This window comes from Micromonospora sp. NPDC053740 (genome assembly GCF_040677775.1).
Taxonomy (GTDB): Bacteria; Actinomycetota; Actinomycetes; order Mycobacteriales; family Micromonosporaceae; genus Micromonospora; species Micromonospora alfalfae.
Genome location: NZ_JBFASO010000006.1, coordinates 1 through 115343 on the forward strand (window position 1 = coordinate 1; position 115343 = coordinate 115343).

General features: G+C 70.8%; 99 protein-coding genes and 1 riboswitch (1 of these 100 running past the window's edge). Of the genes, 60 read left to right on the forward strand and 39 right to left on the reverse strand.

Annotation, left to right across the window (positions count from 1 at the left end; all coding sequences use genetic code 11):
* Window positions 1-77, forward strand: a 77-nt coding sequence (locus AB0K35_RS17205; protein ID WP_363886566.1) for a zinc finger domain-containing protein, incomplete at its 5' end; no start/stop codon positions are given.
* A 118-nt stretch (window positions 78-195) separates the two neighbouring features.
* Here AB0K35_RS17205 and AB0K35_RS17210 read toward each other — a convergent pair.
* Together AB0K35_RS17210 and AB0K35_RS17215 are read right to left on the reverse strand one after the other, a co-directional pair.
* Window positions 196-1401, reverse strand: a complete 1206-nt coding sequence (locus tag AB0K35_RS17210; RefSeq protein WP_363886165.1) for an ice-binding family protein — start codon at window positions 1399-1401, stop codon at window positions 196-198.
* A gap of 240 nt (window positions 1402-1641) precedes the next feature.
* Window positions 1642-2295: a methyltransferase domain-containing protein gene (locus AB0K35_RS17215; RefSeq protein WP_363886167.1), complete on the reverse strand. Its 654-nt coding sequence runs from the start codon at window positions 2293-2295 to the stop codon at window positions 1642-1644.
* Between the two features lie 119 nt (window positions 2296-2414).
* Between AB0K35_RS17215 and AB0K35_RS17220 the strand changes: the two genes are divergently transcribed.
* Window positions 2415-3170, forward strand: a complete 756-nt coding sequence (locus tag AB0K35_RS17220; protein WP_238669229.1) for an SDR family oxidoreductase — start codon at window positions 2415-2417, stop codon at window positions 3168-3170.
* Window positions 3171-3179: 9 nt separating this feature from the next.
* Here AB0K35_RS17220 and AB0K35_RS17225 read toward each other — a convergent pair whose 3' ends face one another.
* Window positions 3180-5411, reverse strand: a complete 2232-nt coding sequence (locus AB0K35_RS17225; protein ID WP_363886169.1) for a hypothetical protein — start codon at window positions 5409-5411, stop codon at window positions 3180-3182.
* Between the two features lie 134 nt (window positions 5412-5545).
* Entirely contained in the window at window positions 5546-6517 is a 972-nt protein-coding gene (locus tag AB0K35_RS17230; protein WP_363886172.1) for an AraC family transcriptional regulator, read from the reverse strand.
* 84 nt (window positions 6518-6601) lie between these two features.
* On the opposite strand from AB0K35_RS17230, the gene AB0K35_RS17235 reads away from it, so the two are divergent.
* The 19 genes from AB0K35_RS17235 (at window position 6602) to mmsB (AB0K35_RS17325) (ending at window position 31866) form a co-directional block, all read left to right on the forward strand.
* Window positions 6602-7570, forward strand: a complete 969-nt coding sequence (locus AB0K35_RS17235) for an SDR family NAD(P)-dependent oxidoreductase (protein ID WP_363886175.1) — start codon at window positions 6602-6604, stop codon at window positions 7568-7570.
* A gap of 56 nt (window positions 7571-7626) precedes the next feature.
* Window positions 7627-8805 carry an FUSC family protein gene (locus AB0K35_RS17240; protein ID WP_363886177.1) on the forward strand — a complete coding sequence of 393 codons (1179 nt, stop codon included), beginning with the start codon at window positions 7627-7629 and terminating at the stop codon, window positions 8803-8805.
* A gap of 60 nt (window positions 8806-8865) precedes the next feature.
* Window positions 8866-9390: a hypothetical protein gene (locus AB0K35_RS17245; protein WP_238669232.1), complete on the forward strand. Its 525-nt coding sequence runs from the start codon at window positions 8866-8868 to the stop codon at window positions 9388-9390.
* 73 nt (window positions 9391-9463) lie between these two features.
* Entirely contained in the window at window positions 9464-10306 is an 843-nt protein-coding gene (locus tag AB0K35_RS17250) for a DUF4097 family beta strand repeat-containing protein (RefSeq protein ID WP_238669233.1), read from the forward strand.
* Between the two features lie 33 nt (window positions 10307-10339).
* Entirely contained in the window at window positions 10340-11317 is a 978-nt protein-coding gene (locus AB0K35_RS17255; protein WP_238669234.1) for an ATP-binding cassette domain-containing protein, read from the forward strand.
* Complete coding sequence (locus AB0K35_RS17260; RefSeq protein WP_363886180.1) at window positions 11314-12102, forward strand: ABC transporter permease; 789 nt, start codon at window positions 11314-11316, stop codon at window positions 12100-12102. Before AB0K35_RS17255 ends, AB0K35_RS17260 begins: the two co-directional genes overlap by 4 nt.
* Window positions 12103-12903: 801 nt before the next feature.
* Window positions 12904-14586 (forward strand): ribulokinase, encoded by a 1683-nt coding sequence (gene araB / locus AB0K35_RS17265; protein WP_238669236.1) that lies wholly within the window; start codon window positions 12904-12906, stop codon window positions 14584-14586.
* Entirely contained in the window at window positions 14583-15275 is a 693-nt protein-coding gene (locus AB0K35_RS17270; RefSeq protein ID WP_363886182.1) for an L-ribulose-5-phosphate 4-epimerase, read from the forward strand. Before araB ends, AB0K35_RS17270 begins: the two co-directional genes overlap by 4 nt.
* A gap of 138 nt (window positions 15276-15413) precedes the next feature.
* A complete protein-coding gene (locus AB0K35_RS17275; protein ID WP_238669370.1) occupies window positions 15414-16409 on the forward strand; it encodes an ABC transporter substrate-binding protein in 996 nt (331 codons plus the stop codon).
* A 187-nt stretch (window positions 16410-16596) separates the two neighbouring features.
* A complete protein-coding gene (locus tag AB0K35_RS17280; RefSeq protein ID WP_238669238.1) occupies window positions 16597-18138 on the forward strand; it encodes a sugar ABC transporter ATP-binding protein in 1542 nt (513 codons plus the stop codon).
* Window positions 18135-19205: an ABC transporter permease gene (locus tag AB0K35_RS17285; RefSeq protein ID WP_238669239.1), complete on the forward strand. Its 1071-nt coding sequence runs from the start codon at window positions 18135-18137 to the stop codon at window positions 19203-19205. Before AB0K35_RS17280 ends, AB0K35_RS17285 begins: the two co-directional genes overlap by 4 nt.
* Window positions 19202-20194 carry a galactofuranose ABC transporter, permease protein YjfF gene (yjfF, locus tag AB0K35_RS17290; protein WP_238669240.1) on the forward strand — a complete coding sequence of 331 codons (993 nt, stop codon included), beginning with the start codon at window positions 19202-19204 and terminating at the stop codon, window positions 20192-20194. Before AB0K35_RS17285 ends, yjfF begins: the two co-directional genes overlap by 4 nt.
* Before the next feature lie 26 nt (window positions 20195-20220).
* Entirely contained in the window at window positions 20221-21723 is a 1503-nt protein-coding gene (araA, locus tag AB0K35_RS17295; protein WP_091401160.1) for an L-arabinose isomerase, read from the forward strand.
* Between the two features lie 337 nt (window positions 21724-22060).
* Entirely contained in the window at window positions 22061-24166 is a 2106-nt protein-coding gene (locus AB0K35_RS17300) for a family 43 glycosylhydrolase (RefSeq protein WP_363886187.1), read from the forward strand.
* Window positions 24167-24578: 412 nt separating this feature from the next.
* Window positions 24579-25565 (forward strand): LacI family DNA-binding transcriptional regulator, encoded by a 987-nt coding sequence (locus AB0K35_RS17305; protein WP_210781556.1) that lies wholly within the window; start codon window positions 24579-24581, stop codon window positions 25563-25565.
* Between the two features lie 321 nt (window positions 25566-25886).
* On the forward strand, window positions 25887-27542 hold the full coding sequence (locus AB0K35_RS17310; protein ID WP_238669242.1) for a glycoside hydrolase family 27 protein: 1656 nt from the start codon (window positions 25887-25889) through the stop codon (window positions 27540-27542).
* Window positions 27543-27854: 312 nt separating this feature from the next.
* Entirely contained in the window at window positions 27855-28997 is a 1143-nt protein-coding gene (gene chvE, locus AB0K35_RS17315; protein ID WP_112624825.1) for a multiple monosaccharide ABC transporter substrate-binding protein, read from the forward strand.
* An 83-nt stretch (window positions 28998-29080) separates the two neighbouring features.
* Window positions 29081-30619, forward strand: a complete 1539-nt coding sequence (gene mmsA / locus AB0K35_RS17320; RefSeq protein ID WP_238669243.1) for a multiple monosaccharide ABC transporter ATP-binding protein — start codon at window positions 29081-29083, stop codon at window positions 30617-30619.
* Complete coding sequence (gene mmsB / locus AB0K35_RS17325) at window positions 30616-31866, forward strand: multiple monosaccharide ABC transporter permease (RefSeq protein WP_238669244.1); 1251 nt, start codon at window positions 30616-30618, stop codon at window positions 31864-31866. The genes mmsA (AB0K35_RS17320) and mmsB (AB0K35_RS17325) overlap by 4 nt, the downstream gene beginning before the upstream one ends.
* Before the next feature lie 57 nt (window positions 31867-31923).
* Here the strand turns inward: mmsB (AB0K35_RS17325) and AB0K35_RS17330 are convergent, their stop codons facing one another.
* Complete coding sequence (locus AB0K35_RS17330) at window positions 31924-33303, reverse strand: DNRLRE domain-containing protein (RefSeq protein ID WP_238669245.1); 1380 nt, start codon at window positions 33301-33303, stop codon at window positions 31924-31926.
* 220 nt (window positions 33304-33523) lie between these two features.
* Between AB0K35_RS17330 and AB0K35_RS17335 the strand changes: the two genes are divergently transcribed.
* The 6 genes from AB0K35_RS17335 (at window position 33524) to AB0K35_RS17360 (ending at window position 41608) form a co-directional block, all read left to right on the forward strand.
* Window positions 33524-34711, forward strand: a complete 1188-nt coding sequence (locus tag AB0K35_RS17335) for an MFS transporter (protein WP_363886191.1) — start codon at window positions 33524-33526, stop codon at window positions 34709-34711.
* Window positions 34708-35691, forward strand: a complete 984-nt coding sequence (locus AB0K35_RS17340; RefSeq protein WP_363886194.1) for a hypothetical protein — start codon at window positions 34708-34710, stop codon at window positions 35689-35691. Before AB0K35_RS17335 ends, AB0K35_RS17340 begins: the two co-directional genes overlap by 4 nt.
* Before the next feature lie 121 nt (window positions 35692-35812).
* Complete coding sequence (locus tag AB0K35_RS17345) at window positions 35813-37339, forward strand: alkaline phosphatase D family protein (protein WP_363886196.1); 1527 nt, start codon at window positions 35813-35815, stop codon at window positions 37337-37339.
* A 14-nt stretch (window positions 37340-37353) separates the two neighbouring features.
* Window positions 37354-38664 carry a hypothetical protein gene (locus AB0K35_RS17350; protein WP_363886199.1) on the forward strand — a complete coding sequence of 437 codons (1311 nt, stop codon included), beginning with the start codon at window positions 37354-37356 and terminating at the stop codon, window positions 38662-38664.
* A gap of 340 nt (window positions 38665-39004) precedes the next feature.
* On the forward strand, window positions 39005-40168 hold the full coding sequence (locus tag AB0K35_RS17355; RefSeq protein WP_363886201.1) for a peptidoglycan DD-metalloendopeptidase family protein: 1164 nt from the start codon (window positions 39005-39007) through the stop codon (window positions 40166-40168).
* Between the two features lie 66 nt (window positions 40169-40234).
* Complete coding sequence (locus AB0K35_RS17360; RefSeq protein WP_363886204.1) at window positions 40235-41608, forward strand: N-acetylmuramoyl-L-alanine amidase; 1374 nt, start codon at window positions 40235-40237, stop codon at window positions 41606-41608.
* Between the two features lie 23 nt (window positions 41609-41631).
* Here AB0K35_RS17360 and AB0K35_RS17365 read toward each other — a convergent pair whose 3' ends face one another.
* The 3 genes from AB0K35_RS17365 to AB0K35_RS17375 are packed head-to-tail and all read right to left on the reverse strand — an operon-like array spanning window position 41632 to window position 45356.
* The gene (locus AB0K35_RS17365) at window positions 41632-42201 is read right to left on the reverse strand and encodes a TetR/AcrR family transcriptional regulator (RefSeq protein WP_238669252.1); all 570 of its coding nucleotides are present in this window, start codon (window positions 42199-42201) and stop codon (window positions 41632-41634) included.
* Window positions 42202-42252: 51 nt separating this feature from the next.
* Window positions 42253-42918 (reverse strand): hypothetical protein, encoded by a 666-nt coding sequence (locus AB0K35_RS17370; RefSeq protein ID WP_363886206.1) that lies wholly within the window; start codon window positions 42916-42918, stop codon window positions 42253-42255.
* Window positions 42915-45356 (reverse strand): PEP/pyruvate-binding domain-containing protein, encoded by a 2442-nt coding sequence (locus tag AB0K35_RS17375; RefSeq protein WP_363886208.1) that lies wholly within the window; start codon window positions 45354-45356, stop codon window positions 42915-42917. The genes AB0K35_RS17370 and AB0K35_RS17375 overlap by 4 nt, the downstream gene beginning before the upstream one ends.
* A gap of 134 nt (window positions 45357-45490) precedes the next feature.
* Here AB0K35_RS17375 and AB0K35_RS17380 point away from each other — a divergent pair, with 134 nt between their 5' ends.
* The 3 genes from AB0K35_RS17380 to AB0K35_RS17390 all read left to right on the forward strand — a co-directional run bounded on the left by AB0K35_RS17380 (window position 45491) and on the right by AB0K35_RS17390 (window position 49613).
* Window positions 45491-46138 (forward strand): M23 family metallopeptidase, encoded by a 648-nt coding sequence (locus AB0K35_RS17380; RefSeq protein WP_363886210.1) that lies wholly within the window; start codon window positions 45491-45493, stop codon window positions 46136-46138.
* A gap of 73 nt (window positions 46139-46211) precedes the next feature.
* The gene (locus AB0K35_RS17385; protein WP_238669256.1) at window positions 46212-46442 is read left to right on the forward strand and encodes a DUF2188 domain-containing protein; all 231 of its coding nucleotides are present in this window, start codon (window positions 46212-46214) and stop codon (window positions 46440-46442) included.
* A gap of 216 nt (window positions 46443-46658) precedes the next feature.
* Window positions 46659-49613, forward strand: a complete 2955-nt coding sequence (locus AB0K35_RS17390; RefSeq protein ID WP_363886213.1) for a fibronectin type III domain-containing protein — start codon at window positions 46659-46661, stop codon at window positions 49611-49613.
* Window positions 49614-49705: 92 nt separating this feature from the next.
* Here AB0K35_RS17390 and AB0K35_RS17395 read toward each other — a convergent pair whose 3' ends face one another.
* The 4 genes from AB0K35_RS17395 to AB0K35_RS17410 all read right to left on the reverse strand — a co-directional run bounded on the left by AB0K35_RS17395 (window position 49706) and on the right by AB0K35_RS17410 (window position 53966).
* Window positions 49706-50689: a hypothetical protein gene (locus AB0K35_RS17395; RefSeq protein ID WP_363886215.1), complete on the reverse strand. Its 984-nt coding sequence runs from the start codon at window positions 50687-50689 to the stop codon at window positions 49706-49708.
* A gap of 16 nt (window positions 50690-50705) precedes the next feature.
* Window positions 50706-51251 carry a hypothetical protein gene (locus tag AB0K35_RS17400; RefSeq protein ID WP_357361169.1) on the reverse strand — a complete coding sequence of 182 codons (546 nt, stop codon included), beginning with the start codon at window positions 51249-51251 and terminating at the stop codon, window positions 50706-50708.
* 273 nt (window positions 51252-51524) lie between these two features.
* Window positions 51525-52547 carry a DUF4331 family protein gene (locus AB0K35_RS17405; RefSeq protein WP_238669260.1) on the reverse strand — a complete coding sequence of 341 codons (1023 nt, stop codon included), beginning with the start codon at window positions 52545-52547 and terminating at the stop codon, window positions 51525-51527.
* 159 nt (window positions 52548-52706) lie between these two features.
* Window positions 52707-53966 (reverse strand): glycoside hydrolase family 16 protein, encoded by a 1260-nt coding sequence (locus AB0K35_RS17410; protein WP_238669261.1) that lies wholly within the window; start codon window positions 53964-53966, stop codon window positions 52707-52709.
* A 380-nt stretch (window positions 53967-54346) separates the two neighbouring features.
* Here AB0K35_RS17410 and AB0K35_RS17415 point away from each other — a divergent pair, with 380 nt between their 5' ends.
* Window positions 54347-54745: a hypothetical protein gene (locus AB0K35_RS17415; protein ID WP_238669262.1), complete on the forward strand. Its 399-nt coding sequence runs from the start codon at window positions 54347-54349 to the stop codon at window positions 54743-54745.
* An 18-nt stretch (window positions 54746-54763) separates the two neighbouring features.
* Here the strand turns inward: AB0K35_RS17415 and AB0K35_RS17420 are convergent, their stop codons facing one another.
* The 3 genes from AB0K35_RS17420 to AB0K35_RS17430 all read right to left on the reverse strand — a co-directional run bounded on the left by AB0K35_RS17420 (window position 54764) and on the right by AB0K35_RS17430 (window position 58635).
* Window positions 54764-56230 carry an aminotransferase class V-fold PLP-dependent enzyme gene (locus AB0K35_RS17420; protein ID WP_363886219.1) on the reverse strand — a complete coding sequence of 489 codons (1467 nt, stop codon included), beginning with the start codon at window positions 56228-56230 and terminating at the stop codon, window positions 54764-54766.
* Entirely contained in the window at window positions 56220-57902 is a 1683-nt protein-coding gene (locus tag AB0K35_RS17425) for an ATP-binding cassette domain-containing protein (protein ID WP_363886221.1), read from the reverse strand. Before AB0K35_RS17425 ends, AB0K35_RS17420 begins: the two co-directional genes overlap by 11 nt.
* Before the next feature lie 112 nt (window positions 57903-58014).
* Window positions 58015-58635 (reverse strand): TetR/AcrR family transcriptional regulator, encoded by a 621-nt coding sequence (locus tag AB0K35_RS17430; RefSeq protein ID WP_363886223.1) that lies wholly within the window; start codon window positions 58633-58635, stop codon window positions 58015-58017.
* Window positions 58636-58703: 68 nt separating this feature from the next.
* Between AB0K35_RS17430 and AB0K35_RS17435 the strand changes: the two genes are divergently transcribed.
* Both AB0K35_RS17435 and AB0K35_RS17440 read left to right on the forward strand, forming a co-directional pair.
* Window positions 58704-59420 carry an SDR family oxidoreductase gene (locus AB0K35_RS17435; protein ID WP_363886226.1) on the forward strand — a complete coding sequence of 239 codons (717 nt, stop codon included), beginning with the start codon at window positions 58704-58706 and terminating at the stop codon, window positions 59418-59420.
* A gap of 29 nt (window positions 59421-59449) precedes the next feature.
* Window positions 59450-59680 carry a 4-oxalocrotonate tautomerase family protein gene (locus AB0K35_RS17440; RefSeq protein ID WP_357361174.1) on the forward strand — a complete coding sequence of 77 codons (231 nt, stop codon included), beginning with the start codon at window positions 59450-59452 and terminating at the stop codon, window positions 59678-59680.
* 104 nt (window positions 59681-59784) lie between these two features.
* Here AB0K35_RS17440 and AB0K35_RS17445 read toward each other — a convergent pair whose 3' ends face one another.
* Together AB0K35_RS17445 and AB0K35_RS17450 are read right to left on the reverse strand one after the other, a co-directional pair.
* Window positions 59785-60618 (reverse strand): alpha/beta fold hydrolase, encoded by an 834-nt coding sequence (locus AB0K35_RS17445; protein ID WP_238669268.1) that lies wholly within the window; start codon window positions 60616-60618, stop codon window positions 59785-59787.
* Window positions 60615-61199, reverse strand: a complete 585-nt coding sequence (locus tag AB0K35_RS17450; protein WP_357361176.1) for a TetR/AcrR family transcriptional regulator — start codon at window positions 61197-61199, stop codon at window positions 60615-60617. The genes AB0K35_RS17445 and AB0K35_RS17450 overlap by 4 nt, the downstream gene beginning before the upstream one ends.
* A gap of 134 nt (window positions 61200-61333) precedes the next feature.
* Here AB0K35_RS17450 and AB0K35_RS17455 point away from each other — a divergent pair, with 134 nt between their 5' ends.
* The 8 genes from AB0K35_RS17455 (at window position 61334) to AB0K35_RS17490 (ending at window position 71729) form a co-directional block, all read left to right on the forward strand.
* A complete protein-coding gene (locus AB0K35_RS17455) occupies window positions 61334-62509 on the forward strand; it encodes a glutathione-independent formaldehyde dehydrogenase (RefSeq protein WP_363886230.1) in 1176 nt (391 codons plus the stop codon).
* A 534-nt stretch (window positions 62510-63043) separates the two neighbouring features.
* Complete coding sequence (mmsA, locus tag AB0K35_RS17460) at window positions 63044-64591, forward strand: multiple monosaccharide ABC transporter ATP-binding protein (RefSeq protein WP_363886232.1); 1548 nt, start codon at window positions 63044-63046, stop codon at window positions 64589-64591.
* Entirely contained in the window at window positions 64588-65886 is a 1299-nt protein-coding gene (gene mmsB / locus AB0K35_RS17465) for a multiple monosaccharide ABC transporter permease (RefSeq protein WP_238669272.1), read from the forward strand. The genes mmsA (AB0K35_RS17460) and mmsB (AB0K35_RS17465) overlap by 4 nt, the downstream gene beginning before the upstream one ends.
* Before the next feature lie 52 nt (window positions 65887-65938).
* On the forward strand, window positions 65939-67042 hold the full coding sequence (locus tag AB0K35_RS17470; RefSeq protein ID WP_238669273.1) for a sugar-binding protein: 1104 nt from the start codon (window positions 65939-65941) through the stop codon (window positions 67040-67042).
* A gap of 112 nt (window positions 67043-67154) precedes the next feature.
* Complete coding sequence (locus tag AB0K35_RS17475) at window positions 67155-68417, forward strand: ROK family transcriptional regulator (RefSeq protein ID WP_363886235.1); 1263 nt, start codon at window positions 67155-67157, stop codon at window positions 68415-68417.
* Window positions 68418-68774: 357 nt separating this feature from the next.
* Entirely contained in the window at window positions 68775-69743 is a 969-nt protein-coding gene (locus tag AB0K35_RS17480; protein WP_238669275.1) for an ATP-binding cassette domain-containing protein, read from the forward strand.
* Window positions 69740-70570: an ABC transporter permease gene (locus tag AB0K35_RS17485; protein ID WP_238669276.1), complete on the forward strand. Its 831-nt coding sequence runs from the start codon at window positions 69740-69742 to the stop codon at window positions 70568-70570. The genes AB0K35_RS17480 and AB0K35_RS17485 overlap by 4 nt, the downstream gene beginning before the upstream one ends.
* Before the next feature lie 70 nt (window positions 70571-70640).
* Complete coding sequence (locus AB0K35_RS17490) at window positions 70641-71729, forward strand: crosslink repair DNA glycosylase YcaQ family protein (RefSeq protein ID WP_363886239.1); 1089 nt, start codon at window positions 70641-70643, stop codon at window positions 71727-71729.
* Between the two features lie 48 nt (window positions 71730-71777).
* Here AB0K35_RS17490 and AB0K35_RS17495 read toward each other — a convergent pair whose 3' ends face one another.
* The 3 genes from AB0K35_RS17495 to AB0K35_RS17505 all read right to left on the reverse strand — a co-directional run bounded on the left by AB0K35_RS17495 (window position 71778) and on the right by AB0K35_RS17505 (window position 74147).
* A complete protein-coding gene (locus tag AB0K35_RS17495) occupies window positions 71778-72767 on the reverse strand; it encodes an ABC transporter permease (protein WP_238669278.1) in 990 nt (329 codons plus the stop codon).
* Complete coding sequence (locus AB0K35_RS17500) at window positions 72764-73654, reverse strand: ABC transporter ATP-binding protein (protein ID WP_238669279.1); 891 nt, start codon at window positions 73652-73654, stop codon at window positions 72764-72766. Before AB0K35_RS17500 ends, AB0K35_RS17495 begins: the two co-directional genes overlap by 4 nt.
* A gap of 85 nt (window positions 73655-73739) precedes the next feature.
* Window positions 73740-74147: a GntR family transcriptional regulator gene (locus AB0K35_RS17505; RefSeq protein WP_112678633.1), complete on the reverse strand. Its 408-nt coding sequence runs from the start codon at window positions 74145-74147 to the stop codon at window positions 73740-73742.
* Between the two features lie 266 nt (window positions 74148-74413).
* Between AB0K35_RS17505 and AB0K35_RS17510 the strand changes: the two genes are divergently transcribed.
* Window positions 74414-75682: an Nramp family divalent metal transporter gene (locus tag AB0K35_RS17510; protein ID WP_238669280.1), complete on the forward strand. Its 1269-nt coding sequence runs from the start codon at window positions 74414-74416 to the stop codon at window positions 75680-75682.
* A gap of 300 nt (window positions 75683-75982) precedes the next feature.
* Here AB0K35_RS17510 and AB0K35_RS17515 read toward each other — a convergent pair whose 3' ends face one another.
* The 3 genes from AB0K35_RS17515 to AB0K35_RS17525 form a co-directional block, all read right to left on the reverse strand.
* Window positions 75983-76255 (reverse strand): hypothetical protein, encoded by a 273-nt coding sequence (locus tag AB0K35_RS17515; RefSeq protein ID WP_091401262.1) that lies wholly within the window; start codon window positions 76253-76255, stop codon window positions 75983-75985.
* 90 nt (window positions 76256-76345) lie between these two features.
* Window positions 76346-78664, reverse strand: a complete 2319-nt coding sequence (locus AB0K35_RS17520) for a M64 family metallopeptidase (protein ID WP_363886244.1) — start codon at window positions 78662-78664, stop codon at window positions 76346-76348.
* A 131-nt stretch (window positions 78665-78795) separates the two neighbouring features.
* Entirely contained in the window at window positions 78796-79755 is a 960-nt protein-coding gene (locus AB0K35_RS17525) for a hypothetical protein (RefSeq protein ID WP_238669282.1), read from the reverse strand.
* 150 nt (window positions 79756-79905) lie between these two features.
* On the opposite strand from AB0K35_RS17525, the gene AB0K35_RS17530 reads away from it, so the two are divergent.
* From AB0K35_RS17530 to AB0K35_RS17545, 4 genes are all read left to right on the forward strand, one after another.
* A complete protein-coding gene (locus AB0K35_RS17530; protein WP_238669283.1) occupies window positions 79906-81018 on the forward strand; it encodes a hypothetical protein in 1113 nt (370 codons plus the stop codon).
* Between the two features lie 29 nt (window positions 81019-81047).
* Window positions 81048-82097, forward strand: coding sequence for a nitronate monooxygenase (locus AB0K35_RS17535; RefSeq protein WP_238669284.1), 1050 nt, complete (start codon window positions 81048-81050; stop codon window positions 82095-82097).
* A 67-nt stretch (window positions 82098-82164) separates the two neighbouring features.
* Window positions 82165-83256, forward strand: a complete 1092-nt coding sequence (locus AB0K35_RS17540; RefSeq protein ID WP_238669285.1) for an SRPBCC domain-containing protein — start codon at window positions 82165-82167, stop codon at window positions 83254-83256.
* Between the two features lie 13 nt (window positions 83257-83269).
* A complete protein-coding gene (locus AB0K35_RS17545) occupies window positions 83270-83905 on the forward strand; it encodes a hypothetical protein (RefSeq protein ID WP_363886249.1) in 636 nt (211 codons plus the stop codon).
* Between the two features lie 45 nt (window positions 83906-83950).
* Here AB0K35_RS17545 and AB0K35_RS17550 read toward each other — a convergent pair whose 3' ends face one another.
* Entirely contained in the window at window positions 83951-85987 is a 2037-nt protein-coding gene (locus AB0K35_RS17550) for a glycosyl hydrolase family 28-related protein (protein ID WP_238669287.1), read from the reverse strand.
* Between the two features lie 219 nt (window positions 85988-86206).
* Here AB0K35_RS17550 and AB0K35_RS17555 point away from each other — a divergent pair, with 219 nt between their 5' ends.
* The 3 genes from AB0K35_RS17555 to AB0K35_RS17565 all read left to right on the forward strand — a co-directional run bounded on the left by AB0K35_RS17555 (window position 86207) and on the right by AB0K35_RS17565 (window position 88235).
* Window positions 86207-87289 carry a PIN domain-containing protein gene (locus tag AB0K35_RS17555; protein WP_238669288.1) on the forward strand — a complete coding sequence of 361 codons (1083 nt, stop codon included), beginning with the start codon at window positions 86207-86209 and terminating at the stop codon, window positions 87287-87289.
* A gap of 219 nt (window positions 87290-87508) precedes the next feature.
* Window positions 87509-87730, forward strand: a complete 222-nt coding sequence (locus AB0K35_RS17560; protein ID WP_030335934.1) for a hypothetical protein — start codon at window positions 87509-87511, stop codon at window positions 87728-87730.
* Window positions 87731-88076: 346 nt separating this feature from the next.
* On the forward strand, window positions 88077-88235 hold the full coding sequence (locus AB0K35_RS17565; RefSeq protein ID WP_357361197.1) for a hypothetical protein: 159 nt from the start codon (window positions 88077-88079) through the stop codon (window positions 88233-88235).
* Between the two features lie 173 nt (window positions 88236-88408).
* Here AB0K35_RS17565 and AB0K35_RS17570 read toward each other — a convergent pair whose 3' ends face one another.
* From AB0K35_RS17570 to AB0K35_RS17585, 4 genes are all read right to left on the reverse strand, one after another.
* Window positions 88409-88957: a DUF1062 domain-containing protein gene (locus AB0K35_RS17570; protein ID WP_363886252.1), complete on the reverse strand. Its 549-nt coding sequence runs from the start codon at window positions 88955-88957 to the stop codon at window positions 88409-88411.
* A 222-nt stretch (window positions 88958-89179) separates the two neighbouring features.
* Window positions 89180-90241 (reverse strand): Gfo/Idh/MocA family oxidoreductase, encoded by a 1062-nt coding sequence (locus AB0K35_RS17575; RefSeq protein WP_238669291.1) that lies wholly within the window; start codon window positions 90239-90241, stop codon window positions 89180-89182.
* 101 nt (window positions 90242-90342) lie between these two features.
* On the reverse strand, window positions 90343-91008 hold the full coding sequence (locus AB0K35_RS17580; RefSeq protein WP_363886254.1) for a response regulator transcription factor: 666 nt from the start codon (window positions 91006-91008) through the stop codon (window positions 90343-90345).
* Window positions 90996-92288, reverse strand: coding sequence for a sensor domain-containing protein (locus AB0K35_RS17585; protein WP_363886256.1), 1293 nt, complete (start codon window positions 92286-92288; stop codon window positions 90996-90998). The genes AB0K35_RS17580 and AB0K35_RS17585 overlap by 13 nt, the downstream gene beginning before the upstream one ends.
* Before the next feature lie 162 nt (window positions 92289-92450).
* Here AB0K35_RS17585 and AB0K35_RS17590 point away from each other — a divergent pair, with 162 nt between their 5' ends.
* The 3 genes from AB0K35_RS17590 (at window position 92451) to AB0K35_RS17600 (ending at window position 95621) form a co-directional block, all read left to right on the forward strand.
* Window positions 92451-93146, forward strand: a complete 696-nt coding sequence (locus AB0K35_RS17590) for an SDR family NAD(P)-dependent oxidoreductase (protein ID WP_238669294.1) — start codon at window positions 92451-92453, stop codon at window positions 93144-93146.
* Window positions 93140-94774: an MFS transporter gene (locus AB0K35_RS17595; RefSeq protein ID WP_363886258.1), complete on the forward strand. Its 1635-nt coding sequence runs from the start codon at window positions 93140-93142 to the stop codon at window positions 94772-94774. The genes AB0K35_RS17590 and AB0K35_RS17595 overlap by 7 nt, the downstream gene beginning before the upstream one ends.
* A gap of 79 nt (window positions 94775-94853) precedes the next feature.
* Window positions 94854-95621, forward strand: coding sequence for a TetR/AcrR family transcriptional regulator (locus tag AB0K35_RS17600; protein WP_357361204.1), 768 nt, complete (start codon window positions 94854-94856; stop codon window positions 95619-95621).
* A 28-nt stretch (window positions 95622-95649) separates the two neighbouring features.
* Here the strand turns inward: AB0K35_RS17600 and AB0K35_RS17605 are convergent, their stop codons facing one another.
* Window positions 95650-96468, reverse strand: a complete 819-nt coding sequence (locus AB0K35_RS17605; RefSeq protein ID WP_363886260.1) for a helix-turn-helix transcriptional regulator — start codon at window positions 96466-96468, stop codon at window positions 95650-95652.
* 131 nt (window positions 96469-96599) lie between these two features.
* On the opposite strand from AB0K35_RS17605, the gene AB0K35_RS17610 reads away from it, so the two are divergent.
* The 4 genes from AB0K35_RS17610 to AB0K35_RS17625 all read left to right on the forward strand — a co-directional run bounded on the left by AB0K35_RS17610 (window position 96600) and on the right by AB0K35_RS17625 (window position 100293).
* Window positions 96600-97541 (forward strand): SDR family NAD(P)-dependent oxidoreductase, encoded by a 942-nt coding sequence (locus AB0K35_RS17610; RefSeq protein ID WP_238669298.1) that lies wholly within the window; start codon window positions 96600-96602, stop codon window positions 97539-97541.
* 96 nt (window positions 97542-97637) lie between these two features.
* Window positions 97638-97805: a low temperature requirement protein A gene (locus AB0K35_RS17615; protein ID WP_238669299.1), complete on the forward strand. Its 168-nt coding sequence runs from the start codon at window positions 97638-97640 to the stop codon at window positions 97803-97805.
* The gene (locus tag AB0K35_RS17620; RefSeq protein WP_363886264.1) at window positions 97802-98116 is read left to right on the forward strand and encodes a hypothetical protein; all 315 of its coding nucleotides are present in this window, start codon (window positions 97802-97804) and stop codon (window positions 98114-98116) included. The genes AB0K35_RS17615 and AB0K35_RS17620 overlap by 4 nt, the downstream gene beginning before the upstream one ends.
* A gap of 8 nt (window positions 98117-98124) precedes the next feature.
* Window positions 98125-100293 (forward strand): hypothetical protein, encoded by a 2169-nt coding sequence (locus AB0K35_RS17625; protein ID WP_238669301.1) that lies wholly within the window; start codon window positions 98125-98127, stop codon window positions 100291-100293.
* A 43-nt stretch (window positions 100294-100336) separates the two neighbouring features.
* On the opposite strand, the gene AB0K35_RS17630 is transcribed toward AB0K35_RS17625, so the two are convergent.
* From AB0K35_RS17630 to AB0K35_RS17640, 3 genes are all read right to left on the reverse strand, one after another.
* Window positions 100337-100735: a hypothetical protein gene (locus AB0K35_RS17630; protein WP_238669302.1), complete on the reverse strand. Its 399-nt coding sequence runs from the start codon at window positions 100733-100735 to the stop codon at window positions 100337-100339.
* The gene (locus AB0K35_RS17635) at window positions 100732-101181 is read right to left on the reverse strand and encodes a hypothetical protein (RefSeq protein WP_238669303.1); all 450 of its coding nucleotides are present in this window, start codon (window positions 101179-101181) and stop codon (window positions 100732-100734) included. The genes AB0K35_RS17630 and AB0K35_RS17635 overlap by 4 nt, the downstream gene beginning before the upstream one ends.
* 366 nt (window positions 101182-101547) lie before the next feature.
* Complete coding sequence (locus tag AB0K35_RS17640; RefSeq protein WP_363886267.1) at window positions 101548-102426, reverse strand: alpha/beta hydrolase; 879 nt, start codon at window positions 102424-102426, stop codon at window positions 101548-101550.
* Window positions 102427-102564: 138 nt separating this feature from the next.
* Here AB0K35_RS17640 and AB0K35_RS17645 point away from each other — a divergent pair, with 138 nt between their 5' ends.
* Both AB0K35_RS17645 and AB0K35_RS17650 read left to right on the forward strand, forming a co-directional pair.
* Window positions 102565-105885, forward strand: a complete 3321-nt coding sequence (locus tag AB0K35_RS17645; protein WP_363886269.1) for a BTAD domain-containing putative transcriptional regulator — start codon at window positions 102565-102567, stop codon at window positions 105883-105885.
* Between the two features lie 113 nt (window positions 105886-105998).
* Window positions 105999-107573, forward strand: a complete 1575-nt coding sequence (locus AB0K35_RS17650; protein ID WP_363886271.1) for a Na+/H+ antiporter — start codon at window positions 105999-106001, stop codon at window positions 107571-107573.
* Window positions 107574-107581: 8 nt separating this feature from the next.
* On the opposite strand, the gene AB0K35_RS17655 is transcribed toward AB0K35_RS17650, so the two are convergent.
* The 4 genes from AB0K35_RS17655 to AB0K35_RS17670 form a co-directional block, all read right to left on the reverse strand.
* Window positions 107582-108325 carry an amino acid ABC transporter ATP-binding protein gene (locus tag AB0K35_RS17655; protein ID WP_363886274.1) on the reverse strand — a complete coding sequence of 248 codons (744 nt, stop codon included), beginning with the start codon at window positions 108323-108325 and terminating at the stop codon, window positions 107582-107584.
* Window positions 108322-109098, reverse strand: a complete 777-nt coding sequence (locus AB0K35_RS17660; RefSeq protein WP_363886275.1) for an amino acid ABC transporter permease — start codon at window positions 109096-109098, stop codon at window positions 108322-108324. The genes AB0K35_RS17655 and AB0K35_RS17660 overlap by 4 nt, the downstream gene beginning before the upstream one ends.
* Window positions 109099-109134: 36 nt before the next feature.
* Complete coding sequence (locus tag AB0K35_RS17665) at window positions 109135-110043, reverse strand: ABC transporter substrate-binding protein (protein WP_238669309.1); 909 nt, start codon at window positions 110041-110043, stop codon at window positions 109135-109137.
* A 272-nt stretch (window positions 110044-110315) separates the two neighbouring features.
* Window positions 110316-110427: riboswitch (SAM riboswitch) on the reverse strand.
* An 86-nt stretch (window positions 110428-110513) separates the two neighbouring features.
* Entirely contained in the window at window positions 110514-112454 is a 1941-nt protein-coding gene (locus AB0K35_RS17670; protein WP_238669310.1) for an amino acid transporter, read from the reverse strand.
* 174 nt (window positions 112455-112628) lie between these two features.
* Here AB0K35_RS17670 and corA point away from each other — a divergent pair, with 174 nt between their 5' ends.
* On the forward strand, window positions 112629-113759 hold the full coding sequence (corA, locus tag AB0K35_RS17675) for a magnesium/cobalt transporter CorA (RefSeq protein ID WP_238669311.1): 1131 nt from the start codon (window positions 112629-112631) through the stop codon (window positions 113757-113759).
* A gap of 15 nt (window positions 113760-113774) precedes the next feature.
* On the opposite strand, the gene AB0K35_RS17680 is transcribed toward corA, so the two are convergent.
* Window positions 113775-113960, reverse strand: a complete 186-nt coding sequence (locus AB0K35_RS17680; protein ID WP_091401337.1) for a hypothetical protein — start codon at window positions 113958-113960, stop codon at window positions 113775-113777.
* Between the two features lie 209 nt (window positions 113961-114169).
* Window positions 114170-114685: a 2'-5' RNA ligase family protein gene (locus AB0K35_RS17685; protein WP_363886278.1), complete on the reverse strand. Its 516-nt coding sequence runs from the start codon at window positions 114683-114685 to the stop codon at window positions 114170-114172.
* Window positions 114686-114764: 79 nt separating this feature from the next.
* Between AB0K35_RS17685 and AB0K35_RS17690 the strand changes: the two genes are divergently transcribed.
* Complete coding sequence (locus AB0K35_RS17690) at window positions 114765-115274, forward strand: DUF664 domain-containing protein (protein WP_363886281.1); 510 nt, start codon at window positions 114765-114767, stop codon at window positions 115272-115274.
* Window positions 115275-115283: 9 nt separating this feature from the next.
* Here the strand turns inward: AB0K35_RS17690 and AB0K35_RS17695 are convergent, their stop codons facing one another.
* A protein-coding gene (locus AB0K35_RS17695; protein WP_363886284.1) for an NAD(P)-dependent alcohol dehydrogenase crosses the window boundary here: on the reverse strand, window positions 115284-115343 show its 3' end. The gene runs 987 nt beyond the window's last position; the window shows 60 of its 1047 coding nt (coding positions 988-1047); the start codon falls outside the window, past its right edge; its stop codon occupies window positions 115284-115286.

Genomic DNA, 115343 nt, shown 5'->3' on the forward strand with positions numbered 1-115343 from the left:
TCTGCGGCACCGAGGTCAGCCGCGGTGAGCTGGCCGGCCGCAACCTCTACTGGTGCCGTACCTGCCAGCCCGGCTGAGCCCAGCCCCACCCCCGGGGCGGGGGCCGCCGGCCCGGCCCCGGCCCCCCCGGGGGGGGGGGCCGCGCCCCCACGACGTGACGTGGCCCGGCCGGGATCACACCGGCCGGGCCACCGATCAGGACTCCAGGCGTCGACGCCGGGCCAGGAAGAACGCGAACGCGCCCAGCACGACCATCACACTCCCGACGCCGGTCAGGGCCGGGACCGCACCGCTGCCGGTGACAGGCAGGATGGGTTGCTTGCCGCCGCCACCAGGTTGACCGGGTGCGCCAGGGCTGCCTGGTGCTCCAGGTGCTCCGGGGGGCCCGGACGGACCAGGTGCTCCGGGGCTGCCGGGTGCTCCGGGGCTGCCGGGTGCTCCCGGGCTACCTGGTGCGCCAGGCGCTCCCGGGCTACCGGGCGCTCCTGGACTACCGGGTGCGCCGGGGCTGCCGGGCGCTCCTGGACTGCCGGGTGCGCCGGGGCTACCGGGTGCGCCGGGGCTGCCGGGTGCTCCTGGACTGCCGGGTGCGCCGGGGCTACCGGACGGGCCGGGCGGACCGGTGGGCCCGGGCGGGCCGGTCGGTCCGGGCGGGCCCGTCGGCCCGGCGCAGATCGGCGCGGTGATGACGTTGGTGTCGAGGGTGACGGCGGCGGTGCGCGCCAGCGCGCGGCCCTGCAGGGTCGCGCCCGTGGCCATCGTGATCGCGGCCTGAGCCATGATGGTGCCCACGAAGGTGGTGCCGGTGCCGATCGTCGCCGAACTGCCGATCTTCCAGAACACGTTGCAGGCCGAAGCCCCATTGATCAGGACCACGCTGCTGTTCGACGCCGTTGTCAGCGAGGAGTCGACCTGGAAGATGAACACGGCCGACGGGTCACCCTGGCCGTTGAGCGTCAACGGTCCGGTCAGTTGGGCGGCCCCGATCCGGTAGACCCCTTCGTTGAGCGTGTTGCCACCCAGCTCCGCCGGGAGGTTGGTGAACGGGGTCCGGCCGGCGGCGTCGTTGAAGGCGATGGTCAGGTCGCTCTGGGCCTGGAGCGCGACCGCGTCGCCGAGGTGTACCTCGCCGCCGATGGTCGCCGTACCGAAGCCGGACGCGGTGCTTCCGGGGAACCGCCCGAGGCTCTGGGCCAGGAAGCTGGGGCCGGTGTTGGTCGGCTCCGCTCCGGCCAGGACGGAGAAGTCGGCCGCGGTTCCCAGGTTGACCGGTGCTTCCTGCGCGTTGGCGGCGGTCGAGCTGAAGAGCAGCAGGCTGGCTGCCACTGTGGCGGCTGCGCCAGCCGCGAGCGACGGCAGGACCACCCGCCGCCGTAGCCAGTGTTTGGGTTTAGCTGTCACAGAACACCCTCCGTGGGTACTACTCGCAGGAGACGTCCAGCGAGTGGCGTCCTGCGTGATACGGCCGTATGGCGCGCCGAGAAGCGCGCTGATTACCACATCACGTCAGGTGTTCAAATGAGAGCAAAACGGGACAATAGCCGGCGGGCATCTATCTGAATTGGACCGACCCTCGCGTTCGTGTTCGCCGCTTCCGTGACAGGCGGGCGGGTGCGCCCAGGCGGTCGAGCGAACCTCGGCCTACCGACGGATGGCCGGGACCGGCCTGATCGCGCGGCCGAGGACGCAGGGGGAGGAGGGGCTGTTACTGGTGGCCGGGAAACGGAACCTGCGCAGCTGCTCCACCTCGAAGCCGGCCGCGCCGATGGCGGCGACGGTGTCGCGGTTGGTGTGGCAGCCGGCGAACAGCTTCGGCCACAGCGTGGCGTCGAGGAGTCGTTGGGCGCGGTGCAGACCGGTGGCCTCCTCGGCGGCCACGTGCTCGAAGAACCGCACCTGGCCTGTGGGGCGCAGCACCCGGCTGATCTCGGCCAACGCGCTCGCCTGATCGGGCACTGTGCACAACACCAACGCGACCACCGCCGCGTCGAACTCGCCGTCCCCGACAGGCAGCGCCTCGGCCAGACCGTCGACGACAGTGACCGGGACCGGCGCGGTCGACGCGGCGCGCTCGGCAGCGGCACGCAGACGCCGCTCCGGCTCGACCGCGAGGACCTGGGTCACCCCCGGCGGGTAGTGGGCGAACATCCGCCCGTTGCCCGCGCCGATCTCGATCACCCGGCCGGACAGGCCGGCGACCAGGTCCCGCCGGAACGCCGCCGTGCCGGCACGGTCCATGGCGACGCTGAGCCGCTCGTAGACCCGGGCGAACACCGGGTGGGACACAGTTGCCACGTCGACCTCCTCATCTCCGTCGAACTGTTCTCCGGCGATTGTCCTGCATCTGTGCACGCTTTCCGTCTTACTGGTTGGCAGCACGATTCAACCCAGTGCAGACAGGACGTGGTGCGACCATGAAGATCGTCGTCATCGGGGGCAGCGGCCTCATCGGTTCCAAGCTCGTGGACCGCCTCGCCGCCCAGGGCCACGAGGCGGTGCCGGCATCGCCGAAGACCGGCGTGAACACCCTGACCGGCGAGGGAGTTGCCGATGCGCTCACCGACGCCGAGGTCGTCGTCGACGTGTCGAACTCGCCGTCGTTCGAGGACACCGCCGTACTGGAGTTCTTCGAGACCTCGACCCGGACGCTCCTCGCCGCCGCGTCGGACGCCGGGGTGAACCACTACGTGGCGCTCTCCATCGTGGGGTGCGACCGGATCCCGGACAGCGGGTACATGCGCGCGAAGGTCGCCCAGGAGAAGCTCATCGTCGCGTCCGGACTTCCGTACTCGGTGGTGCACGCCACCCAGTTCTTCGAGTTCCTTCAGGGCATCATCGACACCGCCACGGACGGCGACAGCGTGCACCTCGCGCCGGTGCTCATCCAGCCGATGGCCGCTGACGACGTCGCGGCCACGGTCTGCGAGGTCGCGCTCGGCGCGCCGACGAACTCAGTGGTCGAGGTCGCCGGCCCGGAGCAGTTCCGCCTCGACGAACTGGGTCGATCCCTCCTCGCCGACACACAGGACCGTCGGTCGGTGGTGGCCGACCCCGACGCCCGGTACTTCGGCGCCAAGCTGGGCGAACGCTCGCTCGTCCCGGCCGACGGTGCCCGCCTCGCCGGCACCGCCCTGGACGACTGGCGTACCCGGGCGGGCCGGGGGCACTGAGCCGGCCCGCTACCCCGGCGTCCCGGGCGGACCGGCCCGCCCACCGAGGCGCCGCACCAACTCCTCTACCGCCTCGGTGAACGGCTCGTCGGACTCGCCCGGCCAGTGCCCGTGGATGGGTGGGGCGACGCTGTCCCCTGGGGGTGCCACCACGTCACAGGGGTCACGCTGTCGACGATCCACAGCGGCGGCCGGGTCGCCGGTGGTGGCCGGCGCGGGTGCGGAATGCGGCGAGAAGATCCAGCCACCGATGGGGTCGGTGTCGCGCCACAGGTTCACCCAGCGCCAACCCACCCGCCGGCCGATCTCGTGCAGTGCCGCGTCGTCGACGTACGCGGGGAAGAGCCGTGCGTAGAGGCGGCGCAGCGGGGATCCGTGGGTGAGCAGGGCGACCCGGGCGCCGACCTGCGGTGGCAGTTGGAGCACCGTGGCGGCGAGCAGAACCGAGCCGTGGCTGTGCCCGGTGAGCAGCACCGCGTCGCCGCGCTCGACGAGATAGGTGATTCGGCGGGCCAGTTCCGGCACGGCCCGTTCCGAGTAGCAGGGCGGCGCGAACGGGTGGGCGGCCCGGGGCCAGAAGGTGCCGAGGTCCCAGAGGACGCCGACGTGTCGGCGGTACGGCTCGGTCCGGTACGCGAAGATTCCACCGATGATCAGACCGAGGATGATCGCCGCGATCACCCAGCTACCGAACGCGATGGTGAACGTGACCGCCGCCGCCGGCAACCCGATGTTCGGCTCGATGAGGTCGCCCGGGAGGTGCGCGAGCAGGCCGATCGTGGTGGTGGCCGTGCCGAGTCCGGCGAGGCAGCTGTAGACCACTGCCAGCGGCATCAGCTTCTCGGTGAAGCGAGCCCGGGCTATCGCGTCTCGGACCTGCCCCAGTCGGGGTCCTGCCCCGGCCGGCGGGTTCGGGAAGTCGCGCGCGACGATCGCCGCCGCGGCCCGGCGTCGACTCCGGCGGGAGAGCAGGATGACGAGGCCGGCGACGATCGCGGTGCCCAACAATGCGCGGAAGAAGCCGTGGATCGCCCAGGTGTAGGCCGCAGGTGGTCCGGTGGCGATGCCCTCCTCGGTCGGCACGTCGCGATCCAGGAAGTCCGCCACCCGGTAGACCAGCTCGGCGGAGTACGCCACCGCAATGCTGATCCCGGTGGCGACGACAACGAGAGCGCCCAGCCCGAACAGCGGGGTGGCGCCGCGTTCCCGGCGTCGGTGCCAGAGCAGCACCACGCCCAGGGCGGCCAACAGTGTCGTCTGAGCCGCGAACAGACCGGTCAGGGTCCGGTCGTAGCCGGGAAGCCCGTGCTGCTGCGACCACGGCCGTGAACTGGTCGGCACGTGTGCCACGACGACCACGGTCAGGATGATGGCAGCGTTCCGGAGGGTGCCGGTGATCCGGTCGAGCCGCCGGTCGCCGGGGGACCGGTCCATCAGCGGTGGTGTGCAGAGCAGCCCCACGCAGCCGGTCAGGATCACCCCCGTGATCGCCGTCAGCGCGATCGTGGCCGCTGACGCGTCGTTCGCGCCCTGGGCCAGGAGCAGGACGAGGTCCAGCGTCGCGAACGCCGCGGCGACGTGGATGGCGCGTAACCGCCCCACCAGCGGCTCGGCGTCCCACTGGCCGACGGTGCCGAGCCGGGGCGCGGCGCTGCCCTGGTCGGGTGCGCGAAACGCCTCGAAGGTCCGCCCCGGACGGCAGCTGACCCGCCAGATCAGGCCGATCGCGGCGACCGGGACCAGCGCGAGCACCGCCAACCGCAGGCCGACCGGCCGCCCACTCAGCCAGGACAACCAACTGCGTCCGGCGTGGCAGTCCGGCGAGGCCAGGCACTGCCAACCGACGAGATCCAGGGCGACACCGGCGACGGCGAGCACGTAGAGCACGGTGAGCGTGAGCGCCAGCACCCGGCACAGGGACTTGACCGCCGCCTCCGACCCGGGGTTCGCCGGGCGCATCCAGATCGCGACGTTGACCAGCATGAAGGGGAGCAGGAACACCACCGCCAGGGTGCGGGCCACGGTTCCGGAGGGCAGATCACCCCAGCGGTACGCCTCAAGCGTCACACCGTTCGCGCCGGTGCTGTCCGAGTACGGGGGGCGCGGCCGGTAGAACCCGCCACTGCGGTCACCGGCGACCTGCCCGATCTGTTGCAGGTCCAGCACCTGTGCGGCGCTCGCGCCGGAGACCCCGTGCACCCGCAGCTCCACGACGTTGCCGGAGTCGTCCGGCCCGCTCAACCGCGCTGATCCATCCGACGTCCCCCCGAGGCGTCTCGCAGCCCTCGTCCCGCGACCCGGCCCGACGTCACGCTCGGGGCTGCAGAGCCGGGTCTACCCGATCCGGCTGCCCTCAATCTCGGCCGGCAGGGGCGCTACCGCCCAAGCCGTGCTCGACCGGCGGGCACTGTCGGTTCGGGTACGTCGTTCCGGCCCGCCTTCGCCAGCTCGCTGCGGTAGGCGCGTGGCGAGAGGCCGGTGGTGCGCTTGAAGGCCACGCTGAGCGCGCTCTCCGAGCCGTACCCGACGGCCTGGGCGATGGTGGCGACAGTGTCGGAGCTGTGCCGGATGCGGTCGGCCGCGAGTTCGATCCGCCACCCGGTCAGGTACTCCAGTGGGCCCACCCCGACGACCCTCTTGAATCGGGCCGCCAGCGTCGACCGGGAGACGGTGGCCGCGCGGGCGACCTCGTCCACCGTCCACGCGTGCGCGGGTCGCGCGTGCATCGCGCGTAGCGCGGGGGCGACAACCGGGTCGGTGAGGCCGGCCAGCCACCCGGTGGTGGGCTGTTCGTCGCGGGCCAGGTGCAGCCGCAGGACTCGGATCAGCAGGACCAGCGCCAGGTGCTCGGCGACGAGGTGGGAGCCGAGTCGCGTGGACCGCAGTTCCTCGTCGATCTCGCCGAGGGCCCACCGGACGGTACCGGCCTCCGGGGTGTCGGCGGGGACGTGGATGACCGGCGGGAGGTTGTCCAGCAGGAGGCTGCGCGCCCGTCCGCCCAGGGTGAAGGCACCGCCGATGAGGAACACGTCGTCACCGTCGCCGACGTGCGCCACACCGTCGGTGGCGGCGGCGAAGATCGGGTACGCGGGCTGGACCGGCACATCGGGGTCGCTGAAGAGGGTGTAGGCCGCCGGTCGGGTCAGCAGGAAGCAGTCGCCCGTACCGAGGTTGATCGGCTCGGCGTGGCCGTCGACCCGTAGCGAGCATCGGCCCCGCCGGACGGCGTTGAACTTGGCCCCGGCGGGAGGGTCGAAACCCACGGCCCAGCGTCCGCCCCCGACCAGGCCGGCGGAGACGTGGCTCGTCGCGCCGAGCAGGGCCAGCACATCCTCCAGCGGATCCATCCCCACCTTTTCTGGACGCTCACGAAAGTATGAAGGACCCCAGACTATAGGCAGTCCGGTCCGAGCGTTCGTAGCCTGGGTTTCATGACAGCGAGCGCACGCCTCACCACCCCGTTCAACGCCCGCACCACCGCCGCCGAGGTCCTCGACGGTGTCGACCTCACCGGACGCCGGATGATCGTCACCGGGGGTGCCTCCGGCATCGGTGTGGAGACGGTGCGCGCGCTGGCCGGGGCCGGCGCCGAGGTCACCATCGCGACCCGGAATCCGCGGGCGGCCGACCGGCTCGCCGAGGAGTTCGCCACCGGTGCCAGACCTGGCACGGTCCGGTCGTCCGCCCTCGATCTTTCCGACCTGGCGTCGGTCGACGCCTTCGTCGCGGCCTGGCAGGGCCCGCTCGACGTGCTGGTGGCCAACGCCGGAATCATGGCGATCCCGACCCGCCAACTGACCGCCGTGGGCTGGGAACTCCAGCTCGCGACGAACCACCTCGGCCACTTCGCGCTGGTCCGGGGACTGCACGACAACCTGCGGGCCGCCCACGCGGCCCGGGTCGTGATGGTCAGCTCCGGGGCACACCTTGCCGCGCCGTTCGACTTCGACGACCCGCAGTTCGAGCGGCGCCCCTACGACCCGTGGTCGGCCTACGGCCAGTCGAAGACCGCGGAGGTCCTGCTCGCGGTCGGCATCACCCGCCAGTGGGAGAGGGACGGGATCACCGCGAACGCCCTCAACCCCGGGTACATCTTCACCAACCTCCAGCGCCACATCGACGACGACACGATGCGCGCGATGGGCGCGATGGACGAAGCGGGCAACCTCATCGAGGCGGAGTACTACAAGAAGCCCGACCAGGGCGCGTCGACCACAGTGCTGCTCGCCGGCTCACCCCTGCTCGACGGCGTCGGCGGCCGGTACTTCGACGACAACCAGGAGGCCGAGGTCATCCCCGGTGGCCCCGACGCCACCGGCGGAGTCGCCGCCCACGCGCTGGACCCGGCTGCGGCGGACCGGCTCTGGGCGTACGCCGAGAAGGCGCTCGCCTCGCGCTGAGGGCGGCCGGGCGTGCCGGCGATGATTGATCCGGTCGTGGCGGGGTAGGTGCCGCCATGGTCGCTGCCGGTCGGCGCGGAGCGGACGCGGGCCCGTCGACCGTCGCCCGGTGGGGGGACCGCCTGGTGGTCGCGTTGCGCGACCGGGTCCGTCGGGTCCGAACCATCGGCGGCCTCGCCCTACAGGCCGGCCTGGCCGCGGCGTTGTCCTGGCTGGTGGCGCATTCGCTGCTGCATGTGTCGCAGCCGGTCTTCGCGCCGATCTCCGCCGTCTCGACGCTCGCCGCGTCAGTCGGCCAGCGGTTGCGTCGCACCGTCGAGCTGATCATCGGTGTCACCGTCGGAGTGCTGATCGGCGACCTGCTCCTCCTGGTGATCGGCACCGGGTGGTGGCAACTCGCCCTGATCGTCGTGCTGGCCATCGTCGTCGCGCTCTTCCTCGCGGGTAGCGCGGCGGTGGTCATCCAGGCGGGGGCGACGGCGGTGCTCATCGCCACGCTCAGCCCGACCGTCCGGGACCTGGAGATCCCCCGGTTCGTGGACGCGCTCATCGGGGGAGGGGTGGCGCTGCTGGTCACCGCCGTGTTGCTGCCGTTGAACCCGCTGCGGGTGCTCAACCGGGCCGCGCGGCCGGCGTTGGATCTCCTCGCGACCCAGCTCGACGCCACCGCCGAGGCGCTGACCGAGCGGGATGCCGCTCGGGCCCGTACCGCCCGGGGTGAGCTGCGGCAGAGCGCGGGCCGGTTGAAGGCGTTCGTCGAGGCAACCCAGGGCGCCCGGGAGGCGAGCACCCTGTCACCCGTGTACTGGCATCAACGGCGTGGGCCGGTGGGCCGCTACGCGCAGGCGGCGGAGCCGATCGACCGGGCGGTGCGCAACAGCGGCACCCTGATCCGACGGTCGGTGTCGCTCATCGAGGACGGCGAGCCGGTGCCGGAGTCGTTGCCGACGGCGGTGGCCGATCTCGCCGAGGCGGTCCGCCTGCTCAAGCGGCAGTTCGCCGCCGGCGCCGAGCCGAACCGGGCCCGCGAGCAGGCGCTGCGGGCGGTCCGGACGGCTGGGCACGCCTATCGGGACGGCGTCGGCTTCTCCGGCGCGGTGGTGGTGGCACAGGTCCGGACGACAGTCAGTGACCTCCTGGTCGCCACCGGGCTGAGCCAGGAGGACGCGAATCATCTGGTCCGGAGGCTCTTCGGCGACCTCTCAGAGTCGGCTGACCCCGGCGGAGCCAGGTAGCGGCATCTTCCTGAGCCACGTCTGTTGCATTGTGAGCCAAAGTGGTGCCATCATGATGCCATGGAACTGAGGTCATACGTCGAGAACCTGCGTGACGAGTTCGCCGTGGCCGCTGAGGGCGTGGACCCGGAGGCCCGGGCGCTGGCCGAGCGACTTTTCGCGCAGTTGGAGGCGGCCACCCGTCTCACCCTGCTCGAAGCGCTCTCCGACGCGGCCGACGAGATCACCCGTGACCTCGCGCCGGGTTCGGTGCACGTCCGGTTGCGCGGGCGCGAGCCCGACTTCGTGGTGACGCCGGCCAGCCCGCCGGTCGAGGTGGCGAGTGAGCCCAGTGGCCCGCCACCGCTGTCGGTGCCGGTGACCGCGCCCGACGGTGACGACGGCGGCACCTCGCGGATCAACCTGCGGCTCCCCGACCACCTGAAGGCCAGCGTCGAGGACGCCGCCGGCCGCGCCGGGCTGTCGGTCAACGCCTGGCTCGTGCGCGCCGTCGCCGGTGCCATCGGGACGGGCGACACGCAGCGCCGTCCATCCCGCCGGGTGGAGCCGATCTCCGGCCAGCACTTCACCGGCTGGGCCCGCTAACTCCCCGTACCCCTTCCACCACCACGCCGCTGACCAGCGGCGACCTCCGCCGACCACCTTTCGGGAGACCACCATGCCTGTTTTCGAGACGCCAGAACCGATTTCCGTCCAGATCGAGCTGCCTATCGGCGATGCCTGGATCGCCGCGAGCGACCGCACCGACACCGTGGTGACGGTGCGGCCCCGCGACCCGTCGAGCAAGGCCGACGTGAGCGCCGCCGAACAGAGCACAGTCGAGTTCGCCGCCGGACGACTGGTGATCCGGGTGCCGAAGAGCTGGCGCCGCTACGCGTTCGGCCCCGGGCCGTCGGTCGACGTCCAGATCGAGGTGCCGACCGGGTCACGGGTGTACGCCGAGGCGGCGTGGGCGGCGTTCCGCTGCGAGGGTCGGCTCGGCGAGTGTCGGATCAAGACCGGCAGCGGCATCCGACTCGACGAGACCGGGCCGTTGGAGATCGACAGCAGCCACGGCGAGGTTGCTGTCGAGCGTGTACTGGGCTCCGCCCGGGTGAAGGCCTCGTCCGGCAAGGTGCGCATCGGCGCGGTCGACGGCACCGCCGAGATCAAGAACTCGTCCGGCGACTGCTGGATCGGCCGCAGCGGCGGCGACGTCCGGATCAACACTGCCTACGGCGACATCACGGTGGACGCCTCGCAGGCTTCGGTGACGGCGCGCACCGCCTACGGCAACCTTCGGCTGGGTGAGGTCACCCGCGGCGCTGTCGACGCACAGACCTCCTACGGCGCGATCGAGGTCGGCATCCGTCGCGGGACCGCCGCCTGGCTCGACGTCAGTTCCAAGCACGGCCGCGTGCACAACGCGCTGGAGTCGACCGACAGCCCGGCGCAGACCGACGAGACGGTCGAGGTCCGGGCGAACACCTCCTACGGCGACATCATGATCCGCCGCGCCTGACCCACCGCCCCGCCGACCACAGAGGAGGAGACCATGACCAGCTCCATGAACCCCGCGATCGTCGCCACCGACCTGCGCAAGTCCTACGGCGACAAGGTCGTGCTGGACGGCATCGACCTGATGATCACCGAGGGCACCATCTTCGCGTTGCTCGGTCCGAACGGCGCCGGCAAGACCACCACAGTGCAGATCCTCTCCACCCTGATCGACGCCGACGGCGGTGACGCCCGCGTCTTCGGCCACGACCTGACCCGGGAACCCGACGCGGTACGCGCGCTGATCGGCGTCACCGGTCAGTTCTCCGCCGTCGACAGCCTGCTCACCGGTCGGGAGAACCTGACCCTGATGGCCGACCTGTGTCACCTGGAGAGGGCCGCCGGTCGGCGGCGGATCGCCGACCTGCTCGACCAGTTCGACCTGACCGACGCGGCGGGCAAGCCGGTGTCCACGTACTCCGGCGGTATGCGTCGTCGGCTCGACCTCGCGATGACCCTGGTCGGCGAACCCCGCGTCATCTTCCTCGACGAGCCGACCACCGGCCTCGACCCGCGCAGCCGCCGGGCAATGTGGCACATCATCCGCGCGCTCGCCGCCGAGGGCGTGACCATCCTGCTCACCACGCAGTACCTGGAGGAGGCCGACCAGCTCGCCGACCGGGTGGCGTTCCTCGACCACGGCCGGTTGATCGCCGAGGGCACGCCGCGCGAACTCAAGCGGCTCATCCCGGGCGGCCACGTCGTCCTGCAGTTCGCCGACCAGGAGGGTCTCGACTCGGCGGCCCGGACGTTCGAGGCCGCCACCCGGGACGACGCGGCGCTCACCCTCCAGGTGCCGAATGACGGCGGGGTCGGGTCGCTGCGATCCCTGCTCGACCAGCTCGACCGCGCCTCGATCAGCGTGGCGGGCCTCTCCGTGCACACCCCCGACCTCGACGACGTCTTCCTCACCCTCACCGGTCAGCCCGACACCCGGGCCAGCCGACCCGACCACGAAAGGGCTCCCGCGCGATGAGCACCCTCTCCCTCGCCGTCCGCGACTCGAGCACCATGCTGCGGCGCAACCTGCTGCACATGCGGCGGTACCCGTCGATGACGTTCCTGCTCATCGGCATCCCGATCATCATCCTGCTGCTCTTCGTCTACGTCTTCGGCGGCACGCTCGGCGCCGGCCTCGGCCCGTCCGGCGACCGTTCCCAGTACGCCAACTACGTCACCCCCGGCATCCTGCTCATCACAGTGGTCAGCGCCGCGCAGGGCACCGCCATCTCGGTCGCGATGGACATGACCGAGGGGATCATCGCCCGGTTCCGCACGATGTCGATCTTTCGACCGTCGGTCCTGACCGGTCACGTGCTGGGCAGCCTGGTCCAGACCATGCTCAGCCTCGCGGCCGTCACCGTCGTGGCGCTGCTGGTGGGGTTCCGGCCCACTGCCAACCCTGTCGAATGGCTCGCCGCGATCGGCGTCCTCGCCATGATCACCTTTGCGCTGACCTGGCTGTCCGTCGCCCTCGGTCTGGTCAGTGACAGTGTCGAGACGGCCAGCAACCTGCCCATGCCGCTGATCCTCCTGCCGTTCCTCGGCAGCGGGTTCGTCCCCACCGACTCCATGCCGACCGCCGTACGGGTGTTCGCCGACTACCAGCCCTTCACGCCCGTCATGGAGACCCTTCGCGGCCTGCTCCTGGGTACCGGGATCGGCGCCAACGGGATCATCACGGTCGTCTGGTGCGCCGTCATCACGGTGGGCTGCTTCCTGTGGGCCAAGGCCCTGTACAACCGCAACCGGACGGCCTGATCCGACCGGCGCGTCTCGTCAGCACCGCAACGGAGAGCCGGCGGCTCGGCCCACAGGGGTCGGGCCGCCGGCTCGTGGCGTCGTGCGACCGGCGGTGAGAGCGTGTGATCGGGTGGCAGGTCGGTGGCGCGGGCGCGTGGTGGGGCGGCGGAGTTGGTGGCGCGGGCGCGTGGTGGGGCGGCGGGGTCGGTGGCGCGGGCGCGTGGTCGACTCGGATTTCGTGAAGTCGGCCGATCACTCCGCCGCGGACCCCGCGACTCCGGCGCGCACTAGTAGATCTTGCCTTCGGGGGCCGCGCGACGCCCCGTTGGGCGCACGGGTCGACCGGGCGGTGCGGGCACACCAAGACGTTGAATGTTATCGATAACACAGGGCTGCCGCCCGGCTTCACGCCGGGTGTGTCGCCCCTCCGGCGCGCTCAGTCAGGAGCGCGCATGGTCGTCGATGGCTGCCTGGCCGATTCGAGCACGCGACCGCGACGGCACGGGAATGTTATCGCTGCCATCATCGCCGGGGGAGAAGTGGTCGCTATCGGACGGCGTTGTCGCAATGTGCGGCGCACTGGACCTGTTGCACCCGCCGGTCGACGGGTCTCCGGGTGGCACTCGTACCCGACTCAGGCCCCATTCGTCGGATGGTTACGGCAGTTGAGGGCCGAATGTTGAGGTTTGCACCGGTTCGCTACCTACCCTCCCGAGTCCGTGCGCCTTTCGCGTTCCGTTACGGAGCTGTTGCGGGTAGATGTCTTGACGAGCCTGGATGTGAGCGTTAACACTATCCCCGTTAACGGTGGAGGTGAACATGAACCGTGTGGACGGAGCTGACGACCGCTACGTCGTCGGTGTCGATTACGGCACCCTGTCCGGGCGAGCTCTGGTGGTCCGTGTCGGCGATGGTGCCGAGTTGGGGACCGCGGTGCACGAGTACGGCGATGGCGTTATCAGCACGGCGCTTCCGGGAGGTCGAACGCTGCCCCCGGACTGGGCCCTGCAGAACCCGCAGGACTACCGCGACGTTCTGCGCTACGCCGTCCCGGCGGCGGTGTCCGCCGCGGGGGTGGACCCGGCGGCGGTGGTCGGCATAGGCATCGACTTCACCGCCTGCACCGTGCTGCCGACGCTCGCCGATGGCACCCCGCTGTGCGAGACCCCCGAGCTGCGCGACCGACCGCACGCCTGGGTCAAGCTGTGGAAGCATCACGCCGCGCAGCCGCACGCCGACCGGATCAACGCGCTCGCCCATGAGCGGGCCGAGCCGTGGATCGGCCGGTACGGCGGCAAGATCTCCGCCGAGTGGCAGTACGCCAAGGGCCTGCAGATCCTGGAGGAGGACCCGGAGGTCTACGACCGGGCCGAGCGCTTCATCGAGGCGGCCGACTGGATCGTCTGGCAGCTCTGCGGCACCGAGACCCGCAACGTCTGCACGGCCGGCTACAAGGGCATCCTGCAGGACGGTCAGTACCCCTCCAAGGGCTTCCTGACCGCGCTCAACCCCAACTTCGGCGACTTCGTGGCCAAGCTGGACGGCCCGTTGCTGCCCCTCGGGGCCAGGGCCGGTGCGCTCACCGCCCAGGCCGCCGCCTGGACCGGCCTGCCGGAGGGGATCGCGGTGGCCGTCGGCAACGTCGACGCGCACGTCACCGCGGCGTCCGCGCAGGCGGTGCAGCCCGGTCGGCTGGTCGCCATCATGGGCACCTCGACCTGCCACGTCGTCAACGGCGCGGAGGTCGCCGAGGTGGCCGGCATGTGCGGTGTGGTGGATGGCGGCATCAGCCCCGGCGCGTGGGGTTACGAGGCTGGGCAGAGCGGTGTCGGCGACATCTTCGGCTGGTTCGTCGAACACGCCGCCCCGGCCGGCGTCGACTCGCACGAGCGCCTCACCGAGCTGGCCGCGAGTCAGCCCGTCGGTGCGCACGGCCTGATCGCCTTGGACTGGTGGAACGGCAACCGTTCCCTGCTTGTCAACCACGACCTCAGCGGGATGATCGTCGGCATGACCCTGGCCACCCGGCCAGCGGACATCTACCGGGCCCTGCTGGAGTCCACCGCGTACGGCACCCGGATGATCATCGAGGCGTTCGTCGACGCCGGAGTTCCGGTGAACGACCTGGTGATCGCCGGTGGTCTGACCAACAACGCGCTGCTGATGCAGATCTACGCCGACGTGACCAGGCGACCGCTGAACATCATCGCCTCGGCGCAGGGGCCGGCGCTCGGCTCGGCGATCCACGCCGCCGTCGCCGCCGGTGAGTTCCCCTCGATCCACGAGGCGTCGCAGGCCATGGGTCGGGTGCACGAGGCCGTCTACCGTCCGGACCCCGAGCGGGCCAGCGCCTACGACGCCCTCTACGCCGAGTACCGGGCGCTGCACGACCACTTCGGACGTGGCGGCAACGACGTCATGCTCCGGCTGCGGGCGATCCGCAACGCGGCGGTCGAGACCGCCGCGACCCCGCACGAGGCCCCGCTGGAGGTGGTGGCGTGAACGCCGAGGTGACCCGACAGATCGCCGAGCTGCGCGAGACCGTCGCCCGCCAGCACGCCGAGCTGACCCGGTACAACCTGGTCGCCTGGACGTCCGGCAACGTCTCCGCGCGGGTCCCCGGCCAGGACCTGATGGTGATCAAGCCGAGTGGGGTGAGCTACGACGACCTCACCGCGGCCACCATGGTGGTGTGCGACCTCGACGGTGTTCTCGTCGAGGGCGACTTCGCCCCGTCCAGCGACACCGCCGCCCACGCCTACGTCTACCGGGCCATGCCCGAGGTCGGTGGGGTAGTGCACACGCACAGCTCGTACGCGACCGCCTGGGCCGCGTGTGGGGAGTCGATCCCCTGCCACCTCACCGCCCAGGCCGACGAGTTCGGTGGGGAGATCCCGATCGGGCCGTTCGCGCTGATCGGTGGTGACGACATCGGCAAGGGCATCGTCGCCACGCTCTCCGGGCACCGCTCGCCAGCGGTGCTGATGCGCAACCACGGCGTGTTCACCATCGGCCGCGACGCCCGCGCAGCGGTCAAGGCGGCGGTCATGTGCGAGGACGTGGCCCGTACCGCGCACCTGGCCCACACCCTCGGGCAGCCGGTTCCGATGGCGCAGGCCGACATCGACTCGCTCTACGACCGCTACCAGAACGTCTACGGCCAGCAACCAGTCGCACCGACGGGCTCCTGACCCTGCACCGATAACCCGGGACCCGTCGGTCTGCACCACGACGCACCAGCACGCACCACCCGCGTACGCCGCTCTTTCGCACCTCGGCGGTTGGCGCGGTTACCCACCACATCCAGCCAAGGAGATTCGATGGGAAAGATGCGAACGCAGTCCGCTCCGTGGCGCGCTGCCGCGGTCCTCGCCAGCGTGCTGCTGGTCGGCGGCGTGGCGGCCTGCGGCAATAGCGACACCGGCGGCGGCGGCACCAAGGACGACGGCAAGATCACGATGGGCTTCTCCCAGGTCGGTGCGGAGAGCGGGTGGCGTACCGCGAACACCATCTCGATCAAGGAGGCCGCCACGGCAGCCGGAATCGAGCTGAAGTTCGACGACGCGCAGCAGAAGCAGGAAAACCAGATCAAGGCGATCCGCAACTACATCCAGCAGAAGGTCGACGTGATCGCCTTCTCGCCGGTGGTGGAGTCCGGGTGGGACACCGTGCTCAAGGAGGCCAAGGACGCCGGCATCCCGGTCATCCTGACCGACCGCTCGGTGGACTCGGCCGACAAGTCGCTGTACAAGACCTTCCTCGGCTCGGACTTCGTCAAGGAGGGCCGGCTCGCCGGTGAGTGGCTGGTCGAGCAGAAGAAGACCGCCTCGGGTCCGGTGAACATCGTCGAGCTGCAGGGCAGCACGGGCGCGGCACCCGCGAACGACCGTAAGAAGGGCTTCGCCGAGGCGATCGCCGCCAACCCGAACCTGAAGGTCATCGCCTCCCAGACGGGCGACTTCACCCGGGCCGGTGGCAAGCAGGTCATGGAGCAGTTCCTCAAGGCCAACCCGAAGATCGACGTGCTGTTCGCGCACAACGACGACATGGGTCTGGGCGCGCTCGAGGCGATCACCGCCGCCGGCAAGGTGCCCGGCAAGGACATCACCATCATCACGATCGACGCTGTCAAGGACGGCATGCAGGCTCTCGCCGACGGGAAGTTCAACTTCATCGCGGAGTGCAGCCCACTGCTCGGCCCGCAGCTGATGGACCTGGCCAAGAAGGTCAAGGCCGGCCAGGAGGTGCCTGCTCGGATCGAGACCGAGGAGACCACCTTCACGTCCGAGCAGGCCAAGGAAGCTCTGCCCAACCGTAAGTACTGATCGACGACGGGGCCGCCGCGTTCGCGTGGCGGCCCCGCCGCGTCGCTTCCCTACCCGAAACGGACCGGGCTTGGCCCGCGACGACCTCCGTACCACGCCCGCCTGAGCGCCCCCAGGGGCGACCGGGCGGGCGTGGCGGGAGCGTAGCGGCCCTTCCGTGTCGACAACCCAGAAGAGGTCTGATGGGATGACGGATAGCCGTCCGGTCCTGACGATGACCGGGATCAGCAAGTCCTTCCCCGGGGTGCGTGCACTCCACGACGTCAACTTCCGGCTCTTCCCCGGCGAGGTGCACGCCCTGATGGGCGAGAACGGGGCCGGCAAGTCCACCCTCATCAAGGTGCTCACCGGCGTCTACGACACCGACCAGGGCGCGATCACCCTCGACGGCGAGCCCGTGTCGTTCACCGGGCCGATGCAGGCGACCGCCGCCGGTGTGAGCACCGTTTACCAGGAAGTCAACCTCTGCACCAACCTCTCGGTGGCGGAGAACATCTTCATCGGCCGTGAGCCCCGGGTCTTCGGCGCCGTCCGTTGGGGTGAGGTTCGCCGCCGCGCCCGAGCCCTGCTGGCCAGCCTCGACCTCGACCTCGACGTCAGCGCGCCACTCGGCTCGTACTCGCTGGCGATCCAGCAGATGGTCGCCATCGCCCGCGCCATCGACATCAAGGCCCGGGTGCTGATCCTGGACGAACCGACGTCCAGCCTCGACGCCGGCGAGGTGGCGCAGCTGTTCCGCATCATGCGGCAACTGCGCGACGAGGGCATCGCGATCCTGTTCGTGACCCACTTCCTCGACCAGGTCTACGAGATCTCCGACCGGATCACGGTGCTGCGCAACGGCGGGCTCGTCGGCGAGTACCTCACCACCGAGCTGCCCCAGCTCTCCCTGGTCGAGAAGATGATCGGCAAGGAGCTCGACGTCCTGGAGGGCATCGAGGAGCACTCCCGGCGGGACCTGGCCGCGCTGGAGGAGGGCACCCCCCTGGTGGCGGTGTCGAACTTCGGTCGGGCGGGTGCTGTCGAGCCGTTCAGCCTCACCATCCACGCCGGCGAGGTGGTGGGCCTGGCCGGCCTGCTGGGCTCGGGGCGTACCGAGGTCGCGCGGTTGTTGTTCGGTGCCGACCGCACCGACGGCGGTCAGGTGGCGATCGACGGCACGGCGAGCAGCCTGCGCACCCCCGCGCAGGCCATCGACCACGGCGTGGGCTTCTGTTCGGAGAACCGCCGGGCCGAGGGGATCGTCGCGGACCTGTCGGTCCGCGAGAACATGATCCTCGCCATGCAGGCGGCCCGCGGCTGGCTGCGGCCCATTCCGCGTCGCCGCCAGGACGAGCTGGTCGACAAGTACGTCAAGGCCCTCAACATCCGGCCCGCCGACCCGGAGGTGCCGGTACGCAACCTCTCCGGCGGTAACCAGCAGAAGGTGCTGCTGGCCCGGTGGCTGATCACCGAGCCGCGGCTGCTGATCCTCGACGAGCCGACCCGGGGCATCGACATCGGGGCGAAGACCGAGATCCAGAAGCTCGTGACGCAGCTGTCCGACGGGGGCATGGCGGTGCTGTTCATCTCCGCCGAGCTGGAGGAGGTGCTGCGCCTCAGCCACAAGGTGGCAGTCATGCGCGACCGGCAGATGGTCGCGCAGCTCGCCAACGACGAGAGCCTGGACGCCGACCGCATCATGCAGACCATCGCCAGCGGATCCCACCGGGAGGAGGCAGACCGATGAACGACACCATGAGCCGCTATCGGACGATGATCGGTCACCGGCTGTTCTGGCCCGCCGCCGTGCTGTTCGTCATGCTCGCCGCCAACACGATCTACCGGCCCGGCTTCCTGTCCATCGAGCTCAAGGACGGGCACCTGTACGGCACGCCGATCGACATCCTGCGGCTGAGCGCACCGCTGATCCTCGTCGCGCTGGGCATGACCCTGGTCATCTCCACCGGCGGCATCGACCTGTCGGTGGGCTCGCTCTGCGCGATCAGCGGCGCGATCGCCTGCATGTACATCAGCAAGCAGCCCGACCAGAACAGCCTTGGCGTGGTGGTGACCGCCCTCGCGATGGCGATGGGTGTCTCGCTGGTGCTCGGCGCCTGGAACGGGGTGCTGGTGGCCGTCATCGGGATCCAACCGATCATCGCCACCCTGATCCTGATGGTCGCCGGCCGGGGTCTCGCCCAGCTGATCACCGAGGGTCAGATCATCACCATCAACTCCGAGCCGTACCGGGCGATCGGCCTGGGCCACGCGTTGACACTGCCGCTGGCCATCTTCATCGCGCTCGCCGCGGCCCTGCTGGTCGCCGCGTTCACCCGTCGCACCGCACTCGGCATGATCATCGAGTCGGTGGGTGGCAACGCCATGGCCAGCCGGCTCGCCGGCATCCGGTCCGGTCGGGTCATCTTCCTCGCGTACGTGATCAGCGCCGCCTGTGCCGCGGTCGCCGGTTTCATGATGACTGCCAACGTCTCCAGCGCCGACGGCAACGCCGCCGGCCTCTGGGTCGAGTTGGACGCGATCCTCGCTGTCGTCATCGGCGGTACGTCCCTCGCGGGCGGCCGGTTCTTCCTGAGTGGCACGATCATCGGCGCGCTGATCATCCAGACCCTGACCACCACGGTGTACGCCATGGACATCTCGCCGCAGACCTCGCTGCTGTTCAAGGCGGTCGTCGTCATCGCCGTCTGCCTCATCCAGGCGCCGGCCTTCCGGGCCCGGTTCAGCCGGCGTAGGCGCAACGTCCCGCCGCCCGCCACCATCGCCGACAAGCCGAAGGAGCAGGTGCCGGCATGACCACTGGAACGCTTACCGCCGCCGGTCGTACCCGGTTCCGGCTGCCGAGGAAGCAGATACCGGTCCTGGCGACGCTCGCCCTGCTGCTGGTGATGTACGGCATCGGCGTCTCGCAGTACACGGCGTTCTCCAACGTCCAGGTCATCTTCAACGTCTTCATCGACAACGGCTTCCTGCTCGTCGTCGCGGTGGGCATGACCTTCGTGATCCTCACCGGTGGCATCGACCTGTCGGTCGGTTCGGTGGTCGCCATGACGGCGATGGTGTCGGCCGCGCTGCTGCAGGACGGCATGCCGGCGGCGCTGGTGCTGGTCATCGCCCTGCTCATCGGTCCGACGCTCGGCCTGTTGATGGGCTGCGTCATCCACTTCTTCGAGATCCAGCCGTTCATCGTCACGCTCGCCGGGATGTTCTTCGCCCGGGGCATGTGCACCTTCATCTCCGGCGCGTCGATCCCGATCACCGACGGGTTCTGGACCTCGATGTCGCAGGAGCGGATCGGGGACCCCCGGGGCAACTTCGTGTCGATCAGCGTGCTGATCGCCTTCGTGGTGGTCGTCATCGCCGCGTACACGCTGGCCTACACCCGGCTGGGACGCAACGTGTACGCCATCGGCGGCAACCCGCAGTCGGCGCTGCTGATGGGCCTGCCGGTGGGGCGGACCCGGATCGCCGTCTACACGATCAGTGGTCTGTGCTCGGCCATCGGCGGGATCCTGCTGTCCTTCTACACCCTCTCCGGCGCGCCGCTGATCGCCGTGGGGATGGAGCTGGACGTCATTGCCGCCGTCGTCATCGGTGGCACGGTGCTCACCGGCGGCGCGGGTTACGTCTTCGGCACGGTGCTGGGCGTGCTGGTCCTCGGCGTGATCCAGACCCTCATCACCTTCGACGGGAGTCTCAACTCCTGGTGGACCAAGATCGTGATTGGTGGTCTGCTCTTCGCGTTCATCCTCCTTCAACGCCTCATCGGAATCCGTTACAAGTGACCGCCCCTCTCGCGGAAGGCAACTCCATGGCACCACACACCGAACCCGAGATCTGGTTCCTCACCGGCAGCCAAGGCATGTACGGCGAGGAGACGCTCCGCCAGGTGGCCGAGCAGTCTCGCCAGATCGCGGCAGCGCTCGACGACTCGCCGCAGATTCCCGCCCGCGTGGTCTGGAAGCCCGTCCTGACCAACAGCGGTGAGATTCTGCAGGTCTGCCGGGACGCCGCCGCTCAGGGTGCCGTCGGGGTCATCGCCTGGATGCACACGTTCTCGCCGGCCAAGATGTGGATCTCCGGTCTGGACGCGTTGCAGACACCGCTGCTGCACCTGCACACCCAGGCCAACGTTCTGCTGCCGTGGAACGACATCGACATGGACTTCATGAACCTGAACCAGGCCGCCCACGGCGACCGTGAGTTCGGGTACATCCAGACCCGTCTCGGTGTGGCCCGTAAGACGGTGGCCGGGCACGTCAGCGACCCGCGGGTGACCACTCGGATCGGGGCCTGGGCCCGCGCCGCGTTGGGCTGGTCGGCGATGCGGTCGCTGCGTCTGGCCCGCTTCGGTGACAACATGCGCGACGTCGCGGTCACCGAGGGCGACAAGGTCGAGGCCGAGCTGCGGTTCGGGGTCTCGGTCAACACCTACGGCGTCAACGACCTGGTCGAGGTGGTCGGCGAGGTCACCGACGCGCAGGTGGACGACCTGGTCAAGGAGTACGAGGACACCTACCGCATCGTCGGCGAGCTGCTGCCCGGCGGCGAGCAGCACGACTCGCTGCGGTACGCGGCGCGTGTCGAGTTGGGCATGCGCGCCTTCCTGGACGCGGGCGGGTTCCGGGCCTTCACGACGAACTTCGAGGACCTCGGCGGGCTGCGTCAGCTGCCGGGCATCGCCGTGCAGCGGTTGATGGCGGACGGCTACGGCTTCGGCGGTGAGGGCGACTGGAAGACGTCGGTCCTGGTTCGCACCCTCAAGGCGATGTCGGTGGGCGTGAGCGGCGGCACGTCGTTCATGGAGGACTACACCTACGACCTCACCCCGGGCAACGAGCTGGTGCTCGGCGCCCACATGCTGGAGGTCTGCCCGACGATCGCCTCCGACGTGCCCAACGTGGAGATCCATCCGCTGAGCATCGGTGGCCGTGAGGACCCGGTCCGGCTGGTGTTCGACGCCGCACCCGGGCCGGCCGTGGTGCTCGGGTTGTCCGACATGGGGGAGCGGTTCCGCCTGGTGGCCAACGAGATCGACGTGGTGGCGCCGCCGCAGCCGCTGCGCCGGTTGCCGGTTGCCCGTGCCGTCTGGCGTCCGCGTCCCGACCTGCCGGTCTCGGCCGAGGCGTGGATCACCGCGGGCGCGCCGCACCACACAGTGCTGTCACAGGCGGTGGGCGTGGAGGAGCTGCACGACCTGGCGGAGATGAGCCGCACCGAGCTCGTCGTCATCGACGCCGCCACGGAGCCCCGCCGTTTCGCCGACGAGCTGCGCTGGAACCAGGCCTACTACCGGCTGGCCCGCGGCTTCTGATTCGCGCGGTCGGATCGTCCGGAAACGGGTGGTCCACCCCTGCCTGCGGGCGGGGGTGGACCACCCGTTCGCGTGTGCGCCAGCCGGGCCACGAGGCGGTTGTGTTACGCCTTGACTAACAGCATGTTATCGCTCACAGTCTATAACCAAGATGGTCGATGTCGTTGGCTGGTCCGGCCGCGCGCGCGTCCTACCCCGCGGTTTCGGCACCTCGTCGCCGCGACGGTCGGGCGATCGGTGTTAGCGATCACATGGCCGGGCGTGGTCAGCTCGGTGCCCCGCCCGGTGCCGCGGACGCCGACCCAGACCGCACGGTTCGCGTCAGCAGAGGAGGATCATGCTTTCCATCGGTCGGGTTCCCCGGGGTGCGCCACGACGGCGCGGGTGGCTGTCGAGACTCGCCGTCGCCGCGATGGTGCTGGTGGTCGGTGGCGCGGCTGTGGCCGTCGCCTCGTCGCCCGCGTCAGCGGCCACCGTCGACACCAACGCCTGGTACGTGTTGGTGAACCGCAACAGTGGCAAGGCCGTGGACGTGTACAACCTGGCCACGAACGACGGTGCGCGGATCACCCAGTGGACGCGCAACAACGGTAACCAGCAGCAGTGGCAGTTCGTGGACTCCGGAGGCGGCTACTACCGACTCAAGTCGAGGTTGTCGGGCAAGGTGCTGGACGTCTCCGGCCGCTCGACCGCCAACGGTGCCAGCGTCGTGCAGTGGAGCGACAACAACGGCACCAACCAGCAGTTCCGGCTGGCCGACTCGGACGGCGGCTACGTCCGGTTGATCAACCGCAACAGCAACAAGGCGATGGAGGTGCAGGGCGCCTCGACCGCCGACGGTGGCAACATCGTGCAGTACGACGACTGGAACGGCACCAACCAGCAGTGGCAGCTCGCTCGCATCGACGGCGGGACCGACCCCACGACGCCGCCCCCGTCCAACGGCACGTATTCGAACCCCGTGGTCTGGCAGGACTTTGCCGACGTCGACATCATCCGGGTGGACAACGCCTACTACATGTCGGCGTCCACAATGCACTACTCGCCCGGCGCGCCGGTCCTGCGCTCGTACGACCTGGTCAACTGGGAGTTCGCCGGTCACTCCGTGCCCAAGCTCGACTTCGGGTCGAAGTACGACATGAGCGGTGGTAACGCCTACGTCGATGGCATCTGGGCGTCGACGTTGAACTACCGGCCGAGCAACCGGACCTACTACTGGGCCGGGTGCATCGACTTCGCGCAGACCCACATCTACACGGCGTCCGCCGTCGACGGCACCTGGAGCAAGCACACCACCATCCCCAACTGCTACTACGACGCCGGGATGCTGATCGACGACAACGACACCATGTACGTGGCGTACGGCAACGGCACGATCAGCGTGGCGCAGCTGTCCGCCGACGGGAAGTCCCAGGTCCGCGCCCAGCAGGTGTACCAGACGCCGTCGAGCATCGGGACGCTGGAGGGCGCGCGTTTCTACAAGCGCAACGGCGCCTACTACATCTGGCTCACCCGCCCGGCCAACGGCCAGTACGTGCTCAAGTCGACGAACGGCCCGTTCGGCCCGTACGAGCAGCGGCAGGTGCTGCTCAACCTGCCCGGCCCGATCTCCGGTGGCGGTGTGCCGCACCAGGGTGGGCTTGTGCAGACCCAGAACGGCGACTGGTACTACATGTCCTTCGTCGACGCGTACCCCGGTGGTCGGATGCCGGCCATGGCGCCGATCACCTGGACCGGCGACGGCTGGCCCGTGCTGCAGACGGTGAACGGCACCTGGGGCAGCTCGTACCCGAAGCCGAACCTGCCCGCGCCGCCCCGCGCCGTCAAGCCACTCACCGGCACCGACACGTTCGCCGGCACCACGCTCGGACCGCAGTGGGAGTGGAACCACAACCCGGACAACAGTAAGTGGTCGGTGAACAACGGGCTAAACCTGCAGACCGCCACCGTCACCGGCGACCTGTACAAGGCGCGCAACACGCTGACCCACCGCATCCAGGGCCCCACCTCGACCGCGACGATCGAGTTGGACTACTCCACAATGCGCGATGGTGATCGCACCGGCCTGGCGGTGCTGCGTAACTCGTCGGCCTGGATCGGAGTCCGACGGGACAACGGGTCCACCCGGCTGGTCATGCAGAACGGGCTGACGATGGACGGCAGCTGGAACACCACAAGCACCGGCAGCGAGGTGGCGAGCACCGCCGTCTCCGGTGGCCGGATCTGGTTGCGGGCCAACGCTGACATCAGACCCGGATCCGGTCGGCAGGCCCGTTTCTCGTACAGCACCGACGGGGTGAACTTCACCTCGTTCGGCAACGCCCTGACGCTGGCGAACAACTGGCAGTTCTTCATGGGCTACCGGTTCGCCATCTTCAACCACGCGACGCAGTCGCTCGGTGGCGCCGTCACAGTGCGGCAGTTCAGCCTGACCACACCGTGACGCCGGTCACACGACGATCGCTCTGACCGGTGGCGCTGGCGACGCAGCCCTGGCGGCATGTGAAGTCCGCGCCACCGCGTCAGCTTCCCGCCGGCCTGTTCCACGCTCTGTCAAGGAGCGAGGGCAGGCCGGCGTACCACACCAGGACCGTGTCCCGGGTGGGTTGGTTGGGGACTTCCGACGGGTACCGCCTCGTACGGCTGCGGCGCGTCGAGCGGTCCCCACACAGGCGTGCCGTGTTCGGGGTCGTTGCTGGCGTAGACTGTCGGCGATCCAGCGCTGGTCACCTGGGATTCAGCACCGGCGTGGTGACTGAGCGAGGGGGATCGGGCCGGGCCGCTCCAGTCGACGTCGACGGGCTGCGGGCCGGCGATGTAGCGGGGGGAGTGAAATGGCCGTCCACGGTCCCGCGATGACGGACGTTGCCCGTCTCGCCGGTGTCTCCCATCAGACGGTGTCGCGGGTGCTCAACGGGCACCCCAACGTCCGTGAGCAGACCCGACTTCGGGTACGCGCGGCGATCGCCGAACTCGGCTACCGCCCCAACGGCGCGGCACGCGCCCTGGTGACCGGTCGATCACAGGTCATCGGTGTGGTCGCGCAGAACACGACGCTCTACGGTCCGGCATCGCTGCTGGCCGCCCTGGAGCAGACCGCCGCCGAAGAGGGCTTCGCGGTCAGCGTCGGCAGCGTGCGAAACCTTGACCACCGCTCCATCTCGGCGGCCGTCGAGCGGCACCTGTCGCACCGGGTCGCCGGCATCGTGGTCATCGCCCCGGTCGAGTCGGCCGGTGAGGCGCTGGAGCGCCTTCCCAAGGATGTCCCGCTGGTCACCGTCGACGGTGACCCGAGCCGGCCGGTGCCGCTGGTGACTGTCGACCAGGTGGCGGGCGCCCGGGCGGCGACGCAACATCTGCTCGACGCCGGACACCGCACCGTCTGGCACGTCTCCGGCCCGACCGACTGGTTCGACAGCGTGGGGCGGATCGACGGATGGCGGCAGGCGTTGCTGGCCGCCGGGCTGGATCCGCCGCCGCCGATGCCGGGGGACTGGTCCGCGGCGTCGGGTTACCGGTGCGGGCAGATGTTGGCGCGGATGCCGGAGGTCACAGCGGTCTTCACCGCCAACGACCATCTCGCGCTGGGCGTGCTGCGGGCGCTGCACGAGTTCGGTCGACGGGTGCCGCACGAGATCAGCGTGGTCGGCTTCGACGACGTACCGGAGGCGGCGTACTTCATTCCGCCGCTGACCACCGTCCGACCGGACTTCGACGCGGTGGCGCGAGCGAGCCTGCAGATGCTGCTGTCCCAGATCGAGTCGGGCACCGGTGGGGCGCTGCGGCAGACCATCGCACCCGCTCTGGTCGCCCGCGAGAGCGTCGCCCCACCTCGCCACTGACTGTCGACCAACCGTAGGTCGCCCCGCATGGTGCGGGTAGTGGTCCCGCTGCCGTCCCGGCCCAGCGGTGCACGCGCGTGCGCGTAAGCGCCAGCACGCGCCAATTTTTGGCTTCCTCACCCGATAAGACGCGACTCGATGGGTTGCTGAGCGTCACCAATCGATGGCAAGCGATACGGCGCGGTGAAGGTATTGAACCTCGTGAAATGTCGCCGTAACATGATGGGCGTCTCTGTTAACGCTAACAAAAATGGCGTCCAACTATCGGCGTACCGACCAGAGATCGTAATCACGGGCGGGCGTCACCGACAAGGAGGCTCGATGAACCGCAATACCCGAGGTCGTCGCTGGGGGAGCGCACTGGCGGCCGGAATTCTGCTCGCCGGTGCCCTGGTCGGCCTTCGCGCTCCGACGGCGCAGGCACTGGACAACGGCGTGGCGCGCACTCCCCCCATGGGTTGGAATTCGTGGAACTCGTTCGGCTGCAACATCAACGAAGGGCTGATCCGGCAGACGGCGGACGCGATCGTCAGCAGCGGCATGCGGGACCTGGGCTACAACTACGTGGTGGTCGACGACTGCTGGTTCAACCCCAACCGGGACAGCTCCGGCAACATCCAGGGCGACCCCGGCCGGTTCCCCAGCGGCATGAAGGCGCTCGGCGACTACCTGCACGCCCGGAACCTGAAGTTCGGCCTGTACCAGGTGCCTGTCGACAAGACCTGCGCCCAGTACTTCGGCGCCTACCCCGGCGCGACGGGCAGCCGTGGCCACGAGGTGCAGGACGCGCGCCAGTTCGCGGCCTGGGGTGTCGACTTCCTCAAGTACGACTGGTGCTCGCCGGAGGGCAGCATCAACGACCAGGTGACCACCTTCGCCAAGATGCGTGACGCGTTGGCCGCCACCGGCCGGCCGATCGTCTACAGCATCAACTCCAACAGCATCCACTCCAAGACCGGCCCGCAGCGCAACTGGGGCGACGTGGCGAACATGTGGCGAACCACCGAGGACATCACCAACGCGTGGGACACCGGCCAGAGCAACGGGTACCCGATGGGCATCCAGAACATCATCAACGTGACAGTTCCGCTGGCGTCCTACGCGAGGCCGGGTGGGTTCAACGACCCCGACATGATGGAGGTCGGCCGCGGCGGCATGAACGACACGGAGATGCGCAGCCACTTCGCGATGTGGGCGATCATGGCGTCTCCGCTGATCGCCGGCAACGACGTACGGAACATGAACACCGCGACGCAGACCATCCTCAAGAACGCCAACCTGATCGCGATCAACCAGGACTCGCTCGGGTTGCAGGGGACGCAGGTGTCGTTCGACGGCACGCGTCGGGTGCTGGCCAAGCGGCTCGCCAACGGTGACGTCGCCGTCGCCCTCCTCAACCAGGGCGGCTCGACGACGACGATCTCGACCACGGCCGCGGCCATCGGCAAGTCCGGCTCGTCGTTCAACCTGGTGGAGGCGTGGACCGGTGGCACCAGCACCAGCAGCGGGACCATCAGCGCCAGCGTCCCCGCGCACGGCACCGTGGTGTACCGGGTCAGCGGTGGTGGAACGACTCCTCCGACGACGCCGCCGCCGAGCACGTCGAGCGCGTACGCCAGCGCCGCCTCCGGCCGCTGTCTCGACGTGCCGAACAGCAACACGACCAACGGCACGCAACCGGTCATCTGGGACTGCAACGGCGCCGCCAACCAGCGCTGGACCAGCAGCGGTCAGACCCTGCAGGCCCTGGGCAAGTGCCTGGACGCGCCGATGAACGCCGCTGCCGGCTCCAAGGTGCAGATCTGGGACTGCAACGGCGGGACCAACCAGCAATGGACGGTCAACGCCAACGGCACGATCAGCAACGCGCAGTCGGGGCTCTGCCTGGACGTCAACAACAACGCCACTGCCAACGGCACCACGGTGATCCTCTGGACCTGCACGGCGGCGGCGAACCAGCGGTGGTCGCAGCGGTAGCCGACCGGGGTCGCCGACCGTCGAGGTCGCGGCGACCCGCCTGATCCGACGGTAGTGCCGGTGCCCGCGGACGACAGACGTCGTTCGCGGGCATCGGTCTGTAGAGTGCTGCGGACGACCACGCTGAGTCGCCGCGTCCTACCCTTCCGACAGATCGGCCACATGGCTACGCTCGCCTGGATGCTCCGTTACGAGACCGTGACACCGGTATTTCGGATCTGGTGTTGACGCAATCTATGTGAGCGCTAACACTACCCGAAAGATGATACTTGGCCCCGGCAGTCGGCGGGGGAGTCCAGAGAGGAGAAGCCCGTGGGCAGGAAATTCCTGGTTGCTCTCGGCGGCGCGGCACTCGCGCTGAGTTTGGCGGCGTGCAGCGGCGGGGGTGCGGGCAGCGGTGAGAAGTCCGGCGACGAGAAGCCGAGCGATCTGACCATCGGCGTCTCGATGCCGACGCAGACCTCGGAGCGGTGGATCGCCGACGGCAACGCGGTGAAGTCGAAGCTGGAGGCCAAGGGCTACAAGGTCGACCTCCAGTACGCCGGCGACGACATCCCCACGCAGTCGCAGCAGGTCGACCAGATGATCACCCAGGGTGCCGATGTTCTGGTCCTCGCGGCGATCGACGGCACCGCGCTCAGCAGCCAGCTGCAGGCCGCCGCGGCCGCGAAGATCCCGGTCATCTCCTACGACCGGCTGATCCGTGGCAGCAAGGACGTCGACTTCTACGTCAGCTTCGACAACTACAAGGTTGGCGTCGCCCAGGGCACCGCGCTGCTCGTCGGTCTCGGCCTGCTGAACAAGGACGGCTCGAAGGGCACGGCCAAGGGGCCGCTGAACGTCGAGCTCTTCGCCGGGTCGCTGGATGACAACAACACCCAGTACTTCTTCGGCGGCGCGATGGACACGCTGAAGCCGTTCATCGAGAACGGCACGCTGGTCGTCAAGTCCAAGCAGACCACCCCCGAGCAGGTAGCCATCCTGCGGTGGCAGCAGGAGACCGCGCAGAAGCGGATGGAGAACCTGCTCACCTCCAGCTACAACGACGGCTCGAAGGTCGACGGGGTGCTCTCGCCGTACGACGGCATCTCCCGCGGCATCATCACCGCCCTGCAGAACGCCGGTTACGGCAAGGGCGCGAAGAAGCTCCCGGTGGTGACCGGCCAGGACGCGGAGATCGCCTCGATCAAGCTGATCAACGACGGCGTGCAGAGCTCCACTGTCTTCAAGGACACCCGGCTGCTGGCCGAGCAGGCCGTGAACGCTGCCGAGGCGTTCCTGCAGAAGAAGCAGCCGCAGGCCAACGACACCCAGACGTACAACAACGGCGTCAAGGTCGTCCCGGCGTACCTGCTGCCGATCGCGACCGTCTACAAGGACGACATCAAGGCGACGCTGATCGACTCCGGCTACTGGACCGCGGACGAGGTCGCCGCCGGTCAGGCCAAGAAGTAAGCCACTCGTCGGGCCCGGCGGTCACCCGCCGGGCCCGACGCCTGGGCGCGTACCACGTCCAGACCTGACGGAGGACAGTGACAATGGACGACACCATCCTCGAGATGCGTCGCATCACCAAGACCTTCCCCGGCGTGACCGCGCTGGAGGACGTCACCCTCGCAGTGCGCCGCGGGGAGATCCACGCCATCTGTGGTGAGAACGGCGCCGGCAAGTCCACCCTGATGAAGGTGCTGTCCGGCGTCTACCCGTCCGGCTCGTACGACGGCGAAATCCTCTTCGACGGCAAGCCGATGCAGTTCCGTGGCATCCGCGACAGCGAGGCCAACGGCATCGTCATCATCCACCAGGAGCTCGCCCTGGTGCCGTACCTGTCGATCGCGGAGAACATCTTCCTCGGCAACGAGCGGCGCGGCCGCAGCGGGCTCATCGACTGGAACTTCGCCAACGCCGAAGCGGCGAAGCTGCTGGCGTCCGTCGGGCTGCACGAGAACCCGGTCACCCCGGTCATCCAGCTCGGCGTCGGCAAGCAGCAGCTCGTGGAGATCGCCAAGGCGCTGTCGAAGAAGGTGCGCCTGCTCATCCTGGACGAGCCGACGGCCGCGCTCAACGACATCGACTCGGCGCACCTGCTCGACCTGTTGCGGGCACTCAAGGAGCAGGGCATCACCTGCATCATGATCTCGCACAAGCTCAACGAGATCACCGCCATCGCCGACTCGACCACAGTCATCCGCGACGGGCGCGCGGTGGAGACCCTCGACATGAGGTCCGACGAGGTGACCCAGCAGCGGATCATCCGGGGCATGGTCGGGCGCGACCTGGACAGCTTCTACCCCGACCGCGAGTCGTCCCCCGGTGACGAGGTCCTGCGCATCGAGGACTGGACGGTGCGGCACCCGGTCCAGGACCGGATGGTCGTGGAGGGCGTCGGCCTGTCCGTACGCGCCGGTGAGGTCGTCGGCATCGCCGGCCTGATGGGGGCCGGACGGACCGAGCTGGCCATGAGCGTCTTCGGTCGGTCCTACGGGCGCGACATCCGGGGCCGACTCTTCGTCCACGGGCGGGAGGTGCAGGCACGCACCGTCGCCGAGGCGATCGACAACGGCATCGCGTACGTCACCGAGGACCGCAAGCGCTACGGCCTCAACCTCATCGACGACGTGCGGCGCAACGTGTCCGCCGCCGCGTTGGACCGGCTGTCCCGCCTGGGCTGGGTGAACGGCAACGAGGAGATCAAGGTTGCCGAGTCGAGCCGCAAGGAGATGAACATCCGGACGCCGAGCGTCATGGCGGTGGTCGGCAAGCTCTCCGGCGGCAACCAGCAGAAGGTCGTGCTGTCGAAGTGGCTGTTCACCGACCCGGACGTGCTGATCCTCGACGAGCCCACCCGCGGGATCGACGTCGGCGCCAAGTACGAGATCTACACGATCATCAACCGGCTGGTGGCCGCCGGTAAGGCGGTGATCGTCATCTCCTCCGAGCTGCCGGAGCTGCTCGGAATGTGCGACCGCATCTACACCCTCGCCGCCGGCCGGATCACCGGCGAGATGCCGGTGGCCGAGGCGACTCAGGAGAGCCTCATGGAGCTGATGACCAAGGACAAGGAGCTCGTCGGATGACCAGCATCAAGACCCCTTCGACGGAGCGCCCCACGCCCCCGGACAGCCCGCCCACCGCCGCCCTGCACAGCGGGACGAGCGACCTGCGGGCGCTGGTGTTGAACAACCTGCGGCAGAGCGGGATCTACGTCGCCCTGGTCGTCATCGTCGCGCTCTTCGCGGTCCTGACCGACGGGGTGTTGCTGAGCCCCGGCAACATCACCAACATCGTCCTCCAGTACTCGTACATCCTGGTCCTCGCGATCGGGATGGTCATCCTGATCATCGGCGGGCACATCGACCTGTCGGTCGGATCGGTCGTCGCGCTCACCGGAGCGGTCTCCGCCGTCCTGGTGATCCAGCAGGGGCACCCCTGGTGGATCGGCGTCCTGGCCGCGCTGGTCGTCGGCGTAGCGGTCGGCGCGTGGCACGGGTTCTGGGTGGCGTACGCCGGCATTCCGGCCTTCATCGTGACCCTGGCCGGCATGCTGCTGTTCCGGGGTCTGACCCTGCGGGTGCTCGACAACATCTCGCTGTCGCCGTTCCCGTCCGAGTACCAGCAGGTCGCGGCGGGCTTCCTCAACGGCCTGCTCGGCGGGCAGGGCTTCGACGCCTTCACGTTGCTGATCGGCGCCATCGCCGTGGCCGGCTACGCGGTCAGCGGCTTCCGTACCCGCGTGGCGCGGATCCGCTACCAGCAGCCCGTCGAGTCGTTCCCGCTCTTCGTCGCCCGGGTCGTGCTGGTCGGCGCGGTCCTCATGTACTTCGCCTGGCAGTTGGCGCACGCCCGAGGGCTGCCGATCGTGCTGATCATCCTGGCGGTCCTGGTGCTGGTCTACGGCCTGCTCACCCGGCGTACCGTCTTCGGTCGCCAGGTCTACGCGATCGGCGGCAACCTGTCGGCGGCGGCGCTGTCCGGGGTGAAGGTCCGCACCGTCAACTTCTGGATGTTCGTCAACATGGGCTTCCTGGCGGCGGTGGCCGGCGTCATCTACTCGTCGCGGTCGAATGGCGCTCAGCCCGCCGCCGGCAACATGTTCGAGCTGGACGCGATCGCCGCGGCCTTCATCGGCGGCGCGGCGGTAACCGGTGGCGTGGGCACCGTGGTGGGCGCGATGGTCGGCGGTCTGATCATGGCGGTGATGAGCAACGGCATGCAGCTGATGGGCATCGACCAGTCGACCCAGTCGGTGGTGAAGGGTCTCGTCCTGCTCGTCGCGGTCGCCTTCGACGTCTACAACAAGCGTCGCGCCGGCACGGCCCGCTGACGACTGACGGTTCGACCGTGCCCCCTGCCCGCCTCGCGGACAGGGGGCACGCGTCCGTCAGTGGCAGGTGGTGGTGCCGCTGTCGGTGTAGGTCTGGCCGGCCACCGGCACGAACTGCCAGTCATAGCTGTTGGAGTGCAGCGTGAACTTCAGTAGGCCCCACGCCGAGCTGTTGCGCGCCTCGCTGTTGGGCTGGATGGTGCCGAAGCCGTAGTGGCCGGCGCCGCCCATCCCGGCGACGAAGCTGCGCAGACCACGGCTGGTGTCGGCGCCACCGGCCGGGTTCATCGGGGCGAACCGCTCGTAGACGTGGTTGTGCCCCCAGACCACGACGTCGGCGTTGTAGTCGTAGAGGGCCTGGTACAGCGGGCGCGTCGACGTCGACGGGGCATGGTTGGAGCTGGACGTGAACAGCGGGTGGTGCCAGTACGCGATGGTGCACGGCTTGCTGCTCGCGGCCAGGTCCCCGCGCAGCCACTGCTCCTGCGTCGAGCCGGCCGACATGCTGATGTTCGAGTTCAGCGACACGACGTGCCAGTTGCCGAGGTCGAACGAGTAGTAGCCGCGACCGCTCGGGCCGGCCGACGTACCGAAGTAGTTGTAGTAGCCGGTCGCGCCCGACGTGTTGTAGTCGTGGTTGCCCGGCGACGGGCGGGTGCGGGACTTGTGCCGACCCCAGGTGGGCTCGTAGTAGTTGTTGAACTGCGACGCCGTCCCGCTGTCGTAGACGTTGTCGCCGGTGGTGAAGACCGTTCCCGGGATGCTGTCGAGCAGAGTCGCCGTGGCGCTGTCGCCGGAGCCCGAGTCGGCGATGTCGCCGGCGCCGACGAACACCGGGTCGCCCGACGGGGGTGTCGTGGTGCTCCCGGTGGTGACCACCAGTTGCGGAGCGTCGGCGCCACTCTCGCGGGTGTCGTAGTAGGCGCCGTCGCCGCTGGTCGAGGTGGCACCGAAGCTGTACGTGCCGTTGCCGGTGACCGCGGCCGTGACGTCGACCTCGTACCAGGTGTTGCCGCTGACCGCGCCGATCGTGCCGAGCGTGGCCCCGTCGATGGTCGGCTGGTTGTTCCAGGTGGTGCCGGTCTCCGACCAGGTCGTGTTGGACATCCGGCGGAACGTGCCACCGGCGTCGCTGCCGCTGTTGCCGCTGATCGTGCGCAGTCGCAGCTTGGCGCCGGTCACAGTGCCGCTGACACCGCTCACAGTGAAGCGCAGGAACGAGCGCCGCACTGGCGAGTTGTCGACGACGACCTGCGTTGACGTGCCGTAGTTGGTGGTGGCCGCGTCGCTCTGGACGTAGGTGTCGGCGACGGGCGTGAAGGTCACGCTGGCCGCCGACGCCGCGCCGGCGCTTGTCACGACGACGGCGGCGGTCGCGGCGACGATCACCGTGACCACCCCCAGCGTCACCGACGGACGGGGGAATCGAATGTCCATCCAGGACTCCTTACCTCGTGGGAAGAGCGCAAGGAATGTAGGAAGGTCGATGAGCCGGGAGGCGACGGCCGGATGAACACCACGTCCCGGCAGGCGAACACCTCACTGTTGGGAGCTCGTTCACCCGTCCCACGCCCGGACGCCACTCGCGGTCCGTTGTGCGCCCTGCACTGAGTACGGACGATGGCAGCCCGTCGACTGCCGATCAGAGGAGATGCTCGTGTACCTGTCGACCGTCTCCCGACCGGTCGCCGACCAACCGGGATCGGGGCCTCGACGCCGCCGGCTCGCGATGGTCAGCGGCAACGTCGTAGCGCTCGGCACTGTCAGTCTGATCACCGACGTGTCGGCCGAGATGGTGGCCGCGGTCCTGCCGCTCTATCTGGTGCTGGGCCTGCACCTCAGCCCGGTGGCCTTCGGTGTGCTGGACGGCGTCCACACCGGCGCCACCGCGCTGCTTCGGGTCGTCGGCGGTTTCGCCGCCGACCGGTTCCGGCGGCGCAAGCTGATCGCCGGCGTCGGGTACGCGCTTTCGGCGGTCGCGAAGCTCGGCCTGCTGCTCGCCGGTCGGTCGATCCCGGCGATCGGTGCCGTCATCGCCGTCGACCGGCTCGGCAAGGGGGTGCGGAGCGCGCCGCGCGACGCGCTGATCACGCTCTCCACGCCACCCGAGGCGCTGGGTCGGGCGTTCGGAGTGCACCGGGCGATGGACAGCGTCGGCGCGTTCCTCGGGCCGCTCGCCGCGTTCGCGGTCCTGCTGGTCGTCGGGCAGTCGTACGACGCGGTCTTCGTCACCAGTTTCTGCATCGCGGCCCTGGCCGTCGTGGTGCTGGTGCTCTTCGTCCGGGAGCAGCCGCCCGGCGAGGCGGCGGAGGGGAGCAACGACCCGAAGGTCTCCGTCCGCGAGGCGCTCGGGCTGCTGCGCCGCGGACGGGCCCGGCGGTTGGTGCTGGCCGCCGCGCTGCTCGGCCTCGCCACCATCGGCGACGGCTTCGTCTACCTGCTGCTGCAACGCCGAATGGACCTCGGCCTGCGCTGGTTTCCGCTGCTCGCGGTGGGAACCAGCCTGGCGTACCTGCTGCTGGCCGGCCCGGTCGACGGTTGGCCACTGATCGCCCTGGCGCTGACGCTGTACGGCGCCTTCTACGCGGCCACCGACGGCGTGCTCATCGCGCTCGCCGGTCCGGTGCTGCCGGCGCGCCTGCGGACCACCGGGATCGCGTTGGTGCAGACCGGGCAGGCGCTCGCGTACCTCGTCTCGTCGGTGCTGTTCGGTCTGGCCTGGCAGGCGTGGGGGCCCCAGACCGCGATCCGCGTGGCGGCCGTGGCCGTCGCGGGCGCCCTCGTCGGCACGCTGTTCCTGCTGGCCACCCCATCCCGACTCACCACCCGGAAGGTGCCCCGATGACAGCGATGTCGACCCGAGCGAAGCTCGGCGTGGTGGTCGCCTCGACAGTGCTGTTGGGGGCGGTGGCGGCCGGCTACGCCGCCACCGCCGCGGAGGCTCCCGGGACACCGCCATCCGCCGGCGGCGAGCAGGCAGTCACCCTGACGTCCGGGCCGCGCCTGCTGGCGATCACCGACCGGCACGTCTCCACCGTCGCCGCGACCGACCCCGGCGGGCCGCGCACCGTCGCCGGCCTGGAATGCCTCCGGGTGTACGCGGCGGCCGGCACCGGCGTGTGCCTGAAGCCGGAGACCGCGTGGTCGTACCAGGTTGTCGTGCTCGACGCGATGCTGCGCCAGACCCGGGCGGTCAGTGTGCCAGGGCTGCCGAACCGGGCCCGGGTCTCGGCCTCCGGCCGGATGGTCTCCTGGACGACGTTCGTCGGTGGCGACTCGTACACCGCCAGTGGCTTCTCCACCCGCACCGGGATCCTCGACACCCGCACCGGCACCACTGTTGCCTCGCTCGAAGAGTTCGCCATCACCCGGGACGGCCGGGGCTACCGCAACGCGGACGTCAACTACTGGGGTGTCACCTTCACCGCCGACGACAACCGCTTCTACGCGACGATGGCGACCGGTGGTGAGAGGTACCTCGTCCGGGGTGACCTCGCGGCTCGTACTGTCGAGACGCTGAAGGAGAACGTCGAGTGCCCGTCGCTGTCACCGGACGGCACCCGGCTCGCGTTCAAGGAGGCGGTCGACGCCGACCCGGCGAAGGGCTGGCGGCTGTCGGTTCTGGACCTGTCGAGCATGCGGGTCACCGCGACCGCCGAGGTGCGCAGCGTCGATGACCAGGCCGCGTGGCTGGACAACGGCGAGCTGGCCTACACGCTGCGCCGGGACGACGGCCAGCCCGACGTCTGGAGCGTCAGGGCGGACGGGGCCGGCACACCGACGTTGGTGATCCCCGGCGCGGAGTCGCCGTCCCCGCTCACCTGAAGGTCCGTCCCCGGCCCCGGCGGTCCGGACACCTGAACGCCTTGGCGCGGACAGCATTCCGTCATGTCGGATTCCTCCCCGCAGCCATCGCCGTTCATCGACGTTCCCGAGGCTGTTGACCATGACAAGGCTGAGCCGTCGCATATTCGTCCTCAGTGGACTCGTCACCGCCGGAGTCGCGGTGACACCCCGTCAGGGTGCCCGCGCCGCGGTGCCGTACCCCTTCAAGCTCGGTGTGGCGTCCGGTGATCCGGCCCCCGACAGCGTGGTCCTCTGGACCCGGCTGGCACCGTCCCCGCTCAACGCCGACGGGCAGGGCGGCATGGCCAACGCCGACGTGACGGTGGAGTGGCAGGTGTCCGCGACCGACCGGTTCACCTCGCTGGTCGCCTCCGGCTCGGTGGTCGCCCGGTACGCCGACGCGCACTCCGTGCACGCCATCGCGGGCGGGCTCGCCGCCGACTCCGACTACTACTACCGGTTCCGGGCCCAGGGTCAGATTTCGCCGGTCGGGCGGACCCGGACCGCCCCGGCGCCCAGCGCCTTCGGCCGCGACCTGGTGATGGCCTTCGCCTCCTGCGCCCACTACGAGGCCGGCTACTACACCGCGTACCGGCGGATGGCCGAGGACAACCCCGGCCTGATCCTGCACCTCGGTGACTACATCTACGAGGGCGGCGTCGGCAGCTCCACTGTGCGACAGCACCTCGGCGCCGAGATCGTGTCGCTGGCCGACTACCGCCGCCGGTACGCGCTGTACAAGTCCGACCCGGACCTGCAGGCGGCCCACGCGGCGGCACCCTGGCTGGTGGTGCCGGACGACCACGAGGTGGAGAACAACTACGCCAACATGGTCCGCAACGACAGCAGCCCGACGCTGACAGCAGCCCAGTGGACCGCCCGGCGCACCGCCGCGTACCGGGCCTACTACGAGAACATGCCCCTGCGACCCGCGTCCGCCGCCAACGGCAACGGCATCCCGCTGTACCGACGGGTCCGGTGGGGGCAGCTCGCCACCTTCCACATGCTCGACACCCGCCAGTTCCGCGACGACCAGGCGTGCGGGGACGGCTGGAAGGTCTGCGCCGACGCGGACCTGGCCTCCCGGTCGCTGACCGGCGCCAGCCAGGAGGCGTGGCTGCTCGACGGGTTGGCCCAGCGCTACGGCACCTGGGACATCCTCGGCCAGCAGGTCTTCTTCGCCCAGCAGCTCGACGCGAACGGGGCGGCGAGCATGGACGCGTGGGACGGCTACCGGGCCTCCCGCAGCCGCATCCAGACCGGCTGGCAGCAGCGTGGGGTGCGCAACCCGCTGGTGCTCACCGGCGACGTGCACCGGTCGTGGGCCAACGATCTCAAGGCCGACTACGCCAACCCGTCCTCGGCCACCATCGGCACCGAACTGGTCTGCACCTCGATCAGTTCCACCGGCAACGGCAGCGGCAGCACCACGGTCCCGAACGCGGCGGCCAACCCGCACCTGAAGTTCTACTCGGACCGGCGCGGCTACGTCCGTACCACGATCAGCCGCAGCCAGGTCCGCGCGGACTTCCGCGCGGTGAACACCGTGACCGAGCACGGCGCGGCGGCGTCCTCAGTGCGCTCGTTCGTCATCCTCGACGGCCAGCCCGGCCTGCAGGCCGGGTAAGGGAGAGAGCCACCATGACCGTGATCACCGCACTGCTCACCGCGTCCCTGCTGGTCCCGAACGTGGTTCCCGGCCCGACCGCGATGACCGCCGAGGCGGTCACCTGGACCACCGCGAACAGCGTCGCCACCGGCGACCAGGACCTGCCCTCCATCGCCATGAACCGCATCGGTCACGTCGCCGTGGTCTGGGAGGACGACCGGGACAGCGCCGCCCCGGAGGACGACACCCACAGCGAGATCTACCTGCGGCTGTTCCGCGACGGCACCCCCGCGTACGAGCTGAAGCTCTCCACCGGGGGGACCAGCGGAGCCACCTGGCGACACCTCAGCCCCGACGTGGGGCTCGACGACCGGGGCAACGCCGTGGTGGTCTGGGCCGCCGACGGCGACGGCAACGGCGTCTACAACATCCAGTACCGGGTGGTGTCACCCACCGGCGCGGTGCTCGGCTCGGGACAGGCCAACGCCAGCGACGCCGGGCAGCAGATCTGGCCGAAGGTCGGCGTCGACCCGGACGGCTCGCCCACCACCGCCGCCGTCGCCTTCACCGTGGTCTGGGAGGACGTGCAGGGAACCGCTCCGGCCACCGTCAAGGCCGCCGGCTTCACCGCGGCCACCACCAAGGCGTACGAGGTGACCGCCTCACAGACGACGGGCACGCACCACCGTCCCGACGTGGCGGTGTCCGCCTCCGGCGAGGCGCTGGTGGTCTGGGACGAGGACGCCGACGCGAACGGCTCGTACAACATTGGGCTGACCCGGTTGGCCCGGTCCAACGGCGCCGTGGCGCTGTCGCGGCGGACGGCCAACGCCCAGAGCGGCGGGCAGCAGCAGCGTGCCTCGGTCGCGGCGAACTTCGCCGGTGACTTCACCGTCGGGTGGGAATCCGACCATCTCGGCACCCGTGGTGTCTGGGCTCGATCGTTCACCGCGACGGGTACGGCCCGGCACGCTGAGGTGCCGGTCTCCACCGGCACCGGTGCCGTCGCTCCCGCTGTCGGCATCGACGACCAGGACAACGTCGTGGTCGGCTGGACGGTGTCCGGCACCAACCCGGACGTCTGGGCGCGCGGCCTCAACCCGGACGGCACGTCCACCGGCCGGCTGGCGGCTCAGGCGCTGAGCCAGACCACTACCGGTCGCCAGGAGCACTTCGCGGTCGCCGCGTCGCCCTGGGGTGAGGTGAGCGGTTGCTACACCGACGACAACGACGGCAACTCCTTCGACCAGGTGCTCCTCGGCCTGGGGACGACGAACTCCACCTGGCTGATGTCCGCCGACGAGCTGCGCCGCCTGAAGGCACGGGGCACCCCGACCCACTGAGCCGGGCGTGATCCACTCGGGTTCGGTGAAGTCGCGGTGTCCCCGGTAGTGGGACACCGCGACTTCCGCAAAACCGTGTCGATCGCACGAAGTAGAGCCACCACAGGCACACGGTCGCGGCGAGGCGCAGGGTCTGCCGGCGACACTGCGGGTTGATGTAGGAAACCTTCGATGGGTGCGTTGACTTTGATGGTTTACTACACAACAATCAGCTTCAATATTTACGCCCATCTCTTTTGTTGGCCGGTAGCCCCTGCTCAATCCCGCCAGCACACCCACCCCTCAGCGGCCGCGTGCGCTCCATCGCTCCGGCCTGGACCCCATGGAAAGTGAGGCCACGATGAGACACGGTCGGCGACTGGTCGGCGGCGCAGCCGCGGCCCTGTTGATGGTCACGAGCCTGATCGGGGCGGCGCCCAGCGCCGCTGCCGCGGCGGCCACCCCCGCGCTCACCGACGCGGTGACCGCCAAGCTGCTCGGCGGCGCGAAGGTGTCCACCGCCGCGCGACCGGAGACCCGGGTCACCGTCAGCCGCACCAGCGGCAGGTGGGCGTTCGGCACCGCTGTCGCGCTCGCGCCCCGCCAGGAGGACGCCCACCCGACCGGGTCGATCTTCATTGCCCGGTCCGAGCCCGCCGGGTGGCGGATCGCCTTCGACGGCGAGGCCGCCTTCGGCGAACTGGCCGCCGCGTCGCCCCTGACGACGGCGCAGGAGAGGAACGTTCTCACCACCACCCCGACCCCGATGTACGCGGGCGGCGACTACCGGACCGGAATGGCACTGCCGTTCGGTGTCGGCCAGACCTGGACGCTCACCAGCGGCCCGCACGGCTGGGGCGGAACCGAGTCACCGTACAGCTCGGTCGACCTGGCCGGCGGCGACCAGGTGGTCCGCGCCGCCCGCGCCGGAGCGGCGTACACGATGTGCCAGGGGTGGATCCGGGTCATCCACGACCGGGGCTACTCGACCGACTACTACCACCTGTGGAACAGCATCTCCGTCAACGGCGCCAGCGTCGGCCAGGGTGCCGTCCTGGGCAACACCGGCACCGACGTCACCTGCGGCGGGGCCGCCTACGGCCGGCACGTCCACTTCGGGCTCCGACAGAACAGCGCGTACGTGCCGATCGCCGGCCACGACATCGGCAAGTGGGTGCTGAACAACGGCGCCGCCGCGTACCAGGGCGGGGCGCGGCACGGGTCAGCCTGGGCCGGTGCCGGCGGCGGCCTGTACAACTTCGGCGCGCTCGGCTTCAACCAGGGGGTGGTCGACGCGAACGGCGGCGGGGTGCTCACCCGACGTGCCGGGCCGGGGACCGGCTACGGCTCGCTGGGCTCGGTGGCCGACGGCGCCACGGTCACCATCTCCTGTTCCGCCAACGGCACCTCCCACACCGGGCGGTACGGCACGACGGCGCTCTGGAACCGGTTGAGCGACGGCAGTTGGGTGTCCGACGCCTACCTGTCGACAGGTGTGAACGGCCCGATCAACGGTTGGTGCTGACGAGGTTCATCCCCGCGGGTTGGCGGCCCACCGGCCGCCAACCCGCAGTAACCGCAAGGAGGGCTCATGTCCGTTCGCACCTTCCACGGAGGCCGGCTCCTGCTCGCCCTGACCACCGCCCTGACCGGAGTCGTCGCGGTCGCCTCACCGGCTGTCGCCGCCCCCGGCGGTACGCCAGCGCCGGCCGCCCCGCTGGCCGTCGCGTTCGACACCGCCGCCGCGCGGTACGACGTTCCGCGCGACCTGCTGGTGGCGCTGGGGTACGCCGAGTCGCGGCTGGACATGCACGCCAGCACACCGAGCGCGGCCGGCGGCCACGGGCTGATGCACCTGGCGAGCACCCCTGGCGTGCGCACCCTGGACGAGGCTGCCGCGCTCACCCGGCTCAGTCCGGCCGCGCTGCGCACCGAACCCGCGGCGAACGTGCTCGGGGCCGCCGCCGTGCTGCGCTCATACGCCGATCAGGCGGGTCTCACCGCCGCGACGCGCGACGACGTGAACGTCTGGTACGGACCGGTCGCCCGGTACGGCGCAAGCAGCGAGGCGCCGGTCGCGCGGCTCTACGCCGACACCGTCTACGACCTGCTGCGGGTCGGGTTCACCGGGCGCGGCGAGGCGGTGGCCGGGCGTCCGGTCGCGCCCCGGCGGGGTGGCCTGGAGCGGGCCGCCGTGCTCGGCGGGATCGGCACCCTCAGCACCGACTACGGGCCGGCCGCGTGGGCGCCGGCCAGCACGAGCAACTACACGGTGGCCAGCCGACCGGGCAGCCACCCGGTGACCCACATCGTCATCCACACCGCGCAGGGCTCGTACTCCGGCACCGTCAGCTGGTTCCAGAACCCGGCGGCCCAGGCCAGCGCGCACTACACCCTCCGGTCCTCCGACGGGGCCGTCACGCAGTCCGTACGGGAAAAGGACATCGCCTGGCACGCCGGCAACTGGACCTACAACACCCAGTCGATCGGCATCGAGCACGAGGGGTACGTCGACAATCCCGCCTGGCTCACCGACGCGATGTACCGCGCCTCGGCCGCGCTCACCCGCAGCCTCGCCACCAAGTACGGCATCCCGAAGGACCGGGCGCACATCATCGCCCACCACGAGGTGCCGGGCGCCACCCACACCGACCCGGGCCCGAACTGGAACTGGACCTACTACCTGCAACTGGTGAACGGGGTCACCGGCATCGGCTCCGGCACTGTGATCGCCTCCGCGTCCAGCCTCAACGTGCGTTCCGGCCCCGGTGTCAGCCACCCGGTCGTCGGCTCGGTCACCGACGGCGCCACAGTCGCCGTCTACTGCCAGGCCGTCGGCAGCACGGTCACCGGCCCGTACGGCACGACCGCCGTCTGGAACCGGATCGGCACCAACCGCTACGTCTCCGACGCCTATCTGCTGACCGGCCACGACGGGTACATCCCGAACGTGCCGCGCTGCTGAGTGGGCGCTACGACCAGCACCGCTCAGTCTTCGAAGAGCAGGTCGAGGTGGGCGTCCAGCGCGCCCAGCGCCTGTTCGGCGGTGTACTGCCCACCCAGCAGGTAGACACCGAGCCCCTCCATCAGGGCCAGCAGGCCGGAAGCGGCGGCGGTGCCGTGGCGGTCGGGCAGGACGCTGGCGATGAACCCGGTGAACTGTGCCGTGTCCTCGTGCAGGCTGGGCGCGGCCGACGGTCGCACCGCCGTGTAGGCCAGGAACGCGAGCGCCACCCGCCCGTTGTCGCGGGTGCCCTCGTCGAGCGGCAGCAGCGCGGCGAGCATCGTGCGCAGCAGCAGTCGAGGCGACGGGGTCTCGCCCAGTCGTGCCACCGCCTCGGTGACCCGGAGCTGGCTGCGCTCACGTACCACGCTCAACGCGAACGCCATCATCTCGTCCTTGGTCCGGAAGTAGTGCTGGACCATCCCGGCGGACACCCCGGCCTCGGCAGCCACGTGTCGGAGGCTGACGGCCTCCAGGCCCTGATCCGCGGCGACCCGCATCAGCGCGTCCGCGATGAGGGTGCGTCGCTCCTGGTGATCGACCTTCTTGGGCATGGCCTCGATCGTTTCACAGTGGGTGGCCCGGAGACTCCGCCAGCGCGGCGGTCACCGGCTGACGGTCCGGCTGACCGGGGTGCCCCGCGCGCTGCGCAGCAGGCCGTCCGGGTCGTCGGCGTACAGTCGCAGCTCGTTCACCGGCGTGGACCCGGTCTTGGGCAGGTCGAAGGTCAGCGGCCGGCGCAGCAGGACGTCGATGCTGGTCTGGCTGCCGACCGAGATGGACACCACCCGCCGGTCGCCCTCCTGCTCGACCTGCACCGATCTGCTCGACGGTAGCGAACGGTGGCGCTTGCGCAGCGCCTCGACGTCCGTCCACGGGATCCAGATGTCGATGCCCCAGCTGAGCCGCACCCGCAGGCCGCGGTCGCCCACGACGTGGGGGTGGATCGTCATGCTGGCGAACAGGCCGATCATCCAGAGCAGACCCCAGATGCCGAGGCCCAGCACAATCCAGCGGGCGGGCCGCCACGGCACCACGTGGGTGACCACCACGTCGAAGATCGGGATCTCCACTACCGACAGGCCGATGAAGATGCCCAGGATCGGCTTGACCACGCCGAGATAGCCGAACGGCTCGTCGCCGGGCCCCAGCGGCAGTGGACGACGCCGCGCCCACACGTACAGGCTGCGCCACGTCGCGGCCTCGGCCTCGGCCGCCCGACCCAGCAGCGGGCCCACCCGCGCCCTGGTCGGTGTCTTCGTGTCGGTCATGGTCGTCCTTCTTGATCTTGAGCTGCCGGTCCGTGCGGCGTGACGGTTCCGGCGCCGCCGTCCACCGTGACGAGCTGCCCGGTGGTGATGGTCCGGGTGGCGTCCGGCACGCAGATGACTGCGGGAATGCCGTACTCACGGGCCACCGTCGGACCGTGCGCCATGATCGCGCCGGTCTCGGTGACCAGCGCCGCCGCGGTGAGGAACAGCGGGGTCCAGCCGGGGTCCGTGGTAGCGGCGACCAGGACTTCGCCGGGCTCGATGTGGGCGGTGCCCGGGTCGTGCACGACGCGGGCGGGGCCGGTCACCCGGCCCGCCGACGCACCCACTCCGGCGAGCGTCCCGTCGCCTGTCGATGCCGCCGGCAGGACGGTCTCGACATCCGTGCCGTCGGAGAGCAGTGCCACCGGCACCGTCCGACGCCGCAGCTCCCGGCGGTGCACGGTCCGTCGGGCGGTGACGGTGCCGCGCAGGTCAACACCCTGGTGTACGGAGCTGTGCACCTCGTCGAGGGTCAGGAACATGATGTCGTCGGGCTGGTCCAGCAACCCGCGGCCGTGCAGGTCGGCGCCGATGTGCAGCAGTTGGCGACGGGTCTCGCGCAGCGGGTACAGCCCGGCGAACTTGCCGGCCTCGCGCAGGCCGGCCAACGACCGCGCCCGGCGCAACAGGAAACCGGCGATCCTGCCCCGCACCGGCCGCCGACGGCGAGCCCGGGTGACCAGTTCCTCCAACGCTGTCTCCGCAGCCGAGGCGGCCCGCTGGAAGCGCTGGTCGGGACCCTGTTGCGGATCGGTGACCCGTAGGTAGTTGGCGATCGCGGCGAAGACCGGCGTGGGGTCCTCCGCCCAGCGCGGCACCCCGAGGTCGACTTCGGCGACGCCCCGGTGCCCGTAGGCGTCCAGGAAAGCCGTCATGCCGATGTCGGGCAGCGTCCCGCGCAGGTGGCGTGCGGCCAACTCGGCCGGCGGGGTGTCGAGGAGAAGCTGGCGGTGGTCGCCCACGCCCTGGGCGAGCCGCCACAGGGCCAGGTCCATCTCAATTGTGACGTTGTGCGGCATGCCGCCGAGCACCGTGTGGACCTCGTCCGGGCCGGCGATGCCCTTGAGCAGGGCGGTCGGCAGGGCGGCGGCGAGCATCCCGGCGACGATCGGCCACATGATCGCGTCGGCGCTGTCGTCGGTGTCGTCGTCCTGCGCCTGCACGAAGCGCAGCCGGTCGGCGGTGGTGAGCAACTCGGCGGGGGCGGCTGAGCTCACCCTCAGCTGCTCGATCGCCTCGAACATCCGGGTCCGCGCGGCCTCGGGACGGGCCAGCGCCCGCAGGATTCCCACCACCGCGCGGCGGGCCGTCCGCAGCGACGCGCCCCTGGTCGCTCCACCGCGCCGGACGCCGCCGCTGGTCGCGGCGAACCGGGGATCGGCCAGCACGTGCTGCATCACCGCCTGGGCGCGCGGCCCGAAGTCGACAGCCAGGAGCTTCACCAGTCGCTTGCGGGACGACCGGTCGCGCGCGAGGTCGGTCAGGTCGCCGTAGAGGCGGCCGCCGATGTCGACGATCTCGACCCGCACCCCGAGCGCGGCGAGCATCGCGGCGATCTGCGTCCGCAGTGTCGACATGCCCATCGGGGTGACAGGTTGCAGCATGCCCTGAACGTGCCCGAACTCCAGGTAGACGCGGGGGAGGGGCTTCTCGCTGACCGGCGGTGCGGGGAACAGGCTGGTGATCGGCCGGGACTGGAGGAGCCACAGCACGTCGTCAGCGTCGATCGCCCACTCGACATCCTGCGGGCAGCCGAAGTGGGCCTGCAACCGCTCGCCGGTGGCGCGCAGGCCTGCCAGTTGCGCGGACGTCAGGCATCCGGCCTCGGTGCGCGTGACGCCGTCGAGGGAGTAGTGGTCGACGGCGGTGGCGCCGTCGACCACTGTCGTGCCGAGGCCGGGGGCGGCGTCGACGGCCATCTCGTCGCGACGCCCGGTCAGCGGGTTCGCTGTGAACAGCACTCCCGCCACGGCGGGTGTGACCATGCGCTGCACGACGACGGCCATCCGTACCGTCTGGTGATCGATGCCGCGGGCGTCGCGGTAGGCGGTCGCGCGGTCGCCGTGCAGCGAAGCCCAGCATTTCTCGACGGCGGCGATCAGCTCGGCGGTGCCGGTGACGTTGAGGACTGTGTCCTGCTGCCCGGCGAAGCTCGCGTCCGGCAGGTCCTCGGCGGTGGCGCTGGAGCGCACCGCCACCGGGCCCGCGCCGAGCCGCTGGTACGCGGTGACGATCTCGGCAGTGGGCACGACGCCGAGCCGGTGTGCCTCGGTGGTGACGCAGAAACCGTCGGGGACCCGCTCGCCGTGCCGGATCAGCTCGCCCAGCCCGGCCGCCTTACCACCGACCAGGGCACTCATGGCGGCGGTCACCTCGGACAATGCGATCACCTGCATGGCAGCTCACTCTCATTGCAATACAACTGCATTGCGTCCGACGGTATCTCGTTCACGATTCGACTGCAATGTCAAAGCTGTGTGCGGGCGACCTCGAAGCCGGGATGTTGCCGCTGTCTGCCATGCTCGGGCCGGTGACGACCGGTCGCCCCACCAGATCCCGCTCCCACCGCCGCCCTCGAAGCCGTGCCATCCGCGCCCTGCTCGTGCTCGTCGCGGCGGCGGCCGTTCTGGGCGTCGTGGTGGTCGCGGTGCCGATGCTGCGACCGGCCGGGCCGCGCCCGCTCTTCCAGATGCCGGTGACCTGCGGCGAGACGTGGCAGCTCAGCACCTACCCCGGTCACGACGACTACGACGTCGATTTCTTCCCCGTCGAGGGCGAGACGTGGGGGCGGCCCGTGCTCGCCTCGTACGCCGGCACGGTGACCGTGGCGGGCATCAACGGCTCGCTGGGCGGCCGGACCCCGGAGGACCCGGACGGCCCACGGGGACGCGGCGGCGGCTACTGGGTGAAGATCGACCACGGCGGCAAGTGGGAGACGCAGTACCTGCACATGCTCGAACCGCCACTGGTCACTGTCGGTCAGAAGGTCGCCCAGGGTGACCAGATCGGGCGGCTCGGCAGCACCGGCAACTCCGGAGCTCCGCACCTGCACTACGAGCAGCGCCGCGGCTGGGACAAGGTGGAGACCCACTTCGACGGCAAACCGTCGGGCATCACCACCGACGAACGCGAACAGATCCTGCGGCGGGTGAGCAACAACTGCCCGGCCGTCTCCTGAGGACCGCGGTTTGCCCGGCCCGGCTCGGGGCACTGATTGGGGGGACAGTGCAGACGCAGGGAGGGAGCCGGCCATGGTCAAGGGTGATGTCGACACGTACCACGAGGACGGGCAGTGGAAGAACAAGCCGGAGGGCCAGGAGCGGGCCAGCAGCACGCATGACGTGAAGGCTGACGCGCAGGCCCAGGGCCGCGAGATGGCGGCCGACCGCGGCGTCGAACACGTGGTCAAGAAGCAGGACGGCACGATCGGGGAGAAGAACACCTACCCCCGCAGCCGCGACCCTCGGGACATCGAGGGCTGACAGCTTCCAGTCTCAGCGGACCGACCTCATCGGCGTGATCGAGGGGGTCGGTCCGCTTCTGCGCGGTCGGGTACCACGACGGCTTTGCCGCTGTCCGAGAAATATGGGCGTTTTGGGGGGATATAGTCCGTATCGGGACTGGAGTGAACGCTGGGAGTAGGCATGTCGTTTCGGGGCCGGAGTCGGCCGATCAGCAGCGCAGCGCTGGTGGCGGCCGTGATCGCAGGGGTTTTCGCGGTCGCGTCGCTCCCCGCGTGGGCGGCCGGGTCCGTGCTGTTCGACCAGCCGTTTCACAACAACACCCCGGACGGCGTCGGCCCGGTGACAGTGCCCGGCGTGCCACTCGCGACCGCGACCAACGTCGCCTGCCTGAGCGCCGCCGGCAACTCGACCATCGGCCCGCTACTGAGCTGCCCGACGGCGACCGATCCGCAGGGCTCGGGCAAGCTGCGGCTCACCCCGGCTGTCGCGAACCGGCAGGGCGGAGTGTTCGGTGCGGTGAGCGTGCCCACCTCCCAGGGGTTGCACGTCACCTTCAACACCTATCAGTACGGCGGGATCAGCACCGGAGCGGACGGCCTGGCGTTCACGCTGGCCGCTGTCGACCCCGCCAACCCGCGGTCCCCGGCGGTGATCGGCCAGTCGGGCGGATCACTGGGCTACTCGGCGGCGTTCAACGGCGGCTCGGTGGGTCTGTCCAACGGCTACCTGGGCATCGGGCTGGACGTCTTCGGCAACTTCAGCAACAGCCTCTACCAGGGCACCGGCTGCACGAATCCGCCCTACATCTCGACCACCAACACGCGGGTCCCCGGCCAGGTGGTGATCCGGGGGCCGGGCCGTAACGGGGTCGGCTACTGCGCGATCAACAGCACCGCCACCAACACGTCCTCGGCCGCGCTGCCGTTACGGGCCAGCACCCGGGCCGCCTCGGTGGTGCCGGTCGAGGTGGTCGCCAACACCACCGCGTCGCCGTTCACCACCGACACCGGCATCACCGTGCCGGCCGGGGAGTACCGGGTCAGGTTCACCCCGGTCGGCGGGTCGGCGCGGACCCTGGCCGGCAGCCTCCCGGTCGTGTCGCCGAGCCTGTACCCGTCACCGACCTGGCTCAACGCCAGCGGCTACCCCCGGCAACTCGCCTTCGGCTGGGTGGGCTCCACCGGTTCGGTCACCGACTTCCACGAGATCGACAACGTGCGGGCGGTCAGCTTCAACCCGGTGCCGGACCTGAACGTGTCGCAGACCAGCGCGGTCGGGGCCGCACCGCAGCCCGGTGATCCGGTCACCTACTCGATCACCGCCGGGGTCGATGCCGGGACCGCCGAGACATCGCCGATCTCGGTCACCCAGACCGTGCCCACAGGTGTCGTGCCGCGTGGCGCGTTCGGCTCCGGCTGGGTCTGCGCCGCACCATCCGGACAGAGCGTCACCTGCACCAACAGCAACGGCCCGTTCGCCGGCGGAACCTCCCTGCCGCCGATCACGGTCGTGGCGACCGTCACCGGCACCGGAGTGACGCCGGCACTGATCCAGACCGCGACGGTGGCGACGTCGTCGTCGATCGACGCGAACCCGGGCTACTCCTCCGTCGCCACAGCGGTTGCGCCGGCCACCGCACCGAGCGGCGTGACCGTCACCCCCGCGCAGAGCACGATCTCCGGGGGCATCGCGGTCACCGTCGGCGGCAGCAACCTCACCGGCGCGACAGCGATCACCATCGGTACGGCCGCCGAGCAGCAGGCCGGCACCTCGGTGGTGCTGTTGCCGTGCAGCTCCGGCCCGGCCGCCGGCTGCTTCACCGTGAACCCCGAGGGCACCCTCGGCATCTCCAGCATGCCGGCCCGGTCCAGCCCGGCGACGGTCACGGTCAGCGTGGCCACCCGAGGCTCCACCGGATCGGCGACCTACGTCTACGCGGCCGCGCCGAACAGCCCGGCCACACCCACCGCGACCGCGGGCGTCAGCAGCGCCACGGTGAGCTGGATTGCGCCGGCGAGCAACGGCAGCCCGATCACCAGCTACCTGATCACCCCGATCCGGGACGGCGTCACCCAGCCGACCCTCACCTTCGACGCCTCCACCACCAGCCGCACCCTGACCGGGCTGACCGTCGGCGCGTCCTACACCTTCCGCGTGGCGGCGGTGAACGCGTACGGCACCGGTGCGGCCAGCCCACCCTCGGCGGCGGTCGTCCCGTACACACTGCCCGGAGCGCCGACGAACACCTCGGCCACCGCGGGTACCAACGCCGCCACGGTGAGCTGGACCGCCCCGGCCAACGGAAGTTCACCGATCACCGGATACACAGTGACGCCCTACCTCGGCGGGGTGGCGCAAAGCCCGCAGACCTTCGCCGGGACCGCGACGACCCAGGTCGTCACCGGGTTGACGGCCGGTGCCGCCTACACCTTCCGCGTGGCCGCGACGAACGCCGCCGGGACCGGCCCGCAGTCGGTTCCCTCCGCGTCGGTGACGGTCAACCCGCCGCCGACGCTGACCTTCCCACCGCCGCCACCCGGCAAGGCGTACGACCCGTACCAGTACCAGCTCACGGTGACCGGCGGCACCGGCCCGTTCGCCTGGTCGGTCAGCGCCGGGAGCCTGCCCGCCGGGCTGACTCTCGACCCGGTCACCGGCCTGCTCTCCGGCACGCCCACCGTGTCCGGCACGTTCCCGTTCACCGTCCGGGTGACCGACTCGTTCGATCAGTCCGCGACCCGACCGGTCGACCTGGTCATCGCCCCGCTCGGTGGGCTCTCCATCAGCGTCCCGGCGATCTCGGCGCTCGGCACCGTCGCCTCGGGCACGACAGGCGTCTCGGGCCAACTCGGCCCGGTGACCGTCACCGACGACCGCGGGCCGTTCTCCGGCAACTGGGTCACCGTCGTCTCGAGCACGAGCTTCACCACGGGCTCTGGATCGGGCGGCGAGACCATCCCCAACAGCAACATCACGTACGCCTCCGGGGCCGCCCTTGCCAGCACCGGGGTCGGATCCTTCGTCCCGCAGCCCGGGGCGGTGCTGAACACCCCGCGTAGAGCCGCCGGCTGGTCCGGACAGACCGGAGGCCCGAACACCGTCACCTGGAACCCCACCCTGTTGGTGAGCCTCCCGTCCGAGCTGGTGGTCGGCGACTACGTGGCGGTCGTGACGCACTCCGTCATCTAGCTCAGCCGGCTGTTCATTCCCGGCCCACGCCCCAGACGTCGCTGCCCGGCCGCTCCCTTCGGAACGGCCGGGCAGTCTCTGGTCAGGGAACGTCAGGCCAGCTGGGTCCGGTGCCGGCGGACGAGATACCAACCACCGAGGGCGACCAGCACCAGCAGGGCGATCCCGCCGACCGTGTAGACAAGCCAACTCGGCCCGCTGGAGGCCGAGACCGTCATCGGCGCCGCGACGGGCAGGACGATCTTCCCGGTCGCGGTGCGTTCCACTGTGCCGCTGGCGAGCTTCGCGTGCACGTCCCAGGTCCCGGCGGGCAGGGCCTGACTGACCTCGATCCGCACCTGACCGCTCTGGCCGGGCAGGATCGTCACGCCGTTTGTCACAGTGAACGGTCCGGCCTGGACCGCCGCCTTGGTCAGTGACAGGGTGCCGGTCATGTCCAGTGCGCGTTCGCCGGTGTTGGTGACCCTCGCGGTGACCACGGGGAACTCGCCGGTGCCGGGCTCCGCGGCCAACCCCTCGATCCGGAAGTCCGTTGGCGGCTCGCCACCCGGACCGACGTCGAGGTAGACCCGGATGCCCACGCGGTGGATCTGGGTGACGTTGCCGGTGCGTTCCTTCGCGCTGGTGACCTGCGCCCAGATCGCGCCGTACCGCTCGCCCTTCGATGCCTTCTCCGGCACGGCGAGCTCGACCTTGACCGGTCGTCGCTCACCCGGGTCCAGCTCCATCGTGGCGGTTCTCAGCCGGATCCACCCGCTCAGCTCGTTGCCCGTGCGGCCCTCGGGCACTGTGAAGGCGTTGTTCTCGACCGACGCCGCGCCGGCATAGAACTCGATCTTCTGCGTCTCGGCGGAGGTGTTCCGCACCTCGACCCGGCGATTGATCGTCGTCCCGGGCTTCAGGTGATCCACGATGTAGACCTGGGCCCGGGGGTCCTGCACCCGACTGGCCGGGATGTCCAGCATCCGGATGCTGATGGCGGCTTCCTCGGTCGGATCCTGTCGCTGCTCCCGCACGGCAACGGCTGGCGCCGCCGAAACCCCGAGCGCCACGAGGGCGACCGAGGCCAGCAGCACCAGCCGGCCGAGCGGCTCAGAACACCGAATGTGTCACCGTCCCCGTGTAGACACCCTGGACGGTGCCGACGGGCACGTTCACCACCAGGGTGGGGTTCCAGGTGGCGAAGTTGTTGCCGGTGCCGCCGGTGTGGGCCATCGCCGTGCGGGGCACGTTGATGATCACCTGATCACCGGAGGTGGGCTGACCCGGCGTGAAGGTGCCGCCGCCGGCGGTCGCCGTCGCGGGGCCGGACCAGTACAGGACGTTGATGTTCGGGATCGTCTCGCCCGAGGAGCCACCGCCGGTGGTGAAGTCGGTGGAGATGACGTTGGCTGTCCAGTTGGGGGTGAGCGCCCCGCGCTGGTCCAGCACGGTGACCGGGCCAAGTTGGCCGGAGACGGTCGTGCCCTCCACGCCGTTCCCGATGTTGGCGGTCGCCGGCACCGTGATCGACAGACCACCGGCGGCGTCGACGGTGAGGGTCACGACCGTGTCGCCCGTCGTGTCCGCGGCGGCTGGTCCGGCGAGCGCGACGACGGCGGCGACACCGGCCAAGCCTGCGAGAATCTTTCTACGCATCGAGTCTCCTTTGTCCCAAACAACCCATAGCAAGCAGTTCAGAGACTAACTACGCAAAACGCCCACAGGGGCCTGAATGACTCGAGCATCACCCGGTGGTCGGCAGGTGTTCGTTCTCGATCCTCGGTGTGGTGGCGTCGCGGGAGCGGGAAGGCCTCTTCCCGGAATCGAGCGTTGTCTCGGATGGTCCGGGACCGCGCTGGTGGCCGTCGCGGAGGGTGCGCACGACAAGGGCTCGGCGCCCTGCCGGCCGCCGAGCCCCGCGAGCGGATTTCAGGCCGCGACCACGTACGGGAACGTGGCGGAACGGGCGGCCTTGGTGACGTCCGAGGTGAGGCCGGAGGTGGTGCCGGTGTTGAGAATCAGGGAGAACATCACCTCGGGCACGTTGTCGGCCAGGGTGCGTCCGTTGCGGACGGCGAAGCCGAAGTTCGCGGCCGTGCCGACCTTGTACGACAGCAGGTCGGGGTAGAGCTGCCGGGCGACGCTCCAGCCGTACGCCTGCGGATCCGGTGCGGTGCCGTTGGCCTTGACCACGCCGGCGACCGCGTTTGCGATCTCCTCCCCGCCCTCGGTGAGGTCGTTGCCGGGGTGCCGGAAGTTGGCGGGGTCGGAGAAGTCGGTGTCGTGGGGCCAGAAGATCGGCCACATCATGGGGTGGCCGGCGCGGTTGATCTGGCGCCATCCGCCAGCGTCGGTGGCCAGCATGGTGCGACACCACACGCCGATCTCGGTGCCGTCGCGCAGCAGCGGCTCGTCGTGGGAGACCTCGAGGACGATCGACTCGACTGTGGTGCCGGCGAAGCTGTTCCTGGCCTGGTCGGCCCGCCATGCCGAGCGGTCCACCGGCGAACCGTTCTTGACCGCGCCGTTGATGGTGGCGAGTTCGTCGAGGTCGATGAAGAAGGGGTCGGTGATCCGGCCGGCCCAGATCCGGACGTTGCCGCCGGTCGTCACCTCGCCGGTTCGCCCCTCGGCGATGGGGGTGCCCATCGCGGCGTCGTCGCGGGCGTCCGCTCCGGTGAGCTCGTACAACTGGAGGGCCTGCCGGGCGTCGCCGTCCGGCTCGCCGAAGGCGAACCGGTAGGTCAGGTCCTCCACCTCGGCGCCGTTGATGTGAATCTTGATCTCGTAACGTGCCTCGGCGTGGAAGCCGCGCTTGATGTCAGCCTTGGTCACCGAGCTGTTGACGTCCATGACGAACACGGTGGCGCGGTCACCGTTGAAGACGAACAGGTCGTCGATGTAGAGCTGACCGCCCTGGGCGGCCAGGGGCGTATCGAGGTGGTGCGACATGAGCTCACTCCCGGAACTGCCGGATTTTGGACTAATCCGAACATAGTGGGCGTGAGCCGGGCCTCCCCGCTCATCGCGCCAATCCGGTCCGCGGGACCCGCGTACGGCGGTGGGCCGCCCGAGTTCTCCTCGGACGGCCCACGCTTTCGTGCCTGACGATCAGATGCGAGACCACTTCTGGTTGGCGGCGCCGAGGCAGTCCCACAGGTGCAGCTTGCCGCCGTTGTTGGGGTTGGCCTCCCGGACGTCCACGCACTTGTTGGCGTTGAGGTTGACCAGGTCGCCGGCGGCGTTGAGGGTGAAGCGTTGGGCCGTGTTGCCGTTGCAACTGACCAGGTTGACCTCGGTGCCGTTGGCGGTGCCGGCCCAGGCCGGGTCCATGCACTTGCCCATCGCGCGGATGGTCCCGTCGGAGGCGAAGGTCCAGCTCTGGGCCGCCGTGGTGTTGCAGTCCCAGATCTGGAGCTTGGCGCCCTCGACCGGGTTGGCGCCGGGGATGTCGATGCAGCGACCGCTCTGCGCACCCCGGATCCGGTTGGTGCCGGGAGTCGGGTCGCCCCCGCCGCCCGAGGTGTAGCTGGACACCCGCACGTAGTCGACGAGCATCTGCTGCGGGAACTGCGTCGAGCCGTCCGGGTAGCCGGGCCAGTTACCACCGACCGCCACGTTGAGGATCATGAAGAAGGGGTGGTCGAACACCCAGCGGTTGCCGCCGAGCCGGGCGGGATCGACCCGGTGGTACTGCACCCCGTCGACGTACCAGGTGATGACGTTCGGCTCCCAGTCCACCCGGTAGGTGTGGAAGGTGTCGGCGAGCGGCGCACCGAGGGTGCGGCTGCCCGTGATGCCGCCGCCACCGGAGTAGCCAGGCCCGTGCACGGTGCCGTAGACGGTGTTGGGCTCCCGGCCGATGTTCTCCATGACGTCGATCTCGCCAGCGTCGGGCCACCCGCCGCCGGTGCCGAGCATCCAGAAGGCCGGCCAGATGCCCTGACCACGCGGGATCTTGATGCGGGCCTCGAACCGCCCGTACGTCTGGGTGAAGGTGGCCGCCGTCAGCAACCGCGCCGACGTGTACTCGCAGCGCCCGTAGTGGCACTGGTAGTTGGCGGGATTGTCCCGGCGGGCGGTGATGACCAGGTTGCCCTGGCCGTCGTGGACGGCGTTGCTGGTGCTGTTGGTGTAGTACTGCCGCTCGTTGTTGCCCCAGCCGCCGCCGCCGATGTCGAACCGCCACTTGTTCTGGTCGACGGGCGTGCCGGCGGGGGAGTTGAACTCGTCCTGCCAGCTGATGGGGCCGATGGCGGCCTCGGCCCGGTCGGGGTACGCCGGGACGACGAGCGCCGTCGCGGTCGCGACGAGGGCGACAGCCAGGAGTGCGAGGGGACGGAAGCGGAGGCTGGGCCGGGCTGTGAACACGGGAGGCTCCTCAGCTTGGGGTCAGTGGAGGTGGTCTACCAGGATAGAGAGCGCTCTCTAAAGCGAAGCATGTCGATATGGTGTCTTTCTGTCAAGAGTGTTTCCAATATCACGACCGTCCGTTACCGCCCGATGCTGACCAGTGAGCGGCGAAGCGCCGGGGCCGGTCGACGCCGGTGGCATCGCTCGATGTCTCCGAGTTGGACGACGCCGACCCATCGAAGGAAGTTCGGCGCCGCCGAGGGTAACTCGATAGCGGTCGAATCGACCCGTCCTATTGCCGTGGGGCGTCCACGCGGGACAGGATGACGAGGCGTGCCGGAAACGTTCCCGTAACCTGCGCGCTGCTGGTCTCTGTCACAAGGAAGTGGGAGTCAGTCATGAGCGAGGCGTCGACGGCGCTGGGTGTGCGCCTCTACCCGGATCTGGTCGAGCGGGGTGGCCTGGCCCCCGCGCTTGTTGAAACTGCTGCCCGCCATGGGCTCGACATCGGCCGGGTGACCGCGCCGGAGCAGGGGCGGGCCCGGTTCACCTGCGCCGAGCTGCACTCCGACGAGGGCGTGGTCTGCGTCGGGCTGGGGTCGCAGGCCCGATACTTCATGATTGACCTGCGCGTCTCGGGAGAGGTTCTCGCCCGCGGCGACGTCATGGATCTGGTGCAGGTCGCCCAGGTGGCCGCGGCCTGGCGGGCCGGCCTGACGTTCGCCGAGCTGACCACCCGGTTCCCGTTCATGGAGGAGATCAAGCACCGCCCGGCGCCGGTGGCCCAGGTCAGCTAGTTGGCGGGGTCGGGCAGGTCAGCAGCGCAGCCGAGGTGGCAGTGGTGACTCCGTACCGGCACCCCGGTTGAGGTAGGTCGACTGGACGAAGTCGACGAGGCGCTCCGCGTCGGCCGCAACCGAGGCCAGTCCGAACGAGACGCGAACCGCGCCACCCGTCGGTAGGCCCAGCACGGCGAGGTACTTGTCGATCGTGTCGACCCCCGCCAACAGCCGCTGCCGCATCGACGTCCGGCTCATCCCGAACGCGCCCTCGGCCGCGCCCGGGTTGCAGAAACAGCCGGTACGCAGGGCGATTCCGACCGCCGCCGCCTCCCGCGCCACGAGCCGTTCGTCGACCAGCGTGCCGTCCGGGTGGCGGAGGTTGAAGGTCACTGTGCCACCGCGCCCCGCACCCGTCGTCGGCCCGTACACCTGGACCAGCGGCCCGCCGGTGTCGTGCCGCATTGTGGCCAGCCGCTCCAGCAGCCACCCGGTGAGCAGGCCGACCCGGGTGTGGACGAGGTCCACGCCGATCGAGTCGAGCCAGCGCAACCCGAACTCCACGTCCGGGATGCTCAGAAAGTTGAGCGTGCCGTCCTCGAACGCCGACTCGTCGTCCATCGGCCGGTGCCAGTCGCCCTGCACGCTCACCGCGCGGATCGTGCCGCCGGCGAACCACGGCCGGCGCAAACGGGCCAGCGCCGAACGGCGAGCCAGCAGCGCGCCGACCCCGGTGGGGTAGCCGAAGAGCTTGTACCAGCTCAGGCAGACGAAATCCGGCCTGACGACGCTGAGGTCCAGCCGGTTCGTCGGCGCGAAGGCGGCAGCGTCGAGCAGCACGTCGTAGCCGCGCTGGTGGGCCAGCTCCACCCAACCCAGCGGGTGCTGTACCCCGGAGAAGTTGCTCTGCGCCGGGTAGGCGAACAGCCCGCGCCGACCGGGCCGACCCCACCGACGGGCCAGGCCGCCACTGCCGGCGTCGAGCGCCGCGACCAGGTCCGACTCGGCGACCCGCAGCTCCGGCCCGGTCAGCGGCAGGTAGCGCACTGACGCGCGAGCCGACCGGGCGTACTCGCGAATGCCGTTCACCGAGTTGTGGTTGTCCCAGGTGAGCACCAGCGGCGCGGCCCTGCCGAAGTCGTACGCCTCGCCGACCAGCCGGCAGGCCCCGCTGGCGTTCGCTGTGAAGATGACCGCGTACTCGGCCGGGTCGGCGCGGAAGAAGTCGAGCACCGCGCGTCGCGCCGACTCCACCAGCGAGCCCGCCGCCACACTCGTGGGGTTCTCCGAGTGGGGGTTGCTGTAGAGGCCTGCGAGCAACCGGTCGTGGTGGGCGCGAACCTGCGCCTGGGCAGCCACCCCGGCTCCGGCGTAGTCGAGGTACACCTGCCCATCGGTGTCCAGGTGTCGGTACTCGGTGGCGCGCAGCTCGTCGATCCGGCCGGTGGCGGCGTATCCCGGCAGCCCCGTGGGGGAGGCGTGCGGCGTCGGGTCAGGACGCACGACGGGGATCCCGTCGGAGCAGGACCGCCCAGGCCGCGCCAAGGAAGAGCAGCACGAAACCGCCGAGCACCAGCCAGTCGATCCACACCGGCCGGGAGAAGCTGTCGCCGTACGTGGCCAGCAGCGGCGGGCCGAGCGGGGAACCACCGTCGCGCCAGAGCCGCTCCACTCCGGCGGTGTGCCCCAAGCCCTCGAACGCCCACCGGTTGGACATCGCGTAGCTGAGCCACTGACCGCCGACCGCCATGGCCGGCACCGGCAGGATCGCGCCGACGAACAGCACCTGTGGGAAGCAGAGCATCGGCAGCATGAGCGTCGCCTGGGCCGCGTCGGACACGGCCGCCGAGCAGAGCAGACCGAGGGCGAGCGCCGCCGCCGAGGAGAGCAGCAGCGTCGCGTACAGGGCGGCGAAGTCGGCGCCGCCGACCGGCGGCAGCCGGTCCATGCCGCGCAGCACCCCGAGCAGTGCCAGGTCCACCACTGCCAGCAGCGGCAGCAGCACCGCGACCTTCGCCAGCAGGTACGGGACCAGCCGGACACCGGCCAGCCGCTCCCGGCGCAGGATCGGCAGCTCGGTGCAGATCTGGAGGAGCCCGTAGGTCAGCCCGAAGAAGAAGCCGCCGAACGCGATCCAGAACAGGATCATCACGGTCACCGTCGGGCTGGGTCTGGTCGGCTCGAACGCCCCCGGGCGGAACAGCAGCGCGAACATGCCGAGCACCATCAGCGGCGAGCCGAGCAGGATCGCCTGGGTCAGCCGGTTACGGACGACGATCTCCGCGTTGCGCGCGCTGAGGACCGCCCACTGGCGCAGCCGGCCGACGCGCCGCGGCGACGTCTCGGCGACGTCACAGTCGGTGCTACGGGGCGGCGGCTCGGCCGGGCGCTGCTCGGCGAAGCGATCGGGCCACTCGGCGGGTTGCGTCGCTTCGTCGAGCCGGAGGTGCACCTCGAGCAGGGACCGCAGGCCGAAGAACTCCCGGGCGGCGGCCGGCGCGCCGGTGAACGCCAGCCGGCCCTGACGGGTCAGCACGACGACCCTGTCGCAATGGTCCACGTCGGTGACCTGGTGGGTGGTCAGCACGACTGTGGCACCCGTGTCGGCGAGCGCGCGGAGCGCCCGGAGCAGCTCCACGGCGATCGCCGGGTCCAATCCGGAGGTGGGCTCGTCCAGGAAGAACACGCCGGGCCGGGTGAGCAGCTCGACGGCGATGCTGGCGCGCTTGCGTTCACCGCCGCTGAGCAGGCCGACCGGCGTGCCGGCCCGGTCGGTGAGCCGCAGCTCGGCGAGCACCTCCGCGACCCGGTCACTGATCTCGGCCGGCCCGGTGGTGGAGGGCAGGCGCAGTTGGGCGGCGTACCGCAGGGTGCGGGCCAGGGGTAGCTCGCTGTGGATGATGTCGTCCTGCGGAACGACACCGATGGTGCCGGCCGTGGTGGTGCCGTCGTACGTGACGGTGCCAGCCACCGGTCGCTGTACCCCGGAGAGGATCTCCAGCAGGGTGGTCTTGCCGGCGCCGCTGGCGCCGATGATCGCGACCAGTTCGCCCGGCGCGATGCTCACTGAGATGTCGGTCAGGATCTGGCGAGCGCTCCGGACGCTCTGGCCCAGCCCTTGAGCGGCGATGCCGACCCCGGCACGCGGGGGAGACGTGGTCTGCTCGGTCGTCATGTCGAGTGCTCGATCCGGTCGGGGAGTGGTCCGCCTGAAAATCGTGCCTCGTCGATGCTACTGAGCGGCCGCGCGGTGTGCCCGGAGTGGACGGTCAGCGACCGCCGTCCGTTCAGCCGGTGGTGGTCCGCGCCCGCGCGGGCGCCTGGAGGAGATCGAGGCAGTTGCGCCACAGCGTCTCCAGCTGGGTCGGGTCGTTGAGCAACTTCGCGAGCAGGACCCGCCCCTCGATCTGCGCGACGATCGATCGGGCGGCCTCCCGGCTGTCGACCGCCGGGCCGGCCAGGCCGCGCTCCTTCGCCTCGACGACCACCTGCTCGATGAGGCTGATCTGCTCCTCGAAGATCTCCTGGAGCCGACCGCGGATCTCCTCGGCCTGGTTGCTGAGTTCGAGGGCGAGGTTGCCGAACAGGCAGCCCGCGACCACGCCGGCCTTCTGCTGGCCGACGCGCTGGACCTCCTCGGTGGCCTCGAACAGGTCCCGGAGCCGCTGTAGCGGGTCGCGCTCGCTGCCGAGCAACTGCTCCCACTGGCGTCGCTGGGTGACCCAGTGCTCGTCGATGACGGTGCGGGCGAGGGCCTGCTTGGACTCGAAGAAGTAGTAGAAGCTGCCCTTCGGCACGCCTGCCGCCGCGCAGATCTCGGCCACGCCGAGCGCCGTGTAGCCGCGCTGCTCGATCAGCGTGGCGGCCGCGTCGAGGATCTTGTTCTTCGCGTCACTGGTTCGACCCATGCCTCGACGATACACGACCGGTCGGCTAGCTTTTAGTAGACCAGTCGTCTAGTGAAGGTGATTCCCTCATGAACAGCAGTCAGAACCAGAAGGTCGTTGTGATCACCGGCGCCTCCCAGGGCATCGGCGCCGACCTCGTGGCCGCCTACCGCAAGCTCGGGTACGGCGTCGTGGCGACCTCGCGCTCGATCGGCGCGTCCGACGACCCGGAGATCGTCACCGTCCGGGGCGACATCGCCGAGGCCGACACCGCCGAGCGGGTGGTGCGTGCCGCACTGGACCGCTTCGGGCGGATCGACAGCCTGGTGAACAACGCCGGCATCTTCGTCGCCAAGCCGTTCACCGACTACACCGACGAGGAGTTCGACACTGTCACCAGGGTCAACCTCGCCGGCTTCTTCCACCTCACCCGACGCGTGCTGCCGCACCTGCTGGCCGGCGGTTCGGGGCACATCGTCAGCATCACCACCAGCTTCGTCGACCAGCCCAGTTCGCACGTTCCGTCGGTGCTCGCGTCGCTGACCAAGGGCGGCCTCAGCTCGGCCACCAAGTCCCTGGCCATCGAGTACGCGGCGCGCGGCGTACGGGTCAACGCCGTCGCGCCCGGCATCATCAAGACCCCGATGCACCCGGTCGAGACGCACCAGACGCTCGCGGGCCTGCACCCGGTCGGCCGGATGGGCGAGACCAGCGACGTCGTCGACGCCGTCCTCTACCTCGAGTCCGCTCCGTTCGTCACCGGCGAGATCCTGCACGTCGACGGCGGGCAGAACGCCGGTCACTGACTCCACCCACACCGAGAAGGGAGTAGCCGATGCCGATCGTGACCATCCAGATCACTCGCGAGGGCAGCACCGCGGGGACGTCCGCGGCGACCGCCGAGGAGAAGGCCGCCCTCATCAAGGGCGTGAGCGAGCTGCTGCGCGACGTCCTGAACAAACCGTTGACGTCGACCTTTGTGGTGATCGACGAGGTCGAGACCGAGAACTGGGGTCGCGGCGGCCTCCCGGTCGAGCAGTTCCGGCAGCGGCAGGTGCCCGAGTAGACGCGCTGCCCCCCGTCGGCCGGGTTCAACGCGCCGGCAGCGGGACGGCTCCATGGCGGCGGCCGGTGTGCCACCGGCCGCCGCCGGCGTTCGGGCGGGTTGGGTCAGACCGGCGGGGCCTCGGCGAAGAACTGCCGCAACGCGTCGGCGACCATTGTGGGTGCCGTCATCGTCACGAAGTGCGACTGACCCGGCCAGACGACGTAGCTTGCCGCTGGAATCGCCTTCGCGAGGGCGTTCATCGTGGTGGGCATCGGCTCCCAGGTGTCCGCGCCGGCCAGCAGGAGAGTCGGCACGGCGATCGAGGACCACCGGCTGATGTCGGTGCTGTCCTGCGCGAGCGCCTCCAGATCGTGCAGCCAGCCGATCGCCGAGCGGCGCGCCTCGACCGGGTCGGGCACCCGATCGCCCGCGCCGGCGGCCATCGCGGCGACGATCTCGGCCGGAACCCGCGTCACGTCGTTCAGGGCCGCTGCCATCGCGGCGGCATCGTCGCGCTCGAAGGCGGCACGGTACCGGTCGAGCAGCGGCGCGACCTGCGCCCCGGCCGCGTAGAGCGGCGGCTCGAAGATGGCCAGGGAACGTACGTCGCGCGGATCAGCCACTGCGGTGTGCAACGCCAGTGTCGCTCCGTAGGACGCGCCGACGAGATGGACCGGCTGGCCCGAGGATTGCCGGGCGGCCTCGATGACGGCGAGCAGATCGGCGGTCTCGGCCCGGAAGGACTTGGTGCCGGCCGGGACGTCGCTGGGACCGTATCCGCGCCGGGCCGGCAGCCATAGCTCGTGCTCCTGGGCCAGGTGCTCCGCGACGGTGGCCCAGGAGTGCAGCCCGCCACCCGAGCCGTGCACCAGGACGACGGGGTCTCCGACGCCCAGTCGTCGTGCCACAAGGTGGGTCCCGTCGGCCGACTCGACCGTCTGATCGTGGCTGTTCACCGCTGCTCCTGTTTCTGGGTTGGCCAGTTGCTCAACGTGGTGTGCACCGCGTCGAGGATCGACTGCCACGACGCGTCGACAGCGCGGGGATGCCCGAAACCGTCGACCGTCTCAAGGCTTGCGAAGCCGTGGAAGGTGCTTCGGACGAATCGCATCGCGTCGGTCAGGGCCGGCTCGTCGAGCCCGTACCCGCGCAGCATCGCGTAGCTCAGCTCGATCATCCGTAGGTGCCCGGCCGACCCTGTGCCGACCTCGGGCGGCAGCTGAAGCTGGGTGGCCGCGTACTGCCCCGGATGGGCGACGGCGAACGCGCGCCAGGCGTCGGCGAACCCGATCAGGGCCTGGCGGCCGGCCCGCCCCGCCACCGCTATCGCGAGCGCGTCGGCGAACGTGGCCGCGGCCCGGACCGCGACGTGTTCGATCAACGCGTCGCGACTGCGGACGTGTACGTACAGGGCGGCGTCCGAGACCCCGAAGTGCCGGGCGACGGCCGCGACGGTCAACCGGGACAGGCCCACCGAATCCGCCAGCTCGGCTGCGGCGGCCGAGACGCGCGAGCTGGTCAACCCCTGCCGTGGCATATCGAACCTTTGCTTCGCTAGGAAGAAACTTAGGGGTCCTAAGATAGCACCGCCACTTGCCGCTGGGTCGGGCAGGCATGAACGGCCCAGTCGGGGGAAGACCGGCCGTTCCACAGCCGAACAGGAGAGCCGGGATGAGAGCCGTCGTCTACGCGGACGTCCGGACGGTCGCGGTCCGGGAGGTGCCCGACGCGACACTGGAGGCGGAGACCGACGCGCTCGTGCGGATCACCTCCACCGCCCTGTGTGGCACCGACCTGCACATGTACGACGGACGGACCAGCGCCGAGCCCGGCCTGGTGCTCGGTCACGAACCGCTCGGCGTGGTGCAGGAGGTGGGCGCCGCGGTGCAGACCGTCCGACCGGGCACCCGGGTGGTGATCCCCACGCACCTGTTCTGCGGTACGTGCGTGATGTGTGCCCGCGGGCTCTCCGCAGCCTGCCTGCGGGCCCGGGCCGAGGGGCCGGGCGCGGCGTACGGGTACGCGGGGATGGGTCCGTACCGGGGCGCGCAGGCCGACCTGCTGCGGGTGCCGTGGGCCGACGCCAACTGTGTACCCCTGCCGGGCGAGCCGGGGGACGGGTACGAGGACGACTTCGTGCTGCTCGCCGACGCGTTTGTCACCGGGTGGCACGCCGCCACCCTCGCCGAGGTCGGGCCCGGTGACACGGTGGCGGTGTTCGGCGCCGGCACCGTCGGTCTGCTCGGCGCCCACGCGGCGCTGCTCCGAGGGGCCCGGGTCGTGTACTCCGTCGACGGGGTCGACGCCCGACTCGACAAGGCCGGCGAGATCGGCGCCGTGCCGATCGACTTCCGACGGGGCGACCCGGTCGAGCAGATCCGCGCCGACCGGGCCCGGACCGGGCTGCCGCTCGGCGAGGAGAAGCTGGGCGGGGTCGACAAGGTCATCGACGCGGTCGGGTTCCAGGCCCGCGACCGGGAGCACCCCGACCGGGAGCGTCCGAACCAGGTCATCACCGACGCGGCCCGGCTGGTCAACGCCGCTGGCGCGATCGCGGTCGCCGGTGTGTACCCGGACCAGGATCCACACCCCGCGCCCGGTGCGGACGGTCACGAGGATGTGGTCGCGCCGTGGGGAGCGCTGTTCAGCAAGGGGGTGGCCGTCCGGTTCGGTCGTACCCACGACCGCCGCTACACGGTCCTGCTGCGGGACCTCGTCGTCGCGGGCCGGGCCCGGCCCAGCATGATCGTCACCCACCACGGCACCCTCGCCGACGCCCCGGAGTTGTATCGCCACTTCGACCGCCGGGAACACGGCGTGATCAAGGCGGTGCTGCACCCGAGCTGAAGGACCTGGGCGGCTGCGGTGGGCCGTCACGAACCGCGCTTAACGGACGCCAAGGCATGGACCCGCCGTCAGGTGCTCGCCGCTCCGTGACGGTGACCGTCGATCTGTCCGGCCGGCAGAGGCGTGGGTCACATCAGTTGTCCGAGACCCCTGGGCGCGCCGCTCGTACGACGTTGGGCCTGGTGCCGATCATCATCGCTCGATGGCACGGCGGGTGCGCTGTGTGACCGGCCCGATCCTCCCCAGCGCGTCTTGCCTGGTGGGAAAGCTGCGGGTAGCGGCACGGGTCAATCGGCGCGTTGTCGCAGGTCGGCGTGGGTGCCGTGCTCGAGCCGGGGTGCCGGGAGGGGCTGCGGTGGCCGCTGTGGCAGGCGAACACTGTGCCACATCTATATTGCCGGATTGTTACCTTTTCAACAGTCCCTCGCCTTGCGGATGGCCCTCCGGCCGCAATACGTTGCCGTCAACAACAAAACCAAGTGAAGGTTCAACCTTCCGGAGGCAACCGATGACGTTGGCGAGGTGGTACTAGCTATGAGCGACGTGCCCACCCTCCTTGAGATGCGCTCCATCACCAAGGAGTTTCCCGGAGTCAAGGCCCTCTCCGACGTCAACCTGGTGGTTCGCGCCGGCGAGATCCATGCCATCTGCGGCGAGAACGGCGCGGGCAAGTCCACCCTGATGAAGGTGCTCAGCGGGGTGTACCCCCACGGCACCTACGACGGCAAGATCATCTACCAGGGGTCGGAGAGCAAGTTCTCCGACATCCGGGCCAGTGAGAACGCCGGCATCGTGATCATCCACCAGGAGCTCGCGCTCATTCCAGGGATGTCGATCGCCGAGAACATCTTCCTCGGCAACGAACCGCGCAAGCGGGGCGCGATCGACTGGAAGGCCGCGAACCGGATGGCGCTGGACCTGATGGCCCGGGTCGGTCTGGAAGAGGACCCGGACACCCTGATCAAGGACATCGGGGTCGGCAAGCAGCAGCTCGTCGAGATCGCCAAGGCGTTCGCCAAGGACGTGAAGCTGCTCATCCTCGACGAGCCCACCGCGGCGCTCAACGAGGCGGACTCCAAGCACCTGCTGGACCTGCTGCGCGGGTTCCGCTCCCGTGGCATCACCTCGATCATGATCTCGCACAAGCTGAACGAGATCGAGGCGATCGCCGACCAGATCACCATCCTGCGCGACGGCCGGACCGTGGAGACCCTCGACGTCAAGGCGGACGGGGTCGACGAGGACCGGATCGTGCGGGGCATGGTCGGCCGCGAGCTGAGCAGCCGGTTCCCGGACCACACGCCGAAGATCGGTGAGGTCTTCTTCGAGGTCCGCGACTGGAACGTCCGGCACCCGATCTCCGCCGAGCGGCAGGTCTGCAAGAACGAGAGCTTCGTGGTGCGCCGCGGCGAAATCGTCGGCTTCGCCGGTCTCATGGGCGCAGGCCGCACGGAACTCGCGATGAGTGTCTTCGGCCGCTCCTACGGGGTGTTCGAGTCGGGCACGATCATCAAGGACGGCAAGGAGATCGTCCTGAAGTCGGTGGCGGATGCCATCGACAACGGCCTCGCCTACGTCAGCGAGGACCGCAAGGCGATCGGCCTCAACCTGCTCGACGACATCAAGACGTCGACGGTGGCGGCCAAGCTGTCCAAGATCTCGCACCACGGCGTCCTGAACGAGGTCGAGGAATACCAGGCGGCTGAGTCGTACCGCAAGGAGTTGCGGACCAAGGCCCCGACGGTCGACGAGAGCGTCTCCAAGCTCTCCGGCGGCAACCAGCAGAAGGTCGTGCTGGCCAAGTGGATGTTCACCGACCCGGACCTGCTGATCCTCGACGAGCCGACGCGCGGCATCGACGTGGGCGCCAAGTACGAGATCTACGGCATCATCCAGCGGCTCGCCGACCAGGGGAAGGGCGTCATCGTCATCTCCTCGGAGCTGCCTGAGCTGATCGGACTGTGCGACCGCATCTACACAGTGTTCGAAGGCGCCATCACGGGCGAGATCGCCCGGGCGGACGCCACCCCGGAAACCCTCATGAAGCAGATGACCTCGACGAAGAAGATGGCCACACGATGAGCCGATTGAAGGACCTTCAGAAGAACCTGTTCGGAGGCACCACCTCCAACGCTCGCCAGTTCGGAATGATCTTCACCCTGGTGGCGATCGTCGTTCTGTTCCAGATCCTGACCGATGGCCTCACCCTTCGGTCGGACAACCTGATCGCGCTGTTCCAGCAGAACTCGTACATTCTGATTCTGGCCATCGGCATGCTCATGGTGATCGTGGCCGGGCACATCGACCTCTCGGTCGGCTCGGTCGCCGCCTTCGCCGGCATCCTGGTGGCCAAGTCGATGACCGAGTGGGACCTTCCCTGGCCCGCTGCCATCGTGTTCGGCCTCGCCATCGGCGCGGCGATCGGCGCCTGGCAGGGCTTCTGGGTGGCCTACATCGGGGTGCCGGCGTTCATCGTCACCCTGGCGGGCATGCTGCTCTTCCGGGGCGGCAACCAGTTCATCGGTAACGCGAGCACCGTCCCGGTGCCGGAGGGCTTCCGGGAGATCGGCTCAGGCTTCCTGCCCGAGTTCGGTCCGAACACCGGCTACAACAACGCCACGCTGCTGCTCGGCCTGGCCGCGGCGTTGGCGGTGGTGTGGCGCGAGATCCAGTCCCGCAAGACCCGACGGGCCATGGACGCCGACCCGGCGCCCATGTGGATCTCCATCCTGCGGATGGCCATCATGGTCGGCGTGATCGCCTTCGCGGCGCTGCGCTTCGCCAGCGGTCGCGTCGGCACCAGCTTCCCGATCTCCGGCATCATCCTGCTGGTCCTGGTCATCGCGTACTCCTTCTACACCCGCAACACGGCCGGTGGCCGGCACATCTACGCGGTGGGCGGCAACTCCCGGGCGGCCGAGCTGTCCGGTGTGAAGCTCAAGCGGGTCAACTTCTTCGTCATGATGAACATGTCCGTCCTGGCAGCGCTGGCCGGCATGATCTTCGTGGCCCGCTCGGCGGCCTCCGGGCCGCAGGACGGCAACGGCTGGGAACTGGACGCCATCGCTGCCGTCTTCATCGGTGGCGCTGCCGTCGCCGGCGGTATCGGCACCATCAGCGGCTCCATCGTCGGTGGTCTCGTCATGGCCGTGCTCAACAACGGCCTGCAGCTGATGGGCGTCGGCACCGACCGCGTCCAGATCATCAAGGGTCTGGTCCTGTTGCTGGCCGTCGCGATCGACGTCTACAACAAGAGCCAGGGGCGCTTCTCCATCATCGGGAGCCTGATGCGGCCCTTCCGCCGCGAGGATTCCGCCCCACCCGCCTCACCGCCGGACGCGGAGCGCGAGCCCGCCAAGGCAGCGGTGTCCGGCTGACGGCCACCGACCTCACTACCCGCCTCACCATCTAGAAAGGCAAGTCCTCACCATGCGTAAATTCTTCGGCACGTCGGTGGTGGCCATCAGCGCCGCCGCCATGCTGGCCCTCGCCGGCTGCGGCTCCGGCCGCGACGGCGACTCCGACACCAAGGGCGGCGACGCCAAGGGCTTCGCGGCGAACTCGCTGATCGGTGTCGCTCTGCCGGCCAAGACCTCGGAAAACTGGGTCCTCGCCGGTGACCTGTTCAGCAACGGCCTCAAGGAGGCCGGCTTCCAGGGTGACGTGCAGTACGCCGGCGCGTCGACCACTGTGGCCGACCAGCAGGCTCAGATCACTGCCATGGTCACCAAGGGCGCCAAGGTCATCGTCATCGGCGCGACCGACGCCGCGCAGCTGTCGACCCAGGTCGCGGCGGCCCACACGGCCGGCGTGAAGGTCATCGCCTACGACCGGCTCATCACGAACACCCCGGACCTCGACTACTACGTCGCCTTCGACAACTTCAAGGTCGGCCAGCTCCAGGGCCAGGCCCTGCTGGACGGCATGAAGGCCAAGAAGCCGAACGGCCCGTACAACATCGAGCTGTTCTCCGGCTCGCCGGACGACAACAACGCCGGTGTCTTCTTCAACGGCGCGATGGACGTGCTCAAGCCGGAGATCGACAAGGGCAACGTGGTCGTCGCCTCGGGTCAGAAGGACGTCAAGCAGACCGCCATCCAGGGCTGGAAGGCCGAGGGTGCGCAGGCCCGCATGGACCAGCTGCTGACCTCGACCTACGGCAACAAGGAGCTGGACGGCGTCCTCTCCCCGAACGACACGCTGGCCCGCGCCATCCTGACCTCGGTCAAGGGTGCTGGCAAGCCGACCCCGATCGTCACCGGTCAGGACTCCGAGGTTGAGTCGGTCAAGTCGATCGTCAAGGGCGAGCAGTACATGACGATCAACAAGGACACCCGCAACCTGGTGAAGGAGACCATCAACATGGTCAAGGCTCTCCAGGCCGGCGACAAGCCGCAGGTGAACGACACCAAGTCCTACAACAACGGCAGCAAGGTCGTCGACACGTACCTGCTCCCGCCGGTCGCCGTCACCAAGGCGAACGCGGCTGAGGCGTACGCCACCGACCCGAAGCTCGCGCCGCTCACCAAGTAATCACCGCACGGTAGGTAGTAACGCCGATGGGTCCCGGGTCTCCTCTACCGGGACCCATCGTCGTCCCTGCACCCCCGCACCAACCGGCCTCGACCCGGAAGGAGGTCTGACCGTGGCGACACCAGTACGGGCCAGGCCAGCCGGCGTCGGCCGCAACGCCGAATCCCCGCTGCCGTCGGTCCCCGGCGCCAGCCAGGAGGAGATCCGGCGGCAGAACCTCGGCGCTGTGCTGCGCTACGTCCACCTGCACGGACCGACGTCCCGCGCCGAGCTGACCAGCCGGCTCGGCCTCAACCGAAGCACCATCGGCGCCCTCGCAGCCGACCTGGTCACCAGCGGCCTGGTCACCGAGGAGGCGCCGACCACCGCTCGCCGCGCCGGCCGTCCCTCGCTGGTGGTCAGCCCCCGCTCCGACCGGGTCTACGCGCATGCGTTGAGCATCGACGCGGATCGGCTGCGTGCCGCCCGGGTCGGCCTCGGCGGGCAGATCCTCGATCTGCGGGAGATCCCCCGACCCAGCGGCATGTCGGCGATCGAAGCCGTCGGGCCCCTCGCCGGCCTGGTCCGCGACATGGAACGCGCGGTGGCGGGCGACGCGCTGCTGGTCGGCGGCGCCGCCGCGGTCACCGACACCACCCGCGACCCGGACGGCAGGCTCCGGATCGCCAGCATCGACGAGACGCTCGGCGCCGCGCTGGAGGCGGAGTTCAGCTCCGGCCCCGGCTTCGTGGCAGGAGACCTGGCCGACATCGCCGCCCTGGCCGAGCACGTCCGGGGCGTCGCGGTCGGCATCGACGACCTCATCTACCTGCACGGAGACCTGGGCATCAGCGCCGGCATCATCGTCGGTGGCCGACTGGTGATCGGCCATCGGGGTCACAGCGGCAAGGTCGGCCACATGGTCGTCAACCCCAATGGCCTGCCCTGCGGCTGCGGTTCACGCGGCTGCTGGGAAACCGAGATCTCGGAAGCCGCGCTGTTGCGGCACGCCGGCCGTGACCCGAGCGACCGCGCGGCGGTGGCCGAGGTGCTGCGCGCCGCGGCGGCCGGCGATCCGACCGCCCGCGCGGCCGTCGAGCAGGTGGCGGACTGGCTCGGCTTCGGCGTGGCGAACCTGGTCAACGTGGTCAACCCGGACGCCGTGGTGTTCGGTGGCTCGCTGCGCGACATCTTCACCGCCGGTGCGGACGTGGTCCGGGACCGGCTCGACACCATGCCGCTGCCCGCCTCCCGCGAGCACCTGCGGTTGCGCGCGGCGGCGCTCGGCCGCGACGCCGTCCTGATCGGCGCCGCCGAGTTGGCGTTCGACAAACTCCTGGCCGACCCGTTGAACGTCGGCGTCGCGGGCCAGGTCGGGACCGCCGAGCCCGCGTAGTCGCGCGACTTCCCGCCCGGTGTCGGCCCGGCTCCGAACGGGTGGCGTGTGACCCCACCCACCCTGCCGGCCCCGGACCCCGACACGGCGGCCACACGACGTGATCGACTCGGGTTCACGGAAATCGCGGCGTCCGGGCGCCGGGGACACCCCGACTTCATGAAACGCGAGTGGATCACGCCCGTCTGCACCGTTCGGCCGCCCCGAACCGGTCCGAGGCGGGACAGCGCCAGGCAACAAGGCCGCTACATCCACAGTCGACAGCGACGGTTATCGCCGGCCCTTCATGCGTCTGTCCGTACGCGCTATCGTACGTTGTACGGTAGTGCGGGAAGACAGTTTCGGGAGGGGAGCGCTGTGACGACAAGAGCCGACGCGATAGTGGCGCAGGGGCTGCGCAAGCGGTATCGGGACCGGTACGCGCTGGACGGGTTCGACCTGCGGGTGCCGCAGGGAACGGTGTGCGGCCTGCTCGGCCCGAACGGGGCCGGCAAGACCACCTCGGTACGGATCCTCTCCACCCTGCTCCGACTCGACGAGGGTCGCGCCGAGGTGGCCGGCTTCGACGTGACCCGCCAGCCCGACCAGGTGCGCTACCGCATCGGGCTGGTGGGGCAGCATCCCGCCCTCGACGAGGCGCTGAGCGGCCGGCAGAATCTGGTGCTCTTCGGCCGGCTGTTCCACCTGGGTCGCCGCCGGGCCCGTCAACGGGCGGTCGAGCTGCTGGAACGCTTCGGTCTCGCCGACGCCGCCGAACAGCCGGTCAGCACGTACTCCGGCGGTATGCGCCGACGGCTCGACCTGGCGGCCGGCATGATCCTGGCCCCCGCGGTCCTCTTCCTCGACGAGCCCACCACCGGGCTGGACCCGCGTGGCCGCAACGAGGTGTGGGAGTCCGTCCGGGAGTTGGTACGCACCGGCACCACCGTGCTGCTCACCACCCAGCAACTGGACGAGGCCGACCAACTCGCCGACCGGATCTCGGTGGTCGAGGCCGGCCGGGTGATCGCCGAGGGAACTCCGGACGACCTCAAGACCCGCCTCGGCGGCGATCGCATCGAGGTCGTCGTCGCGGCACCGACCGACCTCGCCGCCGCCGTTGCCCAGATCCGCCGGGCGGCCGACGACGAACCGACTGTCGACGTGGACCGGCGGATGGTGAGCGTCCGGGTCGGTCACCAGGCCGGTGCACTCGTCGACGTGTTGCGGGCGCTCGACGCCGTGAACGTCCCGGTGGCGGACGTCGCGCTGCGCCGCCCAACCCTGGACGACGTGTTCCTGCACCTCACCGGGCACCGCGCGGCGACCGTCGAGGTGGCGGCATGAGCGCGGTGACCATGCCGGCCCCGCCGGTGGATCTGACGCCCGGCCGGCCCGCCCTCCTGGCCGACAGCGGCACGCTCATCTGGCGCGGCCTGGCCCGGTGGCGACGCGATCCTGGCCCACTGATCGCCTCGCTCGGCTTCAACATCCTGATCGTGTTGATGTTCGCCTACCTGTTCGGTGGCGCGTTGCAGGTGCCCGGCGGTGGCAGCTACCGAGAGTTCCTGATGCCGGGCATGTTCGTGATGACCATGGTCTTCGGCATCAGCCTCACCACGATCGCCGTTGCCGAGGACCTGGAGCGCGGGGTGACCGACCGGCTCCGATCGATGCCCGTGTCACCGCTGGCGCCGCTGGCGGCCCGGGCGGTGGCCGACATGCTGTTCGCGCTGGTCACCCTCGGGGTCCTGCTGCTGACCGGTCTCGCAATCGGGTGGCGAACACACGGCGGGATCGGTGCCACGCTGGCGGCGGTGGGACTGATCCTGCTGCTGCGCTTCGCCCTGATCTGGGTCGGCATCTTCCTCGGGTTGGTCGCCCGTGGGCAGACCGCCGTGGTGGCCGTGCAGACCCTGGAGTTTCCGCTCGGCTTCCTCTCCAACGCGTTCGTCGCACCGTCCACCATGCCCGCCTGGCTCGGGGCGGTGGCCGCGTGGAACCCGCTGTCGGCGACCGTCGGCGCCACCCGTGAGCTGTTCGGGAACCCCGGTTGGGGCGGCGACTCCTGGGCGGCGCAGCACTACCCGTTGCTGGCGGTGCTCTGGCCACTCGTCCTGGTCGCGGTCTTCCTGCCGCTCTCGGTCGCCCGGTACCGACGGCTGGCAGGCTGAGCCCGCACGGGCGCGCGGTTTGACCCTCTGGGCCCGATCGGTGTCGGTGGTCGTCGTTAGGCTCACCGGCGTGGGTGTGCACCGACTCGATCGGGCCCAGGCGCGGCGGATCGCCGTCCGGGCCCAACTGCTGGCCGCTCCGCGTCCGACCGACCTGATGACCGTGGTCCGCCAGTTGACCCTTGTGCAGATCGACCCGACCGCGGCCGTCGCGCCCAGCGCCGACCTCGTCTGCTGGAGCCGGCTCGGCTCGTCGTACCAGCCAGCGCAGATGCGCGAGGCCCTCGAACGGGACCGGACGCTCTTCGAGCACCAGGCGATGGTGCGACCGATGGACGACCTGGGGCTCTTCCTCGCGGCGATGGTGGCGTCGCCCGGTCATGAGCGCCACCGCGAGTGGCTGCGCGCCAACGACTCGTTCCGGCGAGATGTCCTCGACTTGCTCGGCCGTGCCGGTCCGCTGCTCTCCCGCGACATCCCGGACACGAGCGCCGTGCCCTGGCCGTCGTCGGGCTGGACCAACAACCGCAACGTCACCCAGATGCTGGAGTTCCTGGTCCTAGGCGGCGAGGTCGCGATCGCGGGCCGCCAGGGCCGACAGCGGCTCTGGGACGTGGCCGAGCGGGTCTACCCGGCCGAGGTGCCCGTCATCGAGCTGGAGCAGGCGCGCCGGCTCCGCAACGAGCGACGGCTGCGGGCGCTGGGCATCGCGCGGGCGAGGGCGGTGATCGTGCCCGGCGAGCCGGCCGAGGTCGGTGACGCCGGCGAGCCAGCGATCATCGAGGGCGTCGCGGGGGAGTGGCGGGTGGACCCGGCCGCACTCGGGCAGCCCTTCATCGGGCGTACGGCGCTGTTGTCACCGTTCGACAGGCTGGTGCACGACCGGGTCCGCCTCGCTGACCTCTTCGAGTACGAGTACGTGCTGGAGATGTACAAGCCCAAGGCGGCCCGACGGTGGGGCTACTTCGCGCTGCCGATCCTGCACGGCGATCGGCTGGTCGGAAAGGTGGACGCCACGGCCGAGCGTCGGCGCGGCACGCTCACTGTGCACGCCGTCCACGAGGACGTGCCCTTCACCCCGGAGGTGACCCGGGCCGTGCACGACGAGGTGCGCGACCTGGCGTCCTGGCTGTCGTTCACCGTCGAGGGCCTGCGCTGACGGGTGATCGCCGAGGCCCCCGCTCCCCGACGAGCACCCGTCGCCCAGCTAGGCGATCCGGCGGATCCGGCGCACCGCCAGGTAGAGCAGGAGCACGGCGAGGGCGACGAAGATGCCCGTCTCGATGCCCTGGAACAGCCAGAACCGGTCCGCCGGCTGGTAGAGCTGCCAGTTGTACGCGCCCGGTTCGAGGCCCAACTCGGCGCCGCAGACCCGACCGTCCGGCCCCTTCCCGCCCGGCGGGCACTGGATCCGGCCGCCCTCCGAGATCATCGTGCCGTCGGGGTTCCGGACGCCCTGCGCGAGGACCCAGTCGCCCCGGCTGACCTCCGGTGGCCCTTCCCCCTCGATCGGGAAGGTCTGGGTGCGGGCCGGCTGATAGTGCCGTCGGGCCAGCAGCTCCACCGCCGCTCGTACACCGATGTAGCCGGCGAGAGTGATGCCCATGGCGGGCAGCATCCGCTTCCAGACGGTGCCAGCGAAGACGCCCAGCGCCACGGCGAACAGGGTGTACCCGATCGGGACGATGCCCTGCAGATCAAAGACGATCATGCCGAACCGGCCCTCGTGCGCGGCCTTGGTGAGCGGGTCGACCCACCAGGACATGCCCAGCCCGTAGACCGTCGCGAGGATCAGGACGGACCCGCTCACCAGACCGAACTTCACCAGGGCCCAGCGGGTCCGGCCGACGCCCTGGGTCCAGACGAACCGGTGCGTGCCCTGCTCCACCTCGCGGGCGACCAGCGGCGCACCCCAGAAGAGGCCGACCAGCACCGGCAGGGTGATCAGCAGTACGGCCACCAGACTGAGGTTGCCGTACTGATTGCCGAAGCGCCGATAGCCCGCATCGCACGTCTCCCGGGTCGCCTGCGCCACGTCGGCGCGGGCGAGTTGGCTGGCGCAGTCGGTCAGCCCGAGGTCGGAGAAGGTGTGCCGCATCGCCAGGCCGATGGGCACCAGCAGGGCGGCGAGCGCCGCGAGCCCCAGCAGGGTGTAGAACGCCTGCTTGCGGTGTTGCCGCCAGGTCAGCCAGATCATGCTGCCACCCCCCACTCGCTGTGACTGGTCTGCGTGGTGCCGTCGGCCAGGTAGGCCAGCACGACGTCCTCCAGGCTGACCTCGCGGACCGTCCAGGCCGGATCGGTGACCGGACCGTCGGTGCGGACGAGCAACGTGGACTGACGGTCGGTGTGGCTGGCCCGGATCACTGCGGCGACGCCCCCGATGACGCCGCCGTCGTGTCGTGGCCCGACTAGCTGCCGGTGCTCGGCGACCAGGTCGTCGACCGTGCCGGTGAGCTGCACCTGGGAGGCGTTCAGCACGATCAGGTAGTCACAGACCCGTTCCAGGTCGGCCAGTAGGTGCGAGGAGAGCAGGACGGTGGTGCCCGACTCCGCGACGCTGCCCATCAGCGACTGGAGGAACTCCCGTCGAGCCAGCGGGTCGAGGCTGGCGACCGGCTCGTCGAGCAGCAGCAGCCGCGGCTGCTTCGCCAGCGCCAGAGCCAGCGCGACCTGGGCCCGTTGCCCACCGGAGAGCTTGCCGACCGGCTTGTCCGGTGGAATGCCGAGCTGCGCCAGCCGTTGGCGGGCCAACGCCGCGTCCCACCGCTTGTTCAGCTTGCCGCCCGCGATGACCAGCTCGGCCGCGGTGAAGTCCCGATACAGGGGGGTGTCCTGGGCGACGAAACCGATGTCGGCCAGGCCCTCCGTGTCGCCGTACGGGGACCGGCCGAACACCCGGACCGTGCCGGCGTCGGGCTTGAGCAGCCCGACGGCCAGGTGCAGCAGCGTGCTCTTGCCCGCGCCGTTCGGCCCGACCAGCGCGGCGATCCGGCCGGCCGGCAGATGCAGTGAGCAGTCCCGCAATGCCCAGGTGCTGCCGTACCGCTTGCCGAGCCGGTCTGCTTCCAAGACCATGTCCATCCCTTGTCCTCTCGTTCCGTTCACGCCACTGCTTCGCGGTCGCGCGAGCGCTTGCGGTGCCTCATGGTTCGTTCGGTCTGCTCGCTCACGCGGGCTCCTTCTGCGGGGCGTCGTCGGCGAGGGTGGCGCGCAGCGTCGTCTCGACCAGGGCGATGACGTCCTCTGCGGTGAGGCCGGCCGCTTGCGCCCGGTGCAGCCAGGCGACCAGGTCGTCGCGCAACTCGGCCTGGTTGGGCAGGGACGCGCTGGCCAGGGTGCGTTGGACGAACGTGCCCACCCCGGGTCGGCCGCCGACCAGACCCTCGATCTCCAACTCCCGGTACGCCTTCAGCACCGTGTTCGGGTTGATCGCCAGGGATTGCGCGACGTCCCGGACCTTCGGCAACTGGTCGCCCGGTGTCAGCAGGCCAACCCGTAGCGCCTGTTTCACCTGCTGCACGAGCTGCATGTAGGTGTTCACCTTCGACCGGCTGTCCAGTACGAACTCGATCACTCCCGATGATCCTTCCTGTTGTCCTACGACAGTAGGACTAATAGACAGCTTCATCGGTGACCCACCGGCTGTCAAGCCCGGCGCGGCAGGTCCTGTTCGGGCACGGCGCGTCTCGTTCGGCGCGCCGCGTGCTGGCCGGCGGCGCATCGGGTCCCGCCCGGCGCGCCGGTGCCGACCCGGTGGCACCGGCAGGCCACCGGTTGGCCCCCAAGGGTCAACCGGCGGGGAAGGGACCGGCAGCGATCCGCGTGGACGGGAGGTGTTCGATGGTCACCAACGAACTGACGACGTCGAGGGCGACTCCACTACAGGCCGCTCGCGCCCGGGGCCGCGTACGCGGACGGTTGATCCTGCTCGGCCCGGCGTTCGTCGCCGCCGTCGCGTACGTCGACCCCGGCAACTTCGCCACCAACTCCGCCGCCGGCGCCCGCTACGGCTACCTGCTGGTCTGGGTTGTGGTGGTGGCCAACCTGATGGCGATGCTGGTGCAGACGCTCACCGCGAAGCTGGGTCTGGCCACCGGGCGCAGCCTGCCCGAGCTGTGTCGGGAACGCCTGCCCCGGCGGGTGAACCGGGTGATGTGGGTACAGGCCGAGCTTGTCGCCATGGCCACCGACCTGGCCGAGGTGATCGGTGGCGCGGTCGCCCTGTACCTGCTCTTCGGCATCCCCCTGCTACCCGGCGGGATCATCATCGGCACTGCCGCGTTCGCCGTGCTCGCCCTGCGCTCGCGCGGGTACCGCGCCTTCGAGGTCGCCATCGCCGTCCTGCTCGGAGTGATCGTGCTGGCCTTCGCCGCCAACCTGCTCGCCTCCGGCTCCGATCCCGGCTCGGCCATGGCCGGCATGGTGCCGCGCCTACAGGGCACGGACAGCGTGCTGTTGGCCGCCGGCATCCTCGGCGCGACAGTCATGCCGCACGTCATCTACGTGCACTCTGCGCTCACCCGCGACCGCATCCCCGCCGCCGACGACGCCGAGCGTCGGATCCTGTTCCGCGGCCAGCGCACCGACGTGCTGCTCGCCCTGAGCGCCGCCGGCGCGGTCAACCTCGCCATGCTGCTGATCGCCGCAGCCAGCTTCCGGGGCGGCGGCCCGGGTGGCGCGGACAGCCTGGAGGGGGTGCACGCCGGGCTCGGCCAGACCATCGGGACCGCCGCCGCGTTCGGGTTCGCCGTCGCGCTGCTGGTCTCGGGGCTCGCCTCCACCAGCGTCGGCACCTACGCCGGAGAGGTGATCATGCAGGGCTTCCTGCGTCGGCGGGTGCCGCTGCTGCTGCGTCGGCTGGTCACTCTGCTGCCCGCGCTGGCCGTGCTCGCCATCGGCCTCGACCCGACCCGGGCGCTCGTGCTGTCCCAGGTCATCCTCAGCTTCGGCATTCCGTTCGCGCTGATCCCGGTGGTCGCCTTCACCCGCCGACGCGACCTGATGGGAAACCTGGTCAACCATCCGCTCACCACCGCCGCCGCGTCCCTGGTGGCCGTGCTGGTGGTCGCGCTCAACGCGTTCCTCCTCTGGCAGGTCGTCGCCGGCTGAGCCGGCTGGTCAGTGTCGCCGGCTGAGCCGGCTGGTCAGTGTCGCCGGCTGAGCCGGCTGGTCAGTGTCGCCGGCTGAGCCGGCTGGTCAGTGTCGCCGGTTGAGCCGGTCTGGCTGCCTGGGCACGGACACCCCTACGAGCGTGATGCCTGTGAGTCATCGTTATGACTCACAGGCATCACCCGTGAAAGACCATGTCGGGCCCGGACCCCGGTGGGTGGCCGGGCCCGTACTGAAGCCCGCACCGCCTTGGCGGCCGTAGCCGGCGGGGTGGCCCGGGTCGGCCTGGAGCGGGTGTGATCAGGTGCGACGTCCTTCGTCGCGGGCCGGGATCTCCTGGCGCTGTTCGAGGGCGTCCGCCGGGTTGGCGTCGGCCGGCAGCGATGTCACCTCCTCGAGCGTGCCCGCCGGGAAGGCGCCCTGCTCGGCCAGGTCGGCCTCGGCCGCCTCCGGGTCCACATCACCCGACACCCGGTCCGGCGGTCCGACGTCGAACGCGTCCTGCCGTTGTTCCAGGGCATCCGCCTCCGGCGGAGGGAACGTTCCGCCCTGTTCGTCCCGGTACGTGCTCATCGGAGCCTCCCACCCGGCGGGTGTCGACATGCCGCCGGGCCGCTGCCTACCCGCCAGCGACGCACTCACGCCGCCCCGCTGCTCTGATCGTCATGTCGCCGGCGGCAGGGCGCGACGGCAGTGGCCCGCTGCCGGATTCCGCACCGTGGTGGGTGCCCCCAGGTCGACAGGGGTCGGGCCGACCGAGCAGGTCAACGCGCTTACCTCGCCGCCAGCGAGGATGGGTGCCGATGCGGTGCCGGTCAGCGCCAGCGGCCCGGCCACCCGGGACCCCACCATCGTGACGTGGTCGCTGGTGGCGGTCAGCGTCACCGCGCCGCGTACCTCGGTGTTCAGCACCTCGACGGCAGTGGCGCGGGACGCCGTCAGGTCTCCGGCGATCGAGGAGCCCTGGGCGACCAGTGCGGCGCCGGGCGCGACGGTGACCGGGCCGGTCACGGTGGCCGCGCGCAGGCAGGTGACACCGGCGGCGACGGTCAGCGGGCCGGCGTGCCGGCCGGTGACCACTGTGGTGCAGGCCGGTGGTGGCGGGATCAGCGTGGCCACGAACGCGCGGGCCGGCCCGACGTTGCCGACGGCGTCGATGCCCCGGTACTCGACGCGGTGCCGGCCGTACCCGGGAGACCGCTCGGCGAACGGGGACACTGACAGGCCGCCCGAGCCGAGGTTGCCGTAGACCAAACCGTCCACGTCGGTGCCCGTGGCGGTGAACAGGAACGGGGATCGGGCGTCGGTGGGCCAGCCGTAGTAGTTGTGCCATCCGTCGCCGTCGAGCCGGAACTCCGAGGTGACCTGGCCGGTGCCGTCGTCGGTGCCGGTCAACCCCATGGTGAACGGGCCGTTGTACACGTACTCGGTGGGTCGGCCGGGCCGGGTCGTGGTGAGCAGTGGCTCGGAGAGGGCGTACGCCGCGTCGGGCCGCGTCGCGTCGACCGTCCAGGTGCGGGTCACCGCCCTTCCGGTGCCCGGCTCGCTGACGCGGGCGGTCAGCCGGTGGGTGCCCCGCGACAGGCGCAGGGCGCTCAGGTCCACGTCCCGGTCGGTGCCGGTGTCAGCCACCGGTCGGCCATCGAGCGTCCAGCGCACGCGTGGCGCCCGATCGGTGGGCTGGCTGGTCCGCACGTACACCACGTCGTGCGCGCCGACCGGCCGGTCGGTCGCTGTGGACGCGGTGATCGCCAGCGGCGACTCCACCGCCGGGGTACGCACCGCGGTGTCCACGGTCCAGGAGCGGGTCTGGGTCAGCGCCGGTGAACTGCGGACCGCCGGGTCGCGGACGAACTCCGTCGGGTCGGTCACCGTGGCGGTCACCGTGTGCCGGCCGGGGGAGAGCCGTAGTTTCCGCAGGTCAAGATGGCGGGCGTTGTCGGTACGCGGCACCGCTCTGCCGTCCACCGACCACGTCACGGTCAGCGCGTGGCTCACCGGGTGCAGGGTGTCCACCCAGAGCAGCCGGTCCGCGCCGACCACCTGATCGGTGGCCGTGCCGCCCTGCACGATGCCGACCCGGGCGGCGATCCGTTCGGTCATCCGCTCCCGGCCGACCTGGTCGAAGTAGAAGCCCAGTGACTTCATCATCGAGTGCCGGCTCGGCCGCCACACCCCACGCTGGAGGTACAGGCCGCCCTCGTAGCGGCCTATCGTTCCGCCCGCCTCGCTCGGCTCACCCAGCCAGCGCCACCACTTGGCCCGGGTGTCGCGCATCTGCCGCTCGGTCAGCACCGTGTGGTGCACCGAGTCCGGTTCCGGCCCGCTGTAGGTGTCGCCCGGCACCCCACGGCCGTAGTAGTCGTACTCGTCCTGCAAGCCACCGAGTGAGTGCCCCAGCTCGTGCGGGCTGATCAGCGCGGAGAGCGCGTTGCCACCGGAGGCGGTGGCGTCGCTGCCGCCGGCCCCACCGTAGGTGCCGCTGTTGGCGAGCGCGATCAGCTGGCGGTTACCGGGGTTGGTGCCGACGGCCAGGTCGGCGTACGCGTTGGCGGCGGTGCCGTCGACAGTGAGCAGGCGTTGCACGCTCGCCGGGTTGCAACCACCCCAGAAGCCCATGCCCAACGCGGTGTCGCGCTGCGGGGCGGACAGGCCAGGGTCACAGTCCACCCCGGACTCCGCCGAGACGATCTCGACGGCGTAGACGTTGAAGTAGCTGCGGTAGGACTTGAACGGCTCGATCGTCCACAGGGTGTTGAGGTGCCGATCCACGTGTGCTCGGAAGGTGGGCAGGTCGGCCGCTGTGTAACCGTCGCCCAGCAGCACCAGGTTGAACCGCGTCGCCGGGTCGCCGGTGACCTGGATCGGCACCACGGTGGCCTCGGCCACCGGGACGGCGGCCGGTGTGGCGGCGGCCGGTGTGCCGACCGCCAGCCCCGCCGCGACGAGCGCCGCGACACACAATCCCGGTCTGATCCGCACCCTGTGCCCCTTCCATGGCCGGTCGGCCCGGCGGTGCCGGGGCCCGGCAGGGGCGCCGTCGTCCGGGCCTGCCGCGACAGTGGACATCTCGGACCGTACCGGTCTGCGCACCGACTGGTAACCCTCGGCGGTCAGTCGGCGGTCGCCTCGGGCGCGCTGTTCCGGCGGGTACCGGCGGCCAGTCCCAGCGCCATCAGCACGCACACCGCGCCGACCAGGAAGAGCAGCGAGGCGGCCGGCTGGCCCAGCCACTCCCAGTACGGGTGCCAGGCCGGGTGCGGCTCGCCGAGGTGGTGGTGCAGCCACTGCGGTGCGGCCAGCAACACCGGCAGCCACCACAGCACAGTGGCCACACCGATCAGGCCGTTCACAGTGCCGCGGCTACGGCGTCCCTCGGTGCGTCGGCTGGCCCAGCCGAAGACCAGCCAGCCGGCCACCGCGCCCAGCACCGTGCCGAGCATTCCGGCGGGGATCACCAGTGGCGGTGGCGCGCGGTGCAGCTCGACCGAGAGGTAGCTGGCGTCGACGGCTGTCTGCGAGGAGATCGAGGCGTTCAGGATGGTGTCGCCACGTCGGGCGGTCAACGCGGTGTCGGTGACCGCCCGTGGGGTGGCGCACACCTTGTCCGCGCAGCTGACCCGGTCGGACACCTGCGGCTCGTACACCCGCCAGCCGGCACCCGTCAGGCGCTCCCGGGCCACTGAGACGATCTGCTCGGCGGGCACCGGCGGCGCGCCGAGGGCGCCGGCGCCGGTGGCGCTCTCCTGATACTCGCCGCCGTCACCGAACACCAGGGTCTTGACGGTCCCCAGGCGCAGCGCGTGCCCGTAGACGACGAAGAGCGCCGGTGGGGTGTCGATCTCGCCCAGGTCGTGGCCGGGAAAGACCTCGGTGAGGATGGCGGCGGCCTCGGCCCGGTCGGGTTGCGGTCGGGACGTCTCCCAGGCGGCCCGGCTGGCCAGTGCGCCGGTGAAGAGGCCGCAGACGACCGCGGCGAGCGGCACCCACGCGACGGCGGCGCCATCGGCCGGGCGGCCGAGGCGGCGCAGCAGCCGCCGTCCGAACCGGGTGGCCGGCGCGGTGTCGCTCACGGACATGTCCACCCTCCGGCTTGAAGATCAGGCGGAGCGACAGTACATCGACCAGGGTTCCGGCGCGTCCCCCCGTTGACCGTCGGCCGTGGCCGGGATCGGCCAGGATAGGCGGGTGGCCGGTCACGGCCGCGACGAGGAGGGTGGGCGATGCGGGTACGCGGACGGTTGACCTGGGGGCGGCGTGCCCGTGCGGGGGCGGTGGTGACCGCGTTGCTCGCGGGCCTGGTGCCGCCGGCAGTGGCGCTGGTGCCGGGCGCCGCCACGGCGGGCGCGGCGGCGGGGACGCCGGTCTGCCAGGTGCGCGACGACCGGCTGCGCGAGATCTCCGGGATGGTCGCCACCGACGACGGGTACGTGGTGATCAACGACGGGGCCGACGACGAGGCCCGCCGCCGGATCTTCTTCCTCGACCAGCGCTGCGATGTGGTGCGCACCGTCTCCTTCCCGTCCCGGCCCCGCGACACCGAGGACCTGGCCATCGGCCGGGACGGCACCGTCTGGGTCGCCGACATCGGTGACAACGACCGCTCCCGACCGACTGTCGGGGTGTGGCGGCTCACGCCAGGGGCGAAGCAGCCGGTGCTGCACCGGATGACCTACCCGGACCGTCCGCACGACGCCGAGGCGCTGCTGCTCGACGCGTCCGGTCGGCCGCTGATCGTCACCAAGGGCGGCAGTGGCACTGTCTTCCTGTACGCGCCGGCGACAGCGCTACGGCCGGACGCGACGACGCCGCTGACCGCGCTCGGCCAGGTGACAGTGCCCTCGACCACTACCAGCAACCCGTTCTCGTTCCTGGGGCGCGGCGTGATCACTGGCGCGGCGACCGCGCCGGACGGACGGCGGGTGGTGCTGCGCAGCTACGCCGACGCCTTCGAGTACGACGTGCCCGACGGCGACGTGGTCCGGGCGTTGACCACCGGCACGCCGCGGATCACCCCCTTGCCGGACGAGCCGCAGGGCGAGTCGATCACCTACAGTCGCGACGGTCGTTCGTTGCTCACCGTCTCCGAGTCCGCCGGTCAATCAGCCGGCACCCGTTCGACGATCCTGCGCTACCCGGCCACTGCCAGCACTGTCACCGCCGCGCCCGCCACGGAGTCCGTCGACCCGGTGTCGCCCACTGCGGTCCGTCCGGCCGCCGGACAGGTCGGCGGAGGGAGCGGTCGGACCTGGCCGTTGGCCCTCGGCGCGGGAACACTGCTGGTCCTGCTCGGGTTGGCAGGCGCGCTGCGGTGGCGGCACACCGCGCGCCGGTGAGCGGGCCGGGCCTGCGGCAGGATGGGGGGATGTCCGTCCTGTCCACGTTGCGCCACCCGATCATCGCCGCCCCGATGGCTGGTGGCCCGTCCACGCCCGCGCTGGTGGCCGCCGTGTCCGCAGCGGGTGGGCTGGGCTTCCTCGCCGCCGGGATGATCGACACCGGCCGACTGCTCGCCGACGTCGCCGACGTCCGTGCGCGTACCGATCGGCCGTTCGGTGTGAACCTCTTCCTGCCCGACCCCGGCGGCGTCGACGAGGCCGCCATCAGGGCGTACGCCGAACGGCTCGCCCCGCAGGCCGCGCAGCGCGGCGAGCGCCTGGGCGAGCCGGTGGGCGGCGACGACGCGTACCCGGAGAAGCTGGCCGCGCTGCTCGCGGACCCGGTCCCGGTCGTGTCCTTCGTGTTCGGGCTGCCCGACCGGGCGGCGGTGACCGCCCTGCGCGAGCGGGGCACCGAGGTGTGGGCCACCGTCACCCGCCCGGACGCCGCGACCGCCGCCGCCAACCTGGGTGTGGACGCGGTGGTGGTACAGGGCACCGAGGCCGGTGGGCATCGCGGCGGCCTGCCGGACGACGACGACTACGGGTTGCTGCCGCTGCTTCGGCTGGCCGCCGCCCGCTGTGACCGGCCGTTGGTGGCCGCGGGTGGCCTCGTCGACGGCCCCTCGGTGGCCGCCGTGCTGGCTGCCGGCGCCGCCGCCGCGCAACTCGGCACGGCCTTCCTGCGCTGCCCGGAGGCGGGCAGTTCGCCGATGCACCGGGCGGCGGTGGCCAGTACCGCGCCGACCGCGTTGACCCGGGCGTTCACCGGTAAGCGGGCCCGTGGCGTGGCGAACGACTTCCTGCGCCAGCACGACGCTGTGGCACCGAGTGGTTACCCCCAGGTGCTGCACCTGACCCGTCCCCTGCTCGCCGCCGCCCGGCGCGACGCGGACGCATCGGTGGCCAACCTGTGGGCCGGGCAGGCGCACCCGCTGGCCCGGGACGTGTCGGCGGCGCAGGTGGTCGCCGAGGTGAGCGCCGACGCCCGGGCCGCGCTGGCCACAGTGGTCGAGCGGTCCAGCCGCTGGGGCTGACCAGGACGCCGGCAACCGGCTCGGGCGGGCGGGACAGGCCGGTCGGGCAACCCGTTAGAGTCTCGCCGTGATCGAGATCGGTGCCCAGGTCGACCTGTCCCACCCGGCTGAGCGGGTCTGGCGCGCTCTGACCGATCGGGAGTTGCTCGGCCGGTGGTTCGCCGAGGCCGAGATGGTCGAGGGCGTACCGGACCGGATGCTGCTGCACACCGCTGGTCTGCCCGGCTTCGAGGCCAACGTCGAGGTCGAGGTGACCGAGCGGCAGGAGCCGGACCTGCTCGTGCTGGCCTGTGACGAGGCCGGTCGGCTCAGCGAGCTGACCTGCACGGTGACGACGACGAAGCAGGGCTGCCGGCTGGAGCTACGGGAGGTCAGCACGCACGGCGCGTGGTCCGCCGAGCAGCACGAGCCGCGCGAGCAACAGCTCCGGCAGGCGCTGACGGTTCGGCTGCCGGCCATCCTCGACTGGCTCGCCTTCCAGCAGGTCGACCTGCGCCGGGCCGACGGTGGGATGACAGCGGAACTGCCGCTGATCGGCGTACGCGGCAAGGCCGGCCGTAACCCTCGTCGGCGTCGGACGCTGGTCGCCGTGGTCGCCGGGGCGGTACTGGTGGCGGGGACCGCGGCATGGGTGACGTTGCCGCCCGACTCGAAGCCGACCGCCGCGCCCGCGCCGACCGCGACCCCGTCGCCGACCGTGGCGGCGGCCAGGACCACAGTCGCGCCCACGGCGACCCCCTCGGCGCGTGGCTCCCGGGCCACCGCATCGGCGACCACCCGGCCGAGCCGGACCCCGTCGGCGAAGCCCTCGCGGACGCCCGCGTCGGCTGCGCCACCTCCGCCACCGGCGCCCGTCACGGCCCGCTACAAGACCGAATCCGACCGACTGTTCGGCTACACCGGCGAGATCGTGGTCGGCAACCCCGGCGGCGCACCGGTGGCGGACTGGGCTGTGGTGGTCACCCTCGCCGAAGGCACCACCGTCGACGACGTCGACGGCGCGAACTGGCGACAGGACAGGCGGGTGATCACCTTCACCGGGGGCGCCCTGGCGGCCGGGGGGTCCCAGACGATCAGCTTCGACGTCCGCGACAGCCGGCCGAAGGCCCGGGAACCGGAGAGCTGCACCATCGGCGGGCAACAGTGCGCGGGCCTCTGACTAGGCTGCCGTCATGGCACTGCTGCACAGGGCGACCCTGCACCCCACGAAACTGGACCTGCTGACGGCCTGGCTGCCCGACCGACAGTGGTTCGCCGGACCGACCGGCGTCGAGGTGGTGAGCCGGGGCGCCTACCGCTTCGACGACCCGGCCGGCGAGGTCGGCATCGAGACGATCCTGGTCGCCGCCGGCGACGGGCCGGTCCACCATGTCCCGCTCACCTACCGTGCCGCGCCCCTCGACGGTGCCGACGGCTGGCTGGTCGGCACCACCGAGCACTCGGTGCTCGGCCGACGCTGGGTGTACGACGGCTGCGTCGACCCGGTGTACGCCGCCGCGCTCGCCCACGCGATCCTCACCGGCGGCGGCCAGGCGGAGCAGTACTTCGAGGTCGACGGCCGGCGCGAGGTGCGTGAGCCGACAGTGACCGTCGTCGTCGACGGCGCTGCCGACGCCCAGGTGCCGGCCGTCGGCGCGGTGCGACGGGTGGTCGACGAGGACCGCACGCTCATCGAGACCGACACCGTCGAACTGGTCGTCGTGCGCCGGCCGGGACCCGGGGCGGACGGGCCGGCCGGCGGCACGCTGAGTGGCAGATGGGACGGTCAGTCCACGGCCGTGCCGCTGGCGTACGCCAGGACGCGCTGATCTGTACTCGGTGGGCGGCCCGAGCGATCGGGCCGCCCACCGCTGTCACCACTGCGTCGGAGGCGGGGGCGGCGACACGGGCGGCCGGTCGTCGCAGGTGATGGTGTTGGGCAGCAACCACGGCGCGAGCCACCCGCCGTCGTTACCGCCCAGGTCGGTCACCGTGAACTCGGAACCGGCCGGGGTGAAGTGGAACGATCCGCAGTTGTTGACGCCGACCGCGCCAACGTTGCGGGCGTCCACGTTGGCGAACGAGGCGGACCCGGCCGCGCGGGCGCTGACCACCGAGGTGCCGGTGCCGTCGACCCGGACGTCCCGGAACCGGGCATCGGAGATCGAGTAGAGATCCTTCACCGGCCAGTCGCTGACCAGCATGATCGCGTTGTACGTGTTGTCGAGGTACGCGTCGCCGGTCACTTCGATGGGCGCCTCGATGCTGCGATCCAGGGCGAAGACCCAGATCGCGCCCAGCCCGATGTTCCAGTTCAGCTCGTACGTGCCGGCGCGGGCGGTGGTGTTGTTGGTGAACCGCAGGTGCCCGGTGAACGGCTCCGCGCCGAAGCGGGCCCCGGCGTGCAGGGCACTGCCCTCGCGTACCGGGTCGGCGACCAGGTTGTGCGAGACGGTGGTGTCGGTGCCGCCGTAGATGGCGATGCCGTTGGCCAGGGTCGGTGACTGCACGGTGTTGTGGTCGAACGTGTTCCGCGCGTTGGCCGTCTTCTCCGACCACATCGCCAGGCCGTCGTCGCCGGTGTTGCGGACGAAGTTGTGCGCCACGAGGGAGTCGGTCACGCCGGTGTGGAAGTTGAGCGCGTCGGCGATCTGGTCGACGATGATGTTGTTGGTGACCCGGACGTTGCGCATCGGGCCGTCGAACCACAGGCCCGCCTTGGTGTGGCGCAGGTGGAGCCCGTCGATGGTGGAGTCGCTCATCGCCCCGCCGATCGCGTTGACCTGGTCGGTGTCGATGCGCTCCCGCACGTCGCCCTCGATGGCGAAGCCGGAGAGGTGCACGTTGCGGCTGCCGCCGTCGGCGGCGTCCCGACCGTAGAACCCGACTCCGGTGTGTACCGAGCCGTCCGGCGCGGGAGTCGGCAGGGCGACCTCGCGGCCCTTGATGGTGGTGTACCAGTTGCCGGCGCCCTCGATGGTCACGTCGTCGACGATGATGTGCCGGTTCACCTGGTAGGTGCCCGGCGGGATGTAGACCTTCAGGTGGGCGCGCCGAGCGAACGCGATGGCCCGGTCCAGTGCGGCGGCGGAGTCCCGCCGGCCGGTGGGGTCGGCGCCGAACGCGAGCACGTTCGCGGCGAGCAGCCGGACGTGCGGCGGCGCTACCAACTCGGAGTCGAGCAGGTCGATGACGGTCCAGGCGGCGGCGCTACCGGGCGGCGCGGTGAGCCGGACCTTGTCGCCGGCCCGGTAGGTACGTCCGAGCAGCAGCCGCTGCTCGTCGTAGAAGTGGGTGGGCCGGAACGGCTTGTCGATGCTCGGGTACGGGGTGGTGGCCGACGGCACGCACTGGCACTCGGTGATCCACCAGTCCGGGTGCAGCAGCCCGGCCTGGGGGTCGTTGGTGAACGGGTACTGGTTGTAGAGCCACGAGTACTGCGACGTGAGCGTCATGGTGCGCAGGTGTTTGCCGTTGACGGCGACCCGCAGCGGCGCGGTGATTCCACCGCCCTGCGGCGCGTCCGGGATGCTGTAGCGGACGGTGATCCCGTTCGCCGCGCTGGGCAGGACGAACTCCACGTACTCCCCGGGGGTGAGCCGGACCGCCCGGCGGCCGGAAGCCTCCGCGGGCAACGTGTAGGCGGTCCGGTCGGGCCCGATGATCTCGCCGTTGGTGCGGGCGTTCTCCGCTTCCTGCTCGAGGAAGTCGACGTCCGCGCCGCGTCCGGCGACCAGCGCCGGATCGAGGGCGGCCCGGGTGACCACGGGCTGCGCGCCGGCGGACGCCTGTGGACTGGCGGCGGCCACTGTGGGCCCGGCGACCAGTACGGCGAGACCGGCAGCGAGCGCGACGGCGGTGCCGCCGGGCCGGCCGGGGCGTCCCCGCGCCGGCGTGAGGCTGCGAAACATCGGTGACCCTCCTGGGTGGGTGGTGGTGGAGGTCCGCCCGGCGTTCCCCCGACGCCCGACATTGATCGTCATGATGCAGCACTAAACAGGGCACTGCAAGACGCCTATCGAACAACGAAAATAAACGACTGTCAGGCCGCAAGAAATGGACGGTCGTCGAGTTGAGGTGTCGCGCGTCGCCCGCCCCGACCAGCTCGCGCCCGGCGTAGGCTGATCCGCGTGGATCAAGAAGACCGGATTGCCCTCTTCCTCGACTACGAGAACCTCGCGTTGGGCGCGCGCGACCATCGCGGCGGCGCGGCCTTCGACTTCCGGCCCATCGCCGACGCGCTGGCCGAACGAGGTCGGGTGGTGGTCCGCCGGGCGTACGCCGACTGGTCCTACTTCGACGAGGACCGCCGGATGCTCACCCGGTCCCACGTCGAGCTGATCGAGATCCCGCAGCGGATGGGCGCGTCCCGTAAGAACGCCGCGGACATCAAGATGGCGGTCGACGCGATCGAGTTGGCATTCGAACGCGACTACATCTCCACCTTCGTGATCTGTAGTGGTGACAGCGACTTCACCCCGCTGGTGCACAAGCTGCGCGAGCTGAACAAGCGGGTCATCGGCGTCGGGGTCGAGGGGTCCACCTCAGGGCTGCTTCCCCCGGCGTGCGACGAGTTCCTCTACTACGACCGGCTGGAGGGCGTGGACATCCCGCCGGCCCGTGGCCGGCGCGCCCGTCCCACCACCCGGCAGGCCGGCGCGGAGCAACGCCCACCCGAGCCGGAGCAGGAGGTGGACCGTCGACAGCAGGAGGCGGAGCCCGACCGGGACGTGGACGCGCTCGCCGTGCTCGTCGCGCAGTCCGTCGCCGGGTTGCAGGGCAGCGCCAACGGTGAGGTCACCGCCTCCCGGCTCAAGCGGACCCTGCTGCGCAAGGACCCGACCTTCAGCGAGTCCGACTACGGCTTCCGCACCTTCGGCGAGCTGCTGCGCCACCTCGCCGAGCGCAACGTGATCGAGTTGGCCGAGGGTCCGGCGAAGGGTGACCCCGAGGTCTCACTGCCCGAGCACGGCGACCGGGAGGTGGCCTTCGGCCTGCTCCGGGGCGTCGTGGCGGACCTCGGTAGCGGCGGCAACCCGGTGGCGTTGTCCGGGTTGAAGAACCAGGTACGCCGGGCCCGCCCCGACTTCAGCGAGAAGAAGCTCGGCTACCGCAGCTTCCTTCAGTTCTGCAAGGCCGCCGCCACCGCCGGCGTACTGGAGCTGCGCTGGAGCCCCGAAGCCGACGACTACCTCCTGACAACCCAAACCTGACCTCCCGCCCCGTCTCGACATCGGCTGGGGATGGGAGTTGCGGGGAGGGTGCAGAGTGGGGCGGGGTTCCTGATTCGCAAGTCAGGAGCGGGAGAACCGCCCGTTATGGTTTCGAACCGTCAACGGTTGGCCCGAAATGCGCCGGGATTGTCGCCCTTGCCCCGGTCCGGGCATACCTGCGCCGTACCCTCGGCGCGGGAATTGCTATACGGTCGGCGAATGAAGGTGGAGGAGCACTGGTGGAACGGAGACACGACCCCGCGCGGGCGCCGGGACGTGTACATCCGTACTGACGGGCAGGGTTGGGAGGTCCGCGCCCAGATCGGTGGGGCGTCGGGTCGTGAGCGGGTGCAGCAGTGCCCAAGCCGGGCCTCGGCGGCCATCCTCGCCGACGCCTGGCGCGGCACCCACCCATCCTGGCGCGAGCTAAAGCAGCGCTGATCCGGCACCGGGCCGGGTCGGCAACGCTCCCGGGCTCCAGCCCGGCGCGCCGCCGACCGGCCCGGCGCTCGGTAGCACTTACCAACTCGGCTGAAGTCAGCTCGCAGGTCATCTCTTCTGCAGCATGACGGCGGGGCAGCGTCTGATCACATGATGAGGATTAGTTCCTGGTGGGCCGGCTCAACTACTCATCAAGTGATCAAGTGATCAAGTGATGAAAAGTAGGTCCCGGGCAGCGGATTGAGCTTTTTTCATCACTTGATCACGGGATTGCGGCGGGTCGCCGTGTCTCCGACCTCAGGCGGGGTACCCGGAGGTCCGCCGGTCGCGCCCGATGGAGGTCCCCATGTCGCAGGGTCCCGACGAGGAGAACCCGAAGCTCGACGAGGAGATCCGGGAGGCCGAGCGGCGGCTCGCCGACCTCGCCGCCTCCTCGGACGACGCGTTGACCGACGACGACGCCCGGGCGCCGGACGAGGCCCGCTCCGAGCGGAATGCGGACTAAGAAGGCCCGAACCGGACAGCACGCGTGATCCACTCGACTTCGGTGAAATTGCGGTGTTGGAGGCGGTCTGACACCGCGTCTTCACGGAAACCGAGTCGATCAACGTGCTGGTCACTAAAGGAACTGCCCAGGGCCTGCCCGGCGTCGTGTCGGACAGGCCCCCAGAGGGCGGGTCAGCGCTTGAGCGTGAAGGCGAAGTCGCCGGAGAGCTTCCCGCTCATCCGGACCGCCGAAACCACCTTCCCCTCCGTGATCAGTCGACCGACTTCGCCCCGTGACAGACCGAAACCGTCAGCGATCAGTCGGGTCGGCCGGACCGGGATCCGCGCCGCGTTGCGGACCGCGACGTCGATCACGTCGAGTTCCAGGTGATCCGATCCGCCGGTGTCGAGACGCCAGGCGTCGTCCCAGTCCAGGGCGAATCGGTTGCGGTGCTGGACGTCCGGATCCTGAAGCAGTTCGGCGATCAGGCCGCGATCGTTGGCGTGGAGCCGGTCCAGCAGCTCGGGTGGGATGGTGCGCACCGTCATCCGTTCCAGAACGGTGAGCTTCGCCGTCTCCCCGCACTCGGTGCAGAGCACGAGAAGCCAGACGTCGATGAGCTTGTGGTTGGCGTTGACCCGGAACTTGCCGCTCGCCCGAAGGCATCGGGAAGCGCACGCGTGGCAACGGCGGCGAACGATGGGCAGGCAGGTGGGCACGACGGCCCAATGAATGAGCACAGAGGTACACCGGTTTCAGTGAGAAAGTCCGCAGCAAAAAGGAGCGCGGCGCACAGGCGCGACGCGCGACAGATCAGCTCTCGGGAGGTCTCACAGGGTGTACAACGGCACGTCCTTGCCTAGACGACCTGGTTGCGCAGCACGGTAACGGCGCACGGCGGCGCCGCTCCACTGGTTTTCGCGTACGCGTCAGGAGCCCGGGTGGCGGGACGCGCGAACCGCTCAGGCGGTCGGGACCGGCAGCACCACGCCCTCGGCCGCCGACCGGTGGGCCAGCTCGATCAACTCGACAGTGTGGACGGAGTCCCGTGGGTCCACCGGCATCGGCGCGCCGTCGCGCAGCGCAGCCGCCACCTGGGCGTAGAAGCTCTGGTACGCGCCGGGTTCGGTCGGCACCGGCCGCAGGTCACCGTCGACGCCGAGCAGGCCGTAGCGGTCCGGCGGGACCTCGCCCCAGCCCGGCTGGTCCGGTCGGCCACCGTCGTGCAGCGCCGCCTCCTGCACGTCCAGCCCGTAGCTGGTGTAGCCGGCCCGGTCGCCCAGCACCCGCAGGCGCGGCCCGAGCTGAGCTGTCACCGCGCCCATCCACAGATGCGAGTGGACCCCGTTGGCGTGGGTCAACGCCACGAAGGCGTCGTCGTCGACGGCCGCGCCCGCGCGGCGACGGTCCACCTCCGCGTAGACCCGCTCGACAGGGCCGAACAGCTGCACCGCCTGGTCGACGAGGTGGGCGCCGAGGTCGAAGAGGGCGCCGCCGGCCTCCTCCGGACCGGCGAGCTCCCGCCAGCCCGGCTTGATCGTCGGACGGAACCGCTCGAACCTCGACTCGAAGCGCAGCACCTGCCCCAAATCGCCCTGCTCGACCAGGCGGCGGACGGTCAGGAAGTCGCCGTCCCAGCGCCGGTTCTGGAAGACCGTCAGCGGCACCCCACGCTCGGTCGCCTCGTCGATCAGCACGCGGCCCTCCGCGGCGGTCGGGGAGAGGGGCTTGTCGACGACGACAGGCAGGCCGGCGGCGAGCGCCGCGCGCGCCATCGGCACGTGCTGCCGGTTCGGCGTCGCCACCACGACCAGGTCCAGGGCATCCGGGGTACGCCACAGCTCGTCGGCGTCGTCGACCAGGCGGGCGTCCGGGAAGTGCTGTCGCGCCTGCTCGCGTCGCTGCGGATCACGGGTCACGATGGCGTCGAGCCGCAGCCCGGGAGTCGCGGCGATCAGCGGCGCGTGGAACACCCGGCCCGCCAGCCCGTACCCCAGCAGACCAACCCGCAACGCCTTCGCCATGCCGTGCCCCCGTCTGGATGGTCGGCGCCCTGACCTGGCGCCGTACCGCTGAGAAGAATCTACGCCGGGGGCGGCCGGGCCCGATCTCGGCCCAGCGCCGGTCAGGTCACCGGGTCGGCGCGCAGGTAGGTGAGGACCGCGAGCACCCGCCGGTTGGTGTCGTCGCTGGGGGGCAGGTCGAGCTTCAGCAGGATGTTGCCGACGTGCTTGCCGACCGCTGCCTCGCTGACGTGCAACCGACCGGCGATCGACGCGTTGGACCGCCCCTCGGCGAGCAGCGCCAACACCTCGCGTTCCCGGGCGGACAGCGCGGCGAGCGGGTCGCGGGGGCGGTGCAGAAGCTGCCGGACCACGTCCGGGTCGATGGCGGTGCCGCCGCCCGCGACCCGGCGCAGCGTGTCGACGAACTCGGTGACCTCGGCGACCCGGTCCTTGAGCAGGTAGCCGACGCGCTGGCCGTCGCCGCTGTCCAGCAGCGCCGCCGCGTACCCGGTCTGCACGTACTGGCTGAGCACCACGACCGGGAGGTCCTGTCGCTCGGTGCGCAGCGTGACCGCCGCGCGCAGCCCGTCGTCGCGGCGGCCCGGCGGCATCCGAATGTCGGTCAGCACCAGGTCCGGTTGGTGGTCGCGGGCCGCCGCCAGCAGGTCCGGTGCGGAGCCGACGGCCGCGCACACGGTGAAGTCGAAGCGGGTCAGCAGCGCGACCAGACCCTCCCGCAGCAGCACCTCGTCCTCGGCGAGCACCACCCGCGTCACCGACGACATGGCAGCTCCACCCGGACCACTGTAGGCCCGCCGGGCGGGCTGGACAGCAGTAGCCGGCCGTCCACGGCAGCGACCCGGTCGGCGAGCCCGGTCAGGCCGCTGCCCCGGGCCGGGTCGGCGCCGCCGTGACCGTCGTCGGTCACCTCGACGACGAGGTCACCGCCGGCCCGGGTGAGGCGTACGTCGGCGCGGGTCGCCCGGGCGTGCCGGGCCACGTTGCCCAGCGCCTCGGAGACCACGAAGTAGGCGGTCGTCTCCACTATCTCCGGCAGCTCGTCGTGCAGGTCGGCGTGCACGGTGACCGGGATGGTGGCGGCGTCGGCCAGCTCGCGGACGGCGCCGGCCAGGCCGAGGTCCGTGAGGCTCTGCGGTCGGATGCCGTGCACCAACTGCCGCAGCATCACCATCAGACCCCGGGCCTGGTCGTGCGCCACGGCGAGTGGTCGGGAGGCGGGGGAGTCCTCGGGTACGTCCAGCCGGGCCAGCCCCAGCTGAAGGGTGAGGCTGGTCAGCCGGGGCTGCGCGCCGTCGTGCAGGTCGCGCTCGATGCGGCGGCGTTCGGCCTCGTAGGCGCCGACCAGTCGGGTGCGGGAACGGGTGACCTCGCGCAGAGCCGCAGCGTCCACCGGGTGGGCCAGCAACCACCGGGCCACGGCTGCCTGGACGGCGGCGAGCAGACCGATGGCGTACCAGAGAACCGGGATCAGCAGCACCCCCACGATCGCGTACGGAATGGCTTCGCCGGTGCTGTCGATCGGCTGCCAGATCACCACCGGCTGGTTGGCGTCGCCGGCCAGCCAGGGGCTGGAGATCATCCCGAGGTCGAGCAGCACCAGCACCAGGAACACCCAGTACGCGACCGGCGTGAACCCGCCCAGCCAGAACAGGTACGCCACCTCCCGCCAGGTGGCGGCGCTGCGGTAGCGGGCGGTCAGGCCCGGCCACGGCGACGAGGGCAGTGGACGGTTGTCGACGAGCCGGACCCGCCACCGCTCGACGGCGGCCACCGGGAAGCTCACGATCGGGGCCAACGCCAGCAGGGTGAGGCTGCCGATCGCCAGGAACAGCAGCAGCGCGATGCTCGGCGGTCGACCGTGCAGGCGCAGCGAGTTGGCGGCGGCCAACAGGGGTGCGCCGATGACGAGCAGCCCGACGCCGAGCACACCGGCGATCGGCACCGTGGTCACCAGGTAGGCCAGCGCGCGCCAGGGCCACGCGGAGACCAGCCAGCGGCGGCGGCGTAGCACCTCGGCCAGGTGCGAAGGGTGTTCCGTGGTCATGCAGCAGACGCTAATCGGGAGCGACCGGGTGCCCCAGCCGTCCAGATCCACTCTTCGGGGTATGCCCAGCACTACCGGCGAACGGGTGTGCGGGGTCCGGAAACGGGAAGAACGCGCCGTCACGCGCCCCGCGTGACCTGTGCTGGCGGCGGCTGGAGAGACATGGGTGCCAGAACCTTCGTGGTGGTCGGCGGGACCAGCGGTCTCGGCCTCGCGGTGGCCCGACTGCTCGTCGACGAGCATCAGGTGGTGGTGTTCGGCAACGTGCCGGCCGAGGTCGCCGCCGTGACCGACGAGCTGGGTTGCGACGGCGCCGTCTGCGACATCTCCTCCTACGAGCAGGTCCGCGACTCCTTCGCCGAGGTGGTCGAGCGCTACGGCGCGATCGACGGGGTGGCGGCCTGCGCCTCCATGTGGGCGGGCGGCGACCTGGGGGACCTGTCGGTGGAACACATCCGCCGGGCCGTGGAGATCAACGTTCTGGGCATCACGTACCTGCTGCGGGAGGCGGTGCAGCACCTGCACCGGCAGGGTCACGGCAACGTCGTCTACATCGGCGCGCTGGCGCTGGCGGCCCCCCGGCCCGGCATCCCCGTCTACCGGGCCACCAAGAGCTACGGCAACAGTCTTGTCGATTCGCTGGCCGAGGCCCAGCACAGCAACCGGGTGAAGGTGATGCAGCTGCATCCCGGGCCGATGCCGACGCGGCTACAGGAACGGGTGGGCGCCGAGTTCCTGGACGAGGTGTACGCCATGCCCGAACAGGTCGCCACCGAGGTCGTCCGACTGCTGCTGCTCGAACCCGACGACCTCTACGTCTCCGGTGAGCGCGTGCTGCGCGCGGATGGGCGGTGGTGACTGCCGCAGCCGGACCCGCCGACCGTCCGGCCTCGGCCTGGGCGCCGCTGCGGACGGCGGTCTACCGCAACCTGTGGCTGGCCCTGCTCGCCGCCAACATCGGCACCTGGATGCAGACCGTCGGCGCGCAGTGGCTGCTGATCAACCATTCCAACGCCTCCACACTTGTCGCGTTGGTGCAGACCGCCAGTCTGCTGCCGGTGCTGCTGCTGGCGTTGCCCGCCGGGGTGCTGGCCGACAGCTTCGACCGCCGGCACCTGCTGATCGCCGTGCAGCTGTTCCTGGTGGCGGTGGCGGTGGCGTTGACGCTGCTCACGCTGACCGGCCGGATGCCGCCGGCACTGCTGCTGACCCTCACCTTCGCGTTCGGGGTCGGGCAGGCGCTGACCCTGCCGGCCTGGGCGGCGGTGATCCCGGAGCTGGTGCCGCAGGAGCAACTGCGGTCGGCGTCCGCGTTGGGTTCGATCAGCGTGAACGTGGCGAGGGCGGTCGGGCCCGCGGTGGCCGGTGTGCTGATCGCCCGGACCGGCGTCGCGCCGGTCTTCGGCATCAACGCGGTCGCCTTCGGGATCTTCGCGTACGCGCTGTGGCGCTGGCGGCCCGGCAACGCCCGCGCGGTCGAGGTGCCCGAGCGGTTCACCGCCGCATTGCGCGCCGGCAGCCGCTACGTACGCCACTCGCCGACCGTTCGCCGCCTGTTGCGCCGTGCGCTGGTCTTCGTGGTCCCGGCCAGCGCGCTGTGGGCGTTGCTGCCGTTGGTGGCGAGTCGGCGGCTGGGGCTGGGCTCCGGCGGGTACGGGGTGCTGCTGGCCGCTCTCGGTGTGGGCGCCATCGCGGGTGGCGTGCTGCTGGCGGTGATCCGCACCCGGCTGTCGGCCAACCAGCTCCTGCTGATCGCCGGGGCGCTGTTCACAGTGGCGCTGACAGTGGTCGGCACCGTGCGGGCCGTGCCGCTGGTGCTACTCGCCCTGCTGCCCGCCGGGATGGCCTGGGTGACGGTGCTGGCCAATGTCAACGCCGAGATGCAGCTCTTCCTGCCCAGTTGGGTACGGGCCCGGGGCCTTGCCGTCTACCAGGTGTGCTTCGCCGGTGGCCAGGCGATCGGCGCGCTGCTCTGGGGGTTGGTGGCCGAGATGGCCGGGCTCGTCCTCGCGTACCTGGTGGCGGCGGTGCTGATGCTGATCGGCACCCTGACGAGTCGGATCTGGCCGCTGCCGGACCTGCGGTCGGTGAACCGGGAACCGGCGGCGTACTGGCCGCAACTGCACCTGGCGCGCGAGCCGGACCCTGGGGTGGGGCCGGTGCTGGTGACTGTGCAGTACACAGTCCGGCCGGAGCGGGCCCAACGGTTCCTGGCGGCGATGGACCTGGTGCGTGGCGCGCGGCAGCGGACCGGCGCGATGCGCTGGGGGCTGTTCCGCCCGGCCGAGACGGTGGACCGGTTCGTCGAGGTGTACCTGGTGCCGTCCTGGGACGAGCACCTGCGCCAGCACGGTGGCCGGTTGACCGGTGAGGACCGCGCCGCCGAGCAACGGGCCCGGGAGCTGACCGACGGGGAGCCGGAGGTCCGACACCTGGTGCCCGCCGCCGCCGGTCCGACGCTGTCCGACGACAGCGAGGCGCTCTGACAGCGCGCGGGGACCGGGGAGCAGCCCGCCGGCCGTGCGGGCGTACTGCGTACGGCTGCGTTGTTAGGATGGCCGCACCATGGCTAGTGAGCGCAAGGCGACCGCGGACCCGGCCCGCAGCCTGGCCCTTCTCTGGCGCACCCGGGAGCCGACCAGCCGCAGCGCCGGTCCGGCGCTCAGCGTCGACCGGATCGTCCGGGTCGCTGTCGACATCGCCGACGCGGAAGGGCTCGACGCGCTGACCATGCGCCGGGTCGGTGAGGCGCTGGGGGTCGGCACGATGTCCGTCTACACCTACGTGCCGGGCAAGGCCGAACTCGTCGCCGTCATGATCGACACCGCGTACGGCGAGATGCCGCGCCCCGCCGTCGAGGGCGACTGGCGGACCAGGCTGGAACGGATCGCCCGCGACAATCTGGCGCTCTACCAGCGGCATCCCTGGATGCTGCGGGCCGAGACGACCCGACCGGTGCTCGGCCCGCACCTGATGGCCAAGTACGACTACGAGCTCGCCGCGATCGTCGACATCGGGCTCACCGACGTCGAGGTCGACGCGGTGCTCACCCTCGTGCTGGGTCATGTGAAGAGCGCCGCCCGGGCCGCCTCCGAAGTGGTCGACCTGGAGCGCGAGACCGGCATGACCGAGGGTCAGTGGTGGCAGTCGCACGCGCCCTGGCTGGAGACCTTCCTGAAGCCCGGCGCCTACCCGACCGCGTCCCGGGTCGGCACCGCGGCCGGCCAGCAGCACGGTGCCGCGTACGGCCCGGAGTACGCGTTCGAGTTCGGTCTGCAACGCGTCCTCGACGGGATCTCGGTGGTGGTTGCCGAGCGGGCGGCCAACCGGTAGCCGGCCCCGGGTCGGGGAGCCGGCGACGCTAACGTGCTGCCCGTCGGGCCAGCCGGGCCAGCGAGCGCGCCGACGGGCTGTCCGGCTCGGCGTGGTAGACCACCAGCGACTGGGTGGTGCCGCTGATCGTGAGCTTCTCGTAGCGCAGCGCCAACTCGCCCAGCTCCGGGTGCTGGAACACCCGCACTCCGCCGCCCGCACGGGCCGTGACGTCGTGCCGGGCCCACAACCGTCGAAACCGTTCGCTGCCGGCCGTCAGCTCCTCCACCAGCTCGATCAGGCGGGGGTCGTCCACCTCGGGGCCGACCTGTGCGCGCAGGCCGGCCACCGCGTTTGCCGCGACGGCCGTCAGAGCCGGGTAGAGCGCCGGCACGCTCGGGTCCAGGAAGACCGCGCGCAGCAGGTTCACCCCGGCGCTGAAGATCGGCGCCAGTGCGGTAGCGGCGGTGTTGGCGAAGAGCACGTCCAGGTGTCGACCGTGCACGAAGGCGGGCGTCTCGGCCCAGGAGCCGACCAACTGCCTGATGCCCACCGGCACCCGCTCCGATGGTCGCGCCGCCCGGCGGGAAGGCACCGGCCGGGCCAGACCGTGCAGGTGTGCCGCGGCGTCCGCGTCCAGCCTCAACGCGCGGGCCAGCGCCTCGACCACCTGTGTTGACGGGTGCCGGTCACGCCCCTGCTCCAACCGCAGGTAGTAGTCGGCGCTGATGCCGGCGAGCAGGGCGGCCTCCTCGCGCCGCAGGCCGGGCACCCGCCGACGGCCGTGCGCGGGCAGGCCGACGTCACCCGGCCCGATCAGCTCGCGCCGGGCACGCAGGTATTCGCCCAGCGGGCCGGCCGTGCTCACCCGCCCATCGTAGGAGCCACCACCGACCGCCCTGCCTGGTCCTGCCACTACCAGGAAAAACAGGGAACCGGCTAGCACCTGCCACGGGGGTGACAGTGTCGGGGTAAGCGTGATCGAGAGACGGGACAGCAATGACAGAGCGCATCACCACCCCCTTCGGTTTCGCCTCGACCGCCGACGAGGTCATCGCCGGGGTCGACCTGACCGGCAAGCGGGCCGTCATCACCGGCGGTGCCGCCGGTATCGGCATCGAGACGGCCCGTTCGCTCGCCGCCGCCGGCGCCGAGGTCGTGCTCGGGGTCCGTCGGGTCGCGGCGGGTGAGCAGGCCGCCGCCGACATCGCGGCCAGCATCGGCGCGGAGCGGGTCACCGTCCGCGCCCTGGACCTGGCCAACCAGGATTCGGTACGCCAGTTCGTCGCCGGCTGGGACCAGCCGCTGCACATCCTCGTCAACAACGCGGGGATCATGGCGTTGCCCGAGTTGGAGCGCACCGCCGAGGGCTGGGAGATGCAGTTCGCCACCAACTTCATGGGGCACTTCGCGTTGACCGTCGGCCTGCACGACGCCCTCGCCGCGGCCGGCGGCGCCCGGGTGGTGTCGGTCAGCTCCAGCGGCAACCTCTTCTCCCCGGTGATCTTCGACGACCTGCACTTCGCGTTCCGGCCATACGACCCGCTGCTGGCCTACGGGCAGTCCAAGAGCGCCGAGGCCCTGCTCGCCGTGGAGGCCACCCGCCGCTGGGCCGGCGAGGGAATCTACGCCAACGCGCTCAACCCGGGCGCGATCGCCACCGGGTTGCAGAAGCACACCGGTGGGCTCAAGTCGCCCAAGGAGATGCACAAGACCCCGCAACAGGGCGCCGCCACCTCGGTGCTGCTCGCGGCATCCCCGCTGCTCGACGGCGTCGGCGGTCGCTACTTCGAGGACTGCACGGAGGCCCCGGTCGTCACCGAGCGACCCGCTGACTACAGCGGCGTGGCCGCGTACGCGGTCGACACCGGCAACGCCGAGCGGCTCTGGAGCGTGGCGTCCGACCTGATCTCCGAGCGGACAGTCACCACGGGCCGCTGACCCGGATGGTCGGGCTCGCCGGAACCCGCCCGTACCCGGTCGTGCAGGTGGTACGACTGGGTCGGCGGTGGCCGCTGCGGGCCCGGAAGGATGGCGATGGCGAACGGGCTTGCGGAACGGTTGCTGCAACGGCGGGAGAGTCCGCACAAGGCGTCGTTCCTGGAGCTCTTCTTCGACCTGGCGTTCATCTTCGCGCTGACCCGGTTGTCGCGGGCCCTGCTCGACGATCCCAGCCTCAACGGCGGTTTCCAGGTGTCGCCATGACGATCGACGATCCGGGCGAACGCGACTCGGGGCGGTTGGCGGTTGGCGTCATCGGCCCCGCGCTGTTCCTGACCGCCCGGATCCGGCTCGCGGCGCTTGTCGACGGCAGCCGGCCCTGGGCGCGCCTGGTCGGCGTGCCGGCCATCATCGTGGGCGGGCTGGCCAGCGTACGGTTTTCGCAGCTCGTCAGCAGCGCCGTCGTCGCCGGAGTGTTGCTGCTGATCGTCCTCCTCGACGCGATGCCGGGACTGTGGCGGTTCATCAGCGAGTCCGCGGAGAGCGACCAGCCCGACCAACGGCGATCCGGATAGCTGCCCCGATGCCGGAGCAGAGACCGCGACACGCCGACCAACAGCGACGACATGACGTTGTGGAGTTGCGGGTGCACGGCGTCTCCGGGGCGGACCCCACTGTCATCCTCGACCAGCCGCAGGTTCGGCAGGTCGCCGGCGACGGCAGCGGGGGCTTCCACCGGGCCGCCCGCTCGGGCGGCGTGGGTCCGGACGGGGTGACGGTTGAGGCGTACCGCTGGGGTGATCTGCCCACCGGCACCGTCGGTCGGACGCTCGCCATGGTCTTCCTGCTGCCGTTCATGCTCAGCAACGTGGCGGTGTGGATGCGCCCCACCGGCCGCCGCCGCGCCGCCGCAGTCAGCGTGCTGTGTCGACTCCTCGCGCTCAACCTCACAGTGCTGTACGTGGTGTCCATCGCCGGGGTCGCCCTCGACCTGCTCGCCTGGCGGTGCCTCGGCGCGGCCCGCTGCCGCCCGCCCTTCGACACCATGGGCGGGCTCGACGGCCGGCACGTCGGGCAGCGGCTGGCCGTGTTGGCGCTCCTGCCGATCGCCGCCATAGCGGTCCTGCGCCTCCTCGGCACCCGGCGGCCAGGCCCGGCCGACAACCCACTGTGGGCGGTGGAGCCGCTGGTGCATCGACTGCGCGCGATCCACGTGGCCGCGGCGCTCGCCGTACTCAATGTCGTGCTGCTCACGGCCCGTCGCGCCACCGGCGCGACGTTCTCCACGACGCTGCTGCTGGCGCTCAGCGCGGCGGTGTTGCTGGCCTGCGTCGGTCTGCTCGCCACTCCGGGGATGATCGACCGGGCGGCTACCGCGCGAACTGCCACCTGGACCGCCCGCACAGCGGGTGTGGTGGCGGCCGTCCTGAGCGTGGCGACCCTCATCACAGTGGCCAGCGACCGGCGGGACTGGTCGTCGGCGGGCGGACTTCCCGGCTACGGCGGGATCGCCGGCGGGGCGCTGCTCGGCCAGATGGTCCTGCTGGCGCTGCTCAGCGGGGTGGTGCTGGGGCACCACGGCCGGGTGGGCGGCCGGGCCGCGCTGCCGGGTGGCCTGGGCGCGGCGGTCCTCGCCGCCCTCGCGGTCGGCCTGACCGGCGCGCTCTCCGCCGGCCTCGTCTACCAGACGGGGGAGTTGCTCGGTGGCTACCGCGGTGACGGTGGGCCACCGCTGCCGTACCGCTGGACGCTGCTGGCCTTCTTCCTGCACGTGGTCGCGGCGGTGCTGCTCTGCGGCGCGATGTCAGTGGTGTCGCGGCGGCGTCGGCGGCGTGCGGCGGCGGCGATCACCGCCCGTGACTTCCCGGTAGTGCCACCGGAGGCGGTCGGCCGGCTACGGCTGACGACGAAGACCATCGCCCGGGCGCGGTTCACCGAGTGGTTGGGTCTGCTGGCGGCCACGTACGCGGCGCTCGCGGTGGTCGGAGTGATCACGAGTCTGGTGGGGAGCACCGGTCGCGAACCGGAGGAGTTGACCCGGCAGTTGCTCGGGCTGCCGGCCGGCGCCGTCCAGATGGGGCTCAACTGGGGCAGCTATCTGCTTGCCGCGTTGCTGCTCACGCTGTTGGCAGGTGGCGTGTTCGCCTATCGGACCGCGTGGTTTCGCCGGCACGTCGGCATCCTGTGGGACCTGGGCACCTTCTGGCCCCGGGCCGCGCACCCGTTCGCCCCGCCGAGCTACGCCGACCGGGCGGTGCCGGAACTGGCCGACCGGATCAGCCAACTGGCCGAACGACACGACGGGGTGTTGCTCTGTGGGCACAGCCACGGGTCGGCGCTGCTCGCCCTCGCGGTGCTGCGGCTGCCCCCGCGGGTACGTCAACGGGTCGCACTGCTCACCTACGGGTCACCGCTGGACCGGCTGTACGCCCGGCTCTTTCCGGCCTACCTCAACGAGAAGGTGCTGCGCGAGGTGGGGGAGCGGGTCGAGTGGCGGTGGATCAACCTCTGGCGGGACACCGACCCGGTCGGCGGCTGGGTCTTCGCCGCACACCGCCCCGGCGATCCGGCCCCCGATCCGGCCGATCCGGCCGGGCAGGTCGACCGGCGGTTGCGGGACCCGGCGCACCTGCTGGCGGCACCGGGGGAACGGTCCGCGCCGCCGCTGCGGGGGCACCATCCGGGCGAGACCGACCCCGAGTTCCGGGCGGCGGTGCGCGAACTCACCGAACGCCTTCGTGGTGCCGGCTGAGCCGGCCGGCCGTGAGTCGGGCCGTGGCGGGACACCACTTCCGTCAATGGTCCATTTCGGGGATCCGGTCGGACTCCGCCACCGTCATCCGGACCTTGCGCAGTGTGGCGTCGGGGGCGCGGATCGCGGTGCGCCAGCGGTCCAGCGTCCGGGTGAGCACCCTGACCACGAACTGCAGCTGGTTGACCTGTTCGCGGAGCGTGCCCAGCTCGGACCGGGCGCTGAACGCCTCGCCCTCCAACTGGGTGATCCGGGTCTGCAACGGCTGCACGAGCGTGAGGGCGGCCTCGGTGAGCGTGTCGGCGGCATCGGCCTTGAACTTGCCCCGCTGCACCACGACGGTGGCGATCGCGGCCAGGCCGGTGCCTCCGCCGAGGATGCCGAGCACGCTGAGCGCCACCTGCACCCAGTGCGGTGCGGTTGGCGCGGGTGCGGTAATCACGTGACACCTGCCTGCAACTGTTCGTAGGTCACAAATTCGCACGCACGGGCCAGGCGACGAAGGTCGATGGCGATCTGCGTGGCCCGCCAGAGTGACCCGACGGTCACCGCTATCACGAACGACGTGGCGACGAGGGAATTTCGGCCTGCCATGACCAACACGGCTACCGCGTACATGCCGGTGATCGTGCCGAGCACCAGCACCGACGCGAGTTCGAGGCCGAGCCCGGTGGAGAGCCGGCCGGGCCACAGGATGCCCAGTAATCCACCCACGCCCACAGCGATCAGACCCAGCTCCCAGGCGACCTGGATGGGCGCCGGCATCGACACCTGAACTGACGTCGGCCGGACATCGAGGGTCATCATCAGGATGCCGCAGAGCGGTGCTGCGGCCAGGACAGCGATCTCGTACGGCTGGTGACGGGATCGGATTCGTAGGGTTCCCACGGCAACTCCTTGGTCGAGGACCGGCGTCCGGCAGCGCTCGGTGGACCAGTGCCGTTCGGTGGGTCGCGACGTCGAGGCGCGGTTCGTGCGGCCAAGCCCGGTGGTGCGTTGCCTGTGGACGGTCGTTGGGCGAGAAGATGGAGCGACACGACGTCGTTGGCTGCCGGTATCTGCCTGTGTAGCACCGATGGCCGGTTGCCGTCCACCTGGTGCAACGTCGCGTTCCCGCAGGTCAGAGCCCGTTACTGGCTGGTTTTGGACACCGGGGCGGTGAAGCGCGGCGACCCGGCCCGCACTGCCGCCCCATGACGCCGAGTGTCGGATATCTTGCACAGGGTGAGCGGGTTGGGTCGGGTCGCCGATCGATCAACGGGCGAGCAGGGCGCGTAGCGCCCGGAGCACCTCGGCCGGGGCCTCCTCCGCCATGAAGTGTCCGCAGGTGACCGTCTGGTGGTCCAGGGCCGGCGCCCAGGCCCGCCACACCGCCGCCGCGTCGTAGCCCAGCGCCGCGCCCCAGTCCTGCTGGAGCACCGTCACCGGCATCCGCAGCTGGTTGCCGGCCGTCCGGTCGGCGGCGTCGTGAGTGACGTCGATCCCGGCGGACGCCCGATAGTCGGCGACGATCGAGGGAACGGCGTCGCGGGATGCGCGCAGGTACACGGCCCGCACCTCCGCCGGCAGGGCCTCCGGATCACGGGTCCAGACGTCCAGGAAGTGACCGAAGAAGGCGTCCGGGCTGCCGGCGATCAGCTCTTCGGGCACGCCGGGCGGCTGCGCCATCAGGTAGAGGTGAAACGCCACAGCGGCGCTGGCGCCGTGCAGCACGTCCCACATGTCCAGCGTGGGCAGCACGTCGAGCAGGGCCAGGTGACTGATCGCCGCCGGATGGTCGAGGCCGGCGCGGAACGCGACCAGGGCGCCCCGGTCGTGCCCTGCCAACGCGAACCGATCGTGACCGAGCGCGCCGGCCAGCGCCACGATGTCGGCGGCCATGGTGCGCTTGGCGTACCCGGTGCCGTCGGTGTCGAGGGGCTTGGCGCTGTCGCCGTAGCCGCGCAGGTCGGGGCAGATCACCGTGTGGTCGGCGGCCAGATCGGCGGCCACGTGCCGCCACATGAGGTGGGTCTGCGGAAAGCCGTGCAACAGCACGATGGCCGGCCCGGAACCGCCCACTGCGGCGTTGAGCGTCACGCCGTCGGCGACTGTGACGCGTCGGTAGTCGAATCCGTTGATCTTGGGGTCCACGGGGAACCTTCCTGGTGAGCAGTGCCGGCGGGGCGGGTGGCCCGTCGCCGTCGTACCGCACCGAGCCTGCCCGGCGGTGATCAGCAGCCGGTCAGCGTCGGATCAGTGCCGGCCGGGCCACCGGCCTAGATTGGTGCCATGACCAGGCAGCTGACGGCGCCCGTCGCGGTGACCTTCGGCGTGCTCGGGCCGGTGATCGCCGCGACCGAGCGCGGCCCGGTCCCCCTGCGGGGACACCGGCAGCGCCTGGTGCTGGGCCGGCTGTTGATCGCCCACGGTCGGGTGGTGCCGGTGGATCGTCTCGTCGACGACCTGTGGGAGGTCGCGCCGGACGGCGCGCTGGGCGCGATCCGGACCTTCGTGGCCGACCTGCGCCGGGCCCTGGAACCCGACAGACCACCCCGGCAGCCGCCCCGCATCCTGGTCACCGAGCCACCCGGGTACGCGCTGAAGGCCGCCCCGGACGCGGTGGACGCCGGACGGTTCGAGGCGGCCGTCGGCGAGGCGGCCCGCCTGCTGGCGGCCGGACGTCCCGCGCCGGCCCTGGCCGCGCTGGACGCGGCGCTCGGGCTCTGGCGCGGGCCCGCGTACGCCGACTGCGCCAACGAGTCCTGGGCGGTAGCGGAGATCAACCGGCTGGACGAGCTGCGGATGCTCGCCGTCGAGCGGCGGGCGGAGGCGCTTCTGGCGGTGGGTCGACCGGACGAGGCCGCCGCGGACCTGCCGGAGCACCTGGCCAGCCATCCGCTGCGCGAGGACGCCTGGAGGCTGCTCGCGACGGCCCGGTACCGCGCCGGCCGGCAGGGCGACGCGTTGGCCGCGCTGCGGGAGGCCCGCCACGTGCTGGTGACCGAGCTGGGCGTGGACCCGGGGCCCGAACTGCGACGGCTGGAAGCCGACATCCTGGCCCAGGCGCCGCACCTCGCCCCGGCCGTCGATCGGGCCACCACCCCCGGCCTCGGGGAACCCGTTGCACCCGTCCAGGCGGAGCAGCGCCCGTTCGTCGGCCGCGACGCCGCGCTGGAGCGGCTGCGGCGCGCCGCCGAGGCCGCGTCCCGCCGCCGCCAGCCCACGCTCGCCCTGCTCGGCGGCGACCCGGGTGCCGGCAAGACGGCGCTGGCCGAGGCCCTGACCCGGCGACTCGCCGCTGAGGGCTGGGTCACCGCGTGGGGGCGAAGCCCGGAATACGAGGGGGCCCCACCGGCGTGGCCGTGGACCCAGATCACCGACGCGCTCGCCGCCCCCGCCGCCCCCGCCGCCGCCCCCGCCGCCGTCGCCGACCCGGAAGACGGTTCGGTCGACGGTTCGGCTGACCCCGCCAGCGTGCGGTTCCGTCGACACCGGGCGGTGGCCGCACTGATCTCGACGGTCGCCGACCGCGAGCCGGTCCTGCTGGTCCTCGACGACCTGCACCGCGCCGACGGCGACACCCTGGACCTGCTGACCGCGCTGCTCACCGGCCCGCAGCCGGCCAGCGGGCCGGTGCTGATCCTCGGCACCTACCGGGCCACCGAGATCAGCCCGGAGCTGACCGCCACCCTGGCCCGCGCCGCCGGGCTGGAACCGGTCCGGGAGTATCTTGCCGGCCTGCCCGCGTCGGCGACCGGCGAGCTGGTCGGCGCCATCGTCGGGGCGGACCCGGACCCGGCCACCGCCCGGGCGATACACCTGCGCAGCGGCGGCAACCCGTTCTTCGTCCGCGAGCTGGCCCAGCTGTTCGCGAGCACGGGGCAGGCGGGGTTGGCCGCCGTGCCGCCCGGGGTACGTGACGTGATCCGGCACCGGTTGGCGCAGCTGTCCGCCTCGACCCGTACCGTGCTGCGGCTGGCGGCAGTGCTCGGTCGGGACCTCGACCCGGACGTGCTGGGCGCGTTGGCCGGTGACCCGACGGCAGCGCTGGACGCCGTGGACCGCGCCCTGGCGGCCGGGTTCCTCACCGAACGAGAGTCCGACGGGCGGCTGCGCTTCACCCACATCCTGGTCCGCGACACGCTCTACGCCGACCTGTCCGCGCCGCGCCGCGCCGCCTGGCACGCGGCCGTCGCCGAGGTGCTGCGGCAACGGGAACCCGTCGAGCCGGCGGCCCTCGCGTACCACCTGCTGCGCGCCGGCGGGCCGGCCCGCGCCGCCGAGGCGTCGACATACGCCCAGGTGGCTGCCGAGCGGGCCGAACGGGGCGGCAACCCGCACGAGGCGGCCCGCCTGTGGGGCCAGGTGATCGAGGCGTACGACAGCGCCGGCGGGGTCGAGCCGCGTGGGCGGGTGACAGCGCTGCTCGGCCTGGGGCGGGCGGTGGCCGTGACGGGCCGGCTGGCCGAGGCGCGGCTACGGCGTGCCGAGGCGATCACCGTCGCCGAGTCCACCGGCGACGCCGTGCTGATCCAGGAGGCCCTAGCCGGCTTCGACGTGCCCGCCAGTTGGACGCGCAACGACGACGACCTGCTCTCCGGGCACATCGTCCGAGCCGCCGAACACGCCCTGACCGCGCTCGGCCCGACCGGCTCGGCGCAGCGCAGCCGGCTGCTGAGCACCCTCGCGCTGGAGCTGCGCGGCACCACACATGATCGGGGCCGCAGCGCCGCGGCCGAGGCCGAGACGATCGCCCGCGACATCGGTGACCCCGGGCTGTTGGCCTTCGCGCTCAACGCCCGCTTCATGCACGCCTTCCACAGCGTCGGTCTGGCCGACGCGCGGGCCCGGATCGGCGTGGAACTTGTCGAACTGGCCGCCCGGAACCACCTGGTGACCTTCGAGGTGCTCGGCCACCTGGTCCTGGTCCAGGCCAACTCTGCGCTGGCCGACCGGCCCACCGCCGACGCGCACGCCCGCGCCGCCGACCGGCTCGCCGAACGGTACGAGCTGCCGTTGGTCGGTGTCTTCACCCGGTGGTACGCCGCGCTGCGCCTGGCGCTCGACGGCGAGTCGGACGCGGCGGCGCGGGCGTACCGCTCGGCTGCCGACAGTGTGAGCGCCGACGGCATGCCGGGGTTGACCCAGGGGTTGCTCCCGCTGGCCCTGCTCGGTCTGCGGCTGGCCGACACCATCGGCGGCGACCGGCCGACCGCCGGGCTCGGCGCGGACGACTGGGCGGACCTGGACTGGGGTCCGCACGAGCCGTGGGTCCGACCGTTGCTGCTGGTCGCCGCCGACGAGCGGGACGCCGCCACGGCCGCCCTGCTGGCGCTTCCCGAGGGGCCGCACGATCTGCTGCGTGAGGTACGGCTCTGCCTCGTCGGTCGGGCGGCGTGCGCCCTCGACGACCGGGCCACGATGAGCCGGGTCCACGCCGAGCTGCTGCCGGCCGCCGACGAACTGGCCGCCGGCAGCGGGGTGCTCACCGTGGGCCCGGTGGCCGGGCACCTCGCCGACCTGGCCGCCGCGCTGGGTCGGCACGAGGAGGCAGCCGAGCACCGTCGTACGGCTCGTGCGGTGACCGCGCGCGCCCGCGCCACCGCCTGATCCGATCCGAGGCCACGGCGACTTGCCGGTTTCCGCCGGAACCCACCGGCGGGTGCGGTCAGATGGAACCACCGGCGCGCGCACCGTCGGCAGTGGTCAGAGGGGGGGTAGGCGTGGAGGCGCTCATCCTGATCGTGGCGCTGGGCGTCACAGTCCTCGTCGGCACCACTCTCGGCGGCCGGTACCGGGTGGCCCCGCCGGTTCTGCTCATCGCGTTGGGCGTACTGCTCGGACTCACGCCGCCGCTGTCCGAGGTCGCCCTGGAACCCGACCTGGTCCTGTTGATCTTCCTGCCGGCGATCCTGTACCGGGAGAGCCTCACCATCAGCCTGCGGGAGATCCGGGCCAACCTGCCGGTGATCGGGCTGCTCGCCGTGGTGCTGGTGGTGCTCACCATGGTCACTGTGTCGTTCGCCGCGCAGGCGTTCGGGGTGAACCCCGCCGCCGCCTGGGTGCTCGGCGCGGTCCTCGCGCCGACCGACGCCGCCGCGGTCACCGGCCTGGCCAAGCGGCTGCCCCGGAAGCTGCTCACCACCCTGCACGCGGAGAGCCTGATCAACGACGGCACGGCGCTGGTGGTCTTCGCGGTGGCGGTGGGTCTGCTCAGCCACAGCGCCGACCCGGGCGTGCTGGGCGTCGGCGAGGAGTTCGTCGGCGCCAGCGTCGGCGGTGTGACAGCCGGTCTGCTGGTGGGGGCCGCCGTGGTGCTGATCCGCAAGCGGCTCGACGATCCGCTGCGCGAGGGCGCCTTGAGCGTGCTGACACCGTTCGGTGCCTTCCTGCTCGCCGACTCGGTGCACGCCAGTGGGGTGCTGGCGGTGGTGGTCGCCGGCCTGGTGCTGGCCTACGCCGGCCCACGGGTGATCCGGGCCCGGTCCCGGGTGCTGGCGTACGCGTTCTGGGACCTGTCCACCTTCCTGATCAACGGCGGTCTGTTCGTCCTGCTCGGCACGCAGATTCCCCGCGCGGTCCGGGGCATCACCAGCACCTCGCCCGGGCGGGCTCTGATGATCGTGTTGGTGGTCACAGTGGTCGTGATCGGCACCCGGCTTCTCTTCGTCTACCTGACCGCGCAAGCCGCGAGGCTGGGGCGGCGCCGCATCATGGACCCGAGCCAGGGGCCGTCCGCCTGGCGGGTGGGGACCGTCGCGGGCTGGTCCGGTTTCCGGGGCGCGGTCTCGCTGGCCGCCGCCCTGGCCGTTCCGACGGTGATGGTCGACGGTCGACCGGTGGTCGAACGCGATCTGATCATCTTCGTCACCGCGCTGGTGATCGTGCTGATCATGCTGCTTCAGGGCACCACACTGCCGTTGGTGGTCCGCTGGGCCGGGCTCAGCGGCGACCCGGAACGCGTCGACGAGGCCCGCAACGCTCGGCGGCGCGCCACCGAGGTGGGCCTGGCCGCCCTACCACGGGTCGCGGCGGAGATCGGTGCCCAGGATGACTCGGTGCGTCGGCTGGAGGCCGAGTACCGGCGGCATCTGGAGGACCTCAACGAGAGCGGCGGGAACACCGCCGAGGAGCGCCGGTTGGAACGCCGACTGCGCCTCGGTGTCCTCGCCCACAAGAGGCGGGAGGTCACCCGACTGCGCGACAACCGGGAGATCGACGACCTGGTGCTCCAGGAACTCCAGGCCGCGCTGGACAACGAGGAGATCCGGCTGCTGGGGCGTGGACCCAACGAGTGACCGAGGGCTCAGAGCACCTGGTCGAGGAACCGGCGAAGCCGCTGATGCTCGGCCCGCTCAAAGATCGCCTCGGGTGGGCCGGCCTCCAGCACCACGCCCCGGTCCATGAAGGCGACGGTGTCGGCTACCTGCCGGGCGAAGCCCATCTCGTGGGTCACCACCACCATCGTCATGCCGGCGGCGGACAGGTCGGCCATCACCCCGAGGACGCCCTTGACCAACTCCGGGTCGAGCGCCGAGGTGGCCTCGTCGAAGAGCATCACCTCGGGCCGCAGCGCCAGCGCGCGGGCGATCGCCACCCGCTGCTGCTGACCACCGGAGAGCTGCGCAGGGCGGGAGTTCGCCTTGCCGGCCAGCCCCACCAGCTCCAACTGGGCCCGGGCGACGGTCTCCGCCTCGTCCGCACCGAGCTTGCGCAGCCGGCGTAGCGCCAGCGTGACGTTGCGCAGCACGCTCATGTGCGGAAAGAGGTTGAACTGCTGGAACACCATGCCCACCCGCTGCCGCAGCGCGTCCGGGTCGTCGCCCAGCACGCTGCGCCCGTCCAGCAGCACGTCGCCCCGGTCCGGTTCGATCAGTCGGTTGATGGTGCGCAGCAGTGTGGACTTGCCCGACCCGGACGGCCCGATGACGCAGGCCGTCGCGCCCCGCGGCACCGAGAGGTCGACGCCGCGCAGCACCCGGTTCGGTCCGAAGGCGAGGTGCACGTCGCGTACGTCGAGGCTGACCGAGGTCGTCGTGGCGGTGGTCATCGTCGATCTCCTTCCGTCGCGGCGTACGACGGGATGTCGTCGTCGTCCTCTTCGGTCGACACGGTGGCCGGCCGACCGTTGCGCAGCCGTCTGTCGATCCAGTTGACGACGTGCGTCAGCGGGACTGTCAACGCCAGGTAGCAGAGCCCTGCCAGCAGCAGTGCCGACTCGTTGCCGGTGGTGGCCGCGTAGTCCTGCCCGATCCGGAACAGCTCCCGCTGGCTGGCCACCAGGCCGAGGAAGTAGACCAGGCTGGAGTCCTTGATCAGCGCGATGAGCTGGTTCACCCAGGCCGGCAACACCCGCCGGATGCCCTGCGGAATGATCACCAGCCGCATCGAGTCGGCCCAGGAGAAGCCGAGCGCCCGGGCGCCCTCCAACTGGGCGGCCTCCACCGACTGGATGCCCGAGCGGAAGATCTCCCCGATGTACGCGGCGGCGATGAGCGACAGCGCCAGGATGCCCAACGGGTAGGGATCCGGCCCCCAGACCTGCATGCCCAGCGGGGCCAGCCCGACGCCGATCAGCAGGATCGTCGCCGCGGCCGGCAGCCCCCGGAACACGTCGGTGTAGACCCGCGCCGGCCAGCGCAACCAGCGGCTGCGGGAGATGCCCGCCACGGCCAGCAGCAGGCCCAGCACCGAGCCGAGCAGGGCGGCGGAGACCGCCAGGATCAGCGTGTTGGGCAACCCGACCGTCAGCATCTCGGGCAGCGCCTCGCGCATTGCGTCCCAGTCGAAGAAGGTCTCCCACAGGGTGCTCAACGGATCCATCGGTCGCTCCTACCGCCCCGCTCGCTCGTCACCGGTTCAGGAAGCGGTCGACGCGGACGCCGACGGCCCCGTCGGCACAGCCGACACCGACGGCGTGGCCGACGCGGACGGGGCGTTCACAGTGCCGCTGCCCGGTGTGAAGTCCGCCGGGATCGGCCGACCCGGGTAGTACTGCGCCTGCAACCGGCTCCAGGTGCCGTCGGCGATGACCTCGTCGAGGCTCTTGTTCAGCGCCTCGCGCAGCTTGTCGTTCCCCTTGGCCACCGCGTACGCGGTCGGTGCCGGGCTGAGCTGCTTGGCCGCCACGGTGATCTTGCCGTTGCTGTCGGCGGCCGACTTCTCGCCGATCTCCGCCGGGGCGATCCAGGCGTCGGCGGTGCCCGCCTTGAGCTGGTTGATCGCACCGTTGTAGTCCGGCACCCGCACCGGGTTGAGCTGCTTGCCGGTGGCGTAGTCGTCCTGGACGGTGCCCTGCACCACCACGACCCGCTTGCCGGTGAGCTGGTCGAAGCCGGTGATCGGCGAGCCGGCCGGGACGTCCAGGCCGAAGTAGCCGAAGTCGTAGCCGTTGCCGAAGTCGACTGTCTTCTTGCGGGCCTCGGTGATGGTGATCGAGGAGCTGCCCACGTCGAACTTGCGGTTGTTCACCTGGCTGAGCAGCGCGGAGAAGTCGGTGCCGACGAACTCGACGGTGAGGCCGAGCTTGCCGGCCACGGCGGTCAGCAGGTCGTTGTCGAAGCCGGTGAACCTGCCGTCCTTGAGGTACACGTTCGGCGGGGCGTCGGTAAGCGTTCCGGCGCGCAGCACACCCGCCTGGGCCAGGCGGTACGGGTTGGCGGTGGCGTCGGACGAGCTGTCGTCGCCGCAGGCGGTGAGGGTGGTGGCGGCCAGGATCGTGGCCGCGCCCAGGGCGGCGGCACGGGTCAGGGCAGGAAGGAATCGCACTGGTGTCTCCGAATGTGGTGTCTGGGCGCGTATCGACGTGCGCCACCGACGGCACGCCCGATGGGCGTACCGGTGGGAAACGAGCTGGGGAAGGGGGTGCTAGAGCGCGGTGCCGCGACGACAGGCGGCGCTGCACATTCGCATCATGTCCACGTGCCGCCGCCGGATCAGTGCGGGCGAGGGTCGACCGGTGCGGGAGTCCGCGGCGTCGGTCGGTGGGGCGGTGCTGAGGATGCGCATGGTTCTCCCGGGTCTGTGCTGACCTGGGTGCCAGGCCACGCTTGCACCGACGTCCTGCCGGTGCCTGGTCTTCACCCGGGGCACCCCACCGCGGAGGAGGGTTGCCGGCCAGCGAGCCGGGGCTTCGCGCTGGCGCTCATGACCTGCGCCGAGGCTAGCAGCACGAACGGGTGGATCGTCCAGTCGGTATGACCACGCTCACTGTGCGCGACGGGCTGTCGACTCGCAGGTCAGCCGGCGTGCACGTGCGGTCGACGGTGCGGGTCGGGCTCCTGGCGGCGCAGGATCTCCCGGGTCACCGAGGCGATGGCGCCCTGTCCGAACGCCAGGTAGCGCAGGAAGTTGCGGGTTGGGCCGCCCTCGGACCACTCGAAGTAGATGTGGGGGCGGCGACGGCTGCGGTCACGGATCTCCAGCAGCAGGGCGGCGAGCGCGGTGGGCACCGACGAGCTGGCCAGGCTGAGCACCGGGAAGCGGCCGTCGACCACGCTGCCGCGGACCAGCAGCTCGGTCTCGAAGTCGGACGGGTCGGTGACAGTGACCTCGACGAAGATGACGTCGCTGTCGTCGGGAAAGTCGTTGTCCGCCATGGTCTGCGCCAGCTTCGCGTGGTACTCCGCCTCGTCGCGCCGGTCGGGTTCGTGCGCGATGAGGCGGATCCGCCGTCCGGCGCGCTCGTCGATCATCCGGGCCGCGGCGTGGTCCAGCTCAACGTGGTCGACGCGCAGCTCGTAGGCCCGCCTCAGCCGGGACAGCGCCGACACCAGGATGATCCCGCCGATGAAACAGCCCGCGATCTTGACGCCGCTCGGGCGCTCCACCACGTTCGCCAGCGTGGTGTAGACGAAAATCACCGCGATGACCCCGAACGCGATGGTGCGGCCGCGCTGACGCTGCCGGAGCGCCGCGAGCGTCACCGCCGTCGCGGCCGAGGTGATCAACACCAGGACCCCGGTGGCGTACGCGCCGCCCTGCGCGTCCACGCTGGCCTCGAAGATGATCGTGATCAGGAACGCCACGGCGGTGAAGACCAGCACCAGCGGCCGGACGGCTCGCGCCCAGGTCGGCGCCATGCCGTAACGGGGCAGGTAGCGCGGCACGAGGTTGAGCAGACCAGCCATCGCGGATGCCCCGGCGAACCAGAGAATTCCGATGGTGGACAGGTCGTAGATGGTGCCGAACACCTCGCCGAGGTGGGCGTGCGCCAGGTAGGCCAGCGCGCGCCCGTTCGCCGGCCCGCCCGGCTGGAAGGCCTCCGGCGGAATGAGCACTGTGGTCGTCACACTGCTGGTGATCAGGAAGACGCTCATAATCACCGCCGCGGTGGTGAGCAGCCGGCGGGCGCCACGGATCCGGCCCAGCGGTTGGGCCTCCGAGTCCTGCGGGTCACCCCGTACGCTCGGCATGACCGCCACCCCGGTCTCGAAGCCGGACAGACCCAACGCCAGCTTCGGAAAGACCAGCAGCGACAACCCGACCACCAGCCACGGATCGCCGTGCCCGGTGGTCAGCGCGGTGGTCCAGTCACCTACCGCGCTCGGGTGCGTCACCACCCGCCACAGCGCGTCGGCCACCACCACGGCGTTCAGCGTCAGGTAGACCGCGACCAGCACGACGGCGATCCCGATGGCCTCGGCGAATCCCTTGAGGAACACCGTGCCCAGCAGCGACAGCAGCAGCAGCGTGACCAGCACCTCGTGACCCTTGAGCCCGCTCGGCCAGAACGGGTTCTCGTCGATGTGCGCCGTCGCGTCGGCGGCCGAGAGGGTGATGGTGATGATGAAGTCGGTGGCCGCGAAACCGAGCAGCACCAGCACCAGCAACTTGCCCGGCCAGTAGCTCAGCAGGCGTACCAGCATCGCGATGGAGCCCTCACCGTGCGGGCTCTCCACCGCCACCCGCCGGTAGACCGGCAGCGCCCCCAGCAGGGTCACCAGCACCAGCACCACCGTCGCCACCGGTGAGAGCGCCCCGGCGGCCAGCGCCGCGATGCCCGGCTGGTAACCCAGCGTGGAGAAGTAGTCGACGCCGGTCAGGCACATCACCTTCCACCACGGGTGGTGCCGGTGCTCCGGCGGGCGCCCGTGCGGCCCCGGGTGCTGCACGGCCTGGTCCGAGCCGGCGTCGAGCAGCCACCCCCGCAACCGGCCGGCGCGTCTGTCGACAGTCACCGGCGCGTCCCCCGTCATCCCAACCCCGGTCACCGTGAGTATCCGCCCGCCGGGCCGGCCCCGTCCGCCGGTGTGCGGAACCCAGCCGACGCCACTGCGGGTTTCAGGGCCCAGGACACTGGGGAAGCAGCGCCCCGGGCTGGATGGGACGGCACCCGGGGGAGGGGACAGGGCATGGTCGGCGGCCGTCGCTTCCGCCCGGGTGATGGCTTCGGACGCCAACTCGACGAGTACGAGACGACTGTCGGCGTGGCGCCGTCCGCGGAGTCACCCGGCGCGTCCCACGGCGGCCTGGTGGACAGCGCGGTCTACCTCCGGGGGCACCGGTTCGCCTCGCCGTCCGGCCTCGCCGAAACGTACCGCTGTCTCCAGGAGCAGGACGGCGCGATGGCCTGGATCGGGTTGTACCGGCCGGACATCGAGCAGATCACCTCGCTGGCGCGGGAGTTTCGGCTGCACGACCTGGCGGTCGAGGACGCGATCAACGCCCACCAGCGGCCCAAGCTGGAGCGGTACGGGCACACCCTGTTCGTGGTGCTGCGCGCCGCCCGCTACGACGACCTCCGGGAGGAGGTCGAGTTCTCCGAGCTGCACCTGTTCATCGGCCCGGGCTTCGTGGTCACCGTGCGACACGGCGAGGCGCCCGACCTGGCCGCGGTGCGGCGGCGGCTGGAGACCGAGGCGCAGATGCTCGCCCGGGGGCCGGAGGCGGTCCTCTACGCGATCCTCGACCAGGTCGTCGACGGGTACGCGCCGGTGGTGGCCGGACTGGAGAACGACATCGACGAGATCGAGACCCAGGTGTTCGGTGGCGACCCGAACGCCAGCCGGCGCATCTACGGGCTCAGCCGCGAGGTCATCCAGTTCCAGCGGGCCGCCCGTCCGCTGCTCAGCGTGCTCGACGCGCTGGCCGACGGCGCCGGCAGCGCCAGCGCCGACGAGGAACTGCGCCGCTATCTGCGTGACGTCACCGACCACCTGACCCAGGTGGTGGAGCGGGTGGACGGTTTCCGGCACCTGTTGCAGAACATCCTCACCGTCAACGCCACCCTCGTCTCGCAGCAGCAGAACGAGGAGATGCGCAGCCTCACCGCGGCCAGCTACAGCCAGAACGAGGAGCTGAAGAAGGTCTCCTCCTGGGCGGCGATCCTCTTCGCTCCCACGCTCATCGGCACCGTGTACGGCATGAACTTCATCCACATGCCGGAGCTGAACTGGCGCTTGGGTTACCTCTTCGCGCTGCTGCTGATGCTGCTGGTCTGCGGCACCCTCTATGTGATCTTCAAGCGGCGCGGCTGGCTCTGAGCCGCGCGGCCGGGATCACTCGATGCCGCGCAGGATGTGCCGCTCGTCCTCGACGTCGTCGTCGCCGGCACCGATCCGGCCGAGCAGTACGGCCGCCGCCCAGATAGTCAGTGGCGTGGCCGCCCCGGTCATTCCGCCGCCGGTCCGGTCGTCCCGGGTCTGGCTCCGCTCCGTGCGCGGTGGCCTGCGCTGAGCCTGCATGGGCCCTGCCTCTCCTCGTCGAAGCCGCCGTGGGCGGCGCGGGGTGACCCCGCGCCACACCGGCCGGGCGGACCGCCTACGAGCAGCCCACCACCGGTACGACAGCCACTCGAACCTTCCCACGCCCGGCCACATCCGCACCGCTTGTTTTCGGGTTTCCGACTGTCGCCCGCCAAACCGGACATTACGCCTCGATGGTCGAGGCGCGGTCAAGGCAGCGGGTAGGCGATGCCGCGCGCGTGGTCGGTGAGCGCCGCGCCGACCACTGTCGCGGCCAGCGGCAACACCTCCAGACAGCGGCGCACTGCGGCGGCCATCAGCGTGTTCGGCACCCGCATGGAGAGCGTGCAGTGCGGCACCCACCGCCCCGGCTGGTAGTGCTCGGCGAGGGCGATGCCGGCGGCGGCGAGCCGGTCGTGCACCAGCCGGTGGTGCGCCAGCAACTCCGGTGTGGGTGCCGGGCCGAGCCAGAGCACCCGACCGACGAACTGGCCCGCGTACTGGAAGTCGAGCCGCAGCGGGGCGGCCACCACCGTCCCTTTCAGCGCCTCGGCGACCTGCTCCCTGTCGAACCGGGGTGCCACCATGAGCGAGACGTGCGGACGGTGGCGCTGCTCCAGCAGCGAGCGCATGCTCTGCACGCCCTCGGCCTCCAGGGCGTCCCAGAGCGCCCGGATCCGCCGGGTGGCGTCCGGGTCCAGGTACAACTCCACCGCGGCGACCATTCGATCACCGTAGCGGCCGAGGTTTGCCCGTCCGGGGCCGGCGGTACCTGTGAGGGAACCGACCAGGAAAGGCGTACCCGTGGACGTGAATGACCTGCTGACCGAGGCGTATGACCGGCTGCCCGACCTCGTCCGCGCGGCCGTCGACGGCCTCAACCCCGAGCAACTGCGCCACCAGCCCGCCCCGGGCGCCAACTCGGTCGGCTGGCTGGTCTGGCACCTCACCCGGGTGCAGGACCACCACGTCGCCGACCTGCTCGACGCCGAGCAGATCTGGGTGAGCGGCGACTGGGCGGGTCGGTTCGGGCTCGCCGCCGACCCCGACAACACCGGCTACGGGCACTCGCCCGCCCAGGTCGCTGCGGTGCGGCCGGAGAGCGCGCAGGCGCTGATCGACTACTACCAGGCGGTCGCGGCGCGTACCGGAAGCTTCCTGGCCGGCCTGGGTCCGGCGGACCTGGACCGTGTGGTCGACGAGGCGTGGGACCCGCCGGTCACTCTCGGCGTCAGGTTGGTCAGCATCGTCGACGACGACCTGCAACACGTGGGCCAGGCCGCCTACGTGCGCGGCCTCATCGAGGCCGACTGAACGCCGGGGTCACGGCACGATCACCGCGCGGCCCTCCAGTGTGCCGTCGCGCATCTGGCGGTACGCGTC

What these genes read in the sequence shown, in the direction of transcription:
- AB0K35_RS17660 (WP_363886275.1), bottom strand. Translation starts at nt 109,098, where the DNA reads ATGGATCCGTTGAGCACCCTGTGGGAGACCTTCTTCGACTGGGACGCA.
- AB0K35_RS17415 (WP_238669262.1), top strand. Translation starts at nt 54,347, where the DNA reads ATGAGCGAGGCGTCGACGGCGCTGGGTGTGCGCCTCTACCCGGATCTG.
- AB0K35_RS17350 (WP_363886199.1), top strand. Translation starts at nt 37,354, where the DNA reads ATGACCGTGATCACCGCACTGCTCACCGCGTCCCTGCTGGTCCCGAAC.
- AB0K35_RS17685 (WP_363886278.1), bottom strand. Translation starts at nt 114,685, where the DNA reads ATGGTCGCCGCGGTGGAGTTGTACCTGGACCCGGACGCCACCCGGCGG.
- AB0K35_RS17450 (WP_357361176.1), bottom strand. Translation starts at nt 61,199, where the DNA reads ATGCCACGGCAGGGGTTGACCAGCTCGCGCGTCTCGGCCGCCGCAGCC.
- AB0K35_RS17355 (WP_363886201.1), top strand. Translation starts at nt 39,005, where the DNA reads ATGAGACACGGTCGGCGACTGGTCGGCGGCGCAGCCGCGGCCCTGTTG.
- AB0K35_RS17470 (WP_238669273.1), top strand. Translation starts at nt 65,939, where the DNA reads ATGCGTAAATTCTTCGGCACGTCGGTGGTGGCCATCAGCGCCGCCGCC.
- AB0K35_RS17400 (WP_357361169.1), bottom strand. Translation starts at nt 51,251, where the DNA reads ATGCGTAGAAAGATTCTCGCAGGCTTGGCCGGTGTCGCCGCCGTCGTC.
- AB0K35_RS17585 (WP_363886256.1), bottom strand. Translation starts at nt 92,288, where the DNA reads ATGACCACGGAACACCCTTCGCACCTGGCCGAGGTGCTACGCCGCCGC.
- AB0K35_RS17590 (WP_238669294.1), top strand. Translation starts at nt 92,451, where the DNA reads ATGGGTGCCAGAACCTTCGTGGTGGTCGGCGGGACCAGCGGTCTCGGC.
- AB0K35_RS17615 (WP_238669299.1), top strand. Translation starts at nt 97,638, where the DNA reads ATGGCGAACGGGCTTGCGGAACGGTTGCTGCAACGGCGGGAGAGTCCG.
- AB0K35_RS17255 (WP_238669234.1), top strand. Translation starts at nt 10,340, where the DNA reads ATGACCAGCTCCATGAACCCCGCGATCGTCGCCACCGACCTGCGCAAG.
- AB0K35_RS17305 (WP_210781556.1), top strand. Translation starts at nt 24,579, where the DNA reads ATGACGGACGTTGCCCGTCTCGCCGGTGTCTCCCATCAGACGGTGTCG.
- AB0K35_RS17375 (WP_363886208.1), bottom strand. Translation starts at nt 45,356, where the DNA reads ATGCAGGTGATCGCATTGTCCGAGGTGACCGCCGCCATGAGTGCCCTG.
- AB0K35_RS17645 (WP_363886269.1), top strand. Translation starts at nt 102,565, where the DNA reads ATGACCAGGCAGCTGACGGCGCCCGTCGCGGTGACCTTCGGCGTGCTC.
- AB0K35_RS17275 (WP_238669370.1), top strand. Translation starts at nt 15,414, where the DNA reads ATGCGAACGCAGTCCGCTCCGTGGCGCGCTGCCGCGGTCCTCGCCAGC.
- AB0K35_RS17560 (WP_030335934.1), top strand. Translation starts at nt 87,509, where the DNA reads ATGAAGGTGGAGGAGCACTGGTGGAACGGAGACACGACCCCGCGCGGG.
- AB0K35_RS17285 (WP_238669239.1), top strand. Translation starts at nt 18,135, where the DNA reads ATGAACGACACCATGAGCCGCTATCGGACGATGATCGGTCACCGGCTG.
- AB0K35_RS17495 (WP_238669278.1), bottom strand. Translation starts at nt 72,767, where the DNA reads ATGATCTGGCTGACCTGGCGGCAACACCGCAAGCAGGCGTTCTACACC.
- AB0K35_RS17300 (WP_363886187.1), top strand. Translation starts at nt 22,061, where the DNA reads ATGCTTTCCATCGGTCGGGTTCCCCGGGGTGCGCCACGACGGCGCGGG.
- AB0K35_RS17360 (WP_363886204.1), top strand. Translation starts at nt 40,235, where the DNA reads ATGTCCGTTCGCACCTTCCACGGAGGCCGGCTCCTGCTCGCCCTGACC.
- AB0K35_RS17565 (WP_357361197.1), top strand. Translation starts at nt 88,077, where the DNA reads ATGTCGCAGGGTCCCGACGAGGAGAACCCGAAGCTCGACGAGGAGATC.
- mmsA (WP_238669243.1), top strand. Translation starts at nt 29,081, where the DNA reads ATGGACGACACCATCCTCGAGATGCGTCGCATCACCAAGACCTTCCCC.
- mmsA (WP_363886232.1), top strand. Translation starts at nt 63,044, where the DNA reads ATGAGCGACGTGCCCACCCTCCTTGAGATGCGCTCCATCACCAAGGAG.
- AB0K35_RS17625 (WP_238669301.1), top strand. Translation starts at nt 98,125, where the DNA reads ATGCCGGAGCAGAGACCGCGACACGCCGACCAACAGCGACGACATGAC.
- AB0K35_RS17365 (WP_238669252.1), bottom strand. Translation starts at nt 42,201, where the DNA reads ATGCCCAAGAAGGTCGATCACCAGGAGCGACGCACCCTCATCGCGGAC.
- AB0K35_RS17385 (WP_238669256.1), top strand. Translation starts at nt 46,212, where the DNA reads ATGGTCAAGGGTGATGTCGACACGTACCACGAGGACGGGCAGTGGAAG.
- mmsB (WP_238669244.1), top strand. Translation starts at nt 30,616, where the DNA reads ATGACCAGCATCAAGACCCCTTCGACGGAGCGCCCCACGCCCCCGGAC.
- AB0K35_RS17330 (WP_238669245.1), bottom strand. Translation starts at nt 33,303, where the DNA reads ATGGACATTCGATTCCCCCGTCCGTCGGTGACGCTGGGGGTGGTCACG.
- AB0K35_RS17510 (WP_238669280.1), top strand. Translation starts at nt 74,414, where the DNA reads ATGGTCACCAACGAACTGACGACGTCGAGGGCGACTCCACTACAGGCC.
- AB0K35_RS17655 (WP_363886274.1), bottom strand. Translation starts at nt 108,325, where the DNA reads ATGACCACCGCCACGACGACCTCGGTCAGCCTCGACGTACGCGACGTG.
- AB0K35_RS17435 (WP_363886226.1), top strand. Translation starts at nt 58,704, where the DNA reads ATGAACAGCAGTCAGAACCAGAAGGTCGTTGTGATCACCGGCGCCTCC.
- mmsB (WP_238669272.1), top strand. Translation starts at nt 64,588, where the DNA reads ATGAGCCGATTGAAGGACCTTCAGAAGAACCTGTTCGGAGGCACCACC.
- AB0K35_RS17580 (WP_363886254.1), bottom strand. Translation starts at nt 91,008, where the DNA reads ATGTCGTCGGTGACGCGGGTGGTGCTCGCCGAGGACGAGGTGCTGCTG.
- AB0K35_RS17440 (WP_357361174.1), top strand. Translation starts at nt 59,450, where the DNA reads ATGCCGATCGTGACCATCCAGATCACTCGCGAGGGCAGCACCGCGGGG.
- yjfF (WP_238669240.1), top strand. Translation starts at nt 19,202, where the DNA reads ATGACCACTGGAACGCTTACCGCCGCCGGTCGTACCCGGTTCCGGCTG.
- AB0K35_RS17575 (WP_238669291.1), bottom strand. Translation starts at nt 90,241, where the DNA reads ATGGCGAAGGCGTTGCGGGTTGGTCTGCTGGGGTACGGGCTGGCGGGC.
- AB0K35_RS17230 (WP_363886172.1), bottom strand. Translation starts at nt 6,517, where the DNA reads ATGGATCCGCTGGAGGATGTGCTGGCCCTGCTCGGCGCGACGAGCCAC.
- AB0K35_RS17550 (WP_238669287.1), bottom strand. Translation starts at nt 85,987, where the DNA reads ATGTTTCGCAGCCTCACGCCGGCGCGGGGACGCCCCGGCCGGCCCGGC.
- araB (WP_238669236.1), top strand. Translation starts at nt 12,904, where the DNA reads ATGAACCGTGTGGACGGAGCTGACGACCGCTACGTCGTCGGTGTCGAT.
- AB0K35_RS17310 (WP_238669242.1), top strand. Translation starts at nt 25,887, where the DNA reads ATGAACCGCAATACCCGAGGTCGTCGCTGGGGGAGCGCACTGGCGGCC.
- AB0K35_RS17545 (WP_363886249.1), top strand. Translation starts at nt 83,270, where the DNA reads ATGGCACTGCTGCACAGGGCGACCCTGCACCCCACGAAACTGGACCTG.
- araA (WP_091401160.1), top strand. Translation starts at nt 20,221, where the DNA reads ATGGCACCACACACCGAACCCGAGATCTGGTTCCTCACCGGCAGCCAA.
- AB0K35_RS17340 (WP_363886194.1), top strand. Translation starts at nt 34,708, where the DNA reads ATGACAGCGATGTCGACCCGAGCGAAGCTCGGCGTGGTGGTCGCCTCG.
- AB0K35_RS17405 (WP_238669260.1), bottom strand. Translation starts at nt 52,547, where the DNA reads ATGTCGCACCACCTCGATACGCCCCTGGCCGCCCAGGGCGGTCAGCTC.
- AB0K35_RS17220 (WP_238669229.1), top strand. Translation starts at nt 2,415, where the DNA reads ATGAAGATCGTCGTCATCGGGGGCAGCGGCCTCATCGGTTCCAAGCTC.
- AB0K35_RS17515 (WP_091401262.1), bottom strand. Translation starts at nt 76,255, where the DNA reads ATGAGCACGTACCGGGACGAACAGGGCGGAACGTTCCCTCCGCCGGAG.
- AB0K35_RS17235 (WP_363886175.1), top strand. Translation starts at nt 6,602, where the DNA reads ATGACAGCGAGCGCACGCCTCACCACCCCGTTCAACGCCCGCACCACC.
- AB0K35_RS17620 (WP_363886264.1), top strand. Translation starts at nt 97,802, where the DNA reads ATGACGATCGACGATCCGGGCGAACGCGACTCGGGGCGGTTGGCGGTT.
- AB0K35_RS17600 (WP_357361204.1), top strand. Translation starts at nt 94,854, where the DNA reads ATGGCTAGTGAGCGCAAGGCGACCGCGGACCCGGCCCGCAGCCTGGCC.
- AB0K35_RS17485 (WP_238669276.1), top strand. Translation starts at nt 69,740, where the DNA reads ATGAGCGCGGTGACCATGCCGGCCCCGCCGGTGGATCTGACGCCCGGC.
- AB0K35_RS17280 (WP_238669238.1), top strand. Translation starts at nt 16,597, where the DNA reads ATGACGGATAGCCGTCCGGTCCTGACGATGACCGGGATCAGCAAGTCC.
- AB0K35_RS17500 (WP_238669279.1), bottom strand. Translation starts at nt 73,654, where the DNA reads ATGGACATGGTCTTGGAAGCAGACCGGCTCGGCAAGCGGTACGGCAGC.
- AB0K35_RS17430 (WP_363886223.1), bottom strand. Translation starts at nt 58,635, where the DNA reads ATGGGTCGAACCAGTGACGCGAAGAACAAGATCCTCGACGCGGCCGCC.
- AB0K35_RS17245 (WP_238669232.1), top strand. Translation starts at nt 8,866, where the DNA reads ATGGAACTGAGGTCATACGTCGAGAACCTGCGTGACGAGTTCGCCGTG.
- AB0K35_RS17370 (WP_363886206.1), bottom strand. Translation starts at nt 42,918, where the DNA reads ATGACCGACACGAAGACACCGACCAGGGCGCGGGTGGGCCCGCTGCTG.
- AB0K35_RS17250 (WP_238669233.1), top strand. Translation starts at nt 9,464, where the DNA reads ATGCCTGTTTTCGAGACGCCAGAACCGATTTCCGTCCAGATCGAGCTG.
- AB0K35_RS17530 (WP_238669283.1), top strand. Translation starts at nt 79,906, where the DNA reads ATGCGGGTACGCGGACGGTTGACCTGGGGGCGGCGTGCCCGTGCGGGG.
- AB0K35_RS17610 (WP_238669298.1), top strand. Translation starts at nt 96,600, where the DNA reads ATGACAGAGCGCATCACCACCCCCTTCGGTTTCGCCTCGACCGCCGAC.
- corA (WP_238669311.1), top strand. Translation starts at nt 112,629, where the DNA reads ATGGTCGGCGGCCGTCGCTTCCGCCCGGGTGATGGCTTCGGACGCCAA.
- AB0K35_RS17535 (WP_238669284.1), top strand. Translation starts at nt 81,048, where the DNA reads ATGTCCGTCCTGTCCACGTTGCGCCACCCGATCATCGCCGCCCCGATG.
- AB0K35_RS17345 (WP_363886196.1), top strand. Translation starts at nt 35,813, where the DNA reads ATGACAAGGCTGAGCCGTCGCATATTCGTCCTCAGTGGACTCGTCACC.
- AB0K35_RS17425 (WP_363886221.1), bottom strand. Translation starts at nt 57,902, where the DNA reads ATGACGACCGAGCAGACCACGTCTCCCCCGCGTGCCGGGGTCGGCATC.
- AB0K35_RS17455 (WP_363886230.1), top strand. Translation starts at nt 61,334, where the DNA reads ATGAGAGCCGTCGTCTACGCGGACGTCCGGACGGTCGCGGTCCGGGAG.
- AB0K35_RS17260 (WP_363886180.1), top strand. Translation starts at nt 11,314, where the DNA reads ATGAGCACCCTCTCCCTCGCCGTCCGCGACTCGAGCACCATGCTGCGG.
- AB0K35_RS17240 (WP_363886177.1), top strand. Translation starts at nt 7,627, where the DNA reads ATGGTCGCTGCCGGTCGGCGCGGAGCGGACGCGGGCCCGTCGACCGTC.
- AB0K35_RS17680 (WP_091401337.1), bottom strand. Translation starts at nt 113,960, where the DNA reads ATGCAGGCTCAGCGCAGGCCACCGCGCACGGAGCGGAGCCAGACCCGG.